Source organism: Moraxella cuniculi (assembly GCF_900637105.1).
GTDB lineage: Bacteria > Pseudomonadota > Gammaproteobacteria > Pseudomonadales > Moraxellaceae > Moraxella > Moraxella cuniculi.
The window spans coordinates 1-115,343 of record NZ_LR134343.1; the positions used below are offsets into that span (position 1 = coordinate 1).

Here is a 115,343-nt window from a genome sequence, read left to right on the forward strand (position 1 = left end):
ATGAGCGATATCATCACCATTTCGGGTCAAATCACCCCTGACGAGGTCAGACAACTTGCCCAGCAAGGCTACAAAACCCTCATCAATAACCGCCCTGACAACGAAGAACCAAATCAACCAAGCTCTGCACAAATCGCTGCTGTCGCTGCCGACTGTGGCATTGCCTATCAGCAAATCGCTTTTGCAGGTGGCATGCTTGAGATGCACCATGTGCAAGCCTTTGCTGATTTTTATAACCAAACCGAGCGTCCGCTGCATATTTTTTGTCGCAGTGGCAACCGCTCAAGCATTATTCTGCAAGCCGCCCGAGAGCATGATTTGCTTGATGACTAAAGCTGTTGCAGATGGTCTATTTTGTGGCTTAATATGGCATAAAACGCACTTTTTTAGTACAATAAGTCCAATTTGATTGATAACCAAACAGCCGATAAGCGATAATTATGACAAAACACATTCCCATCTTGGATAAAAACGACATTGCCAAAATGCAACTTGCTGGCAAACTTGCCGCTGATGTATTAACCATGCTTGATGAATATGTCAAAGTAGGTGTCAGCACAGGCACGCTTGATGATATTGCCCATCGCTATATCACCGAAGTGCAAGGAGCAATCCCAGCACCGCTGAATTATAATGGCTTTCCAAAATCCATCTGCACCTCCATCAACCATGTCGTCTGCCACGGCATTCCTGACCACGAACGCATCTTAAAAGATGGCGATATTATTAATATTGACATCACCGTCATCAAAGATGGCTACTATGGCGATACCTCAAAAATGTGGGTGGTCGGCAAACCTACCATCATGGGCGAAAGACTGTGCCGTGTCGCCCAAGAGGCTCTCTATGCTGGCATGAAAGTCGTTAAAAATGGTGCAAGACTGGGCGATATCGGTGCTGCAATTCAAGCCGTGGTCGAGCCTGAGCGTTTTAGCATCGTCAGAGAATTTTGTGGACATGGCATTGGCAAGAGTTTTCATGCAGAACCACAAGTGCTGCACTACGGCAAAGCAGGCACAGGCATTGAGCTAAAAACTGGCATGGCACTTACCATTGAGCCTATGATTAATCAAGGGGTCTGGCAAACCAAAGTCCTAAAAGACGGCTGGACAGCGATCACCAAAGACCGCAAACTATCCGCCCAGTGGGAGCATACCATCATTGTTACGGATACAGGCTGTCTTGTTACCACCGCCAGAGATGACGAGGATTTGAGTTTTTTAAATAACTAAACATCAAGGCAAGTGGTGCTTGATAATCCACTTGCCGCCATTGCCATTTGCCCAATGTCCATGACGCAATACGCCCAACTTGACCAAAGCGACAAACTGCTCGCTTATTGCCAACAACTAAAACTGAACCTGCCAACACCGCCCAATCTTACAGATTGTGCAGCCATTCGCCACTATTTGCAAGCGACAAATCACGCCATTGACAAACACCTAAGGCATCGTGGCACGGCAGCAACCGAACAAATCGGCACGCTCATCAATATCCGCACACTGGTTATTGATGAAGTGCTAAGTGCCTTATTTGCCCATCATCTGCCTGATGATTGTGCCTTATTTGCCATTGGTGGCTATGGTCGCTGTGAGCTGCTGCCCGCCTCGGACATTGATATTTTATTGATTGGCGAAAACATTCATGCCACCCAAGCAAACATTGAGCAATTTGTTGCCAGCCTGTGGGATATTGGCATTACGCCAGCATTTTCGGTACAAGACAAAACCACACTGGATACAGCTGTCAGCGACCAGACCATTGCTACTGCTTGGCTGGACGCACGACTGGTTGCTGGCAATGTATCATTCATAAATTTACCTTTCAATACTGTTAAAAAAAACTGGTCAATACAAGCATTCTACACCGCCAAAATCAACGAAGCAAAACAGCGATATCTCTCGCACAATGCCACCGAATACAACCTTGAGCCACACATCAAAAACGCCCCCGGTGGTCTGCGTGATTTGCATATTTTGCACTGGCTTTCACGATTTTATTTTGGGCAAGACAGTTCTGATGCTGTAGCGAACTTCATCAGCCAAGATGAACGCCAAGAAATCATCGCCGCCCAAGAGTTTTTGTGGTGCGTGCGTCATCATCTGCATACGCTGGCAAATCGCAACGAAGACAGGCTGCTGTTTGATTACCAAAAAAGCCTCGCCGAACGCTTTGGTTATTATCAGCCGAACGAACAAGCTACGCACCACGACATCACCGCCGCCTTGGAGGTGATGATGCGGCAGTACTATCACCATGCCATGCGTGTGGCAACGCTGTCGGAGATGCTTTGTGCTTATTTTGCCGAAAATTACCTGACAGATACATCGCTTGCTCTTTGTTCTGGTGAACGCACGGTGATTGATGATAATTTTTGTTTAATCAGCACAAAAGACACAGATGGCAAACTGGTAACAAAAATCCATGCCAACCATGCTGATACTTTTAGCAACAACCCTGCCAATTTGCTGAAAATTTTTTTAATCATGGGGCAGCAAGGCATCAACAAAATCACCGCTGCCACCTTGCGTGCCATTAATCAAGCCAGCCTGCTGATTGATGATGATTTTCGCAACCAAAGCCAGCACCGTCAATTATTCTTGGCAAATTTACAACAGAGTAATTATTTGTTTCATCGCCTAAGGCTGATGAAACGCTTTGGCGTACTGGGCAATTATCTGCCCGCCTTTGGGCAAGTGATGGGGCTTATGCAATACGATTTGTTTCATCGCTATACGGTTGATGCTCACACGCTGTTTTTGGTGCGGATTTTGCACCGTTTTGAGACGGACAGCACAGGAAAATATGGCTTGGCAAGTGAAGTTTATCAAAAAATCGCTCGCAAAGACATTCTTATCATCGCTGCGATTTTTCATGATATTGCCAAGGGTCGTGGTGGCGACCATGCCAAATTGGGAGCGGTTGATGCTTATCAATTCTGCCTAGATCACGGCATGAGCGAATCGGACAGTCAGCTGGTTCGCTGGCTGGTGCTTGAGCATCTAACCATGTCGCTTACCGCCCAAAAACAAGACATCAGCGACCCTGATGTCATTACTCGCTTTGCAGAATTTAGCGAATCAATCGCCAGACTTAATCATCTGTATGTGCTGACCGTTGCCGACATGAACGCCACCAACAGTCAGCTTTGGAACTCATGGCGTGCCACCTTGCTCAAGCAGCTATACACCAGCGTCCACCGCGTGCATAGCTTAGGGGTGCATACTGTTGATAAAGACAAAGTCATCGCCTTACGCAAAACCGCTGCCAATGATTTACTTATCCAACAACACCACACCCAAGAACAAATAACCGCCCTCTGGTCTGGCTTTGGTGAAGAATATTTTCTCAAACAAAAAGTAAGCGACATTGTCTGGCAAACCACACAAATCTTGGCAAATAAGCACAAGCTAACACTTGGCGAGCCAATCATTACACTAAGACGACACGATGAAGTCTCGCTAAGAGGTATTCAATTGCTCGTTTGCACCCCAGATCAGGACAATTTATTTGCCACCACCGTATGCGTTTTGGACAAAATGGGGCTAAGCGTCCTAGATGCGACCATCATCTCTGCAAGCATTGACGATACTGCAATGGCGCTTGATTGCTATGTGCTCATTGATAGGCATGGTGCAAACTGTGATACCGATTTATTATCCGATTCACACCGCCATCATGAATTGGTTGATAAACTTCGCACAAGCCTTCACCACCAGCATCTTTGCACGCCACCAAAAACCTTCAAAACCACCAGCCCACTTCGGCATTTTAACCTGCCAACACAAGTGCATTTTGCCAAAGCAACCACGCTGGCTCAGCAAGGTCGCCACCAAATGCAGCTGATTACCAAGGACAGACCATCATTGCTTGCCAAGATTGGAGCGGTATTTAGTGAATTGTCCGTGCAGGTGCATGGGGCAAGAATTACCACTTTGGGCGAGCGTGCCGAAGATATGTTTTATTTAAGCAATCAGCACGGCGAGCTGCTTAGTGATGATAAATTAATACAAATAAAAGAAAAACTTATCAATATCTTGGACAATTAGCCACACTGATGCACTTTGCCCAAAATCTCACTTAACAAACTTAAGCAACATTATGTAAATCAAGCCGTATTTTTCTCACAAAAATGCCACAAATTCAGCTGTCCAATGGTGGTATTTTCGGCAAATTTGTGCCAAAATATCGTCCATTAGTATCGCAATTTTGGCAAAATGCCGAGCAAAAATATCACCGAGAAGAACTCATGAAGCTCCCTTACAAGTTTATACTATCAGCAGGACTTATGCTTGGTAGTGTCGCACTGGCAAATCAGCCCAGTAGCACACTCACCGTTGATGAAGAATCGCTACCTGCCTGCACCAAAACCGCCCTGCCAGAAGGCGTGGAATTTGCCATCATCTATCCTGATTGTGGCTATGTTGATGGCTTGGCACCTGTCATCAAAGAAGGCAAATACGGCTTTGCTGACACCACAGGCAAGCTGGTCATCGCCACCGCTTATCAAGAAGCCCACCCATTTAGCAACAATTTGGCACTGTATCGCCAAAATGGCAAATATGGCTACCTAGATCGCACAGGCAAAGTTGCCATCAAGCCACAGTTTGAGGACGCATGGGGATTTTGGGAAGGTCGTGCCAAAGTTGCCCAAAATGGCAAATATGGCTTTATTGACAGCACGGGCAAAATGGTCATCAAACCACAGTTTGAGGTGGTTGGCGACTGGTTTGAAGATGGCTTGGTGCTGTTTAAACAAGGTGATAAATACGGCTTTTTGGACAAATCAGGTAAAGTTGCCATCAAGCCACAGTTTGACTCCGCCAAAAGCTTCTCCGAAGGGTTGGCAGCCGTTACCAAAAAAACAGGATTGACGGACGCACAAGGCGTGCCTTTGCATAAATTTGGCTTTATTGACACCACAGGCAAGGTGGTCATTGAACTAAAATACGACCTTGTTTATGACTTTTTCATGGGTGCCTCCTATGTGGTTGATGGCGAATCATCATACTATATTGACAAATCAGGCAACCGTACCAATATGCCAAAATATCAATAAAACCAAAAGCACTTGCAATATTTGCAAAAGCAGTCTATAATCAGAAAATCAGGGGATGTTCTGGCTTCGACGCTGGTAGCGAAACCTAATGATGCATGTCAAGAGCGTATGCCTCTTGTAAATCAACATACATTTAAAATAGTCGCAAACGACGAAACTTACGCACTAGCTGCCTAAGGGCACTTGGGACGGCACAGATTGCCTTTGGTCTGGTTGCTCTCCCCGATGCGAACGCACAAAGGATAGTGGCTGTTAGCGTTGCGATGACAGCTGCGAAATCTTAGCAAATCGTCCAATCCATCCTGACTGTCGGTTCGGTGCGGATTAAAGCCATAGACAGAATCTAAGCATGTAGACTCATAGATGTAGTGCTGGCGGACGCGGGTTCAACTTCCGCCATCTCCACCAATCATATAACCACACACAACCACATATCACAAAAAACCCTAGATAAATCAATTATCTAGGAATTTTTTATTGCCATTTATTGCCACCTATTACCGCCTATATTATAATCATTTTTGTATCTCTATTTGTATCTCTCTACGTTCACAAAAATGGAGATACAAAACAGATTGGCTGGAATGCTAGTTTACTTTTTAAACCCACGCTAGCGATTGCAACCATGCCAAAACACAAAATAACAAAGAAATACTTTTTACAAAGTTAGCCATCTTAATGCTTTAGCTGCTTTTTTTATTTTAAAAAATAAGAAAATGAAAAATAGAAAAAGCAAGGAAATAAATTTAACCGCACCCTCTGCCAAGCAGACAACAATCACCGCTCGCCGAAGATTGCCGTGCCGATACGCACCATCGTTGAGCCATGTGCCACTGCCTCGTCCATATCGCCACTCATACCCATGCTAATACTGTCCCAATGCGGCAAGACATAGCGTGTCGCCATCTCATCAAACAACGCCTTAGTTCGCATAAAAGCATCGCCACTCTCTTTGCTTGGCAACACCATCAGCCCACGCAAAGTTAGGTTTTGGCATGCCGACACCGTCTCAATCAAGGCAGGCAGCTGCTCAATACAGCAGCCAGATTTGCTCGCCTCATTATCGATATTTACCTGAATCAGCACCTGCAAAGGCGACATACCCTCACGCTGTTCATTTAGCCTTGTGGCGATAACCTCTCGCTCAAGCGTATGCACCCAATCAAAATATTTGGCGATATCCCGCGTCTTATTACGCTGAATGCTGCCAATATAATGCCAAGTAATATCAAGGGCTGATAATTCGTCTATTTTTGTGATGGCTTCTTGCAGATAATTTTCACCAAAATCAACCTGACCTTCGGCAAATAACGCCGCCACCATAGCAGCGGGCTTGGTTTTTGAGACAGCAATCAAGCGTGCAGCATTGCCACGCTTGTGGGTCTGGTTGGTAGTATTTAATAAATTTTTAATATTTTTATAATTATCAATTAATTTTTTCTTGTCAAATTGCGTTGCCATAACCACTTACCCACGGATTTTTGCTGTTTATATTTAGAAGAGATTTGGTAAATTTACCGCCTAAAATCTCATTGTAGCACAAATTTTATAACCCAAAGCAAAACTTGAGAAAATCGCCAAAATTTGTTTTAATAATTCACAAACCTCTGCACATTAAAATTTCAAGGAATGACAATGCAAACCTCCGCCACGCTTGATGCCCTACTTAATTTGGTACGCCAACAATCAGCCTCTGATTTGCACTTATCCACAGGTCGCCCTGCCGTGCTAAGAATTGATGGCAGATTGGTTGTTGCCAATGATACACCGCTTGATTCTGATACCATCACCGCCATGCTGGGTTTGCTTATGCCAAAGGTGGAATTTGACAGCTGGCAACAAAAGCACGAGTGCGATTTTGCGTGTGATACCACACAGGGTCGCTTTCGCATTAACGCCTATCACACCCATCAAGGGGCGGCGGTAGCGATTCGTGCATTGAACAGCACCCTTGTTGGCATCGATATGCTGACGAACAATGCTCATATTCATCAAAGTCTGCAAAAAATCGCCTCGCTACAATCAGGTCTGGTACTGGTTACTGGTGCAACAGGCTCTGGCAAATCCACCACGCTGGCTGCTTTGGTTGATTATATTAATGAGCATCGAGCAGCACACATTCTAACGATTGAAGATCCGATTGAATTCATACATGAATGCAAATCATCGCTCATCAGCCAGCGTCAAGTTGGCACAGATACGCAGAGTTTTGAGCAGGCGTTGCGTGCTGCTCTTCGCGAGGATCCTGATGTGATTTTGGTTGGTGAATTGCGTGATCTGCAGACGATTCGCTTGGCACTGACCGCTGCAGAGACAGGTCATTTGGTTTTGGCGACTTTGCACACCATGAGTGCCAGCAAGAGTATTGACCGTATTGTTGATGTCTTTGACGCTGCCGAAAAGCACATGGTACGCACCATGCTTGCCGACTCACTACAGGCGGTGGTCGCCCAAAGACTACTGCCTGCAACAAATGGCGGTCGTGTTGCTGCTTTTGAGATTTTGTTACGCACGCCTGCTGTGGCAAATCTTATCCGAGAAAACAAATCTGCTCAGCTGCCCTCAGTGATTCAGACAGGGCTATCTGCTGGCATGATAAGCCTTGAGTCCAGCCTAAACCATCTATTAAGACAAGGCAAAATCAGCCAAGAGACAAAAACTCTTGCCATCACTCAACAAAATCTCTGATAACGGACAATCAAGCACACGCCATTTAACTTCAGCCATCTTATCAAAAATACAAAACCCCAAATCAGCTTTGAGGTTTTGGATTGGCTTGTCAGCCATAAGCGGTTAAACCGTGAGGCTTATTTTGCCTCTGCGGTGGCTTTTTGGCATTCTGGGCTATCACACACGCCATATAGCACCAGCGAATGTCCAGACAGTTTAAAATTATACTCTTGTGCCACCTTAAACTGCTGCTCTTCGATGATGCTGTTACGAAACTCCATCACCTTACCACAAACATCACACACCAGATGGTCATGATGCTCTTCTTGAGCAATTTCAAAAACGGACAAATTGTTCTCAAAATTATGTCGCTCAACGATACCTGCCTGCTCAAACTGTGTCAAAACACGGTACACAGTTGCCAAGCCAACATCCTCACCCTGCTCTGCCAACGCACGATAAACATCTTCGGCACTCATGTGGTGATGGTCGGCATTTTCAAGCAGTTCCAAAATTTTGATGCGTGGCAAAGTAACTTTTAGCCCTGCTTTTCGCAAATCTTTATTGGTGAATGCCATAAATTCTTACCCCTTGCTTAATTCAGATTATTCTTTGTCATTGTGCTATAATGTACCACAAAAATCGCAATCTTGCACCCAAAAATCATCAGATAATCTCAAACACGCTCATCAATTTAACAAATCATGCCATCGCTGCTTTATTATGACAAGTAAAACACAAAAGATACTTGCATAATCGCAAAGTTATGTTTAATATGTGGCTAGCACAATGTAAACAAGGATAACCCATGACAAAATCTACTTTCCTATTTGCAAGTCTAAGCCTTGCCGCTACAGTTGCCCTGACAGGCTGTAATGCGTTTCGCGTCTATACCATTGATTTGCCACAAGGTACGCCATTGACTACCCAACAAGCCAGCCAAATTCAAGTTGGTATGTCAATGAACCAAGTGCTTTATTTGCTTGGCTCGCCTGCATTGAGAGATACGCTGGCACCCAACCGCTGGGATTATATTTATGACTATACCGCTGGCACTGATGGCAAACGCCAGAAAAAAGCAAATATCAAAAATGCCTCGCAATACCTAAGCATCTATTTTGATAATCAAGGACGCGTAGCACGCATTGATGGTCGTGATAGCCTGCCAGCTCAACGCTAAGCAAAATGCCTCAACAATTGAGGCATTTATTTGCCCATTTTTAAGTATTGATTTGATTATTGATTGCGATTTTTGGCAATTTTTTCACGCACAAAACCAATCACCACTGGCAAAATACTAAAGATAATAATACCAAAAATCACATAAGTAAAATTATCTTTAATCACTGGCTGATTACCAAAAAAATAGCCCAAAAGCACAAAAGAGCTAATCCACAAAAAGCCGCCGATGATGTTATAGCTTAAAAAATATTTATAATCCATACTGCCTGCCCCTGCCACAAAGGGTGCAAAAGTGCGAGCAAAAGGGATAAAGCGGGCAAAAATAATCGTCTTGCCACCATGCTTGGCAAAAAATTTCTGTGTATTCACCAAATGCTGTTTGTTAATCCAGCGAGAGTTAATCTCAAACACTTTTGGCCCGATATATTTACCAATGTGATAATTAAGCGTATCACCCAGCACCGCCGCCACAAATAGCAAGCCTATCAGCAAAACAGGATTTAAAGCACCTGTAAATGCCGCCAACGCCCCTGCTGCAAACAACAAGCTATCTCCGGGCAAAAATGGCATGACCACAAGCCCAGTTTCAACAAAAATAATCAAAAATAAAATGCCATAAATCCATAGCCCATAATTCTGAAAAAACACCGCCAAGTACTGATCAATGCTTAAGATAAAATCAATCAACTGCATGACTGCATCCATAATCCGCCCCATTATTTGTCATTATCAAACCGTCTATATTAGCAGAAAATTTGATACACAAAAGTAATTTTTTATTATGAATACTCACCAAATTCTCACAACTTGCCACCATATCAACAAGTGATTTTTTAATTATCATAAAAAACACCCATCAACCAATCGGTCAATGGGTGTTTTTGTGCTGTTACTTAATCATCAAGCTCGTCAAATTCAAGCTCATCATCATCGTGCACATTGATATGGCAGGTATCGCACATAACCACTCCTTAATTGCTGTATTGTTCACGCACTTTTTTGGTCATTGCAATCATATTTGCCAGTGCCGACACGGTTTCCTCCCAGTTGCGAGTTTTTAGACCGCAGTCAGGGTTTACCCATAGGCGTTCTTTTGGCACATATTTAATCGCCTCATCAATCACCACCTGCATATTTTCGCTGCTTGGGGTGCGTGGCGAATGAATATCGTACACGCCCGGCCCGATGGCATTGGCGTAGCCGTTACCTTTGAAGGCATCAAGCAATTGCAAGCCTGAGCGTGCCGTCTCGATAGTGATGACATCAGCGTCCATGGCACTGATATGCTCTAGGCAATCATGAAATGACGAATAGCACATATGCGTATGAATCTGGGTGCTTTCGTGGGCGATTGAGCATGAATGCTTAAACGCATTGACCGCCTGATTCCAATAATGTGCCTGATCGGCCTGTTTTAGTGGCAAACCCTCGCGGAAAGCTGGCTCATCAATCTGCACAATATGAATGCCAGCGTCTTGCAAATCACCCACTTCTTGATTGATTGCTTCGGCGATTTGTAGGCGTAAAATATCACGAGTTTTGGTATCGCTTGGAGCAAATGACCAGTTCAAGATGGTAACAGGGCCTGTAAGCATACCTTTCATCGGTTTATCTGTTAGGCTTTGGGCGTATTTAATCCACGCCACAGTCATCGCCTTAGGTCTGCTGATATTGCCCACAACAATCGGTGGACGCACACAGCGAGTGCCATAACTTTGCACCCAGCCATTTGCCGACACCCAAAAACCGTCCATATACTGTGCAAAATATTCCACCATGTCCGTGCGTTCGGCTTCGCCATGGACAAAAACATCAATACCCAGTTTTTCTTGCTCGTCAATGCTGCGTTTAATTTCCTCTTGCATAGCGGTCTGATAATCCGCATCTGACAAATCGCCCTTATTCCATGCGGCACGAGCCTTGCGAATCTCTACCGTCTGCGGAAATGAGCCGATGGTTGTGGTCGGAAATAGCGGCAAGTTTAGCTTGGCTTGCTGGGCAGCATAACGACTGGCAAATTGACCTGCACGCACTTTGGCACCGTCCAATGCCAAACTCAAATCCAGTGCCACAGCATTGGCATCAGGGGCAATCTCACCTGTGGCAAGTTTTGCACAAATCGCCACTTCGCCCAGTTTTTGCTTGGCAAAAGCAAGTTTGCCCTGCAATTGCTCAGGCACGGTTTCGTGTGCCAAATCCACAGGCAGATGTAGCAGGCTTGAGCCTGAACCCACCCACAAACGATCGGCCAATTTGCCATAGGCTTCTGCCAAAATCTCTGCTGCTGCTGCCTGATCGGTGGTCCATACAGAACGGCCATCAACCACGCCTACTGATAAAATTTTGTGCGTTGGCAGCTGATCGATTACCTGCTGCACATATTGCTTGGGCTGCTTGGCACGCGTAATATCAATATGAATGCCCGCCACTGGCAAATTGCACGCCGTATTGATATTGTTGCCCAATGTATCAAAATAGCTAGCAACGATAAGTTTTGGCGGAATGCGTTGCAAAGTGCTGTAGGCACGCTCAAATGCCTGTTGCCATTTGCCGTCCAAATCAAGGCTTAAAATCGGCTCATCTAGCTGTGCATATTCCACACCCAATTCGCCAAGCTGTCCAAGCAATTTGCTATAAGCAGGAATCAGTTTATCAAGATGAGTGGTCTTATCCTCAAGCTCACTGCTTGACAGATACAAAAAAGAAACAGGACCAACCAAGACAACCTTGATGGGTTTGTTCACGCCACGCTTTGCCAAAATCTCTTTGGTATCAACAACTTGCTTGATAATTTGCTCAAAATCAAGATTGGCAAATGACTCATCTGCCGCAAGCTCTGGCACAAGATAATGGTAGTTGGTGTCAAACCACTTGGTCATCTGCCATGCAGCAGTATCGGCAAATTTGCCCGTATTATCACGACCACGAGCAAAATAAAACTGACGGTCAAAAGTATCAAGATCAGCCGCCCCAGCAAAACGCTTCGGCACAACGCCCAACGCAGTTGCCAAGGTCAATACCAAATCATAATGAGCAAAATCACCTGTGGTAATCAAGGACAAATCTGCATCAATCTGTTCGTTGATATTGCTATTAAACACCGCCTGAATCTGCTCAAGCGTGCTGGCTTTGTCTTGCTTGCCCTTCCAGTATTTTTCTAGGGCGAATTTAGTTTGGCGTTTGTCGCCAATTCTTGGATAACCCAAAATATGCGAGATAACTGTCATCGTTTTTTCCTTTGGTTTCTTAGATGATTAAAATTCACAAAATTTACAAAAACATGAAAATTTTTGATGGTGGCATTATACAAAATTTTTAACATGAATAAAAATCAAATTTTTCATGATATGATGAAAATTATTATATTTACAACCCAAAACAACAATTTATGATAAAGATCAAAGCACTACAAAATCATGCACCTTAATCATCACAAACTGGTGAAATGCAATGACTAATAATATTTTTTGGAAGGATATAGCGATAGCAAATTGGATATGCCTGTTTTAAACAGATGCCTTCGCAAATTATTTAAAAAGAAAATACAGCATACAAAGCTCTTATGCAAGAAAGATAAACATTTTGGAATATCTTTAGTGTCCATCATTGTGCTACGCTGTTTTATAGCAGGAATAGAAGCAATATCCCCAAGAAGGCTTGATAATTTTCTCATTATCTTACTTGGAGTTTTATTTTTATTCATTATGGATTTTATTTTATCAATCATCTAAAATAAATCAAAAAATAGTTATAGCAGCAGCCTTCAATCAATTACGCTTCATTAATTTGAACTGTTTTGCCAACCAATGCAAGGGAATTTTATGATAAAGCAAAACTTTTTGCCACGCCTGCTGTCAGTCGCTACACTTATTATACGCTTAGCTTTCAGGCGGGCATGGCGATTTCGCTGGCAGCGATGCCAGTCTATTTTAAAAATGAAAATGCACTTGCCGCCTATGGCATGGCATACTCGGCGATGGCAATTACAGGGGCGTTTTCTTTTCTCTATGGTATGGCAATCAGCAAGGTTCGCTTTGCGTTGGCGGTGCTTATTGGCAGTGTGCTATATGCTTTGGCACTGGCTTTACGCATCTTTACCACGCCGATGGTGGCAGTGATGACCGCAGTTTTGGCTGGTGTGGGAGCGTCTGTTGCTCTGTTGGCTGGACGAGTATGGCTTGTGGAGCTCACCCAAAACAGCCAGCAAAATACCACACAACTAACCGCCATGCGTTCAATTTTATTGTCTGCTTGCACCCTGTTTGGCACAGCTTTTGTGGCACTGTCTGTCCATGCCTTTGGTGATGTGTATTTTTTCTTATTGCTGCTTGCAGCGATGTTGGTCGGCATTGCCAGTATTTTTGCCTATAAAGAAAATCGGGCAGACCGTGGCACTTTGGATAATCATCAGCCAATAAACAATAAATCACAAGTTTCTTTAAGACAGCTTATCACTCTGCCTGTCTTGCTGTTTGCTGGCTCAAGTTTAATCGGTGGGATTTATACAGGTCTGATTAAGCCTTATTTGATTTTGATGTTTGTTGATTATGGCATGGCTGAATCTGGCTCAATTTTTGTGTTTTTGGGTACGGTTTTTGTCGCCATGCTTGCCAATTTTATCCTGCTTCGCTACCATCATCTGATTAAGCAATCCGCCTTTGCTGGGTTTTTTGTGGCGATGATTGCCCTTGTGCTGATTTATCTTGGACTATCTTATGTGCTAAGTTTGCAGCTGGGATTTGTATCCTTGATTATCATTGTCATGCTTCGCAGTGCCTGCCTAAGCCTGACCGCTTCGTTTGAACAGGTGCTGCAATACGATATGCTAGATGCCAGTATTTTGGCGGCGGCACTTGGGCTGATGCAGACGGCATTTTTGGCAGGCGATGCGATAGGTTCACTCATCACCAGTCTGTGGATTATTCCAAAAACCGCGACAGACTACGCTGATCTTTTTCGCTACAGCACAGTGCTGATTGTCATCGAGCTTTTGATGATTTTGGGCATTAAAATCCAAAGCAGGCAAGCCTGTGCCAAAGTATCTTAATCAAGCACTCAGCTTGCTGTGTTTTTCTCCAAAATAATTCACACAAGGCGTCAGGCTTGTTATAATAGCAAATTAACCAAACCATCAACCTTTCCGTGGATTATTTTGCGTCAGGCTTTATATGTTAGAAATTCGCCATTTACAGATGATGAGTGCCCTAAAGCGGCATGGTTCTTTGGCAGATACCGCCGATGAGCTGAATTTATCCGCTTCCGCCATCAGTCATCAACTAAGGGAACTTGAGCATTATTATGACATCACCTTGGTTAATCGCCGCACGCGTCCTGTCAGCTTCACCCCAGCTGGACTGTTGATATTGTCGCTTGCTGATAGTATTTTGCCACAGGTGGCACGCACCAAAGCCGACATCAAGCGACTGGCACATGGGCAGGCAGGCAGATTAAGACTTGCCAGCGAATGCCACAGCTGCTTTGATTGGCTGATGCCGATTCTAAACACCTATCGCAAAAGCTATAGCGATGTTGAGCTGGATTTTGCTACAGGTTTTGACCCTGAGCCGCACCAGATGCTTGCCGATGGCGAAATTGACCTATTAATCACCGCCAGTGATTTGCCGATTGACGGCATCAGCTACCTGCCCTTATTTACTTACGAAAGCCGCCTTGTGCTTTCGCCAGCACACCGCTTGGCAAGCCAAGAGTCCATCAGCACAAACGACCTTATCGACCAAACACTCATCGCCTACCCTGTAGAAGCAAGTCGGCTTGATATTATCGCCAAATTTTTAGCACCCAGTGGCATAAGCCCCGCCAGCATTCGCACCACAGAACTGACAGCGATGCTGATTCAGCTGGTTGCTTCAGAACGAGGCGTGGCAGCCCTGCCCGACTGGGTTGCAGCAGAGTATGAACGCAAAGGCTGGGTGGTATCTCGCCGACTTGGGGCAGGTGTATATTGTCAGCTCTACGCCGCCGTCCGCCAAGACGATGAAAGTTTGGATTATATGAAGGGCTTTTTGGGATTACTCCAAGACATCAAAAAACCATAATTTATCACAACTTCCAAACGCTTATCTGCCCAAAGTTGCTGTTGGCATGGTTTGCTTTATTGTGTAGAAAATTTTATTTCGCACAAAACAGATTGATAATCAAGCCATCAGCAGATGATAAATTGGCAAAACTGCACATTTATTAATATTAATTAAAATTTAATGGTAGATTTTTTATAAACCAAAGGCAATATCAACCCTTAAACAAAACAAAATAGCAAAAATCCGTCAAATTATCATGGCAATAGCAAAATTAATCATCATTTTTATAAAAATTATCTCATTGATTATTATTAAATAATAAAAACAAAAATCATCAAATCTTTATAATAATTGGTTAAATTTACCACACGATTATTGGTCTTTAGACCGATAATTGGCAGCTTTTGCCCACAAAGCCACCGCATAATCGCCATCGCCATGTGATAATCTCTTAATCTTGCATCACTTACAAAAACTGCCATCACTGCACTTTGTGCCGATATACCTTACGCCGTGCTTGTTTTTGGCGTGTTATTTGGCATTGTCAGCTTTGGTGATGGCAAGGCTTGTAATATCCCATCTGGGTACACACGCCACCGCCAAACCATCTGCCTGCCCCTGTTTTAGGCGACAAAACCCTGCATAGGCAATCATCGCACCATTGTCCGTGCATAGCTCAACAGGGGCATAATATACCTTAGCACCAATATCTTGAACTCTCTGCTCCAGCGTCTTTTGCAGCGTGCGATTTGCCGATACGCCACCTGCGATAACCAGCTGTTTTAGCCCTGTTTGCTTTAGGGCTTTGTGGCATTTTTGGGTCAAAGTATCCACCACCGCATACTGAAAACTTGCCGCAATATCAGCACGCACCACAGGGTCGCTGTCTGCATTTGGCGTATCTTTAATCAGATTGTGCACCGCTGTCTTCATGCCACTGAACGAAAAATCCAAACCCTTGTGCAGCATAGGTCTTGGCAACTGATACGCCAGCGGATTGCCAGTTTTTGCCAGTTTTTCAACATTTGGGCCGCCCGGATAAGGCAGGTTGAGCATTTTTGCCACCTTATCAAAACACTCACCCACTGCATCATCAATCGACTCACCCAGCAACTGATACTCACCCACGCCATCGGCACGCACCAGCATGGTATGACCGCCAGAAACCAGCAAGCACACAAAAGGAAATTGTGGTGGATTATCCGCCGCCAATAATGGTGCAAGCAAATGCCCTTCCATGTGATGCACGCCAAGTGCAGGCACACCAAGCCCAAAAGCCAGCGTCCGCCCAAACAACGCCCCAGTCATCAACGCCCCAATAAGCCCTGGCCCTTTGGTATAAGACACCGCATCAATCTGTGATTTGTCAATGCCTGCCTGCATAAGCAACTCATCAAACAGCGGCACCAATTTGCGAATATGGTCGCGACTGGCAAGCTCTGGCACAACGCCGCCGTACATCTGATGCAGTTGCACCTGACTGTACAAAACTTGTGCCAATACACCGCCTTTGCCGTTATTGATTTGGTCATCATAAATTGCCAAACCTGTCTCATCGCACGAAGTCTCAATACCCAATACTTTCATTCATCACTCTTTTGCTGGATTTTACATCAAAATTAACAATCATCGCCTATTATAGCACAACTGTCAATCAGCCTTGCACCCTTAGCCACTTGGGTATATTTGGGTAATTTTGCCAAAAATCCTGCCATCTGTATCACAACGATGATTTGTAAGTAGGCAAAAGCAATAAAGTGTGGCATAATAAGCCGATGCGATTTCAAAAATAACAACCAAACAGGAGTTTGTATGAGCAAATCTACCATCATCTACACCCACACCGATGAAGCACCAGCACTGGCAACTTATTCTTTGTTGCCAATCATCAAAAGTTTTGGCAGTGTTGCCGATATTGACTTTGTTACCAGCGATATCTCGCTGGCGGGTCGCATTTTGGCAAGTTTTCCAGAATTTTTGAGCGAAGAACAACGCATACCTGATGCACTTGGCGAGCTTGCCGAATTGGTAAAAAAACCCGAAGCCAACATCATCAAGCTACCCAATATCAGTGCCTCTGTGCCACAGCTGGTCGCTGCCATTAAGGAATTACAAAGCAAAGGCTATCCACTGCCAGACTACCCAACCAACCCACAAACCGATGAAGAAAAAGAAATTCAAAATCGCTACGACAAAATCAAAGGCAGTGCAGTAAACCCTGTGTTGCGTGAAGGTAACTCAGATCGCCGTGCCCCAAAAGCAGTAAAAAACTTCGCCAAAAAATACCCACACAGCATGGGAGCGTGGGGCAAAGACTCAAAATCTCATGTTGCCACCATGCAAAGCGGTGATTTTTTCCACAATGAACAATCCTACACAAGCGAAACCGCTGACAGCGTAAGCATTGTTTTCACCGACAAAGCAGGTAACAGCCAACCATTACGCAGCCCAGTTGCTCTGCAGGCAGGCGAGATTATCGATGCCACCGTCATGAGCAAAAAAGCTCTGGTATCGTTTTTGCAAGAACAAATCAAAGATGCCAAAGAGCAAGGTCTGCTATTTAGCCTACACATGAAAGCCACCATGATGAAAGTCTCTGACCCCATCATCTTTGGTCATGCGGTCAAAGCGTTTTTTGCACCTGTATTTGAGCAACATGGCGACACACTTGCTGCCATCGGTGTTGATGTGAACAATGGCTTTGGCAATTTGCTTGCCAACTTGGACAAGCTGGATGCAGAAACTCGCACCGCCATCGAAGCAACCATCAGCTATGCCTATGTTACAGGTCCAGAAATTGCTATGGTTGATAGCAACAAAGGCATTACCAACCTACATGTGCCAAGCGATGTAATTGTTGATGCGTCAATGCCTGCCATGATTCGCAACTCAGGTCGTATGTGGAACAGCGAAGGTCAAGCCCAAGATACCAAAGCGGTCATACCAGACAGCAGCTACGCTGGCGTATACCAAGCTGTGATTGATTTTTGTCGTGAGCATGGTGCATTTGATCCGACCACAATGGGCAGCGTGCCAAATGTCGGTCTAATGGCTCAAAAAGCAGAGGAATACGGCTCGCACGACAAAACTTTTGAGATGACCGCCGATGGTAAAGTTGAGGTAATCAACCAAGCAGGTCAAGTGCTGATGAGCCATGAAGTAGAAACTGGCGATATCTGGCGTATGTGCCAAACCAAAGATGCTCCAATCAAAGATTGGGTCAAACTGGCAATCAGCCGTGCCCGCCTAAGCAATACGCCTGCGGTATTTTGGCTTGATGAGCGTCGCCCACACGATGCCAGCATCATTCATAAGGTCAAACGCTACCTAAGCGAGCTGGAAATGAGCGATATTGACGGCTTGGATTTGCGTATTTTATCGCCAGAAGAGGCCACCAAGTTCTCACTACAACGCCTCAAAAATGGCGAGGACACTATCTCAGTTACAGGCAATGTTCTGCGTGATTATCTGACCGATTTATTCCCAATCCTAGAGCTTGGCACTTCGGCAAAAATGCTGTCTATCGTACCACTTATGAACGGTGGCGGTATGTTTGAAACTGGTGCAGGCGGTTCAGCACCAAAACATGTACAGCAGTTTACCGAAGAAAACCACTTGCGTTGGGACAGCTTGGGTGAATTTTTGGCATTGGCGGTGTCGTTTGAACATTTGGCACAAACTACAGGCAACACCAAAGCACAAATCTTGGCAGAGACGCTTGACCGTGCCACCGAACAGTTGCTGCTAAACGACAAATCGCCCAAACGCAAAGCAGGCGAGCTGGACAATCGTGGCAGTCATTTTTATCTGGCACTGTACTGGGCAAAAGAACTGGCTGCACAAACCAAAGATGCTGATATTGCTGCCAAATTTGCTCCAGTGGCTACTGCTTTGGCAGATAACGAAACTGCCATTGTTGCCGAGCTTAGCCAAGTTCAGGGCAATGCCGTGGATATCGGTGGATATTATGCACCTGCATTTGACAAAGCAAGCGAGGCAATGCGTCCAAGTGCCACACTTAACCAAATCTTGCAGCTGCTTGGCTGATTTGACCGTCATCAAAAATGGCTTGTATGTCTACAAGCCATTTTTTATTGCTTTGTTGCCAAACTGGCAAATTTTGGGCAACAAGATGACAAATCAGCCAATCTTAGCACGCAACTTAGCCATAAAATCAATCACAAACCCTGCCAAATCTGTGATTTTATAAGATTTTATTGGTAAATTATTGATTTATAAATATTTTTTAACCAAATCCGCCATCATTTCAATGTGCAGCTCATCGGTGTTTAATGCAGGGATATATTCATACGAGCTGCCACCTGCTTGCAAGAAGTTTTGCCTGTTTTCTACCGCCAGCTCCTCAAGCGTCTCAAGACAATCCGCCGAAAAAGCAGGACTCATCACCTGCACCGATACGCCCGATGCACCCCATTGTCCCAGCAGTTCATCGGTATAGGGCTTGAGCCATTCTTGTGCCCCAAAACGAGACTGGAAACTAATCGCCCACTCGCCTGCCGACAACGCCAATCTATCCGCCAATAATACCGCCGTGGCTTGGCATTGCTTGGGATACGGGTCGCCTTTGTCCGCATACGGCTTTGGGATGCCATGAAAGCTCATCAGCAAACGATCGGCTCGCCCATGCTGTTGCCAATACCGCTCAACACTTTGTGCCAACGCCTCAATATACAAAGGGTGATTGTGATAATCTTTGATAAAATGCAGCTCGGGCAAATTACGCCTTGTCATCAGAAATTTGGCAACCTTATCAAATGCCGCTGCCGTTGAAGTCGCTGAATACTGTGGATACAGTGGCAATAGCACAACCGATTCCACCGCCTCGTCCATCAATTGCTCCAGCACAGCGGTGATTGATGGATTGCCATAAGTGGTCGCCGCATACACAGGCACCTTAATGCCCTTGGCGGATAATGCCTGTCTTAATTGCTCGGCTTGGTTTTTTAGGATTGTCAAAAGTGGTGAGCCTGCTGGCTGCCAGATGCCCTCATAAGCATGTGCCACACGGCGAGGTCTGGTTGTTAGCACAAAGCAGTTTAAAATCACCTGCCAGATGAACTTTGGTATCTCAATGACTCGTGTGTCGCTCAAAAATTCCTTCAGATAACGCCTGACCGCTTGCGGCGTGGGTGCGTCAGGCGTACCCAAATTAATCAACAAAATGGCGGTTTTTTTCTTGGCTGTCATCACAATTCATCTCTTAAAAACAAGACCTAAGTGTAGCATTTTTTTACCAAAAAATCTCATGCTTGGCGGATATTTTTGCCCATGTTGGCAATTATACTGTCATCAATCAACCCAGACCAACATAAGACTTGACAAGTGTTGGCAAATCATTGATTATTTGTACATTAATTGGCATTATTATCACAAGATTGGCATGATGGCAAATAAACTGGCAATATTGAAATTTTGCCAAAACACCCTAGATAGCAACAATAAGCCATCAAGCTGTGTTATTTTTGGCAATTTAGCGTATAATAAGCATTTTACAACAAAAATACAGGATAAGCCATGACCGTCCAAACCTTCACCCCCGAAGCCCGCCCTGCACCAAAAAAAGCCGTGCAAGGCGAAAAACTGCGTGGTTATGACAAAGTGGCACGCATTCCCATCAAGGTTATTCCAACCGTTGATGCCCCAAAAAAACCCGACTGGATTCGTGTCAAACTCTCAAGCCCAGCCGAAGTAGAACGCATCAAATCCACACTTCGCAAACAAAAACTCTATACCGTCTGCGAAGAGGCGGCTTGTCCAAACTTGCCACAGTGCTTTGGCGATGGTACGGCTACCTTTATGATTATGGGCGATATTTGCACTCGCCGTTGTCCGTTTTGTGAAGTGGCACACGGCAGACCCAATCCGCTTGACAAAGACGAACCACGCCACACTGCCGAGACCATCTTAGGACTTGGGCTAAAATACGCCGTGATTACCAGCGTGGACAGAGATGACTTAAAAGATGGCGGTGCTGGGCATTTTGTTGAGGTGATTAACGAATCCAAAGCCCTAAGCCCCAACTGCTTGATTGAAATCTTGGTGCCTGATTTTCGTGGTCGCGAGCAAATCGCCCTTGACTTATTGACCGAAACCGCCCCCGATGTGTTTAATCACAACATTGAGACGGTGCCTCGTCTTTATAAGGCTTTTCGCCCTGGTTCAGATTATCAGCATTCTTTGAATTTATTAAAAGACTACAAAGCTCGCCGCCCTGATGTGGCGACCAAATGTGGCTTTATGGTAGGTTTGGGCGAAACCGAAGAAGAGGTATACGCCCTGCTTGACGACCTAAAGGCACACGATGTTGATATTGTTACCATCGGTCAATACCTTGCCCCAAGCAAAAACCACGCCCCTGTGGATCGCTATGTGCATCCTGATGAATTTGCCCGCTATACCGAATATGGCAAAAAACTTGGCTTTTTTAATATTTGGGCAAATCCAATGGTGCGTTCAAGCTACTTTGCCGACCGCCAATACTATGGCGAGGACTGCCCACCACCTGTGCGTTCTGCCAAAGCTCTTGCCGAAGAAAAATTAACCAAGGCAGAAAAAGGCGAAAAAGGCGGGTGTTTTTAGGAAAAATGAACAAACTTAAGGTTTTAACTTGACAACCTAAACTTGCAAAAGGGTCTTGTTGTGTATTAAGAATTTATGCAAGCAATTTGGCATTATATAACAACTCAACAAAATACACGATGTTATCTTTATCACAAGACAACCAAAAGACCCTGCAAAATTTTCTTGCAAGCGATGTTGCCATACTGAGATTTTGGTCATCAATTTATTACCAATGGCAAAATTAAGCAACCCAAGCACTGAGCGAACCATAAACAACAACCATGACCCAAATTATCCTATCGTCAAACCAAATCCATCGCCTGCATCACACTTTTTTTGTTCCCAAAGGCGAAATCAAAGCAAGTCTGCTCATTGTGCATGGCATGAGCGAGCATAGTGGTCGTTATGCCGATTTTGCCCAATTTCTCGCCAATCACGGTATCTTGGTGGCAACCTATGATCAGCTGGGGCATGGGCAGACGGTCAAGGACAAATATGAGCTGGGTTTTTTTGATGACAAGCACCCTGTACAAACCCTGTGCAAGGATGTGGTTATCATGGCGGATAAATTAAAAGAAATCGCCCCCAATGTACCGCATTTTTTACTGGGGCATTCTATGGGGTCGTTTATTGTACGCACCGTGCTGACGCATCACAGTATGCGTTTTTGTGGGGCAATTTTGATGGGGACGGCGGACAGTTTTGGGGCGATTGCACGCACCAGCCTGCTTACTCTTGGGCTGCTTAACAAAATTGCCGCCAAGCAAAGTAACGAAAAAATCGGCTGGCTTGTCAATCAGTACCTCCTAAACCAGCTTCAAAGCCCCATCAGCACATCACCTTTTGCATGGCTTGCCGAAAATCCCGATGCCATCAGTCGCTTTGAACAAGATAAGTTGTGCGGTTTTTGTTTTAGTAATAATGGCTTTTGGACGCTATTTGGCTTGATGCAGCGTGCTTGTAACCCTGACTGGTATGCCAATATGCCAAGCAACTACCCCATCTTGCTGATAAGTGGCAAAGATGATGCGGTTGGCAACATGGGGCAGGATATTCACAAACTGCACGACAAGCTCATCAAGGCAGGCAAAAATGTCCGTGTGCAACTGTACCCAAATATGCGGCACGAACCACTGCACGAAAAGCAAAATCAGCGAGTTTATCAAGATATTCTACATTGGATAATAAACAAATCCGCATAATATCATTGGCCATGATTGCTTACACAACAACAAGTGAAAATTATGCTTTGTTTGGCAAATGTGCTATAATCAACCATCGTAAGCATTTTTAGGAGTTATCCATGTCAGATTTAGCAACCATCATCGAACAAGCCTTTGAAGACCGTGCCAATTTTACCGCCGAAACTGCCTCTAGCGAGATTCGCCAAGCGGTTGAGGCAGCCATCGAAGGCTTGGACAACGGTTCATTGCGTGTCGCCGAAAAAATCAACGGTGAGTGGATTGTGCATCAATGGCTAAAAAAAGCCGTGCTGCTATCGTTTAAATTAAATGATAACACACCGATTGAATCAGGCGATTTGCATTTTTATGATAAAGTTGCCACCAAGCACGCCAACTGGACTGCTGAACAATTCGCCGCTGCTGGTGTGCGTGTCGTTCCACCTGCGGTTGCTCGCCGTGGCAGTTTTCAGGCAAAAAATGTCGTGCTAATGCCCTCTTATGTCAATATCGGTGCCTATGTTGATGAAGGCACAATGGTTGATACTTGGGCAACGGTTGGTTCATGTGCTCAAATTGGTAAAAATGTTCACCTATCAGGCGGCGTAGGTATTGGTGGCGTGCTTGAGCCACTACAAGCCAACCCTACCATCATTGAGGATAACTGCTTTATCGGTGCTCGCTCTGAGATTGTTGAAGGGGTGATTGTCGAAGAAGGCTCTGTTATTTCAATGGGCGTGTATATCGGTCAATCAACACGAATCTACGATCGCGAAACAGGTGAGATTCACTATGGCCGCGTGCCAGCAGGCTCTGTTGTGGTATCGGGCAGTCTGCCAAGCAAAGATGGCTCACACAGCCTATATGCCGCCATCATCGTCAAAAAAGTCGATGCACAGACGCGTGGCAAAGTCAGCCTAAACGATTTATTGCGTGCTGAATAATCTGCACAAACCCTCATAATGGCAAGGCTAACGCTTTGCCATTTTTTATAAATTCATGATCAGCGAGTCTCTATCAACTGCAAGGCGGAGGCCGCCATCACCATGCCTGCCGTGGCTGTCATTACAACAGCAGAACCATAACCGCCACAATTTAGCCCTGCATGGCAGGCTTTGGTGATTTTTGGTTGCTCATCAGAATACACGCATTTTAGCCCAAATTTTTGTTTGCCGCCTTTGGCAATGCCCTTTTCACGCAATTTGGCACGCAATCTTGCCAGCAAGGGGTCTTGTGTCGCGTACTTCAAATCAGCAACCTGTAAGCGTGTCGGATCAGTTTTTGCCCCTGCACCACCTGCGATGATACAGTTGATTTTTTGGAAGCGACAATGCAAAGCAATGGCTACTTTTGCCGCCATGTCATCAACACAATCAAGCACCACCACAGTCTTGCCCATTGCTTGCAACTGCTCTACTTTTTCACGAGTGGGCAGAAGCTGATGAACATTGTCAGCGGTCAAGAACTCATCAACACACTCCAGCTGAATCTGCGGATTAATGCCATAAAGGCGTTTTGCCATCGCTTCAATCTTGCTCTCGCCAAGCGTCTCGCTCAACGCTGGCAACTGTCTGTTGATATTGCTCTCAACCAAAATATCCAAATCAATCAGCACCAGATGCCCAACCGCCGTGCGTGCCAATGCCTCCGCTGCCCACGAACCAACACCGCCAACCCCCACGATATACACGATGGCATTGGCAAACTTCTCTCGGTTATCTGCACCGTACAGTGCCTGCACGCCCATAAAGCGGCGTTCATAATCAAACTGTGTCATAGTCTCTCTTGTTGCTTTGTGGTACAGCACTTAACACTTATCACCACTTGGTTTGTAATGCCTGACAGCTATTTTGCCAAAGCTTCTCCGCCAATGATTGTTTATCCATACTAAATAATAAAGCCAATGTATCAAGCACATGGGGCAAATTGGCAGGCTCATTAAACGAACCCAAATGCTGACAAGGCAGCGGCATCATATCAGGACAATCGGTCTCTATCACAAACGCATCGGCACCATATTTGGCAAAAACTGCCATCACGGCACGGCGTAATTTTTTGGCATTTGGATTGGTGATTTGCCCTGTGATACCAAGCTTAAACCCACGCTTGACAAATGCCAATGCCTCTTGCTCTCCGCCGCTAAAACTGTGAGCGATACCACCTTGGTTATCGGCACGGTAATTTTGTTCGGCAAGGATTTTTAGCACATCGGCATGGCTTTTGCGTATATGCAACAAAATCGGCTTATGGTATTGCTTGGCAAGTTTAATTTGTTCAACAAAAAACCGCTGCTGCTTGGCATAAATATCAGCAGACTGTAATGATTTATGATAAGTATCCAGCCCTATCTCGGCAATCGCAATACTGTGATGATTATTTAGAAAATCTGACAAAATCAGCAAATCATGCTCATGATGCTCATGGATATATAACGGGTGCAGTCCAAATGCCAAATGGGATCTTGGTGCAGCTTTAAGTGCATTGACAAACTCATGGGTCTGCACCATTCGCCCAAAATACCGTGCCAAATAGCCAATCAACACCAGATGCGATACCCCCTGCTCACTGGCTCGCCGTGCAAACTGCACCCGAGCCTCATCGTACTCTGGCACATCAAAATGCGTATGCGTGTCTATCAGTCCAAGCGATTGTGTGATATTTTGTGCCATCGGATTAATCTTGTCTTGCTTTTTTATCACGGCTGGTTTGTCTGCTTTGTCTTGGGCTGCTTGCTCTTGGTAACAAGCTCAATGCGATGACAGCCGCCAATTTTATCCAACAAGTTTTTGTTTTATTTGGGTTACTTGCCATTATTCATTGTCTGCCGTTTGTTCTTTTTGGGCTTGATGGGGGTGAATGATTGTTTCTGCAAGTCATTTTTTACAAAAGCATTCAGCTTGGAAGCAGAATGATATGGCACCAGTGCTGACGGTACCACCGAGCGAGCTGCGTCAATATGCTTAATGGAATCATCAAAGAAAATATGCGGTGCAAAACTTCGCAATACGCCTGTCTTATCCAGCCCACCCAAGAAAAACGCCACATCAACCGTAACGCCCCATGCACGCAAGGTTTTGATTGCTCGCATATCAGCAGGAGCGTTGCGTGCCGTTACCAGTGCAATGCGAATCGGACTGTGCGATGAATTGGGCATCTGTGCCAGCAGTTTGGCTTGCAGTTGTGATAATTTGATTAAAAAATCAGCATACGGGCCTTTGTCAATTGGCAAATCAGCCATTTCATGCTCACGAGCGTGAAATGCGTACAAACCCTCTTGCTTAAACACCAGCTCCCCTGAGTCATCAAACAGCACCGCATCGCCATCAAAAGCAATACGCAACTGCTGATTGTCCAGCTCTTCGGTATTGACAGGTGTAGCGTCAAGTACCGCACAAGCACAAATCTTGGCATCAACCACCGCTTGTGCATCATCATGATTGGTGGTTAAAAACAAATCAACATTAAAATCCTTAATATAATTTGCCACCGAATCCCCCGAAATAAATGCCGAACGAGTAATGCCCAGCCCATAGGCACGGATTGAGTTTAACACCTGAATGCCAATATCAGGCGAGGATTTTGAGACAATCACCACCTCAACATACGGTGATTCCACATGATACTCAGTGGGTGGCTGATAGGTATTGATATTTAACAACGCCTCAATCAGCGGATAGCCAGAGCCTTTTTGCAATAAAATATTTTCTTGTTGCTGCTGATAATCCTGAAATTTGCGTGCGGCTGTGCTTTTGTTTTTGGCAAGCAATTCAGCCAATTTGGCCTCATTTGCCGACAAATCAAACAATGCCGTCGCCGAAATCGCCACAATCAGCGTATTAGAAAAATCCACCGCCATAAACCACCTTTATTTTACTGTGTATTTTAGCAAGCGATTTGTTCAATATCCGCTCGCTTTAAAGTAACCAGCCCGTACATATTTAGTACCAGCTGATGACTTAGTGCTGTATCCATTGTTGAGCAATAACGAATACTGCCAATATGCCCACGGGGCTTGGCGTTATCACCCATAAATTTAATATAATCTCGTGATAAAGACACGCTCATTGACAGCGTACCGTATTTTAGCGACCACATTTGCCGCATTGCCACCGTATCAGTGGCATCAAGCCGATTGTTGCCATTATTATCCACAAACACCATCAGCCCACCATCTCCCAGCCGATGACACCCTCCGCTGCCATCAAGCAAGCAGACAATCGTGTCTTTTTGGTTGCGTGCTGCTTCTATTTTGGCACGGCGGATTGCTTCATTGACCTCGGAGGCAACACGCTGCGACTCCATGCGTGCCATCAGCCTATCATAGGCAGGTATCGCTGCAAGTGCCACCACTGCAACAATCGCAAGCACCACCATCATCTCAAGTAGCGTCAATCCTTGCTCTACTCTCATCTTCGCACCCAATCTTGTTGTTTGCCAAACCAACCTTGTCAAATTTTGACAACATTCATCAGCCCAATCATTTTACCACAAATCATCAGCACTGGCACAAAAGCTACATACTTGCATTTATACACCTGTGATTATCCGTGAAACATCAAGGTATTTTTTTGGCAAAAATTTGCCATCAGCCCTATCCTTGTCAAGCAAAAAAAATACCGCCAAAAATCATCACACAGTCGCCAGAGCTTGCCAGTATTGGCTTTGCTGATATTTTCCCCAAAAACTGTGGATAACTTTTGAAAAAATTATCAAACCATCATCGAAAATCACCACCCCATCATGCTTTGTTGTCAATTGCATAAAATTTAATCAAATTGGTAAAATTTATTTTTTATTAATAAAATCAATAATTTATAAAATTAATCCCCCTGTAGAAAACTGCTGATAATCTGACAATTATTATCACGCCAATAAACCCAAATCAGCTGTTTTGCGTTCCACAAATTTCCACAGATTTTGTGGATAAAATTGTGGATAATTTTATTTTTGGCAAAGTTTAGCAAATATTTTGCAGTTAATAACAGCCCCAGCACCACCCTTGCAATAATCCAAAAACAAAATTTTTGCCGACAAATTTTCTATCACGCACTGCCATGATTGTGCCAATTTGTGCTATAATATCCCAATCCATCGCAGCACAACCGCTTGCACCAATTTGCATTCTACAAAAGGAATACTTCGTGGACGAAAATAAAGAAAAAGCCCTCAAGGCTGCTCTCGCCCAAATTGAAAAGAGTTTTGGCAAAAACACCATCATGCACTTGGGCGACGAATCTGCCAAACTTGATGTTGATGTTATCTCCACAGGCTCATTGGGTCTTGACATCGCCCTAGGTATTGGCGGTCTGCCAAAAGGTAGAATTGTCGAAATTTTTGGTCCTGAAAGCTCGGGCAAAACCACTTTAATGCTACAAACTGTCGCAGCTTGCCAGCAGCAAGGTGGCACTTGTGCATTTATTGACGCTGAACACGCCCTTGATCCAATTTATGCCAAAAAGCTCGGTGTGGATATTGATTCCTTGTTGGTTTCTCAGCCTGATAATGGCGAGCAGGCACTGGAAATTGTTGATATGCTGGTACGCTCTGGTGCGGTTGATATGATTGTTGTGGACTCGGTTGCCGCCCTAACTCCCAAAGCCGAAATTGAGGGCGAAATGGGCGATTCGCACATGGGCTTGCAAGCACGCCTGATGAGCCAAGCCCTACGCAAAATCACAGGCAATGCCAAACGCTCCAACTGTATGGTTGTATTCATCAACCAGATTCGCATGAAAATTGGCGTCATGTTTGGCTCACCCGAAACCACCACAGGTGGTAATGCACTGAAATTTTATGCCTCTGTTCGTCTGGACATTCGCCGCACTGGCAACATTAAAGTCAATGAAAACATCATCGGCTCAGACACTCGCGTCAAAGTCATCAAAAATAAAATGGCACCGCCATTTCGCCAAACCGAATTCCAAATTATGTATGGCGAAGGCATTAACCATCTGGGCGAGTTGATTGACTTGGGCGTAGATGTTGAGACAGTCGGCAAATCTGGCTCATGGTACAGCTATGGCAACACAAAAATCGGTCAAGGCAAGCCAAACGCCATCAAATATTTGCAAGAAAACCCCGAAATTGCCAAAGAAATTGAGGCAAAAATTCGTGAAATTAAACTTGCTAGTGGCAATGGCGGCGCAGCTCAGTCTATAACAGAATCAGAAGCAGAGCCTGAGCTTGTTGAAGATATGGAAAACGAGACATTTTAATCTCGCCTACAGTCTACACTTATGACCATAAAGACCCTGTCGGAAATCTTGGTAGAAATGGGCGAGACGCCTGTTTCTGCCGACCATGCCCAGTCTGCTGTGCTTGATGAGCATAATTTTGCCAAATTAACAAAAAGCCCAAGCACTGCCCACAATTTGCCCAATAACTCCAAACCCAAAAAACACCACCAACAAAACCGCCAAGCAACAAGCCACACCAAGCAAACCGCCAACAAATCAGCGGACACTACCAATAAAAAACCAGCCACCGCTCACCAGCAGACGGCAGCAACCCCACCAACTTCAGAAAAGCTGGCGACCATCTTAGAAAGCGTTGCCAAAGAACCACTGGCACAAACTGATCGTGCCAATAATTATCTGCGTTGGCTAGCGTTTTATTACCTATCTCGCCGAGAATTATCACAACATCAGCTACGCCAAAAACTGCTCGCCAAAGGTTGCGATCCAGAGGCGGTTGAGGCGTTGTTGATAGAGTTTGCCGACAAGGGCTATCAATCAGATAAGCGTTGTGCTGCAATGATTGTCAGAGAGAGCATTCGCAAAGGTCGTGGCAGAAGGCACATTACACAACTGCTAAAAACAGCACAACTACACCCCAATGAGACAACTGCCAGCGAACTTGACAGACTGATTGCCGATGCCACAATAGATGCAGTGGCTGATAATGCGATGACTGGCACGCCCAGCAAACCCAACTGGCTAAGGCTGGCTGTTGAGGCACGCAGCAAAAAATACGGCGAGAGCATACCGCTTACCGCCAAAGACAAAGCCAAGCAGCTGCGATTCTTGCAATATCGCGGATTTGAGCTTGATGTTTGTTTTGAGGCATTGAAATACCGCCCTGAAGATTTGCTTGATGAATAATACCATCAGTCATCATCATGATTGATATTAGCAAATCGCTGCCAAACACCTGTTTGCAATGGCAATGGCGTTGCCATACTGCCCAGTCGTCGCCATGGCATGGTGCTGCCATGAAAATCACTTCCGACCGAAACCAACAAATCGTGTTTTTTTATTGCCCGAGCAATCATCTCCAGTGTGCTTTTTGGTTCATCGTTTGGCAATTCGCACGCATCGCCGCCACAATCTGCAAAATCTGCAATCAACCGCTGAGTCCGTGTGGCAGACAGCTTATAGCGTGTTGGGTGTGCCAGCACCGCCAAACCACCACAATCATGAATCAGTGCCACCGCTTGTGCCATACTGATCGTCTCAATCGGCACATAGGCAGGCTTATTATCCGCCAGATACTTATCAAACGCTGCCTGCACTGTTGGCACAATGCCCTTTTCTTGCAGCACCTGTGCAATATGAGATCGCCCAACCGCTCGAGCATTGCCCTGCACCTTTTTTAAAACTGCCTGCCACAGCATATCGGCAAACCCGTCATCACCGCCTGCCAGCAACTGTGCCAATCGTGCCACCATCTGCTCACCTCGGCGGTGCCTTGCATCCTGCAGAGCTTGTAAGGTCGCGTTCATCTTTGATACATCAGCAAAATCCAATGCCGCCACATGAATGATTTTATCAATCTTTTGATATTTACCATAGCCGCCTGACAGCGTGTGGCTACAGCTGATCTCCACCCCATGAATCAGGCGAATGCCAAGAGCTTTGGCTGCTTGTTTTGCCTCATCAATGCCATCAACTGTATCATGGTCTGTCAATGCCAGCATATCTATGCCAGCCTTAGCAGCCAATACCATCAGCTCGCTGGGTGTGTTTGTGCCATCGGAACAAGTGCTGTGCGTGTGCAGATCAATTTTTTGCATAAATTATCCAAGATTTGGTGATAAAATCATAATAAACGCCATTGTACGCAACTTTAAACCAAATAAAAAGCCCCACCATTGGCAGAGCTTTTGTATCGTAGCAAATCAGCTATTTTTTAGCTGTTGTTGCTGTTGTAGATAGTTGCCAACCGTTAGCGGTTTTGGTGCGGCTGGACGCTGTTGTTTTAGATAATCAGCGGTTGCTGTTTGGCTTGGGGCAGGGCTTGTTGTAGCAGTGGCTGCCTGCACTTTGGTCGGTGCTGGTTGATCGCTCATGGTCAGACCTGTTGCCACCACAGTTACATGGATATCATCTTCCATGTTTGGATCTTCTACCAAGCCATAGAATACATTGGCATCTTCGTCCATCATGCCCTCGCCGATGGCAACAATAGACATCACCTCTTCCATGCTGACACCAGAACCGATGATATTAATAATCAAGCCCTGTGCATTGCGCAGATTTAGATCATCAAGCAGTGGTGAGCGGATTGCCTTCTCCATCGCTTCGGCAGCACGATTATTACCACTTGAGCGACCAATACCCATCATGGCATGACCTTTTGCTGTCATTGCCGTGCAGACATCATTAAAGTCAATGTTAATCAGACCTGGATTAACAATGGTTTCTGTCAAGCCATTTACAGCGTGCAACAAGACATCATCAGCCTTTTTGAAGGCATCAACCATCGTTAGATTGCGATAGGCTTGTGTCAGTTTATCATTTGGAATGGTAATGATAGAATCAACATGCTGGGTCAGTGCCTCAATGCCATTTTTGGCAGCAGCGGCACGGCGTTTGCCCTCAAAGCTAAACGGCGTGGTAACTACCGCAACGGTCAAAATACCCATCTCTTTGGCAATGCGAGCAACCACTGGTGCAGCCCCTGTGCCTGTACCGCCGCCCATGCCAGCGGTGATGAATGCCATGTTATAACCCTCAAGCATTGCACGAATTTCGTCTTCGTTGCTCTCGGCAGCATTACGCCCAACCTCAGGGTTGGCACCTGCACCCAAGCCACGAGTTTCGTCAGCACCGATTTGAATCTTATTCGGAGCAGACAGCTTGTTTAGGGCTTGTAGGTCGGTATTGGCACAAACAAAGGTGATGCCTGAGATGTTTTGGCGAACCATATGTTCAACAGCATTACCGCCACCGCCACCGACACCAAAGACGATGATGCGTGCATTGCCATTGCTTTCTGGTTGTGGCTCGTCAGCCATTCCATATTTCATATACATACTCTACTCCAAAATGTGTAAATGCTAAATCAAAGATAGCTATCAAATAATACCATTGTACGCACAATCGGTATTTTTGGCAAGGCAAACCCGTGCATAAATCGCCAAATAATTAAATTTTTTTTAATCAAAGGTTCTGCTATGGCAAAATTTGGCAAAATTATCCGCATAATTATCAATGAAGACGGTTCATACCATTCATCGCCACGCATAAACCTAAGTTACCCCACTCGGCGAAGCCAAGCTGCACACCTATTCAAGCTCTGAGAAATTGGCCGCCAAGCTCGTCTCCACCAAGTGTCTTTTTGGTCTTCTTGCTCCACAAAATGCACATTGTCGCCATAGTACAGCAAAGCACCAAGTACGGTATGCAGCGTATTGTCAGCCAAATGCTTGTTAATCAACTGGATATTTTCATCACTAAGATAATCAGGATCTGGTGATATATTGGGGTTGCTGTCAATCAAACGCGTCTTAATGCTGATATACTCGCGAGCAAACTCAAGCAAACCGTCCATTCTTGCCCCACCGCCAGCCAATACCACGCCTGCACCAAGACTCATCAATAACTGTGGATCAATATCACACATTACTTCATCAAAAATTTGACGATAACGCATTTCAATGACTTGATTAAATGCTCGTCTTAGCATGGTTTTTTCTTGCTTGGTGTTCTTTTTGTAGCTAACAATCGCCCCAGCACTGTATTTGTTGCGGTTTAGCGTGCCTTCTTGACGCTTGAAACTTTCGGCATCAGCCAAGGCGATATTATATTGCGTGGCAATATCAGCATCAACCATCGTGCCGCCGATGTTCAAGCAGCGACTATAAATCAAAACGCCTTCTTTATAGACGCATACTTTGGTTGTGCCAGCACCGATATCAATAAAACACGCACCTGCATCTCTGTCCGCCTTGCTTAGGGCATAATACGCCCCTGCAACACCATCAAAAACATTGGTCTGTATCTGCACATCATGATAGGCAAATAGCTCTGCCATCTGGCTGGCTTGTGAGTCAGGCAAGCTAATCACATGGGCTGCCGACTGGGCTGTTTTGGCATGGATATCCACTGGATTATCCACTATCTCACCATCTGCAAACACCTTCTGAAAACTGCACTGAAAAACCATGTAATCATCGGTGCTGCTTTGTGCCAGTTTCTCAAGGGCTTGATTGATATTTTCTTGCTTAATCTTGCCATCTTCAATTGTGATTTCTTGCATTTTGTTTTGCGATTGCATGGCAGCAGAGCCAAAACACAGCACCGCACTGTTTAGCTTCAGTGCCTGCATATGCTTGGACATATTGCTGGCTTCATCAATTGATTTGTGAATCGCTGACAACAAATGCGTGCGGTCATGCACACGACCGCCCAAAAAAGCATCTGTGTGTGCCAAGCCAACAGCTGCTATTTTTAGGTGCTTGCCTGAATCTTTGGTCTGAAAATGACCGATTACCGTACAAACAGCCGTAGAGCCTATGTGTATTACCGCATGAAGGGACACAAAATTTCCTTAAAGTACCTCAATCACCACCTGTTGATTATCAAGTTTTGGTGGTGTAATTTTTAATATTAACTTACAGCTTTATTTTATTGATAAAGCCAACCAAATCATCACAGCCAAGCCAATCAGCGTCGCCATGCAATCGCAAAACCATTCTTATAACGCAAATCTACCGAATCAATTTTTGGTAAGTCATCAGCCAAAGTGCTTTGCAATTGCATCGCCAGATTGTACAGTTTTTGCTCGGTATCCTCATGGTCTACCATGACACGCATACCATTATTAAAGCGAATAATCCAAGTTTGACGCGGTGTCAAAATCAAATCCTGCACATAAATACCCAAAGGCAAAAACCACGCATTTACCCGCTTGAGTTTTTGCATGATTTGGGTTGATTCATCTGCCCTGCCGTGCAAATTCACCAGCCGTGCATCCATCAGCTGGGCATCATCGGCAGGCTGATACACCACACCGCTGGCATCAAGCAATCTATCACTGCCAAAATTTGCCACCGCCTTTCGTGGTATCACCGAGACCACCACGCCACGATTCCAATCACGGTATACGCTGGCATCTTGCACCCATGACAGCTGGCTTATCGCCTGATGAATTTGTGATAAATCACTGGCAAAAAACTGCACCGAGCCGATCGGTTGCACCACCTTTTGCAATGCCTGAAGTTGTGCTACTGACAGCTGCTTTGACTCAATAACTATCGGTTTGCTTTCGCTATTTTTGATGGCATAATTCAACAAAAATCCAAGCAAGACCACAACCAGCAGTGTCATCAAGACAGACTGCCAAGGCCGCAAAATAAGCCGTTGTTGAAACAATGTAGTCATGGGATTTGCCGCGAATTGTCAAAAATTTTTATCAATCCTAAGTTAAAAATGCGTAACGATGCACTAAATTTTTGTCAAAATAACCCAAAAATACCAAGTGTAAATCGTAGCCATTCTAACTTTGGGAAAAATTAGCATATGTTAACGCATTTTGCTAATAATTTAAAGCAACAAGCAGAGAATTTTTTAAAAAAATCCAGTGTTTGTTACATATTATTACACTTTTTTGCCCAAATACTCGCCCATCAAATAATCATGGCAGTTTTTGGCGTTATTTGCTAAGACGCACACAAAAACCGATGCGTTTTTCGTTGTCGTATAAATTGCTAAAATTAATCTTAAGTTTGTGCATTTGGCAAATTCGCTGCACAATTGACAAACCCAAACCACTGCCTGTTTGTTTTTGACCCGCTGGGCGAAAAAAACGCTCGCCAAGGTGCTGCAAATACGCCTCATCAACCCCATTGCCATTGTCATATACCGACAGATAATCATCGCCAATATCCAACCAGATGGTGCTGCCCTCAGGGCAATATCTGATGGCATTATCAATCAAATTGGTGCATAACACTTCCATCAAAAGCTCATCGCCATATAGCGGCAGCGGTGATGGGCTTAGGTTTCGCTTGAGTCTGCACCGCTTTTGGCGTGCAAACAAATTACTTTGGGACAGTACAGTATCGCTGACTTTTTGCCAGTTAATCAAGGTATCAAATTGCCTGTGTTGCCCCTCGCCAACAGACAACTTCGCCAAAGTAAGAAGCTGATTGACCAGATGATTGCTTCTTTCGATGCCCTTTTTGATGCCAAGATTATGCTCGTACAACAACCGCTCATTTTCCTCGTCAAGATTGGCTGATAATATCGCTTGCTGCATCATATCTGCCTGTAGTTTGAGTGCTGTCAATGGGCTTTTTAGCTCATGCGATGCATCGGCGGTAAACCGCTCCTCGCGTGCAATGGCATCAGCAACTTTCACAAACCAGCGATTCAAAGAATCCACCAGCGGTCTGACCTCTTTTGGGACATTGGTGCTTGCAGGGCGACCATCGGCTGGATTGCGACTTTGTAGCGACTCGCCCAACACTTGCAAAGGCAAAAAAGCCCGCCGCACCGAAAACCACACAAGCAACAAAAACAGCAACAGCCCCACCAAAGCAGGCAATAGCTTGGCCAATAAAGCAGTCAAAATCACCTCTTGGCGAGATTCCATGTTCTGCCCAACGGCAATGATTCTGTCATTATTAACATCGGGCATGTATAAAATTCTCCAGCGATTTTGCAATGGATTTTTGCCCTGCGAATCATTGATAAAGCCTTGAAAATTTTCACGAAATACAAAAGATTCGCCGCTATCATCTGCCAATAACAACCGACCGCGTTTATCCCAAATGGCAAAGCCCATATAATCATCTTCGCCACCAAGCAAATCATCATCAATATTTTCTAATAAATCCTTATTAAATACAACGGTATTTTTTGGTTCATTTGGCGTGGCATAAGAAGTTATCATCAAGTATTTTGCTACTTGTGAAATTTGGGTATCGCCCATCTCGCTCATCTCTGACCACAGCTTTGAGCCAACCACACCAACAATCGCAAGCCAAAGTGCTGGCAAGCCGATCAACAACATGCTAAGCAGTCTTTTTTGGATACTGTATTCATAGCCACTGCTTGGTAAATCGTCTGTACCAGCAGGCAGTTTGGTCTTTTTGGATAATTTTTTTAAAGAAAAACGGTATTTCATGCGTATGGTAATTATTTATTTTTTATTAAAATTTATTTTTCGATTTGCCAATTTGGATTCAGATAATATCCAATCCCTCGCTTGGTTAGGATAAACTCCGAACCAAATTTTTTCCGCAGATGATGGATATGTACCTCGATGGTGTTGCTATCAACCTCGGCACTCCAGCCGTATAATTTATCCTCCAATGTCGCTCGGCTGTGGATTTGCTTTGGTGCTGCCAAAAACTCTTCCAACAAAGCCAGCTCCTTGCCTGTCAATTCCACAGGCTTGTCCTGATAGCTTACCTGCCGTGATTGGCTATCAAACACAAGCTCACCATAGCGAATCAGCGACTGGCTGCGACCCTGACTGCGGCGAATCAATGCCTGTAACCGTGCAATCACCTCATCAAGTGCAAATGGCTTGACCAAATAATCATCAGCCCCTGCATTCAGTCCAGCGACACGATTGGCAATGGCATCTCTTGCAGTAATAATCAGCACTGGCGTATCCATGCCCATCTGTCGCCAATTTGCCAGCACCTGCATACCATCGCCTTTTGGCAGGCTCAAATCAAGCAGCACCGCATCAAACGCCGCTGCTGATAATGCCGCCTCGCCTGATTTGGCATCAGCAAACCATTCAACCATCATGCCTTGCATGCCCAGCCCTGCAATCAGCCCTTGTGCAATATCCACATCATCTTCAATCAATAATACCTTCGCCATAATTCACCCCATTGTCATCGTTTGACGCATTATACACCAGCAAACTTAATCTTGCCTTAAGCATTTGGCTGTATTATCATAATCACAGCATGGTTTGCACTTTGACAATTAATTCGGCAATCTTTGACTGGCAAATCACTCACCAAACTTTTAGACTGGATACGATATGGACTGGTTAAGCCAATGGATATTATCCATCATTGACAATTTGGGCTCGGCTGGCATCGCCCTGATGATGTTTTTGGAAAATGTTTTTCCGCCGATTCCTTCAGAATTAATCATGCCCGCAGCGGGGTTTGCTGCTTCATTGGGCAAAATCAACCTATTAATGGTTATTATTGCAGGCACTGTCGGCTCCGTACTGGGTGCATTGCCCCTGTATTATTTGGGCAGCAAATTTGACGAAGTGCGGTTATTGCGACTGGTCAATCGCTATGGCAAATATCTACTGATTAGCCCACAAGACATTCAAAACAGCCAAAGATGGTTCGATAAATATGGCAAATCTGTGGTGTTTTTTGGACGCATGATTCCAGCGATTCGCTCGCTTATTTCCATTCCTGCTGGCATGGCACGCATGCCACTTTTGCCTTTTTTAATCCTGACTGCCATCGGTTCATTTTTATGGAGTACATTGCTTGCTTATGCAGGTTTTGTATTAGGTGCCAATTACCAAAAAGTCGCCCCTGTGGTTGAATCTTTTGGACGCTATGCCGCCATTATCATTGGTATTTTGGTGCTTTATTGGCTCATAAAACGCATTAAGCAGGTTTATCAAGCATGACGGCACAACACAGACGCTTGCCAAAAATTATCTTTTTTGATATTGATGATACTTTGTATATCAAAGACCAACATTGCATACCTGCAAGCGTCAAGCCTGCTTTGATGAGTCTAAAGCAGCGTGGAGTTCTCTTGGCAATTGCCACAGGTCGCAGCCTTGGCATTTTCCCCGATGCCATCAAAGAGCTTGTTGATGAAGTTAAAATTGACTATCTGATTACTTTAAATGGACAATATACCCAATATCAGGGCAAAAAATTATTTGACTATCCGCTAGAAGATGAGCAAATTCATCAAATACTGGCGTATTTTCGGACAAAAAACATTGCCACCGCCTGCATGAGCAAAGATCAGGTATACGCTTTGTCAGTCAATGACAATCTACGCACAGCCTTAGGGTCGCTTGGTATTAAGTATCGTCTTGTTAATCAAGATGATATTTGCTTTGCTCAGCCGATTTATCAAATTCTCGCTTTTTATCGCGACTACGAACTGGATGCCACACCCTCCCTGCCTGCAACCATCAAGACAACTCGCTGGCATGACTGTGCTGTTGATGTCTTGGACAAGACCAGCTCCAAAGCTCGTGCCATCAAACAACTGCTGGCATCGCTTGCGATAGACGCCCAAGATGCCGCTGCCTTTGGCGACCATCTAAACGACCTAGAAATGTTTGAATTCGTTGGTACTGCCATCGCCATGGACAATGGGCATCCTGCCGCCAAACAGGCTGCTGACATCATCTGCCCACGCCATGACGAAAATGGCATTGCCAAAATTCTGCATTCTCTTGGCTGGCTTAGACCAGAGTCTACCTTTGTTACCAAATAGCCAAGCGTACAATGCACCATTATCAGTAAAATCATTGCCAGATTGACAATCAAGGCACAAGTAGCCAAATCACCCACAACACCAACACTTATCTTGTATGGCCAAATTTACCCCACCAGCGAAAATTATTAACTCCAAACCAATAAGCTTATAATGATAAATTAGCATTATAAGTTTATTATTAAAAATTAATTATTAATATTATTAAAAAAATACCTTTGGCATCGTTCGATGATTTATATGTAGCAGCCATTCCGTCAATAATATTGGGAAAGTTTGCAGCTTATCAAAAACAGCTTCCAAGCCCAATGGAGACAACTGCCAACTTTCACATTCGCCTAAATATACATAATGCTGAAAAATAGCGATAAATTATCACATTCTGGAAATTAACAAGGCGAAATTTTTAACTATACTGGTCAAGCCTTAAATTACCCACTTAATAGGACAAAGCTCAATCAGCCAACAAAACACAGGCAAATGCACCACACCAAAATATAAAAACACTGCCAATGCTGACAGTGTTTTTTTTGGTGCATAATGCATAGCTTAGCTTAGCTGAGCGACACTGATTTTATCAGCCTTGCTGGTGTAATCAGTCATTTGGTCAAAGTTTAGATAATTATAAACTTCCGCCTGCATATTATCCAGCTTGCCAGCATACTGTTGATATTCTTCAACAGTTGGCAGACGACCCAATACCGCTGCCACAGAAGCCAATTCGGCAGATGCCAGATACACATTAGCACCTTGACCCAAGCGATTCGGGAAATTACGCGTTGAGGTTGATACCGCTGTTGAGTTTGGTGCAATACGAGCTTGGTTGCCCATGCACAATGAACAGCCCGGCATCTCGGTACGAGCACCTGCTTGAGCATAGGTATTATAATAACCTTCATCCATCAATTGACGCTCGTCCATTTTGGTTGGCGGTGCAATCCACATACGCGTTGCCAAACTGCCTGCTGGCACTTCTGACAGCAACTTACCTGCTGCACGGAAATGACCAATATTCGTCATGCACGATCCGATAAACACTTCGTCAATCTTATCGCCAGCAACTTCTGACAACAGCTTAGCATCATCTGGATCATTTGGGCAGCACAAAATTGGCTCTTTAATCTCTGACAAGTCAATCTCATAGACTTTGGCATATTCTGCATCTGCATCGGCTTTCATTAGGCTTGGGTTGTCCAGCCATTTTTGCATATTTTCAGCACGGCGAGACAAGGTACGAGCATCGCCATAGCCTTCGGCAATCATCCACTTAAGCATAACGATGTTTGAACGCAGATACTCGGCAACTTTTTCTTCGGATACCGTAATGGCACAACCTGCTGCCGAACGCTCTGCTGATGCATCAGACAACTCAAACGCCTGCTCAACGGTTAGGTCGTTTTCCATTTCGGTCAAATCAATTTCCAAAATGCGACCGCTGAAAATATTTTTCTTGCCTTTTTTCTCAACAGTCAAATCACCCTCTTTGATGGCATAATATGGGATTGCATGCACCAAATCACGCAAGGTGATACCGGGCTGCATTTTTCCTTTAAACTTCACCAAGACCGACTCTGGCATATCCAGAGGCATCACGCCTGTTGCTGCAGCAAACGCCACCAAACCTGAACCTGCTGGGAACGAAATACCAATCGGGAAGCGGGTGTGCGAGTCGCCACCAGTACCCACAGTATCAGGCAGTAGCATACGGTTTAGCCATGAATGGATTACTCCATCACCAGGGCGAAGCGATACGCCGCCACGATTCATAATAAAATCAGGCAAAGTGTGGTGCGTTACCACATCGATGGGCTTTGGATATGCTGCTGTGTGGCAGAATGACTGCATGACCAAGTCAGCAGAGAAGCCCAAGCACGCCAAATCCTTCAACTCATCGCGAGTCATTGGACCTGTGGTGTCCTGTGAACCAACGGTTGTCATTTTTGGCTCACAATAAGTGCCGGGACGCACGCCCTGACCTTCTGGCAAGCCACAGGCACGACCAACCATTTTTTGTGCCAAAGTAAATCCCTTGCCATTATCAGCAGGTTGCTCTGGAGTGCGAAATAGTGTTGAAGGTGGCAAACCTAACGATTCGCGTGCCTTGGTGGTCAGGCTGCGACCAATAATTAGGTTGATACGACCGCCAGCACGCACTTCATCAAGCAGCACAGGAGTTTTTAGGGCTGATTGAGCAATTTGCTCGCCGTCCTTATAAGCGGTAACGGTAGCGGTTTCGTGGTTGATTTTCAGGGTAACTTCATCACCCATATTCATCTGGGTAACATCAATCTCGACAGGCAAGGCTCCAGCATCTTCCATGGTGTTAAAGAAAATCGGTGCAATCTTGCCACCCAAGCACACGCCACCATCTTTTTTGTTTGGAATGTGTGGAATTTCATCACCAAAGAACCACAGTACTGAGTTGGTTGCAGATTTACGGCTTGAGCCTGTACCGACCACATCACCCACATAGGCCACTGGATTGCCCTTAGCAATCAATTCTTTGATTTGGCTTAAAGGTCCAACTTCGCCATTTTTTTCAGGATTGATGCCATCTCGCTCATTTTTTAGCATCGCATTGGCGTGCAATGGAATATCAGGACGGCTCCATGCGTCTTGAGCAGGAGATAGGTCATCGGTATTAGTTTCGCCCGTTACCTTAAATACAGTAATGGTAATCTCTTCTGGCACTTCTGGTCGATTGGTGAACCATTCGGCATTCGCCCAAGATTCTAAGACAGCTTGGGCATGAGCATTGCCCGCTTTGGCTTTTTCTTCGACATCATGAAACGCATCAAAGACAAGCAAGGTTTTTTTCAGAGCATCAGCAGCCAAACCGCCCAACTGTGCATCATCAAGCAACTCAACCAGTGGTGCAACATTATAGCCGCCAAGCATTGTGCCTAATAAATACACCGCACGCTCTTTGCTAACCAATGGTGAGCTCGCTACGCCTTTTGCCACATCATTTAAAAATGCCGCCTTGACATAGGCTGCCTGATCCACCCCTGCTGGCACACGGTTTTCTAACAAATCCACCAAATATGCTTCCTCACCTGCTGGTGGGTTTTTAAGCAGTTCGATCAATTCGGCAGTTTGAGCATCGGTCAATGGCTGGGGTGGTACGCCAAGTGCAGCACGCTCCTCGACATGGGCTCTATATTGTTCTAACATGGCAAATCCTCTTTTTGTTTTCAAATCGGTGCTTGCTGGATAACCAACAAGTGCCTATGGTTTTGGTTGTAGCAGTATGATTTTGGCACGCTTTATGCCGAAATTCAAGTAAGTTTTTTAGCCATGATAGCCGAAATTGGCAATAATTACAAAAAATCTGCAACAATAGCCAACATTTTTTTAAAAAATACCCAATAAAAATTAAAAATAATCATCTAAATCATGCAATGAATTATTTATACCAATCAAGCACTTGCTCAAACTCTATCTTTGTGGCACAATAAACCAAACCACCCAAAAAAGGATTTTTTATGAAAGCACAGCAAGGTTTTACACTCATCGAGCTGATGATTGTGGTATTAATTATCGGCATTTTGGCAATGTTTGCCATTCCGCAATATCAAAAACGCACCATCACAGCACAGGTCAATCGGGTAATGATGGAGACCAGTCAGCTACGCCCACTGGTTGAGATGTGCCTATTGCAAGGCGTTACAGATGGCACAAAGTGCGACGCTGGTGCAAGTGATAGCAGCCTTATCAAAGACAAAAAACCATCAATCACAATCAACAAAACCAGCAATAACACCGTTACAGCGACAATCACAGCAGGGTTTTCTAACGATGCTGCAACGGAGCTGCATGATAAAAATATCGTTTGGCAATACAGCTCGGATGCTGGTTGGTCGTGCAAAAGCACAGTTAATGCAACATATCTTGGCAACAACTGCAACAGCAACGAAGCTGTCTCTTCGCAATAACAAGTCAAGCCAAATAAGCTGATAAGCAGCACACTCCCCAGCATAAAAATCCCCACGCAATTGCATGGGGATTGTGTACTTGGGTAATTTATTCTGCGTCTTTACGCACACCCAATTTTTCTTTGATGCGTGCAGATTTACCTGAACGATCGCGTAGATAGTACAATTTGGCACGGCGTACATCACCACGACGCTTCACTTCAATGCTGGCAATCAGTGGTGAGTGCAATTGGAATGCACGCTCAACACCAACACCGCTTGAGATTTTACGCACGGTGAATGATGAGTTCAAGCCACGATTACGCTTGGCAATAACCACGCCTTCAAAAGCTTGCAAACGCTCACGATCACCTTCGCGAACTTTTACTTGTACAACAACGGTATCACCAGCGGCAAATGCTGGGTGGTCTTTTAATTGTGCATTTTCAACAACTTGCACCAAAGGATGTTTGTTACTCACAAGATTTCTCCTGATAATCATGGCATAGGCTAATACTTTTTGCTAAATAGCATGGTTAAAAAGTCGCATACCATCGTTAATAAAGCGGCAAAACGCACGCTGCATCTGAACCATACAGATAAAAGTGAAATTTTACCCAGTTTGGGCGATTTAGTCAAGACTCTCCAAATCTTTTAGCCATTTGGCTTGCTGCTTGGTAGGCACAAAAGCCCTCCACAAATCAGGGCGACGCAACTGGGTACGCTTCACCTGTTGCAAAAACCGCCATTTGGCAATATTGGCATGATGACCTGATAACAACACCTCTGGCACCATATCACCATGAAAATCCAAAGGCTTGGTATAATGTGGACAATCCAACAACCCATCAACAAAAGAATCCTGCTGGGCTGATGCCTCATCACTCATCACAGCAGGCAATCGGCGAATGACCGAATCCATCAGTACCATTGCAGGCAGCTCACCGCCTGTCAGCACATAGTCGCCAATCGAAATCTCAAGATCTACATAACGCTGCAACAGGCGTTCATCAATGCCCTCATAACGACCGCATAACAAAATCATGCCGTCAAGTTTTGGCATATCTGCCACCATACTCTCGGTCAAAGTGCGACCTTGTGGCGACAAATACACCACAGGGCAACCGCCACCTGCCACATCACAACCTGCCGCCATCGCCAGCTCTTTGGCGTACAAAATCGCTTTTTCAAGTGGCTGTGCCATCATCACCATGCCCGGCCCACCGCCAAAAGGACGCTCATCAATGCGGCGGTAGTTGTCATTGGTAAAACCCCTAGGATTGATTAACTGCAAGGTTGCTTGTTGATTTTTTAAGGCACGCCCAACCACGCCATAATCACTGATGGCACAAAACATCTCAGGCAAAATACTAATGACTGCAAAAAACACAGGAAGCTATTCCAACTTTAGCAAATGCGAAATTGGCACGGATTAATAATCAGCACCCCAAGCAACCAACATGGTTTTGGTTGATAAATCCACTGACAGTACCACATCACGATGCCAAGGAATCAGACGAGGCTCACCATCGATGCTGTCAGCAGTCGGCACAACCGAAATAATCTCATGTGCCCCTGTTTCAAACATTTCTTTGATTTTGCCAAGATTTTCGCCCTGCTCATTGCACACGGTCAAGCCAACCAAATCCGACCAATAATACTCATCTTCGCCAAGTTCAGGAAAGCTGTCTTTGCTTGCCCAAATGGTCGCCCCATTCATGGTTTCGGCAAGGTTGCGATCGGCAATCTCATCAAAACACGCAACCAAACCCTGCCCTTGAGTTCGCCACTGCTTGACAGTCAAGGGCTTCAAACCCGTTGCGGTCTTTAACCACCAAGGGCTAATCTGAAAAATATCAGCTCGCTTATCAGTTTGGCTAAAAACCCACAACCAGCCCTGAATGCCATAGGGTTTTTTGAGCGTGGCGATATGAATCAATGTTGATTCGTCAGGTGCTTGTGCGGTGCTTGGCATTGATTTTTTCATAAGATTGATAATAATCTGTTATAAAATACAAAACGGTTTACGCCCCTAAGAACGCAAACCGTCAGTTTGGCAACAATTAAGCTGCTTTGTTCAATGCTTTTACAAGTGAAGCAACACGCTCTGTTGGCTGTGCACCTTTGGCAATCCAAGCATTGTATGCTTCTAGGTCAATGCGAGTTTCAACTTCTTGACCACGAGCCAATGGGTTAAAAAAGCCAATTTTTTCGATAAAACGACCATCGCGTGCAGCACGCTTGTCAGCAACAACAACTTGATAAAATGGACGCTTTTTTGAACCGCCACGAGCAAGACGAATAACTACCATGATAACTCTCTTTATTGAATGAATATTTAAAAATAACTTTGCAAGAATTAGAGCATGATACAGATTCGATAATTGAGGATGAGCCGTTCGAACCTGAACCACTAAAACTGTCATTATAGCAAGAATTTTATCATCTTAAAAGCAAAAATTGTCATTGATGACACTTTTTTTGTTAAAATGACCAAGCAACGACCAGCAAAAACTGTGCTACAATAAATCAATCGCCACTTTTGAGCCAAATAATGAAAAAACCACTCAAAAATCTCTTGTCGCAAATACACTACAAGCTCTACTCAAATACATTACAAACGCTGATTATGGTTTGTTTTGTTGTGTTTGTCAGTGTTACCTTGTCCATTTGGCTGTTTTGGCGAAGTTTGTATCTGCCAGAATTAAAAAACCACGCCAGTTATTTATCCAGCGAAATTAAACTACTCACCTCCGCCAAAGATGAGTGGCTGGGCAATCCTGAATTTATCGGTTGGTTGCAGGAAAATACCTACATCACCATCATCACCGACCCCAATGAATTTCCCGATGTCAATGATAAGCCTGTAGTAACTTATATTACCCAAATTATGGCTGACGAAATCTCTCGTTCATTGGGTCGTAAAGTGCGTGTTTATTTTAAATTCAAACCCACACCAAAACTGTGGATTCAAGACAGCACTCGCCCTGATATTTGGATTCGTGAGCCGATGATGCACTATTCGCAATACAGCACTGGAGTGATTGCAGGGTTTTTATTTGGTATTCCACTACTGACTTTGTTCACCATCTGGGTGCTGGTTCGGGGACTCAATCGTCCACTCAAACAACTAGAAAAAGCAGCCAACGACTACATTACCCAAGGTCATGCCACCACGCTACCGACCCACAAGGGGCCAAACGAGATTCGCAAGGCAAATACAGCATTCAACCGCTTATTTAGCACACTTAGCCAAGCCCAAAAAGAACGCACCATTATGCTTGCTGGCATCAGTCATGATTTGCGTACGCCTTTGACTCGTATGCGTTTGACCGCCGAAATGCTGCCTGATGAATTTTTCCGAGAAGGATTGGTATACGACATTGAGGACATGGATGCGATTTTGGAGCAGTTTATTTCTTTTATGAAAGATGGTTCGGATGAGCCTGTCAAACCGACCAACCTAGATGCCATCTTTCGAGAAATTATGGTGCAATTTAGCGATACACATTTTGTTTATGAATCCAACATCAGCGAACAAGTGCCTGTACGCCCTTTGTCCATCAAACGCCTGATTGTCAATTTGGTCAATAATGCCGTTCGTTATGGCAAACAGCCAATTCATCTTAGTGCCAACATTAGCCCTGCTGGTGAGCAAGATGAGCATTTTGCCACCCTAACCTTGATTGTAAAAGACGAAGGCGAAGGCGTTGCCGATGACCAGCTTGAGCGAATCATGCAGCCTTTTGAGCGAGGTGAATCAGCACGCACGACTCAAGGCAGCGGTTTGGGTCTTGCCATTGTTGCCCGCATTGCCAAATTGCATCAAGGCACTGTCAAAGCAGCCAATCACCCTGATGGCGGTCTGCAAGTGGTGGTCAGCATTCCCTTGCTGATTCAAATTCAAGACAACACAGCCGAAATCCCACTACAAGATTAGCCAATAATGCCACAAATCACCATTCATCAAGCGGTCTAATTGCCTGTTTGATGAATGACTTTTTCTACACTGCCTTGCGTTATATCATCTGCTGCGACCACCACGCCAACTTGCTTGACCGGCCATTGCATGATAAATCTGGCACCGTGATAGTTTGGACTTTCATCAACAGTTAAATTTGCATTAAACCAAAATGCAATACGGCTAACAATTGACAATCCCAGACCATAACCTCCAGAAGCCCTTGTGCGACTGTCATCAAGGCGAGCAAAAGGGATAAATACTTTTTCACGGTCCTTTTCGGCAATACCCTGTCCATCATCTTCAACACTGATAAAAGCCATGCCTTTTTGCACCCCTGCGGTCAATTTGATGGTAGAATTGGCGTATCGTAACGCATTACCCACCAAGTTTTGCACCACACGATGCAGATAGCGTCTATCCGCCATCGCCGTTGTTTTTGCAGAAGGCAATTGACATATCAGCACAATCGGCTTGCCCAAGGCGTTAGTTTCTCTCTCGATTTGCTCAAGCAGCTCTCGCAAATTAACCATTTCCCAGTCAAGTTTTGGCGAGCCTTCTTCAAGTTTGGCATAGGTTAAAATTTCATCAATCAACTCATTGAGCGATTCAATATCTTCGTCAATATACTCTTTTTGCAGTTGCCGTGAATCAGCCTCATCGGTATCAGCCAGCATATCAACAGCAAAACGAATGCGTGCCACTGGGGTTCTTAATTCATGCGATACTGCACGAGTCAGCTCTCGCTGCGACTCTATCAGGCGTTTGATATGAGCCGTCATGGCGTTAAAAGTCATAGACAATCTGGCGATATCATCACGCCCCACCACTTGCACTTTGGTATCCAAATTGCCCTGTGCCACCCGATCAACGCCAATCTGCAACAGCTGCAAACGCCGCTCCAATGGCAAAATTAGTGCATAAATACCCAAAGCAATCAGCAAAACGCAAATCAGTACAACACTGCCCAAGAGCTTTAGTGGAAACCAATTAAACAAAGCCACAGGGCCAACAACAATCACCAAGTCCTCAACATCGGAAGCAACAACAAATGAGATTGTCGAACCCTGCCCACGAATGCCGTCCTGAAAAAACATCACCAACTCATCTCGCTTGAGACGAGCGATTTGTTCTGGGTCAAGTTTTAGATTCTGGATTGATTGCAGATAGATTGGATAAGAAAACTTTTCGCTCAAAAAATTCAGCCTTGCCTGCTTTTTTTGAAAGCCTTGATAACGAGACAAATCGTCAAGCAAAAAAATCGTCATGGCTCTGACTTGTCGCTCACCAACTTGGGCAAGTTTGACCGTCAAGAGATCATCACTGCCCTCAAGTCGATGATAAAAAGTTGATTGGTTGCTAGAGGGGTCATAGCGGACAACCGTTTTACCCTCTTCGATGCGTCGCATTTCCCGTGCTTTAAACTCAATATCATACATTGAGATGATTTCAAAATTACTGCCAAACAAAGAACTGATGTCATTAAGCCAGTAATTTTTTTGTGCGTCATTTTGTTGATAGGCCGCCCCTTGAGCAATGAGATAAAATGCCCCTGTTGCTACCGTTTCACGGTAAGACTGAGCTCTTTCTTGATTGATGGTATCAACCAGCAAATACGCAAAAAAAGCCACAGAAATACACACCAATAATAAACCAGCGTATATCCGAAAAAAAATGCTTTTTTCTGCAAATGTCATGACCGCCATACAATCCCCATCACACTTCCCAAATTCACCAAATCACATCAGCTGTTGCCTTATATAAATCTGCAATCCAAAGATAAATAAAATAGCAAAAAGCCAGCAAAAGCTGGCTTAGCACAAGCTAACACATAAGTGCTATTTTATGCAATTAATTGCCTTCTTTGACAAATAGATAGCCCTTGCTTCTGACAGTCTTGATGCGTTTTGGGTTTTCTGGATCGTCGCCAATTTTTGGACGAATACGAGAAATGCGGACATCAATTGAACGATCTTGACCATCATATTCAATGCCACGCAAACGCTCAAAAATATCCTCACGAGACAAAATACGACCTGCATTTGATGCAAGCAACCATAAAAGGTCGTACTCAGCACTGGTAAAATCAACCAATTCGTCATTTAAAGTAACAGAACGACCGCCATTGTCAATCACCAAATCACCGAATTCCAGTCGCTGTGGCGAAGATTCACTTGGTGCTGTGTCAGAACGGCGTAGTAATGCACGAATGCGTGCCAAAAGTACACGAGGCTGTACAGGCTTGGCAACATAATCGTCCGCACCCATCTCAAGCCCCAAGACCTGATCCATATCATCAGTACGTGCTGTCAGCATCAAAATCGGCTGATGATATTGAGCTCTCACTTCACGACACACAGTCAAACCATCACTACCAGGCAACATCACATCAAGCACCACCAAATCTGGCTGCTCGCTGATGATACGGCGAATCGCACGCGTGCCATCAGTTTCTATGGCAACATCAAGACCATTTTTTCGCAAATAATCTTGGGTCAGCATTGCCAATCTCTCATCATCTTCCACGATGAGGATTCTTGGCATATCTTCTTTTTCAAGGATGGCAGTCATAATTATCCTAATGAACTGTATGCGATATCAACAACTTATCGCTATTTACGATTGCACAATTAAGCACGGTTCTTGTATTTTTGGATTGTCTGCAGCTGTGCCACAGATTCCGCCAATGCTGTCAAAGCAGCACTCGTCTGCAAGGTATCGCTTTGGTTTGCCAATAATTGTTCAGCTGCACGGCGTGCTTCTGCAATTTTTGCTTCATCTAAGTCGCCAGCCCGTTCCGCTGAATCTGCCAATACGGTAACAACCTGTGGCTGCACTTCAAGCACACCACCAGAGACATAAATCACCTCTTCACTGCTACCATCTGCTGATTTTAGACGCATAGCACCTGGTTTTAATAAAGTAATCAGAGGGGTATGTCCCGCCAAAATACCAATCTCACCAGAATGCCCATTGGCAATCAGCATACTGACATCGCCAGCATACAGCTCTTCTCGTGCACTTACAACTCGGCACTTAAAAGTTGCCATATTGTTCTCCCAATAAGTCAGGAAATTATCAATGATGTTTACTTGGTTGAGCATTTGCCCAACCAAGATCACTTAAGTTACGCTGCCAATTTTTCAGCTTTGGCAACCACTTCATCAATACCACCAACCATATAGAATGCTTGCTCAGGCAGATGGTCGTATTCACCTTCAATAATCGCTTTAAAGCCTGCGATGGTATCACGCAAAGCAACATATTTACCCGGTGCACCAGTAAAGACTTCTGCAACATGGAATGGCTGCGACAAGAAGCGTTGGATTTTACGAGCACGATAAACAACCAACTTGTCTTCTTCTGACAATTCATCCATACCCAAAATTGCAATAATATCTTTTAGCTCTTTATAACGCTGCAATACTTCTTGTACACCACGAGCAACTTGGTAATGTTCCTCACCAATAACTTGTGGATCAAGCTGACGAGAGGTTGAGTCAAGTGGATCGACCGCAGGATAGATACCTTGCGAAGCGATATCACGGCTCAATACAACCGTTGCATCCAAGTGAGCAAAGGTAGTTGCTGGCGATGGGTCAGTCAAGTCGTCCGCTGGTACATAAACCGCCTGCACCGAAGTAATCGAACCCGATTGCGTTGAGGTAATACGCTCTTGCAACGCACCCATTTCTTCAGCCAGAGTCGGTTGATAACCTACTGCTGATGGCATACGACCTAGAAGTGCTGACACTTCTGTACCAGCCAGTGTGTAACGATAGATGTTATCAACGAACAATAGAACATCACGCCCTTTGCCTGTTGCTTCATCTTTTTCGTCACGGAAATATTCCGCCATCGTCAAGCCTGTCAATGCAACACGCAAACGGTTTCCTGGTGGCTCATTCATCTGACCATAAACCATCGCTACTTTTGACTTGGTGAAGTCTTCGGTATTAACAACGCCTGCTTCTTGCATTTCGTGATAAAAATCGTTACCCTCACGAGTACGCTCACCCACACCTGCAAAAACAGAAAGACCTGAATGCTTCAGAGCGATATTATTAATCAGCTCCATCATATTCACGGTTTTACCCACACCTGCACCACCGAACAAGCCAACTTTACCACCTTTAGCAAATGGGCAAAGCAAATCAATTACTTTGATGCCTGTTTCTAGCAGCTCAGTTGAGTTTGATTGCTCATCATAGCTTGGTGCTTCACGGTGAATTGACCATTTTTCTTGAGCATTTACAGGACCTGCCTCGTCGATTGGACGACCCAACACATCCATAATACGACCCAAAGTCGCTTGACCCACTGGCACAGAAATCGGTGCACCAGAGTTAGATACAGTCAAACCACGCTTCAAGCCTTCGGTTGAACCCATCGCAATGGTACGCACCACGCCATCACCCAACTGCTGTTGAACTTCCAAGGTTGTTTCGGTGCCATCAACACTCAGTGCGTCATAAATTTGTGGTACTTGGCCACGGTCAAACTCGACATCAATAACCGCACCAATAATCTGTACAATACGACCGCTCATTGCGTTCTCCTAATTTGGTTATTATTTAATCACTCTGCCAAACCTGCTTTAGATTGATTGGCGGTTTCTCGAAAAGTATAATTGCTCACAACCCCTTCGCTGTCAAACAAAATAACCAATTCTTTGGTTTGAATGTTTTCGCCAAAGGAAAAAAAGTTGTAAGGAATGAAATTTCTCGCCATTGGTTTTGAACGCGAATGGCGATATGTCCAAATTTCTTTACCACTGTCTGTAAACGAAATGCTATCAGCCGAACCAAAGTGTGCAGCAATATCCTGCTTGGTCGTTTGACCCTTAGTGATAACTTGCTCGATTGTTTGCTGGTTTTGCTCCTTCATAACAATATTGCCAGTAGAGGCACAACCTGTTAGTACCAAGGCAGTCAATACCGCAGCAACAATATATTGTGTACGATTTTTTAACATAAGTGTTCTCTAACTTAATAATATTTTAACTAAGAAACAGCTGCAGCACCGCCAACAATTTCTGAGATTTCTCGGGTAATCGCTGCTTGACGCAACTTATTATAAACCAGCTGCAATTCTTTAATCAGGTTGCCTGCATTGTCTGTTGCCGCTTTCATTGCAACCATACGAGCCGACTGCTCAGAAGCAATATTTTCACGAACTGCTTGATAAACCACAGATTCAATATAACGCACAAGCAGGCTATCAATCAAGGTTTTTGTATCTGGTTCATAGATATAATCCCAACTATGGGCTGCCAATGCATCATCTGCAAACTCACCTTCTGCCAATGGTACAATCTGATCCACAACAGGTTTTTGAGCCATTGCGTTGATAAATCGATTGTATACCAAATAGATACGATCAAGTTTGCCATTGATATAATCGTCAAGCATGGCTTGTACTGGAGTGTTAATCTGCTCCAGTGAAGGATTATCGCCATAATCAGTAACAGCAGAAGTTACCTTACCACCAAAGTTTTTGAAAAAACCAACACCTTTGGCACCAATGACTGCAAATTCAATCTCAACTGATTGTTCTTGGTAACTTTTGACTGTCTTTAGCAAATTCTTAAACAAGTTAATGTTCAAACCACCTGCCAAACCACGATCAGAAGTTACCACCACAAAGCCAACACGATTTACAGGACGGCTTACCATATAAGGGTGCTTATAATCTGATTGGGCTTGCACCAAGTGCGAAATAACACGACGCATTCCCTCTGAATAGGGGCGACCTGACTCCATTCGCTCTTGAGCACGACGCATTTTACTCGCCGCCACCATTTGCATTGCACGCGTGATTTTCTGCGTACTTTTAATGCTGGTTACTTTAGCACGAATTTCTTTTAAGCTTGCCATAATTATTCCAATACTGGACTTATTAAAGAGTTTATGGTGCGTTAAATCAAACGCCTAACACACCATATTTAATGCCACTTAGTAGCTGGCAGATGCTTTAAATGCTTCAACTGCTGCTTTTAGACGACCTTCAATGTCATCATTATAGTTTGCAGTATCATCAATCTCGGTCATCAATGCAGCGTGTTCAGTGCGTAGGTAACGCAAGAAAGACTCTTCGAATGAACCAATTTTTTCTACTGGTACATCTGCCAAATAGCCTTCGTTTGAAGCATAAATTACCGCCGCCTGATCAGCGATTGACATTGGTGCATATTGTTTTTGCTTCATAAGTTCGGTAACACGCACGCCATGCTCAAGCTGTTGCTTGGTTGCATCGTCCAAGTCAGAAGCAAACTGGGCAAACGCTGCCAATTCACGATACTGTGCTAATGCTGTACGGATACCGCCCGATAGCTTTTTGATGATTTTGGTCTGTGCTGCACCACCAACACGAGATACAGAAATACCTGCGTTTACAGCTGGTCGGATACCAGAGTTGAAAAGGTTTGACTCAAGGAAAATCTGACCATCAGTGATTGAGATTACATTCGTTGGTACAAATGCAGAAACATCGCCCGCTTGGGTTTCGATGATTGGCAAAGCAGTCAATGAACCTGTCTTGCCTTTAACAACACCACCTGTAAATGCCTCAACATAGTCAGCATTGACACGAGAAGCACGCTCAAGCAAGCGTGAGTGTAGATAGAATACATCGCCTGGATACGCTTCACGCCCCGGTGGACGACGCAGCAGCAATGAGATTTGGCGATAAGCGACAGCTTGTTTTGACAAATCATCATATACAATCAAAGCATCTTCGCCACGGTCGCGGAAGTATTCGCCCATTGTACAGCCTGAATATGGTGCGATGTACTGTAGTGCTGCAGGCTCTGATGCTGACGCAACAACAACAGTGGTATATGCCAACGCACCTGTTTCTTCAAGTTTACGCACCACATTAGCAATGGTAGAACGCTTTTGACCAATAGCAACATACACGCACTTAATGCCAGAGTTTTTCTGAGCGATGATTGCATCAATTGCCAATGCAGTTTTACCAGTTTGACGGTCGCCAATGATAAGCTCACGCTGACCACGACCGATAGGAATCATGGTATCTACAGCTTTATAACCAGTCATTACTGGCTCATCAACTGATTGGCGAGCAATAACGCCAGGTGCAATTTTTTCAACTTTGTCGGTCAATTTTGCATTGATTGGGCCTTTGCCATCAATAGGATTGCCCAGTGCATCAACGACACGACCCAACAGTTCAGGACCAACTGGTACTTCTAAGATACGGCCTGTGCAATACGCTTTTTGGCCTTCTTGTAGACTGAGATACTCACCCAATACTACCGCACCGACTGAGTCTTGCTCAAGGTTTAGTGCCATACCATAGACACCACCTTCAAACTCAATCATCTCACCATACATGGCTTCTTCTAGGCCATGGATTTGCACAATACCATCAGAGACACTGACGATAACGCCTTCAGTTTTTGCAGTTGCGCTTACGTCAAGGTCTTGAATACGCTGCTTAATCAGGTTGCTGATTTCGGCTGGATTCAATTGTTGCATTGCCTTGTTTCCTTTGATTTTAGACAGCTCAACTCTGCTATTATGCAGTAAGCTGAGCTTTTAATTGTTTTAACTTGCCACGCACTGAGCCATCAGTAAACTTATCGCCCACTTTGATTGTCGCTCCGCCCAATAGGCTTGGATCTACAGATTCGTGCAAAATCACGATTGAGCCTGTCGAGATAGCCAAACGCTCCTGCAATTGTTTGCTTTGCGTTTCGGTAAGCGGATAGGCTGAAGTAACATAAGCATCAATCTGCTTAAGTTCTTTTGATTTAAGTTTACCATAATGAGCATAAATCTCTGGCAAAAGTGCCAAACGGTCATGCTCTGCCAATTGCTTTGTAAAGTTGGCTTGGGCTGGGCTTTGCTCTGCTGTTAATTTGCCATAGGCATCAATCAGAATATCTGCTTTTTGTGCAGCACCAATGGCTGGATTGTGCAGCAGTGAAGCAAAATCTTCATTGCCTACGATATCACTTGCAACCGACAAAAAGGTCTCCCAACTGGCGATTGCATTTTGCTCTTTAGCATAATCAAATGCAGCTTTTGCGTATGGTCTTGCTAAGGTAGATAGTTCAGCCATGATATCCTCTAATTACAGCTTAGCCGCCAACTGTTCAAGCATACTGGCGTGTTCTTGTTCGTTGACCTTGTCTTGCAAAATCTTCTCAGCACCCAGCACGGCAAGGCTGGCAACTTGTGCACGCAATTGCTCACGAGTTTGTGCAGCTTCTTGCTCAATCGCTGCATGTGCAGCTGCGATAATGCGTTCACCCTCTAAACGGGCTTGGTCTTTGGCATCTTCAATCATTTGTGTTGCGGTCTTGTTCGCACGCTCAATGATCGAAGCAGCTTCAGTTTTTGCAGCAGCAACTTCTGCTTCAACTTGTTTTTCGGCAGAAGCCAAATCTGCTTTTGCTTTTTCTGCGGCATTTAAGCCGTCTTCAATTTTGCGTTGACGCTCATTAATCGCGCCGATCAGCGGCGGCCATACAAATTTCATGCAAAACAGCACAAAAATTGCAAATGCAATCAGCTGACCGAAAATGGTTAAATTGATATTCATCCAATCACCTCGTGGTTAGTGAAAGTCAGGTGATATCCACCTTTGAACCCTCTCAAAGGTGGTCATGAACTGACGGTTTCAGCTTATGCGAATGGGTTGGCGAACAATAGAAGCATTGCGATACCAACACCGATCATTGGTACAGCATCAAGCAAACCTGCCACGATGAACATTTTAGTTTGTAGTTGTGAACCTAGCTCAGGCTGACGAGCAGTGCTTTCTAGGAATTTACCACCCAAGATAGCAAAACCAATACCTGTTGCTAATGCACCTGCACCGATTAGTAGAGCGACTGCAAGTAGTGTGTACTGTGCGATTACTGGTTCCATGATGTCTCCTTAGACTCAAAATTAAAGGTTCAAAATTTAAATTAATGTTCGGATTCTGCTGAAATTAAAGACAAGTAAACAATTGTCAGCATCATAAATACGAACGCCTGAAGAGTAATAACTAGAATGTGGAAGATTGCCCAAGGCACACTCAATGCCCACTGAATCCAAAATGGCATCAGTGCAATCAAAATGAAAATCAACTCACCTGCATACATGTTACCAAACAGACGCAAACCCAGTGATACTGGCTTGGCCAATAAAGTAACAACCTCCAATACCAAATTGACTGGGATTAAGATGGCTTGCAGCACTGGATTTTTTGCACTAAAGGGGTGTAGCGTAAATTCTGCAATAAAACCGCCCACGCCTTTGTATTTGATACCAAAGCCGATGATTAGCAATAATACACCGATTGCCATGCCCAAAGTAATATTTGGGTCTGTGGTTGGTACGATTTTAAAATACACATAATTTGGATCATAACCCATTAATGCCCCCACTTGTTGTGCGGTTGCTGGAATCCAGTCAATCGGCACAAGATCCATGAGGTTCATCAAAAAAATCCAGACAAAAATTGTCAATGACAATGGTGCAATCAGCTTAGATGGGCCATTGTAGGACTCACGGACACTGTTGTCCACGAAATCTACAATTATCTCAATAAAAGCCTGCAACTTGGTTGGGACACCTGAGGTTGCTTTGCGAGCAACTGCCCAAAAAAGCAATAGAAAAACAAAACCCAAACCAAGCGACCACAGCATGGAATCGACATGAATAGCCATAAAACCCATTTGCTGTGCTTCAGCAGCATCACGAGCTACTTTCCAGCCAAGTTCGGGGTGGTAGCCATAAGTCCAGTGGGTTAAATGGTGAGCAATATATTCTTTAGGTGTGGCTGCCATAATAAACTTCTTGTTTTAACTAAAAAAAGAAAAATTGGATAAACACCAAATCAAAAAAGTTACCCTATTTGTCAAATACACAAAACAACACCAAATGGCTTGCCTGTCTTATAACAAATCAGCACATACAGCGGACAACTCCTGTCCTAGAGCTGTGCTTTTAAAGATTGAAAAAATCAATCAATATGCTTCTTTTCTTATGCAAATCCTAACAATAAATTGCATTCGTAACTCAAAGAGTATCTTACTTAAATGTTGGCAATATGTAAAGAGCAAAAGTGCATTTTATTACCAAAAATTATAAAAAATTATGATGAAATTGCATAATTTCGCCAAAATCCCAGCAAAAATGCCCCTTATGCTACGATATTTTATAAATAATTAAATAGTAATTTATAAAATATCAATATTATAATCACAACTGTAAATTTATATTAAGATTTATTTGAGCAAGGACAAACTCCAAAACTGCACAACCTGCATGATGATATAGCCAAACAGTGTGGCAAAAGCATTGATAGGTGCAAGTTTTGTAAAAATAAGCACAAAACCAGCTATTACAATTAGCCACTTTGTTGCCATGGCAAGATAGGTGTTGAGCATGATTTGTCTTGCATGGCGACTGCCTGTGGTGCGATAAGCCAGATGCGTAAAAGCATATTGTGCGATATAGGCAAGCATACTGCCCGCTGCCATGCCTTTTGCAACCAAAAAACCAGCATCTTGTTGCCACCAACTGATGACAAAGCCCATAATAATGCTGGCAAGCACCGCCCAAATTTGGCGATATTGTAGGCGATAAACATGGTCTTGCTTGCTACGCTTGGCAGGAGAGGTCATAAACGGTCGCTTTTGTCTTGATGGTTCAAAGAATCACATTTGGCAATATTATAAAAGTTTTTATGATAAACAATCAATATAAACTTGCCATATATCAGATGGCATAAAATCAACTAAGAAGCCTTCTGCCTATCGTAGACCTGCACAGTGCTGCATACTCATCACCATATTCTGCCACGCCTGCACAAAATCCGCCGCCGTATCACTCATGTCCTCTTGAACAACCACAATGCGTGGCTTGCCCAGTTTGCTCTGCATACCTTGCGAAACTGGCTGCTGTGCAATCAGGCATTTGGTTGTCGGCGAGATGGTTTCGCTTAATTTTTTGAGCTGGTGGACAGTTGGGCTAAGATGATGGTCAGCGGTCAAGGCTGCAACAAACTTCAGCCCCGCAGCTTGTTCAATATACTGATAAGCATCATGATACGCCCAATAATTCGCGGTTCGTGTAGTAGCAAGCGACTGCACCGCCTGATCCATTTTTTGTTCAAAAGCTCTGGCATTTTCTTGATAATAGTGGCGATATTCTGGGTTGGCATAGCCATGCACCACTGCCAACGCTCGCACAATCGCTTTGGCATTGTCGGGATTTAGCCAAAGATGCACATCTTTGCCTTCTTGTGGTAGTCCGTCAATGTCTCGTAAAGGCAATCGATAAAAAGCATCAAACGCCAGTAGCGAAATGGCATTGGGTGCCGTTTGTAGATTTTTGCTCAAGTTTTGCTCAAGAGATTGCCCAAACCACACCACATAATCACTGTCCTCAATCAGCCTAATCTTGCTTGGCGACAGCGTACCATGATGGCCTGCATCACCACCTTCTAATAATAGCTGTGCATCATGCTTGCCCTTGGTAACTTCATGGCTAAGCAGTGCCAGTGGATAATTGCTAACACTGACCACGCCTGCCAATGCAGGCACTGTGCCAAACCAAATCACCAATGGTAATATTAACAATAATAAGCGTGCATGCTTCATAAATTTCACTCGATATAAATTGATACATTATACCATAAAATATCAAAATGTTATAATGTATCAATTTGTCATGCCACTTTGCATGACTTATCAATAACTATAATAATTTGCCATGCTCTCATCAAAAGATAAGCCCATGAAAAATTTGCAGCTATTTCTTATCAATACTTGCAGTTGTATGCTCATGGCGGTAAAATGCCAACTATCAATCATTAGCAAGAATACATTATGCAAATTCCACATACCACCCACAAGCAAGATCACCAACACCACCAGCACAATGTTGCTGGGGGCGATTTGGCAGAACGACTCGCCAGCGCAAAATCACATTGCCTCGAACGCAGTGTCCGCTTTACCCCATTGCGACAAGAAATATACCAAGTGATTATCCAAGCAGACAGGCCAATGGGTGCTTATGATTTGCTTGATGCACTGCGGCACGAACGCCAAAAAAACGCCAGCAAAAAACAAAAAAATATCGCAGCACCAACCATCTATCGCTCGCTGGATTTTTTGCGTGAAGAAGGGCTGATTCATCATCTTAATTCCATCAATGCCTATGTGCCATGTTGCCACCCACGAGACAGTCATATTGCAGCATTTTTAATCTGTCAATCATGCAAAAAAGTAGAAGAGTGCAGCAATGCCCCAATGGAGAGCTTGGTTGATTTTGCTGCTGCTGATGCCAAATTTGCCGTAACAGCAAGCGTGATTGAACTGATGGGTTTTTGTCATGATTGCCAAAAATGACGACCAAAACGACAGCATGCTAACGCTTGATAAGGTCAGCTATCGTGTTGGCGACAAACAGCTGCTACGCGATATCAGCATGAATATTTATCCCAATGAAACAGTCAGTCTGATAGGCCCAAATGGTGCGGGCAAATCTACGCTGGTTAAGCTGATTTTGGGCTTAATCAAGCCAACCAGTGGCAAAATCCAAAGCCATGCCAAAAATGTCGGCTATGTGCCACAAAAATTCTCCGTACCAAGCATTCTGCCATTAAGGGTGATGGATTTGCTCGCTCAATCCAAAGCAAAACAGCTTTGCACCGAAGAAAAAAGCACGCTGTATGATACCCTGTCCATCACCCCCTTGCTTGACAAACAATTGCATCATTTATCTGGTGGTGAAATGCAGCGAGTGCTGATGGCTCGTGCCTTTCTTGACAAGCCACAGCTGCTGATTCTTGATGAACCAATGCAAGGGCTTGATCCTGATAGCGAAAATTGGCTGTATCATTTTTTGGACAATCTGCCTGTATTTTTGCAGTGCAGTCTTTTGGTTGTTTCGCACGATCTGCATTGGGTGATGAAAGGCTCAAAACGGGTCATTTGTCTCAATAAACATATCTGCTGCCAAGGCAAGCCCAGTCAAGTTGCCATCACGCCAGAGTTTGTGCAACTTTTTGGGCATCATGCACCCTATTTTCATCAGCACAATCAATGTAATCATCAAGCAACCTGCCAACACAGCACACATAAGGAACACCCATGAGCCAGTGGCTGCCCATCATTGCCCCTGCGTGGATTGCAGGCATATTTATCGCCCTGCTATCTGCTCCTTTGGGCTGTCTGGTGCTGTGGCGACGCTTGGCGTTTTTTGCTGATACTTTGGCTCACGGAGCATTATTTGGCATTGCCTTGGCGGCTTGGCTTGGTCTGCCTGCCGACCTAGGCATGGGGCTGATTAGCCTTGTTGTTATCTTCGCCATGACTGCTGTTAATGACAATCGCCTGCCTACAGATGCCGTGCTTGCAGTACTGTCTGCGACACTTTTGTGTTTTGGGCTGCTGACCTTTACACAACTCACCCAGCAGCAGGCAAATGTTTTGGGATTTTTATTTGGCAATTTGCTTGATGTGGACTGGAGCGATTTGCCAAAACTTGCCTGCCTAAGCGTGATTGGCTTGGGTGTGCTGTGCTATATTTGGCAAGCACAAATCAAACTTGCCACATCAGAACCACTGGCACAAATCGCAGGCATTAGCCGAGTGCGACAGCAATTATTTTTTATGGGATTGTTGGCGGGATTTTGTACAGTGGCACTACAGGCGGTGGGCAGTTTGCTCATCAGCGGTTTGTTAATTTTGCCTGCACTGATTGCCAGATTATTTGCCAAATCGCCCACGCAAATGGCACTATTTGCCATTATTTTTGCCCAAATTGGTGTCAGTGCTGGCATCTGGGGCAGTGTTTGGCTTGATATCCAAACAGGGCTTGCCATCGTGCTGGTGCTGGCACTGGGATTTTTTGCCGCTTTTATCATCAGTAAACTTAACCAAAAAAACGCATGAAACCACACCAATCCGCCAAGCAGCCCACCCATCAGCAGATGACACTTGTACAACTGTCGGATCTGCATTTGACAGGCAGTATTGGTAAATCGCCCAGCTACCAAAGCACCCTGCAAGCACTTGAGGTGATTGTCAAATTACAGCCGCAGCTTATTTTATTGACAGGTGATTTGGTAAATGATGGCAATAGCGATGCCTATAATTGGTTGTTTTTGCAATTAAAAAATACAGGCATTGCCCATTTTGCCATCGCAGGCAATCACGATGTTACTCACGAAATCGGCACAGGTCTGCCCTATCATCAGCGACTGCACCTGCCCCTTACTGCCGATACGCGACTGCTTGACTGTCATCGACTTGCCTTTGATGGCATAAACTGGCAAATTTTATTGCTTAATTCCAGTCTGGCTGGCTGTACGCACGGTGCGTTATCGCAAGATACGCTGGCTTGGCTACAGAGCAGTTTGGCACAACACCCCATGCCTGCCATCATCGCCCTGCATCACCACCCACAGGCTGTTGGTTCGGCATGGATTGATGCGTATATGCTGAGCAATCATCGAGCATTTTGGCAAATTATTGAGCAGCACCCCCATGTACATACCATTGTCTGTGGTCATGTGCATCAGGTTCATCAATTGCACCCTTTGAAAAATCACCGCGTACAACTGCTTAGCTGCCCTTCAACCGATCGCCAATTTTTGCCTTTTGCTCATGATTTTGCCATTGACAAGACAGCATCGGCAGGGTTTCGTGTGATACACATTGACAACACAAGCCGACTGGTAAGTTACATAAAAAGTCTTGATAATTAGTCGCCAATTCTGCCAAATGTTGGTTATTTGCCAATTTTCTTGCTAATTTTTTAATAAATTACAAATTAACATTGGCTATTTTGGGTATTTTTTGATACAGTAAGTGCATTTTTTGCCAACTGGCATTTGCAATCAGCGAAAATGCAATGCCATTGTGATAAGGATAACAAGGAATGACAGATTCAACCACTTTTACCCCCTATCAACCCGCCACCGATGAAGACTATATGTCGGATAAGCAATTGGCACATTTTCGCACGATTTTAAAAAACTGGCGTGATGAATTGGTTACCGAGGCAGAGCGTACCAAAACCTACATTCATGAAGAAACCAATGCCATGCCAGACATTAACGATCGTGCCACCCAAGAAGAAGAATTTGCACTGGCATTGCGTACCCGCGACCGTGAACGCAAATTAATCCGCAAAATTGAAAAATCTTTGGCAGATATCGAAACGGGCGATTATGGCTTTTGCGAAACTTGTGGCACAGAAATCGGTTTGCGTCGCCTAGAAGCTCGCCCAACCGCTACGCAGTGCATTGACTGCAAAACCCTCTCAGAAATCAAAGAAAAACAAACACACGGTCAATAATCCACCATGACGGCCTCGCCGATTGGGCGATTTGCACCATCGCCCACACACCATCTGCACTTAGGGTCGCTAACCACTGCCGTTGCCAGTTATTGCCACATAAAATCACTGGGCGGCAAATGGCTTGTGCGTATCGAAGATATTGATTTTGAACGCTGCAAAGACAGCTATGCCAGCAGTATCTTATACGACTTGGAGGCTCTGGGTCTGCACTGGGACGCAGAGGTGGTCTACCAGTCGGCACGCAGGGCGATATATGAAGATTTTTTGCACAATGAATTGGCAAATGTCAGCTATGCCTGCCACTGCTCACGCAAACAGCTTGATGCCTATCGCACCGCTCATGCCGTGCAACACGCCCTAAATTCTCCTGTTGTCTATCCTCGTTTGTGCCTGCATCGCCAACTGGACAAGGCTCACAAAGACAGCAAAATTCGCCTACAGCTGCCTAATGTCGCTACCGCTTTTGTTGATGGGCTACAAGGGGTTGTGTGGGACAATCCTGCCATCAGTCTGGGCGATGTTGTGCTAAAGCGACAAAACCAGATGATTAATTATATCCTTGCCTGCACCATTGATGACGGCTTACAAAACATCAGCCACATCATGCGTGGGCTGGATATCATGCCAATGACTGTTGCTCAGCTGCAACTGCTTGATATGTGCCAACTGCCAAAGCCGAGCTATTTTTATCATTTGCCCCTGCTTTATAATCCAGATGGTCAGAAACTTTCCAAACAAAACCTTGCCACGCCCATCGACACCAGCTGCCCCAACGAGTTATTATTACAAGCTCTGGCATTGCTCGGTCAAAAAATCAACCCCCAACTATACGATGCCAGCTGTCATGAGATTTTATCCTTTGCCATTAAACATTGGGATAATAAACCCTTGCAGCACAAAAACTCTCTGGGCATAGTACATACCTGATAAAAGAAAAACCCCTTGATATCATCAAAGGGTTTTTGGCAAAACAACCTGTGCCAATTATCCACAGTGTAGATTAAAAGGCAAGGTGAGCACCCACGCCAAGCATACTGGCATCGTCTGACAAGTAGTTATAGCTGGCTTCTACGCCAATGTTGCTATTCACCTTAAAGCCTGCACCAACACCGCCTGCCAAGCCTGTAGATTGGACATTGCTGGTGTAGCTTGAGCCATTGCGACCTTCGACATCAACCTCTGTTCTGGCGATGCCCAATTTGCCTTTGGCATAAAACGGTGTATTGACAAAATTATAGCGATAAGTGCCATAGATGCCCATGGTTTTTACTTCGCCTTGTCGTGATGAATTATTGACCTGAAAGTCTTTTGAGCTTGAGCGAACCAGTTCCGCCTCTGCCCCAAAGTTTTGGTCAAAATTATAACCTGCATACAAGCCATAAGCTGCCATCTTGCCCGAAATTTGATCGGCGTCAATCATGCCTGCTTTTACGCCAACATAGGGCTGTGCATCTGGTGATGAGCCATAGCTGATGGCGGCATTTGCACCAACGCTAAGCAATGAAGCGGCGGTAAGTGCCAATAGTGTTTTTACGGTTTTCATCGTTGTTCTCCTGTGTTGATTGGGTTTTTACCCCAAGTGATGGTCATTATAGTAACAAAATATTTCATACTCATGGTAGCAGTTTGATAGCGGTTATGTAAAGTTTTGCAAAATTTTGGGGGAATTTATCCAAATTATCAAGCAATTCTTAACCAAGTTGCCAAAATGTACCGCACCAAGCCCAATTCTTACAGCCAATACAGCAACCATTGCAATTGTGCTACAATAGTGCCAATACGCCTTGGAGCTTTTGAGATGACCACTTCCGCCAAACGCTTGATTATCTTTGACCTTGATGGCACGCTTATTGACAGTGCCATAGATTTGGCAACAGCAACAAACCGCATGCGACAACGCCTCAATCTGCCGCCGATTGCACCTGCCATCATCACAAGCTGGGTGGGCAATGGTTCTTATAAACTCACCGAGCGGGCATTGGCCGATACCAACTTTAATAACCAGCAAATCCATCATGCCCATGAGTTATTTTTGGCAGAATATGCACTGTGTCTAACCGAACAAACCACCTGCTATCAAGGCGTGCAAGAAGGTCTACAAACACTTGCCAATCTTGGCATCACGCTTGCTCTATGCACCAACAAACCAGCTCGCTACCTGCCGACAATTTTGGCAAAATTCGGCTGGCAACATACCTTTGCTGAGGTGCTTGGTGGTGATGATTTGCCCACCAAAAAACCAGACCCTGCCCCACTGCTGCACCTATGCCAGATGCTACAAATCCCTGTGGCACAAAGCATCATGGTTGGTGATTCAAAAAACGACATCATCGCAGGGCGTGCTGCTGGCATGATGACGCTGGCGTTTGATTATGGCTATAATCATGGCGAGCCAATACAGCTTAGCAAGCCCGATGCCATCTTTGGCAATTTTGCTGAACTTGTCGCCTATGTGGAAGATTTATTGACAAAGACAGTTTGATAGCCCTTGCCCTCTGGCGAACAGCAAGCCAAAGCTAAACTGGTTTATTTTTTAAGGCGATAACAAAGGTTCTTGTTACCCTTGCTACGACTTTTTGGTGATTGTCAGTGATATCAATGCAAAATACTCGCTGAATTTCCCTTTCTGTAGCAACCTGTTCAATAATCTCAAGCAACTGCTCAGTATCCAGCCTAACTCGTGCCGTGATATCGCCATAAATATCACCAAAAAATTCCACCTGCATGGACTTGTCCTGCACGGTATAATTTTTGCCCAAGCGGTGCGTCAATAGCACCCTTAGCAGCGGCTCGGTCAGCATCATGACACTGCCTGAGAACTGAATGCCGCCTGTGTATCGATTCAGCCGAGTCAGCGGCAAAGTAACAACGCACAAACCATTATCCAAATCCACCGTCTTAATGCGAATCCCTGCACCAACCAAGGGTGAGTAGGTATTTAGGCGATTTTTGATGACCAGTGGCAGCAGTTGTGAATGCGTTGTTTTTTTACCTTCTTTGATAAGTTTGTCAAATTTGGTTTTGGCATGACGAAACACAGCACTCTCCTACTTGAAAAATACCATTTTGCCACAGATATACGCTAAAATAAAGCCAAATTATCAGCAATCAGCCAACACGATGGCGAAATTGCCCAATAAACAACAATCCGCCATCAATTGACAAATATGCCACAAGATATGAAATCACCGCACCATGCCCACGACAAAAAAACCGAGCTAAAGCAACTTGTGCAAACCCTGCCCAACCTGCCCGGTGTCTATAAAATGCTTGATAAATCAGGTGGGATTTTGTATGTTGGCAAAGCAAAATCGCTAAAAAGCCGCGTTGGCAGTTATTTTGCCAAAACCATTGAGCACGCCAAAACACAGGCTTTGGTACAACGCATTGATAATATTGAAATTATCATCACTCGCAGCGAAACCGAAGCCCTGCTGTTAGAGCAAAATCTTATTAAAAATCACAAGCCGCCTTATAATATTATCTTAAGAGATGATAAATCCTATCTGTACATATACATTAGCACCGACAAATACCCTCGCCTAAGTTATGGTCGTGGCAAGGGCAATCATGTGCAGGGGCGTTTTTTTGGCCCATACCCATCAGCACACAGTGCCAAAGAAGCTCTGCTATTGATGCAGCGGTTGTTTATGCTAAGAAGTTGCAGCAACAGCTTTTTTGCTCAAGCGGTGCGTCCTTGTCTTGAATACCAAATCAAACGCTGCAAAGCCCCCTGTGTCAATCTTGTCAGCCAAGAGCAGTATCAGGACGATGTCGCTGCTGCCTTGTCATTTTTGCAAGGCAATGCCGCCGATATGCAGCAGTTATTGGTCGAAAAAATGGAAGCTGCCGCCAATGAGCTGAATTTTGAGCAGGCGGCATTTTATCGAGACCGCCTAAGCATGATTAGCAATCTGCAATCCAAACAAGCGGTATTTCGCCTGCAAGGTGAGGCGGATGTTTTTGCCATCGCAGCCCAAGCTGGCATGGCAGTGGTGCATATTTTGACTGTGCGTGGCGGACAGGTACTCGGTGGCAAAAATTATTTTGTTGATGATGTTAATCTTGATAATAAGACCATCAGCGAACGCTTGGCGGAATTTTTGTTGTCGTTTTATTTTCAGGTCAGTGATGATTTGCCAAGTGAAATCATCAGCTCGGTAGAGCTTGAGCATACCAAAACGCTGTCCGACTTGCTATATGAGCAGTTCGCCAAGCGTACCACCTTTAAGCACCGTGTCAGCACCCATCGTGATGACTGGCTAAATATTGCCAAACTAAACGCCGACAACGCCCTTGCTGCCAAATTAAAAGACAGCGAAGAGCTACAAGCTCGCTTTTTTGCCCTAGAGCAAATATTGACCCCTGTCAGCAATCGGGTGCTGCACCGCATTGAATGCTTTGACATCAGTCATACGATGGGCGAGGCTGCCATCGGCTCTTGTGTGGTGTTTGACCGTGGCGGGGTTCGCAAGCGAGATTATCGCCAGTATGCCATTCATGACATTACCGCAGGTGATGACTATGCTGCCATGCGACAAGTGCTGACACGCCGCTACAGCAAACAGCCATTGCCTGATTTGTTGCTGATTGATGGTGGCAAGGGACAATTGGGCATTGCCAAAGAGGTCTTGGCAGAGCTTGGCAAACTTGACGACACGCTGCTGGTCGGCGTTGCCAAAGGCGAAGGTCGCAAGGCAGGGCTTGAGGTCTTGCACTTTATTCATCATGAGCCGCTTGATTTGCCTGCTGATAACAAGGCACTGCATCTTATTATGCAGATTCGTGATGAGGCACATCGCTTCGCCATCACCGCCCATCGCAAAAAACGCGACAAAAAGCGTGCAGGCTCAGTGCTTGAGGTCATTCCCAATCTTGGGCCAAAACGCCGCAGGGATTTGCTGAATCATTTTGGCGGCATTACGCAGCTCATCGGTGCCTCGCAAGAAGAAATCGCCCATGTCAAAGGCATTGGCAAAACCTTGGCAGCCACCATCTACAAAGCCTTGCACACCTAGTCATGCCATCATGCCAATCATAGACAATTATCCACAAGATAAGTTGGCAAAAATTCCTAAGGTGCCGTTTGGCTTGGCAAGCAGTTATTAATTACTAAGTTTGCCACCACCAAAACAAAACCCCTTACAATTGGGGGGGGGTTTTGGTTAGCAGATTAATAATCAATCGGTGGCGTATATGACCCATTTTTAATATCATCTTTAATCCGATCCGCTTCTGCCAACACTTGAGCAAGCAAGGCTTGGACATTTTCAAGCGTGGCAATTGGGCTTAAAGTCGTCATTTTTAAAGATTGTACATTTTGGCGACTGTCAATCACACGCGTAACGCCAATATTTGCCTCACCACGAGCAAATAACTCATCGGCGACATTTTGGTTTAGGCTGTCTATCAAGTCAGAAGGATAGCCTTGCGGCACGACACGAAACAGCACAGAGGCAAATTGTGGTTCAACAAGCAATTCCAAGCCGTCCGTTGCCTTGATATAATCCGCCACTTGACGAGTGAGCCTTACGCCATGATCAATCATTGAACCGTATAATTCTTCGCCTAGGGCTTCTATCGTCATCCACAGCTTCAACGCATCAAAACGGCGGGTGGTTTGTAGCGATTTGGATACAAGATTTGGCACGCCATGCTCTTCATCATAAGCAGAGTTTAAATATTCTGCCTCATAATGCATAAAGCGATAATTTTGCTCGTCTTTTAGCAAAAACGCACCGCATGAAATGCTTTGGAAAAAGTGCTTATGAAAATCCAGCGTTACCGAATCAGACAGCTCAATGCCATCAAGCATATCACGATAATCATTGGATAATAATAATGCTCCGCCCCACGCCGCATCAATGTGCATCCATGCACCAAATTTTTGGGTCAATTCACGCACTTTTTTTAGGTCATCAATCGCCCCTGCATCCGTTGTCCCTGCGGTTGCCACGACACAAGCGACAATCTTGCCTTCATCTTTTAATGCCTGCATTGTGTTGGCAAGGGCGATAGTATCTATTTGGGCATTGTCATTGACAGGTACAGTAACCACTGATTGAAACCCCATGCCCATCATCGCCATGTTTTTTTGTACCGAAAAATGAGCATTTTCTGAGCAGATGACTTTTACCTTTTGCATGGCATCAGGCGGAATGCCGTCTTTTTGCACCGACCATTCTACACCATCTGCATTTTGCCAGTTTTTGGCAATGCACCAATCACGAGCCAGCAGCACGCCCATCAAATTTGACTGCGTGCCGCCAGAAGTAAACACGCCTGCCGTACCAGCACCATAGCCGACCTTTTGGCGTAACCAATCAATCAGCTGCACCTCCATCAAAGAGCCAGCTGGCGACTGATCCCATGAATCCATGGATTGATTGGTTGCGTTAATCAGTACTTCGGCAATTTGTGAGGTTACCATCGTTGGGCAATGCAAATGAGCAAGCGAATGCGGATGATGGACTTTTAGGCTTTTGTTCAAAAACAGTTCCACAAGGCGATCAAGCGACTTTTGTACGCCCAAACCGTCTTTTTGTGGACAAAAGCTGATTTGTGAGCGAAGCTGCTTAATGCTGCCACCTGTGTACATTTTGTCATCTTGCAGCCATGCCGATACTGCTTGCACGGCTTGGTTCATCGCTTGTTCATAGTCGGCAATGGACTTCTTGTCATTGCAAAGTAGGGCTTGACGGTGCTGGGCAAGTGTCGTCATTGATTTTTCCTAAAAATAAAAATTGCCCCATTGTAGCATATTTTGCCAGATGGCTCATTATTTTTGGATTAATTCATCGACCTTTTGCACCACTTTATGATCGATACCATCAACAAATTCAAAATACTTTTTGGCACAGGTGATTTTAAATTGCTCTTTTTGCCGTAATTCGTCCAAAACCACACTATCTTGAACATTATTGCCTGTATTTTTGGTTTCAGCAATAAAATAAACCTGCTCACTATTTTTATTGATAACAACCGCCCAATCTGGATTATAATTACCAATCGGGGTTGGGATTTTAAATTTTTTGGGCAATTTAAAATAAAACGCCACTTGCTCATCGTAATTTTCACAATCGGTGGCAAATTGATGTTCGGTTTTTGAATCCAAATCCAATACACCATTATAAATGGTTTTTTGTGTTTTATTCACATCAAAAGTATATTCATTGGTATAAATTTGATAAGTTTCAAATAAACCTTGTTCATACATATCATTAAGCCGCTCGTATTGAATACCATTTATCATCAATGATTGCAACTGGCGATTAATGATGCCTGCTACAATTTCAAGAAAGCGTTGCGGATTATTCTTAATATCATTAATTCTTCCAGATTGTTTTAAAATCTTTACCAAAGTTTGGCGAGTTAATCCCGTTTTATTTTGTAGAAATTTTAAAATATCAGGTATGGCAATTTCTTTATCTAGATATTGATAATCTGAATAAATTTCTTCTGCCTGTATGCCTATTTCACTATCTTGAATCAATCGTGCTTTTTTAATTTCAATTTTTGGCTTAATAATCTCTGGCATTTGATTTAATGCTTGACTTGCCGATTTAATCAATTCATCGCTATCAAATTTCACACGATAGCTGGTTTTTTGGCGTATTTTTTGCCAAATTTCCACAAATAAAGGATCGGTAAATGCGTCATAACGATAAGTTACCGTACGCTCATTTTTGGCATTTTTAAGGTGTGATTTTTCAAATTTAATGCCGCAATCATCAATATATTCTTTTTGCAAACAATTTGCAAATTGCTCATAACTTTGATTGGGAATAATGGTCAAAATATTAACTTTTTCATCATAAATCCGTTCGCCATTTTGATTAACAGGCAAACGAAGCCCACGCCCAATTTCTTGGCGTTTTTTAATCGTAGATGTGGTTTCATTTAAGGTACAAATTTGAAAAACATTGGGATTATCCCAGCCTTCTTTTAATGCCGAATGACTAAAAATAAAACGAACTTCATTATCAAAAGATAATAACCGCTCTTTATCTTTCATAATCAATTCATAAGCATCATTATCAGCAACTCTTCCACCATCAGTATTTTTATTATTCCCTTTACCATCTTGGCTAAAATAGCCCTTATGTACGCCACTTGCTGATTGTTTGGTTTCTAATTCATACAATTCTTCAAACCACTCATAAAATTTCCCCAATTCACCCTGTGCATTGGTGCGATAATTTTCCACTTTATCAATAAAAAAGAGCGACAATACTTTAATACCCAATGGATTTAATTGTTTTTCACGCTGTAGATGAGTTTTAATCGTAGCGTGAATTTGCTGTTTTGCAATGTCATCTTTTAGATAATCCAAATTCACGCCGGCGGTAATTTCTATGCCATTAGAAAATCTAACCGTTTGATTTTCTAAATCAATACCTGCAACCATAAATCCTTGATAATTGGGATTTTGTTTTGATTTATCATATAAATCATCGCCCATTTTTACTGTAACAGGCTTTCTTTTTAATTCCTTTGCTTCATTAATATCAAGTATTATTTTAGCTTTTAATCCGCTTTTATTCACCACTTCTCTTAGCTCAATAAAGGCATGATTGTTATCTTGTGATATTACCGAATTAACGACAATTTGTTTTACCAAATTCTTTTCAAAGGCTTGTACAGGATTTAGGCTATATACTTTATTGATAATTTCTCTATGCGTTGCCGAATACCCAACCGTGAATAATGGATTTAAATTATCAATAGCATTTTTGCGTTTATCACTGCTGATATTTTGCGGTTCATCGATAATGATGATTGGATTGGTGGCTTGGATTAAATCCATTAACACACCATTTTCTCGCTCTTGATTGATAATATTGCTTTCTTTTTCAAACGATTGAATATTTATCACCAAAATTTCAATATGAGTACTTGTCGCAAAATGTTTTAATACATTGGTTTTTTTCCCACTGTATTCATAATAATGATAAATAGGTGAATTAAATTTCTCTTTAAAATAGTCTTTTGTGCTGTTTAAGGTTTGCAATACGCCCTCACGAATGGCAACACTTGGCACAACGATGATAAATTTTCTCCAGCCATGGCGTTGATAAAGCTCAAAAATGGTATTTAAATATACAAAAGTTTTACCCGTGCCTGTTTCCATTTCTACACTAAAATATAAATTATCCAATTTATCGGACAAAGAAAGCTGATTTTGTGTTTGGATATTTTTTAAATTATCATAAATATCATCTTTGGATGATGATAATTCATTGGCAATCACACGCACATTGTCTTTATCTGATAAGCTAAACTCATCTTGATGGTGCGTGATTTCACCTTGAAATAAATCCACGATACTAAAAATCGCCTGTTGTTGATAGTCCAAATGCTCATATTGGATTTGCATCATTTACCCCCTATCATTAAATACTTTCAAAATTCAGATTGGCATCTTTAAATTGTAAAATCACATTGGATTTTTCGCTGTCGTTTAAAAATGCTTTGTCCAATACAACGGTTTTGGCGGGTTTTTTGGCGATAATGGTATTAAAACCATCTTGAGATAGTGAATTTAGTACAATGGCATACGATTTATTTTCACAAGTTAGCCAATAAACGCCATCTTTAAATTCAATAGTTGCTGTTAATTTCAATCCCATTTTTAATAGCAATTCATAGACAATGTCTATTTCTTTGGCATTGTCTTTTAGGGGATTGATGTACATTTCCAACTGCTCGGCAATAGCATTATCATCGTCAATTTGCCACGCTTTAAAATTACTGCCCGTTAATTTAAATACCTTAAATCCTGTATCAAGGGTTTTATTAGGATTTTCGGCTTTGATTTTTGCCCCTGCACGGCGAATGCGTTCTTTACTAATATCGCTAATCGCTTTAAAACCTGCTTTATAGGCTTCACTTTTTTCATCAGTAAGTTCTGGTAATTGCACCATGATAAATTGACGGTTGCCATTATCTTCCGCATTTAATTGCATTACAGCGTGGGCGGTGGTTGCTGAACCTGCGAAGAAGTCTAGGATTAGGTCGTTTTTATCCCCCATCATTTCAATCAATCTCTTAATTAAAAAAATAGGTTTTTTGCCATTTTCAAATGAAATTTCTCCTTCTTTTGATAAATTATTCATTTGAGAAGTTAAGTCCCAAAAAGTTCCCTGCATTTCTTTTTTATACAATTTACCATCAATATCTTCCGATACATCGGATAACCAAGAAAAAAGCCTAAACTTTTCCCCCTTATAAAACTGCTCATAAACAACGCCTTTATTTCTACCACTTTTTGGTATATATTCAATGGAAAACAAATCTGTATCAAAAACCATACCATTTAATGCTTCCATAACTCGTGGTCTAATGGAGCTTTGTGGCATTGCTGTTTGAAATATATTTCTTGCATATTTTTTATATACTTCTACTTCACTAATGTTTTCTAGTTTTGCCAATTCAGTTACTGACAATATTTTATATCCACTTCTTAAAAATATTTTTATTTCATCACCAGCACCGTCTGTCGTTGATTTAATATATTTCTTTTCACCATAATTAACAATAACGCTAGTGTATTTCCAACTTTTATTTTCTAGTTTATACATTTGAACCAAATTACCAATCTCAATCAGTTCAAAAACTGGATTAAAAGGTGTAAGTTCCTGATAATTCTTTGTATATATCAACAAATGTTCAATATTCTTTTTTAGCTTCTTATCTTCACCACCACCAGATGCTCCAGCAACATTTTTCATTTTCAAAGAAATATTACTAATAAAATTTTCTTCTCCAAAAATCTCATCACACAACAACTTTAATTGAGCCTGTTCATTATCATCAATACTGATAAATATCACACCGTCATCAGAAAGCAGCGTATGAGCCAAATGTAAACGGGGCAACATCATATTAAGCCAATTGCTGTGATAATGTCCGTTGTCTTTACTGTTCTTTTTAAAGGATTTTAATAATTGTCCGTTAATGTCTCTATCGCCAATGGCAATTTCATAATCTTTTTGGGTTTGGCTAAAATCATCGTGATAAATAAAATCATTGCCCGTATTATAAGGTGGGTCAATGTAGATCATTTTGATTTTGCCTGCATAGGATTTTTGCAATATTTTTAGGGCTTCTAAATTATCGCTTTCAATAAAAATGTTTTGCGTGGTGTCAAAATCCACACTCTCATCAGGACAAGGGGTTAATGTGTTGTGAGTGGGGCGTTGTAGGGCTTGATAGGCGACCGATTTACCCGCCCAATTTAAGCCGTAGCGTTCGTTGCTTGCGATGTGTTCACCCAGTAAGGTTTTTAGCTTGTCTAGGTCTAGGGCGTGTTCAGAGAATATTTCGGGCAGGATTTGACGAAGTTTGGCTAATTTTTCACCAAAAAAGTCGCTATTATGAGCGGTTTTTAAGCTGTTGGTTGGTTGGTTGGTTGGTTGGTTGGTTGGTTGGTTGGTTGGTTGGTTGGTTGGTTGGTTGGTTGGTTGGTTCATTTTGCGATTTCCGTAAGAATATGTCAAGTAAAATTTCTTATTTTAACAAATTTTTTATCATAGTAAATATATTAAAAAACAAAGACGCACCAATTGGTACGCCTTTATTTGAAATAACCAAAAATTTACTACGCACGCACTGCTTGCAATGCCTCGCTGACAGCCTTAGTAAAGCGTGCGATGACCTCTTGGCACTCGTCCGTAGTAATGGTAATTGGGCAAAGCAGACGCACCACCGTGCCGCCACGACCACCACGCTCAAGCAGCAGTTTGTTATCAAAGCACGCTTTTTGGATAGCTGCCGCCAAAACACCATCGGCAGGATATGACCCCATATGATCGGCAGGCTGACGCTCATCAACAATCTCAATGCCTGTCATCAAGCCACGACCACGCACATGACCGATACAGCCGTATGTTTCGGACAGGCGGTTTAGTTCACTGCGTAAAAACTCGCCTTGAATGCGCGAGTTCTCCGCCAGATTATTCTTGGTGATTTCTTCTAGGACATTGTAACCTGCCGCCATCGCCAGCTGATTGCCACGGAATGTGCCAGTATGCCCTGCTGGCGACCATGCGTCAAACTTTTTATTAATGGCAAGCACGCACAATGGCAAACCACCGCCCACCGCCTTGGACATAACGACAACATCAGGGATAATTTCGGCATGTTCAAAGGCAAACATCTTGCCAGAGCGAGCAAAGCCTGCCTGCACTTCGTCTAGGATAAGCACAATGTCGTGCTTGGCGGTAACTTCACGCACTTTTTGGAGCCATTTTTTTGGAGCAGGGACAACACCGCCTTCGCCTTGAATGGCTTCTAAGATAACCGCAGCAGGTCTAACCACGCCACTTTCAACATCTTCGATAAAGTTTTCAAAATAATAAGTCAGGGCATCAACGCCAGCTTCACCGCCCAGACCCAAGGGGCAGCGATACTCGTGCGGATAAGGCATGAACTGCACGCCTGCCATCAGATTGCCGACTTTTTCTTTGGCGGACAGATTGCCCGTCATGGCAAGCGAACCATGCGTCATACCATGATAGCCACCACTAAAGGCGATGACATTATCACGCCCTGTATAAGTTTTGGCAAGTTTTATCGCAGCTTCGGTACCATCGGCACCTGTCGGGCCACAAAATTGCAAAACAAAATTTTCTGGAAAAAATGACAACAGTTTTTCGGTAAACGCATCTTTAATAGGCGTGGTAATATCCAAAGTATGCAATGGCAAACCGCTGTCTAGCACAGCCTTGATTGCACTGGTGGTGGCTGGGTGATTATGACCAAGTGCCAAAGTACCTGCACCTGCCAAGCAGTCAAGATACTCATTGCCCTCGACATCAGTTACCCAGCAGCCTTGTGCTTGGGCGATTGCTAAGGGTAGTTTGCGAGGATAGCTGCGGACATTTGACTCCATCTTGTCTTGGCGGGTCAAATAGTAGTCATTGGTTGCATTTGCAGCAGCAGTTACAGGGGTGTGAACGCTCATATCGGATTACCATCTCAGATAAGGGTTGAAAAAAAGCACAACTGCCAAAATCGGCACGGTCATTGTGCTGGACAAAAAAACCTATACTTAAGTATAGGTTTTAAGATTTATTAGATAATATAAATTATCCAAATAAAAATGGCAGACAAACTCAGTGGCACACCACGGCAAGGAGTTTGATATTGGGTTATCTGCTTTTTATAAAGCAGCAAACTTACTATCTTTGTCTATTTTTGGCTATCTTAAAACCTTTTTTGAAATCCATCTGACACTTGTCAATATAGCACAACGCCATTGCAAAATCATGACGGATTAAATTTACTTAAATTTGTTCAGTTTTTGCTGACTTGGCAAGAGCAAATCGCAAGGGCTATGATACACGCTTTTTGAAAAAAGTAAAGGCGTTTTTGCCAATCTAAAGCAACGCATTCAATGACAACACTACAAAACACAAGTCAAACTTAACCAAGCCCAATGCTTATCTGCATAGATTCAGACAACTCCCATGTTCTTAATTTTCTGCAAATGTCAAATTTTTAGCACTGTCAATCATCGCCGCCTTGTCTGCAATGCGTAAAAAGACTTGATTGATAAAATTAACAACCAGCCCAACAGGCTTAACAATCAAGATAATTCGCCATCTGTGCCGATGTTTGGTACAATAATATATTTTACATAGCCAAGCAAAGACAAACATCGTGAATACCAAACAAACCGCCCTACGCAACACCAAAATCCCCACCACTGACCCACAGGCAGGGCTGAAGCTGACCGAGATTTTTTATTCTCTGCAAGGTGAGGCGTTAAGCTCAGGATTGCCGACTATTTTTATTCGACTGACAGGCTGTCCGTTACGCTGTGTTTATTGTGATACGACTTATTCATTTACAGGCGGTGAGCGTTGGACGCTTGAAGGGATTGCTGATTATATCGCCAAATATCCCTGCCAGCGTGTCTGCATTACTGGTGGTGAGCCACTGGCTCAGCCCAATGCCATCGCTCTGATGCAGCTACTGCTTGACAAAGGGTATGAGATTTCTCTTGAGACCGCAGGGGCATTATCGGTTGCCGAAGTGCCTGCCGCCGTCTCCAAAGTCATGGATCTAAAAACCCCATCATCGGGCGAAATGGACAAAAATCTTTGGGAAAACCTACACCATCTGGGTCGCCATGACCAAATTAAAATCGTCATTGCCGATCGCAAGGATTATCAATGGGCAAAGCAAATCATCGCCACACACCGCCTGCATGAGTTGGTTGGCACAGTTTGGCTATCGCCCATGTTTAATATTCATGAAAATCATGGCAATGCACCAACGCTTGCTACCGATTTGGCAGAGTGGATTTTGGCTGATGGGTTGCCTGTGCGATTTGGCTTGCAGCTGCACAAAATCATCTGGGCAGATGCCAAGGGAAAATAATCCACCAGCTGGCACGGAGAGAATATGCCGATAACTTTTGACACCAATCTGTTGATTTATCTGCTGGATATGATCGGCATCATTGCCTGTGCCATCGCTGGTACGACACTTGCCATGTACAAGCGGTTTGATTTGTTTGGCTGTATTTTGGTATCAATGGTCGGAGCCATCGGCGGTGGCACGATTCGTGATGTCATGCTTGATCGCCATCCGCTGTTTTGGATGATTGATTTGAATTATGTTTTTGTCATCACCACAACTTCCATCTTGTGCCAAATGTTCTTTCATCGCCATCGTGATATTGTCGGTATCTTAAAGTTGTTTGATGCCATTGGCTTGGCGGCGTTTAGCGTCATTGGGTTGACAGTTGCGTTATCTGTGGGAGCAAGTCCGTTGGTGGCGGTGATGATGGCAGTGCTGACAAGCATCGCAGGTGGCATTATGCGTGATATGATTTGTAACGAAATCCCCCTAGTGCTACAAAAAGAAATTTACATCAGTGCCAGCATCATTGGCTCTTGTCTATATCTAGGGCTTGGTAGCTTTGGTGTTGATGATTGGATAAAACAAAGCGTGGCATTGACCAGCATTTTTGTCATTCGTATGCTGGCGGTGCGATTTGATTGGCATTTGCCCTCCATTGAGCTTAGAAAATCAACCAACAAATAGCCACACGCCGCGGTCAAATTTTGTAATTTCAGCAGCCCAACTTCGACAGTTTAAGCCATATCCCAATGAACAATCAACAAGCATTTTGGCAGATTAAGCAGTTATCAATCCAAGTTTGTGGCAAATTGGTGCAGCCACTTTTGGCAAACAGCCCATCAGCCAAAACCCATCTGCCGCCCTGTCTTGGATTGTATGGGTAGTTTGCAAAAACCAAATGCTTGATTTGCCGATACAGACCGCCAAAATAGGGCAAATGACGCTAATTTTGACCGCTTGCAACAAATCCAAAGCTAATAGACACCCTGCTGCAAGGCTGCAATCTGCACCACTGCCAAATCTTTAATCACCAGCTGTAGACTTTGACCGCCTTGCCACTGATTAATATCCAGCGTGTATAAGATATGTACAGAGCTTGCCCGATAGTCCCAATTTTTTGGCTGATAATTAAACCAAATCGCATCAATCGGGTACTGCACGCCTGCCAATTTTAGGGTGAGTTTTAGGTGCTTATCCTTGAGTATCCGATGGTTCATCACCACAAATTTACCATCAAACACAGGGGGCAAAAAACCATTGCCCCAGACGCTGATGTTTTTTAGCGTATCGGCAAATTGTAGGCTAAATTCATTAGGCTCAAGCTCACCATCGGTAAATTTTTGCTCACAAAATATCGCCTCATCAAAAGTCGCCATCTGCTCCAAAAAGGCTTTGGCAAAAGGTTCAAAATTTACCTTTTTAATCGTCAAACCTGCCGCCATCGCATGACCGCCAAAATGCTCGATGAGCGTTGGATTGGCAATCGCCACCGCTTCAATCACATCTCGGATATGCACACCAGCGATTGAACGAGCAGAACCCTTAATCAAATCGTCATCAGCGGTCGCCTGTGTATCAGCAGGTGCAAAGACAATGCTGGGGCGATAGAGTTTTTCTTTTAGCCTGCCTGCAACGATGCCTATCACCCCTTGATGCCAATTGTCCTGATACAGTACCGTTGCCCGTGTTTGCTTGCTGTCCAATTGCAGCGTGTCAATGATTGCAACCGCTTCATCTTTCATGCTTATCTCAACGGTGCGGCGGGCTTGGTTTAATCTGTTTAGCTCCATTGCCAAGCGATGAGCCTCGCCCCAGTCATCTGCCAATAAGCACTCAACACCGATACGCATATTGTCCATACGCCCAGCGGCATTAATGCGTGGTGCAATGGCAAAACCAAAATCCTCACTGCCCATCGTCTGGTGCGAACGCCCTGCCTGCTCAAGTATCGCCAAAATCCCAAGCACACATTTGCCCTCACGAATGCGTGCCAAGCCATGCGTTACCAAAATGCGGTTGTTGCGATCAAACACGCCCAAATCCGCCACCGTTCCCAATGCCACCAAGTCCAAATATCGTGCCACATTATCAGTCAACTTACCTTGATTGCGGCGATGCTTGGCAAGCCTACCCATCACATAAAACGCCACGCCCACGCCCACAAGCGACTTGCTGGCAAATGAACAGCCCAGCTGATTGGGATTAACCACGGCATCGGCAGGCGGTGAGGGCTTGGTGGTCAAATGATGGTCAGTAATCACCACCTGTACACCGAGCTGATGAGCCCGTGCAACGCCCTCGTGGCTTGAGATGCCATTATCCACCGTGATGATAAGTTTTGGTTGATACAGTTGTACGCCATAATCAACAATTTCTGGCGTCAAGCCATAGCCGAATTTAAAACGGTCAGGCACCAAAAAATCAACCACAGCACCCATCTGCCTAAGCACACGCATCATCAATGCCGTGCTGGTCGCCCCATCACAATCAAAATCACCGATGATTAAAATATTATCGCCACGATCAATCGCTGCATCAATCAGCGACACCGCATCATCAATACCCAATAAATCCGCCGCAGGCAACAAGGCAGATACACCAACGGTCAAATCAGCCACATCAGCCACCTTGCGTGCCTGTAGCACACGAGCCAGCGAACGATAACCCACCGCCTGGGCCAGTGATTCTGCCAGCGTCTCGGTCAGTCTAGGGCTTAGTGTCAAACGCGTCATCAGCTTGCCCTTGTTAGCGATTTTGGTAGGCTGAAGGTAACATTTTCATCAATGCCTGACAGCTCAACAGGAGCCTCCGCCCCCCATGACTGCAAAGTTTCTAAGACTTGCTCAATTAAAATCTCAGGTGCCGAAGCACCCGCCGTTACCCCAACAAATGCCACATCATCAAACCACGCCCTATCCATCTGCTCGGCATTGTCAATCAAATAAGCACGCCGCCCCATGCGTTCGGCAAGCTCACGCAAACGGTTTGAGTTGCTAGAATTCGGACTACCGACCACCAGCACCACCTCGCACTGCTTGGCAAGTAGCTTGACAGCATCTTGGCGATTTTGGGTGGCATAACAAATATCATCTTTGCGTGGTGCATTGATTTGGGGGAATTTGTCCTTTAGTGCATCAATGATATTTGCCGTATCGTCCATTGATAGCGTCGTCTGGGTAACAAAGGCAAGCTGTTTATCTTTGGCAAAATCAAGCCGAGCCACATCGTCTACATCTTCAACCAAATGAATCCTCCCGCCAAAAGATTCATCAAATCGCCCCATCGTTCCTTCAACCTCAGGGTGTCCTGCATGACCGATTAAAATTGCATCCATGCCTTCTTTGGCAAATTTACCCACCTCAATATGCACCTTGGTAACCAGCGGACAGGTGGCATCAAATACTGTCAAATCTCGCCGTGCCGCCTCATCTTCGACCGCACGAGATACCCCATGTGCCGAAAAAATCACAATCGCCCCATCAGGCACTTCGTCCAATTCTTCAACAAAAACCGCACCACGGCGTGCCAAATCCTCCACCACAAACTTATTATGCACCACTTCATGACGCACATAAATCGGTGGGCTAAAACGACGCAACGCCTCATTAACAATGGCGATGGCACGATCCACCCCAGCACAAAAACCTCGTGGATTGGCAAGCAAAATTTGCATAATTATCATCTCTTAACAATATCCTGCCAATTTTACCAAAAATTTCACAAAAAATCCGCCCCACTTACCAAAATCCACCCTAAGTTTGATACCCAATCAAGCCATCACGCCTGCAATTTGCCATATTCATCAAGGCTTTGGCGATGGCAGGTGATACAAACTTATGCTAAAATAACCAAACCTATCAATAAGCAAATGAATCATTTGCCACCAAACCACATCAAAAAAGGCATATTATGGCAACATTAGGCAAACTTTTTATCATCACCGCCGCATCAGGCACAGGCAAAACCAGCCTAGTCAAAGAGCTACTCGCCAGCACTGACAATCTAACGGTCAGCATCTCTCACACCACACGAAATCCCAGAGCAGGCGAGATTGATGGCGTGCATTATCATTTTGTCAGCACCGATGAATTTTGCAATCTGATAGAGCAGGCGGCATTTTTGGAATATGCACAAGTTTTTGACAATTATTATGGCACCTCAAAACAAGCGGTGCAGACACTGCTTGAGCAAGGTCGCGATGTTATCTTGGAGATTGATTGGCAAGGAGCGTTACAAATCAAAGATAAGTTTGCCGAAGCGGTGATGATTTTTATCCTGCCCCCAAGCCGCGAGGCATTGCGTACACGGCTATCAGGTCGTGGACAAGACAGCCCAGAAGTCATCGAAAAGCGACTGGCAGGCTCACTGACCGAGATGAAGCAATATGACAAGTTTGACTATCTGGTCATCAATGATGAATTTGAGCTGGCACTGTCAGACCTACAAACCATCATCAAAGCCACTCGATTACGCACAGCCACCCAGCAAGGCAGGCAGGCACAGCTGTTGGCAAATTTGCTTGGCGATGCCAATCCACAATAAATTGTCCAAAGTCGCAAAAATCGCTTAAAAATCGCCAAAAATCTTGTTATAATAAGCAATTTAAGTTTGATTTATAAAATTAAGAGAGCAATCATGGCACGAGTAACCATCGAAGACTGTTTATCAAATGTTGATAATCGTTTTGAGTTGATTTTGGTGGCAAGCAAGCGAGCTCGCCAATTGGCAAATGGCAAAGCTGAGCCTACCGTTTCTGTGGATAACGACAAGCCAACAGTGCTGGCACTGCGTGAAATCGCGGCTGGCAATGTTGGTCGTGCGATTTTGGACGAGCCTGATGATGATATTTTCCTAAAATCCATGCAGTCGTTTGAAATCACCCCTGAACAGCTGGGCAATACACTGTAATAACGATTCTACCTAACAAAACAAGTCATATTGCATGGCTTGTTTTTTTATATTAATCCGACACTGTTAATCATAACTACACAATCAGACCACACTGCTGGCACTTGCAATCACCACCTTATCACCCCACACGACCCAATGCTCTTTGGTCTTGGTCGGCGAGCGTTTCGTCATTTGATGGCGGCATTTTGACAAAATTATGAAAAATGTATAAAAATCACACGCCGATGTATTGACAAGCACCCTGCAAAGTGATTTATTATATCTACTATGTCAAAGTCAAAATAATATAAAACTTTGTTTATTTGGCATAAAAAGCGGGTGCAGACTATTTTGGCTGCATAAATCAACTCACAACCCAAAGAGCCATCTATGTTAGACAGCTATCAACCACACGACATTCCCAACCATCTTAGCCACCCGCTTGTTGATGAGGCTCGTGATAGTCTGTTGCGTGCTGTCGCCTATCTACAAGATAACGAACGCCAAGATGTGTTGCGTGCTTGCCATTTTGGTGATGTGGCTCATATCAAGGACAAACGCAAGTCGGGCGAGCCTTATATCACCCACCCCATCGCCGTGGCGGAGATTTTGGCAGGATTTCGCTTGGATAGAGACACCATCATCGCTGCCATCTTGCACGACACGGTCGAAGACACCGAAGTAACCGCCGAGCTGCTTAGTCAAGAATTTGGCGAAACAGTGGCAAAACTGGTTGATGGCGTTACCAAGCTAAAATCCTCTGGCATGAGCAAGCAGCAGAGCCAAGCGGCGACTTTTCATAAGATTCTGACCGCCACATTGACCGATCCACGCGTGCTGATTGTCAAGCTGTCCGACCGCCTGCACAATATGTCCACCCTTGATGCTGTCAGCGAAGACAAACAAAAACGCACCGCCAAAGAGACGCTGGATTTTTATGTACCATTTGCTCGCCTGATGGGGCTAAATCACATTGCTGATTATATTGAACTGCTGTGCTATCGCAACCTAAACCCACAAATGTACAACAAGTTTACCGACAAGTTGTTGCAGCATGGCTTGGGCAGAAATTTCCAAAAAATTGAAATCAGCACCTATCTACAAAATCTCTTAAGCCATCTTAACCTTGATGGTCATGTGCAAGTGCTGGATAATCGTGCCTCCATGTATCGGCAATTTTTTAGAAATCGTGGCGAGATAAACCAGCTCATTCGCCAATATGATTTTGAAGTTGTGCTAAAAGACATCGAGGCTTGCGACAAGCTGGCAAGCCATCTTATCCAAAAATACCAAATCATCGACCGTCATATCCAAGACAATATTCGCAAGCCGCTGGCAGGTGGCAATCAGTCCCTGACTTTGTTTTATGATCGTGATTATAATCACATCAAAATCACCCTGATGACACAGCGTATGCAAGAGGCAGCAAGACTTGGGATTATTAGCGGTGAGCATACAGGCGTAAGCCAGTCGGTAATTCAGGCAAGTTTACGCAATATGCAGGCATTGGCGGACGCAGGTCAAAGCAGCATTGACCATGATGCACAAGTCGCCATCATTGAGGAACTTATCAGCTATCTGCACGAACGCAAAATCGTCTGCTACAGCCCCAAAGGCCGTGCGTATGAACTTCCCCGTGGCTCAACCGCCCTAGATTTTGCTTATGCAGTTGGCCCTGCCATTGGTAATATTGCCACAGGTGCCGACATTAACAATCAGCACGGCAAACTTGGCTTGGTGCTGGCTGATGGTGATACTGTCAGCATCGATACCGACAAAAACGCCACGCCGCGTGCCGAATGGCTGGGCTTTGTGGCAACCAACAAAGCACGCAACGAAATCTTAAAATTCCTAAAATGCCTGCCCGATGATCAAAAAATCCTCTACGGCAAGCAAGCACTTGATCGTGCCTTACAAACCTATGGCAAAAGCATTAATGACTTGCAAGATGCCGATTGGGCAGACATTCTAAAATGGCGTGGTATCAGCACAACCGATGAACTATTCATGCAGCTATCCACAGGCATTTTGCTGCCACAACTGGTCGTCTCTCGTCTATTTAGCGAAGAAGTCGATTATGCTGATGGCCATGAAATCACCCAAAGCAAGCACCTACTCGCTGGCATTAAAGGCGTTGAAGTTGATTTTGCTCGCTGTTGCAACCCAATCTATGGCGACAGTATCGTTGGGCATCTATCGCGGCAAGGGCTGGTGGTGCATCGCCACAAATGCTACTCGCTACAAGCGGTGCGTGCTGACACACCTTATCAAATCATTCAGCTAAACTGGAAAAATGATGCCGTTTCGGAAATTGAACCAAACACCTTGCGTTTTCCTGCCATGTTGCGTATCTATGCCATGCTCAACGAAGAACAAATCAGTCAGCTCATCTATGAAATGCGTGCCTTGAACATTGGTGTCGAGCATACACAGGTCAAGGCCGACAAATCAGATGGCGGTGATGGCAAGGTCGGCACAACGACACTGCATATCGTGGTGCGGTCTCGTTCGCATTTGGCAGAAGGTATCGAAAAATTGCGTGCCATGTTTGGCTATCCAAACATCATGCGACTATACCAATAAACAGCCAATATACCAAAAACACTTGAATCACCAATGATAATTTTTTATCATAATAAAAATCCAAATCGGGGCAGATAATTATGTGCTGTAAAATTGAGCTAAACAACCGACAAGATGCCGCACATTTTCTCGGCAAAACCACTCCCAAGCCCTTGGCACAAACTGCCGAAAATCTCGCCCCTGCCGATATTGTCTATACGGGCGAGGCGGTAAGTTTGTTTGACAAACTACTGATGCGACTTCATCGCACACCAAAAAACACCCCTTAGCTTACCGCCTTGGTGCATTGGTGGCTTTGATTACATCCGCCAAATCATGACAAAGCCAAGCAGTACAAGCGGCTGTTTTGGATAATATTTCAACCAAAAAAAGGAAATCATCATGAGCAAACAAATCATTCATACCGACAACGCCCCTGCTGCTGTTGGCACTTATTCACAAGCCGTCAAAGTTGGCAACACTGTCTATATTTCAGGGCAATTGGGTCTTGATCCTGTCAGCATGGAGCTAAAAGACGGCTTTAAGGCTCAAGCCATACAGGCGATGGACAACCTACAAGCAATCGCCGCTGCCGCTGGTGGCAGCCTTGATGATGTGGTGAAATTCAATGTCTCTTTGACTGATTTGGCGGATTTTGCCACCTTAAATGAAATTTTCAATGAGCAACTGACCGCTCCTTACCCTGCTCGTGCTGCTGTACAGGTTGCCGCTCTGCCAAAAGGTGGCGTGGTCGAGATTGAAGCAATTTTGCATTTGGCATAACCAGTCAGCCATCAAAAAAACAACCAGCCTTTGGGCAGCAAATCGCCAAACCAAAGGCTTTTTTGCTATTTGTTTGTGCCACTTTTTGTTATAATACCCAGCAAAAACTTGCCACAGATGCATTTTTCTTGACTTGATAAATCACCAAGTACATAGCACAAACGCATCTTAGCCATCAACGATAAGGAACTATTTATGAAAGCCACACCGCAGTCTGCCATCATACCCGATCATTGCCGTGCAGGGATTTTTATGGAGGCGGATTTTATCACCACAGACACTCACGCCATCGCTCACGCCTGCCAGCAAGCATTGGTGGCACTTGGTCAGTTGCAGGATAAATTCGCCGACAGTTCACTTGGGCTGACCATTGGCTTTGGTGCGACTGCATGGCAATCATTCGGTCATGGCGATGAAGGCAGTCAAATCAAACCATTTCGCCCATTGGGCAACGGTCTTGCACCTGCCACTCAGCATGATTTGTTGTTTCATATCCAATCATTACGCCATGATATTAACTTCAGCCTTGCCAAATCTTTGGCAGAAATTTTTGCCAATATAGCAGACATTAAAACCGAGACGCATGGTTTTCGCTGGGTAGAAAATCGCGGGCTAGAAGGGTTTGTTGATGGCACCGAAAACCCCCAAGGTGATGACATACCAAGTGTTGCTGCCATCGGTGATGGTGCGGACGCTGGCGGCAGCTATGTACTACTACAAAAATATCGCCATGATTTGCACAAATGGGACAAGCTGCCCGTTTGCGACCAAGAGGATTGTGTTGGACGCTCCAAGGCTGACAATGTTGAATTTGACAAAGCCAAACGCCTTGCCGATTCGCACTTGGGACGCACCAACCTAAAAGAAAACGGCAAAACGCTTGAAATCGTCCGCCGCAGCCTGCCCTATGGCACGGTAACAGGTGAACATGGCTTGATGTTTATTGCTTATGCAGCTCGCCTATGGAACATTGAGGCACAGCTTTTGAGCATGTTTGGCGAAACCGATGGCAAGATTGACTTGTTATTAAAGCATGTCAGCACTGCCGTTTCTGGTGCTTATTATTATGCACCATCGGTTGAAAGATTGCAAAATCTGGCAAACACTCCCTCAGCATAAGCAGTCGCCATTTGGGTACACAGATTAGCAATGAGCAAATCCACGAGCAGCACACCAATGCACGATAGCCTGATTCAGGTTGCACTGAATGTGCCTGTGGGAGGTTTGTTTGACTATCTGTGTCCTGCCGAGCTGCCCTTGCCACCACTTGGCGTGCGGGTGCAAGTGCCATTTGGCACACGGCAGTTGATTGGCATTGTCGCCAACCACAATCCTCAAGCGATGAGCCAAGTGCCAAAAAACAAGCTCAAAGCCATCACAAAAATCCTCGATGACACGCCGATTATTGATGCGTCTTTGCAAAGGTTGGCAACATGGCTGGCTGACTACTATCATCACCGCTTGGGCGATGTTTATGCTGTTATGCTGCCCAGCCTTATCAATCAAGGCAAGCCCATCACCACGCATCTGCCCTATTATCATGCCACAACCAATGATTTGACGCAATTATCAAAAACCGCCAAAAAACAACGGCAAATTTTTACGCACATCATCAATCACCCTGATGGCGTGAGTGAGCCTGAACTGTACGCCATCGGTGCTACACGCAAAATTTTGCTTAGCCTAATAGAAAAAGGACTTATCAGCCAAAGCAAGCAATCGCCAAGCAACAAGCCCATCATTACCGCTCGGCTAAAATCTTTAGAGCTTAGCACCAATGCCGAACAAGCCGCCGCCTTGCGTGCCATTCATACAGCGATTGACAAAGGTGCATATCAAGGCTTTTTGCTGGACGGTGTTACAGGCTCAGGCAAGACAGAAGTTTATCTACAAGCCATGCACCGTGTGCTAACAGCAGGCAAACAAGCCCTGATACTCGTGCCCGAAATTGGACTGACATCCCAGACCCAAGCTCGGTTCGGCTCACGCTTTGATGCCAACATTTGCGTGCTACACTCTGGCATGAATGACACTCAGCGACTGCAAGGCTGGCAAGCGTGTCGCACAGGCACCGCCCAGATTATCATCGGTACACGCTCAAGCATACTCTATCCCTTTGCCAATCTGGGGCTGATTATTATTGATGAAGCCCATGACAATTCTTACAAACAGCAAGATCATTTGCGTTATCACGCCTGCGATGTGGCAATGGTGCGTGCTTTATTTGCCCAGATTCCCATAATTCTTGGCACTGCCACACCAAGCCTTGAGCAGCTAAAGCTGGTGCATGACCATAAATTACACCATCTGACACTCACCAAGCGGGCAGGCAATGCCACCACTGCTGCCATGCATCTGGTAGATATGCGACAGGGAGAGTTTTTTGCCCCAAGTGCCGATGGTCAGCCCCGCCCCACAAGTCTTGCCCCTGCTACGGTACAAAAAATGCACGCTTGCTTGTCCAGAGGTGAGCAAGTGCTGGTATTTTTGAATCGGCGTGGCTATGCACCGATTTTGCTTTGTCAATCTTGCGGCTATCAGGCAGATTGTCCGCATTGCGATGCCCATCTGACCGTTCATAAGAATTCATCACAAGCCCATGCATCGCTGCACTGTCATCATTGCGGTTATCGCATTCTTGCACCAGAGCATTGCCCCGAGTGCAACAGTCGCAATTTGACCAATATTGGTACTGGCACAACACGACTTGCCGAAGAGTTGCACGCCCTGTTTGCCAACCCCCAAACAACTCGCACCCCCTATCCGATTATCCAAATTGACCGTGATACCATGCGTAAAAAAGACGCATGGGAAAATGCCATGCAGCAAATCCACACACAAGGTGCATCAATTTTGGTCGGAACGCAGATGATTGCCAAAGGGCATCATTTTGAAAATGTAACTTTGGTGTTGATTGTCAATGCTGATTTGGGATTTTTGTCGCCAGATTTTCGCTCGCCTGAACACACCGCCCAACGCATCATACAGGTGGCTGGGCGAGCTGGGCGAGCCAGCAAGGCAGGCGAGGTGCTGATTCAGACCCTAAGACCTGACAACCCTTTACTTACCACACTTATCAAGCAAGGCTATCATGCGTTGGCGTATCAGCTGCTTGACGATCGCCGTAGGCTAAACCTACCTCCTTATAGCCACGCCGCACTGGTTCGTGCCGACAGCCATCGCTATCAACACGCCAAAACCGCCATCATTGCCGCCAAAAACGCACTGCCCACACAGCATTCTTTTATTGTCAATGCACCGATTGATGCTCCAATGACCAAAAAAAACAACCGTTATGTGGTGCAATTATTAATCTTGGCAAAAAACCGCCGCCTGCTGCACGAGCTGCTAAACCACTGGTGGCCAGCCGTACTACAACTGCCCAGCAGCAAGGCGGTGCGACTGACCATCGACATTGACCCTGTGGGCTGGTAGCCAAATCATCAAACCTACAATACCGCCCCAAAACTTACCAGCCATCATCTGCCTTATTGCTAGAGTGAAACAAAAATCCAAAATCCGCAGTGCTGTTTTGTTATTTTTGATGATAAAAATAACAAAGCCATCAAACCATATTTTATCGCTATTATTTTAATAAAAATTATCAAATTTTAATATATTATTAAAATTTATGATATACAGTGATATTTATCTTAAATTAAATTTTAATAATTTATTATTTAAGACTCCGTACATTATCAACCAGCAAACCGTAAGCCTTGCAAGCTAACCAATGCAGCGTTTTGGTGTTTGTTTTTTGTTTAATGAAGATTGGCATCGCCATGAGATTTGCTGTGTTTCGTTTGATTTTTGAGCATCATCTTGTGCTTGTGGGCGTAGGCTATACAGCGTCAGCGTGCGACCCTTTAGATAAGAAAGTAAAAATGGCGTATCAACCACTGTCGCCTGCACGGCACAATCTGTCTTGATGCCATCAACGCGATCAACCACCGCAATATCCGCCCGATGGTACGCATTGGACACAGGCAGAGTGGTTGGACATTTACCTGTCTTGGCTAGCAGCACCTCGACACGCTTTGCCACAGCGTGCGTCTGGGCATAAACATCAAACAACAGCTGCTCTTGTTTTTGTTGCACATACAAAGGCACAAACTGCCTCACAATCACCGCAAGCAACAGTCCAAAGATTGCAAATGCCACCGACATACCAAACAAGCTTACGCCACCTTCTCGAGCCAAATGCTGCATTTGGCTTGTTTCGTCATCATACCACTCAAGTACATCGGCAATCTCACGCCGTGCCATGCGATAATAGTAGGCATCTGCCCAGCGTGCCACCATCGCCGCCCAAAACAACCACACCATCAAGGCAATAGCAATCCTAACGCCCCACTGATAAGACTCTGGCAAAAATCCGACCAGTGTATATTCTGCCATCGCCAAAATCAGCACAATATTGACCTTAATAAACGACCAGCCAGCCACGCAATACACCACACAATCCAGATAACGCTTGCGGTACAATAACCAGCCAAAAGTCATAAAAAATGCCGCCCAATTCCACCGCGGGTGCAACCTACCTGCTGCATCAAACTGGGCAAATCGCTTCAGATAATACGCCTGTGAACGATGACCGATAAAAGCCCTATCAAGGCGTGTGCGAGTCTTGCTGTTGATCTGACTTTGGTAAAATGGTGGCGGTGTGGTTTCTTCCAAAAAAGGTAAACGGAGCATAATTTTGTCAAGATTTTTGGTTGTGATGGCACAAAATATTCTTTATAATGGCTACTTTATTTGCTTATTTTACGCTCTTTTATGACAAATTCAACACCTGATACCAAATCCACCATTGATACGGCTGCCATCAGCACTCAGCTTGACAAGCTTGCCCAAACCCCTGAGCAGTTTCGCAAGATTAACACCTTCATGAAACGCCGCACTCACATGAGTCAATATTGCGAGCAAGCTCTGCTTGATGCCCGTTATCATGGTATCTATGTCAATGCCACAGGCAAACTTGGCGTACTGGGTGATGTCAACCAAATCAATGATTTGCGTGCATTATTTGCCGACAGTACCAATGGCTGTGCCGCCCCTTTGACGCTGGAGATTGGTTTTGGTATGGGGGATAGCCTGCTTGAGATGGCAAAAAATGCCCCAGAGCAAAATTTTGTCGGCATTGAGGTGCATGAGCCGGGGATTGGTCGCATTACTTTTTTGGCAGATGAGTTGGGATTGGACAACCTAAAAATCATCAATGGCGATGCCATCGCCCTGCTGGACAACCTGCCTGATGACCATTTGGATACTGTACAGCTGTACTTTCCTGACCCATGGCAAAAAAAGCGTCATTATAAACGCCGCTTCGTAACCCATGACCGCATGGCAAAAGTTGTCCGCACCCTAAAAAATGGCGGCAAATTCCACGCAGCGACCGACTGGGAGCATTATGCTTTTTGGATGCTGGAAGTGCTTGATTCTATGAGTGAATTTCATAACCCAAACGGCAAAGGTAATTTTGCCGACCGCCCTGATTATCGCCCCTTGACCAAATTTGAACAACGCGGCATCACCCATGGGCATGGTGTGTGGGATTTGATTTATATAAAAAACTGATGCTAAAGTAAATGGAGATTGGCAGGCGTATCTTAGGCGACTTGCCAATTTTTATTTAAGCTCAATCAAATAGTAAATATTCATTTGCAGCTACGCCACAGCATCTGCTGTCGATGTTAAGGTGATGCCGCTCAGCATTGATGATTGACCCAAACTGATAATCAGCTCTATCACAGCCAGTACTTCTTGGACTTTGACAAAACTCTGCCCCATCGTACCAAGTTTTAGATTGGTGATTTTTAAGCCAAGGTGATAATTGGCTTGCAATCTTTTTACCAAAATCTCTTGTAATTTTTTACTGATGGCATAAGCAGGGTGTGAAGATTGATCAACATGATTTGCGGCAATTGAACCGATACTGACAATATTGGCGTTTGGTTTTATAAATTGAAGATTATTAAGCATCTCAATCACTTGATAAAAGCCCAAAGGACCTGTATGAATAAACTCCTGCAATTGTGCAGCTGTCATGGATTCATGCTCTTGCCATAAACAGCAGCAGTAAATAATCAAGTCAAATTCTACGCCAGCATCTTTAAGTGCTTTGTTGATGGAATAATCCACCGTAACATCACAGTTATGATGAATAACACTTGGGCTTTTTGGCTTAGTTCTTGAAAAACCATGCACCAAAAAACCCTTATCCGCCAAACCTTCAGCCAAATATAAGCCTAAACCCTTACTTGCACCAAATACCGCTACATTCATACACTGCCCACCCCATTCCTTAGCTGACGCACTCAATGATAGACCAAATAAAGAGCTGATTATTATCAGCCAAATTCCATGCTTGTGGTTTACACTGTCATTTTAGCATATCAAGTCAATCATTATCATCATAAATTTTAGCCCAATCTTTGCCATCAGGAAAATTTATCATCAGTCATGAACAAAGGCAGTTATAAAATTTAGGCAAGTCCAAGAAAATCGCAACAACCTGCGTTTTTATTTTATCTATTTTTTGGCTTATTTTAATTTTTTTGGTTAATTTATTTATGCGGCATAAAAATCCCACCAAAATGTAAATATCACACTTATGCTACCCAATCGCCGCTCGCCACGCAAGCAACCGCTCTACATCATCGGCAATGCCAGCCTTTAATTCATCCAGTCCGTGATAATGTCGCTCGCCATGCAAATAGTGCAAAAACACCACCTGCAATTGCAATCCATACAAATCCCCAACAAACTCTGGCAAATGCACCTCAAGCCGCCAATCGCTGCCGCCAACAGCAGGACGCAGACCGATATTTGCCGCCGCAAACAAACTGCCAGCCGTCAGCCCTGCCACACCGCTCACGCCCAGCGTCTGCCAAGCCAACCGCTTGCCATCGCGATAAGCAATAACATCAGCCGCCAATACGCCATGCAGTGCAGGCCTAATCCGAGACAATGCAACATTGGCAGTTGGAAAATCAAGCGTCCGCCCTATCTTGTCGCCATGCACCACCTCACCTGTGATGGCATAATCCCTGCCAAGCAGCTGTTTGGCAGTCGTCAAATCCCCCACCGCCAAAGCCGCTCGCAGTAGCGATGAACTGACCCGCCTGCCATCAATATTGATACTGTCAAGGCTAAGCACCCCAAAACCTGCCTGCTGCAACAAGCTGGCATCGCCAACCCTGCCCTGCCCAAAGCGAAAATCATCGCCCAGCACCAATTTGCGTACATTCAAGCGATTTAGCAAATCCATAAAGGCTTCTGCCGACAATGCACGAAATGCCTCATCAAAACTTGCCACCAATAGATAATCCACGCCCAATTTGCCAAGTTGCTCGGTTTTTTCGGCAAGGCTGCTAAGCCTAGCGGGCGGATCATCAGGAGAAAAAAACTCTCTTGGCTGTGGCTCAAACACCATCACCGCCGATGCCAAGCCCTCTTTGGTGGCTGTCGTTGTCAGCAAATCAATCAATGCCTGATGACCCAAATGCACGCCATCATAATTACCGATGGTCAGAGCAAGATCTGGCAGGCTTGGAATGTGCTGTGGAAGTAAGTGGATAGTTTTCATGCAATTAATCAGTCATAATCAATACATCAAGACAGCTTGCCAACGAGGTTGGCTTGGCATAATCATTGCTTGTTTGCCATCGCATCGATGATATGAGGATTTTTATCAGCTGCCAACTCTTGAGCAGTTGTGGCATGAGCAGGCAGACCCTTTAACAGTGCCAAACTTTTGACATCTTGTCGCTTACGCACCGCCAATGCAGGTGGCACCATGCGAGCAAATTCAAACAAATGCAGCCACATTTCCTCGCCCCCTTCCAGCCCTTCTTCCTCATCAGGACGCAGTGCTGCAATCTGCATTAAAGTGGCAATAAGCTCCTTTTCATCTGGCTGTAGAGCTATCTGTGCCACGCCAATGCCTGTAATATAGCCACCTGCCCAGTCCTTGAGTGCCAATACCCGCTCAAACAAATCATGCTCATCATCAGGCACAAGCGGCTCATAACCATAGGCATCATCTTTGTCCTTTAGGGCAAAACTGACATCTTCGGCATAATCAGTCAGCAGCTCAAGTGCCGCCTCATCAGGCAGCTCAAAGCTCAACGCCTGCAAAACACTCGCCCAACCCTCACTATCAGTGGCATTGCACAAGGTCATGATGCCTGTCATAATGCCATGCAACTCACTGATTGAGACATCCGTCCAGTGTGCAAAGGCTGCCGTCCAGTCATGCCAACCTGATAAATAATCTGTACTCATCGCTGTTTTACCCTTAAGAGTTTGCAATCTTTTTGGCAATTGTCGCCAAGCCCGATGATTTCTTGACAAGCCACCACCTAACACCAACAATCACCGCCAAGCAGGCAAGACCGCCAAACCAAACATTATAACACAAAATCACCCACAGCACAGCGTAACGGTCAATCAACGCAAACAAGCTGGCAACAAAGCAGCAAATTGCCAAAAATTTATCAATTATTGCAAAAAATTTAACAACAAACGGCGTGTCTATGTTAAGATTAACAAAATTCATTCCACTTTGACAAACTTCATCAGGATTATTTATGCTAGCTCAACTTCAAGCCCTAGAGCAAACCATCATCGCGATGAAAAAACAGTACACCGTTACTGCCACCGAACTTGCCAATCTAAAGCAACGCATCGCCAATGATGACACGCCCCAAAAAATCGAAGCACTACAAAACAAGCTCAACCAAGCCTTACTGGATATTGACACTTATCATGAGCAAATTGATCAATTGCAACAAAATCGTCAAACGCTTGAGCAGCAAGTCAATGAATTGCACCAAGCAAATCAAGAACTCATCAGCCAAAATCAAGATTTAAAAGACAAAAATGCTTTGGCAATTTCTCGTGCCGAGGTGATTCGTGATTGGCTCTCAAAAATTGACCATTCTAACTGATTTGTATTAAGCAATTTATTATTAAGGAAATATCATGAGCCAAAATCAAACCAACAAACCATCAGCCATCATCGCCAAAGAAGAGTTTCGCCCAATTGACATCAGTATCGCAGGTACGCCACATCGCATCGTCTGCCCTGTTGATGAAGTGAAAAATCTAGAAAAAAATGCCGAATTTATCAACCAAAAAATCCGTGATTTGCGTCGTGATATCAAGCACAAAACACCAACCAATGAAGAATTTTTGGTGCTGGTATGCCTAGAGCTGTATGACGAAGTGCAGACGCTACAAAAACAGCTTGCTGATGCCGATAGCGAAAAACAGCAAGTGGCTGCAATGATTGATAAAATCAACGCCCAAGCCCGCTCCATGCTGTAACCAGCGACATAATAAATGGCACGATTTGTGCCATTTTTTTTGCCATCAAGACAATCAATTCACATCAGTGGGCAAATTCTCATCAGGGTGAGCCTTGGCATACGCCGCCAAATGCTCCTGATTACAAAAAAATCGCTCCTGCGTGGTATGCTGATTCAGCAAAATCCCTCGATAACTTGCCAGACGATGCTGGCACTGATGGCACTGTCTAATGCTTGTATCATCGCCCTCTTTGGGAAAAAATTCTTTGGGCGGCTTTGGGTACATGAATTTAAAAAACCACCACATCAGCACCGCAATAATCACAAGATTTAACACAAAGGCAACCATAGCCACTTCTCTTTAAAATAAATCAAAAACAAAGATTGAAAGTGTATTACTATACCACAAAGACTGGCTGTTTATGTTATACTATTGATGGTTTTGATAAATTTTTGGCAAACTGCCCAAACGACATCACTTTCGCCCATAAAGAAGCCTTTGGACAATATTTATCATACCAAAAAGACATAAAGCAAAAAAGCACGATGCACATTGCAATTTTATTAGGAAACAACAATGCCAAGAACAAAAACACAAACGCCTCAAACTGATACACAGTTTCATACCAGCGACTCGCCTGTTGGCAAAATTTGCTTCGCCCTGATTCAGACCAATTTTTGGGTCGGTGATATTGCAGGCAATGTCAAAAAAATGCACGCCCTGACACTCGATGCCAAAAATCGCGGTGCAGACATTGTCATCTTTCCTGCGTTGGCATTAATCGGTTGCCCACCTGAGGATTTGCTCCTTCGCCCAACTTTGGGTGAGCGTGTGCGTGAAGCGATGGCAAAACTTGCCGAAATCGAAGGCATTGTGGTGATTTTGGGCTATCCACACATTGATCATCATGGCACTTTTAACTCTGCGGCAATTTTACAAGGTGGTAGCCAAAAAGGCTTTTATCACAAGCAATACCTGTCCAACTACGGTGTCTTTGACGAACGCCGCTATTTCCAAAAAGGCCGCAATCATGTGCTGTTTGATTACAAGGGAGCAAGCATTGGACTGCTCATTTGTGAAGACATTTGGCATGACGCTCCCATCACCGCCCTAAAAAACGAAGGGGCGGATATGGTGGTGGTGATTAATGCCTCACCATTTGAGATTGGCAAACAAACAGCTCGCAAGCAACTGCTCACCAAGCAATCACAAACCCATCAGCTGCCCATTGTCTATGTGAACACTGTCGGTTCACAAGATGATATTGTCTTTGATGGCGGTTCATTGATTGTCCAAGCTGATGGCAGCATTGCCCACGAGGGGTCAAGATTTTTAAACCAACTCATCATGGCAAACTATGATGTCGCCACCCAAACCTTTGATACACAAAGCAAAGCACCGCTGGTACTCTCCGAAGAATCAGAAATGTATCAAGCATTGGTTGTCGGCCTAAGAGACTATGTCAATCGCTCAGGCTTTAAAGGAGTGATTGTCGGTCTGTCGGGCGGCATTGACAGTGCCTTGACCCTGTGCATTGCCGTTGATGCACTCGGCTCCGATCGTGTGTATGCAGTGATGATGCCGTATGAATACACCGCCCAAATCAGCCTTGAAGATGCCGAAGCCCAAGCCGCAAGACTCAATGTCTCCTACACTGTCTGCCCAATTCATGACGCGGTGGCTGGTTTGCGTGCATCATTGGCACCACTGTTGGCGAACAGCGAACCTGATGTTACCGAAGAGAACCTGCAAGCTCGTGCTCGCGGCACAATTCTCATGGCACTGTCCAATAAGTTTGGGCATATGGTTATCTCTACAGGCAACAAGTCAGAAAATGCCGTTGGTTATGCCACCTTGTATGGTGATATGGTTGGCGGTTTTGATGTCTTAAAAGATATTTACAAAACTGATGTTTATCGTTTGGCAAATTATCGCAACCGCCTTGAGGACAATCCCGTTATTCCTCAGCGAGTGATTGATCGCCCGCCAAGTGCCGAATTACGCCCAGAGCAAACCGACCAAGACAGCCTGCCTGATTACGAGGTGCTAGATGGCATCTTGCGTATGTACATTGATGAGGACTTGGGCTATAAGGCGATTGTGGCAGCAGGCTTTGACCCACAGACCGTTGAACGAGTGCTGTCACTGGTTGATCGTGCCGAATATAAACGCCGCCAAGCAGCCATCGGCACCAAAATCACCAAAAAATCCTTTGGTCGAGATCGCCGCTATCCATTGGTCAATGGTTGGTCAATCAAGGGTGATTTTGCCTAATTTTCCAGCCCCTCACACTCCAAAAACACGCCCAACCTGCAAATTGGTAGCATAATACAGGTTGGGCATCGCGATTATCTTAATATAACTGCACAGTCGAAATTATCACAGTTGTACAAATACTTTTACCTTCAGTGGTTATTTGCCTTGTTACAATTTGGATAAAATCACAAATCCCACCTTTGGCATTAAGAGAAACCAACCAAGATTTATATTTTAATAAATTTTATTAATAATTTTAAAAATATTAATAAATAGTCGGCAAATGTGTGATTTGCAGTTGGCTGTTGCACTTTTACCCACTTATAAACTACCCCATCAAGCCATCAATGCGTGGCGAAACCAGTATCTTGGCATAAGCACATAAAAATAGCACAAAACAGCCCATCCAACACAGCTGAGATAGCCCAAGCACCAGCAGGTAATCAGTCGCTACCATTGGGGCAAATACCCTCAGAATAAAACTTGCCATCATCAGCACAAACATCAGCACTACAGTTTTTGGCGGCTTGTGAATATTACGCCCTGTATGCCCAAGCGATACCCGTGCCATCATTGCCACAGTTGTCATGCCAATCGCAGTCAGTGCCAAGGCGTGCAGTCCCAGACTTGCCCCAAAGCTAAACCATGGCAATATCGCAATCATCAACAATGCCAGCACCATGCCCCAAAACGCCAAATACAGCGACCACAATAATGGCTTTTGCCAAATACCCACATGGTGCCACCAACACAGCCGCACGGCATTAATAATGGCAGCACTCACCGCCAAAGCACTGACAAGATAGCTATTAGAATCGTACAAATACGCCAACATCAACCCAAAAAACACAAGCAATGACAGTCTATCAACCAGCAGTGAATTGTGCAATTTCGCCTGTATGCCAGACGGCGTACCATCTGGCAAAACCGCCACGCCTTTTTCGATAAAAAACGGCAGCACACGCCGACCGATGGTAAAAACCACGCCAACAATCACAAACAACGCCGTGTATAATGCCAGTCGCTGCATCTCTTGTTGATTGCTCAAGGTACCCACTGCAAAAGTCAGCTGGCACAATAACAACAATACCAGCTTGGCAACAATACCCAACTGCCGCTTTTGACGCACAACCAGTACCGCTTGCAAAACCGCCAGCATCACCAGCAGCCAAAACAGCACATCGGCTGCCATTGCAAGCAGTATTAGCAAAGGGTTGTTAATAGCAATGACAACAATCCACAAAATTCTAGCAATCAACCACGGCAAAAATATCGCAAACAATCGCCAACCAACAGGCATTGGCACACCTGTCCATGCCTTGACCGCCGTCAAAAGAAAACCTGCAATCACCGCCAGAGCATAACCAAACAACATCTGATATCCGTGCCAATACACTGGATTTAGCGAAGCGGTAAAATCCAACCAGCCTACCAAGATGGCATACCACATCAGCATGGTGATAATGGCAAAACCTGCAGCAGACAAAAAGAAAATACGAAATCCCAAATTCAGCACAGGGTGTGGCGACCGCTCAATCGGTGCGATATTCATCAGCATGACAAAACCCATCATTGATTGATATTTTGCCCAGCCAGCAAGTAGCCAATCACTTAATCAACATGACAATACCGCTGGGCGATTGCCATTATTATAAACATATATTTCAAATGAATCAATTTTGGTGCTTGTCATTCGTTAAATTATCAATAAAACATGATAATTTATTAAATTTAAATAATATGGCAAAAAATAAGGTAAATTGCACACTGCTATGCTATATTGCAAGTTGCATTGTAGCGATGCGTGTGATTTTATCAATGATGACACTTAGCCAAGCCAAGCAACATTAAAAACACCCAAAGAGATTTTCTTTGGGTGTTGTCGTTCGTCTTTGGTGGTTATAAGTGTTGGCAATAATAACTATTTTATACAATAAAATCAACCACCAGCCCAAATCAAACATCCATCTTCCAATCAAATGGCATTTGGTGATGACCTCGCAGTGCCATCATCAGCGTTTGTTGCATACGATCAAGCACTTCGGAAGTATAAGGTATCGCAGGTCGCCCCCATACAGGATTTGGCCATGCGACATCATTTTGATAGCGTACAATATGATGAAAATGCAACTGTGGCACCTGATTGCCAAGTGCTGCTACATTCATTTTATCCGCCCCAAAAATCTTTGCCATCTGGCTCGATACCCAGCTGGATTCACGCAAAAACTGCACCTGATCAGCTGCGGATAATTCATAAATCTCTTTGATACCAGACACTCTAGGCACCAAAATCAGCCAAGGGAATTGGCAATCATTCATCAAACGCACGGTTGATAATGGGAAATCCCCGACCAAAAAAGTATCCTTGGCAAGCGTTGGGTGTAATTGAAACATAATCAGCTCTGTATCTTATTTATAATTGATGGGCTATTGTAGCACAAATTTTCACAACTGATAAGATGGTGCAATACAGCTCATCGAGAGGTTGGCTTGTGATAACCGACACTTTGTCCGACATCACCAACAAAATCCAGCTGTCGCCACAGCTCATACAGGCAAATGCCCACACTGTTCGCCAAATTCAAACTGCGAGAATCTGGCAACATCGGCAGTCGCAGCCAGTTACACTCACCAATATCTGCACGCACTTGTTCAGGCAGCCCTTCTGTTTCTGAACCAAACACCAAAGCCACAGGGTGTATGCCTTGCGACAACCCAAAATCATATTGATAAAACGGACGGCTGAATTTGGTCGTCATCGCCACCATGCACGCCACGCCTGCCTTTTGCAGAGCGATCTTGGCATCCGCCCAATTTTTATGCACCTGCATGCTGGCATATTCGTGATAATCAAGCCCTGCCCGCTTTAATTTGGTATCATCAAGCTCAAAACCCAGCGGCTCAACCAAGTGCAACACCGCCCCAGTATTGGCACACAGGCGAATAATACTGCCCGTGTTATTGGGGATTTTTGGGGAATATAATACAATGTGAATTAATTTATCCTGCATAATTTTGAACCATTTGGGTGAATCATTGGGCAATGTCATGCCATAACGGTTGGTCTTTTTGGCAAAAATTATATTGCCAAAATCTATCAAATTGTAAAAATAAGTATCAAAAGCAATTTTCAACTGGTAATGATTGTCAAATACTGCTAAGATAAACTTGCAAGCTAAAAACTTGCCCTTAATAACCTAGAAGGATTTTATCATGAAAAAACTACTCATCGCTTCAGTTGCTGCTGTTTTTGTATTGACTGGTTGCAATACCGTAAAAGGCTTTGGTAAAGATGTTTCAAAAGCTGGCGAAGCTGTAAGCAACGGTGCTCAAAAAGTTGAGAAAAAACTATAATTTAATAAACTATTTATTAAATTATCCAGACCCATCAACCAATGGGTCTTTTTATTTATTACAAAAACTTACCAACCAGATGGTTTACATAACGAAATCCCAGCGGTGTCGGTGCAATTTTTAAGGGGTCGTTTACCATCAGACCCTGATGTTGTAGTGGTAACATCTCATTATCAATGCTACTCACCAGCAAGCCTGTACGCTGTTCAAACACTGTTGTACTCACCCCCTGACGCAGTCGCAAAGCATTCATCATAAACTCAAAAGGCAGGTTCTCATCAGCAACTCGCTCAAGGTTAATCAGCTTTGGTGCTTCGGTATAGTTTAGATAATCTTTAGGAAGGCGAGATTTTTGATAACGATAAATGCCATCTGGATATTGATGATGGTTATGCAAAGTTATCTTGGCATGACCACCAGCCCCAATCGCCAAATAATCACCAAACTGCCAATAATTCAGATTGTGCTGACATGGTCTATCTGCCAAGCCCACCCACGCACTGACCTCATAATTCTCAAAACCCTGCCCATGTAATAAATCTCGACCATCTGCCTCAATTTGTGCCAAAACTTCCTCACAGGGCAATGTTGGCGGTGTGCGATAAAAGGCGGTGTTCGGCTCAATGGTTAATTGATACCATGACAGATGCGTCGCCCCTGCCTGTAGTGCGGTTGTAATATCCTGCACCGCCTTTTGTGGCGTCTGCTCTGGCAATCCATACATCAAATCAACATTCACACGCCCGAAACCAGCATTTTTGGCGGAATAAATGGCATTTGCCGCCTGCTGTGGGTTATGAATTCGCCCCAAATCATGCAAAGCCTGTGCATCAAAACTCTGCACGCCAATGGACAATCTATTGATACCAATGTTTAGATATTCTTCAAAAGGTGCATGCTCAAGCGTACCTGGATTGACCTCAAGTGTTATCTCACAAGTTGCCGAAAAATCATACATCAAGCGTAAATTGGCAAACAGCCGCTGAAATTGTTGCACTGGCAACAAAGACGGCGTACCACCACCAATAAACACTGTATCAATCTTGCGTCCTTGCACAAAAGACAATTGTGATTTGGCATCGGCAAGCAGTGCATCAACATACGCATCAAATGGTGCTTGGTCGGGCAAACTGTGCGAATTAAAATCACAGTATGGGCATTTTTTTATGCACCATGGTATGTGAATATAAAGCGACAATGGGATATTTTTTGGTTCAAGTTGCAAATTTGCAAACATCATCTCGCCCACTTATGTCGCTGTCTCATCTGACTGCACAAATTCAAATTGGCTTAATTTAAACTTCTGATCAACATGAGCCTCCAAAGCAGGCAGACTGAAGGCATCATTTTCGCTTACAAAGCTGATAGAAATGCCTGTTTGACCTGCACGCCCCGTCCGCCCAATGCGGTGTACATAATCATCAGGTATTTCAGGTAAGGTATAATTAATCACATGGCTAACATCATCAACATGAATGCCCCGCCCTGCGACATCGGTTGCCACCAAAACATTGACCTCACCAGTCTTAAACCGCTGCAAATAGCGTTCTCGTTTTTCTTGTGCGACATCACCTGATAGCATACTGACGCTATAATGGCGACGCAAATTGTCATACAATCGCTTCACCTGATCTTTGCGATTGGCAAAAACAATCGCTTTGGTCAGCTCTTTGTCTGACAAAATCTGCTTGAGTGCTGCCATTTTTTGTTGTTCGCTCAACAAATAAAACTGCTGGCAGATGGCTTGGTTTGTCTTATTTTCAGGAGCGATTTCCACAAAAATCGGCTGATACAACCAGCGATACGCCAAGTTCATCACATCGGTATTAAATGTTGCCGAAAATAACAAACTTTGTCGCTCGGTATTCTTTGGCAGATGACGCACAATACGCTTAATATCAGGGATAAAGCCCATATCCAGCATACGATCTGCCTCATCTAGCACAAAAACCTCAACCCGATCCAAGAACAGAACGCCTTTATTAACCCAATCAATGATCCGCCCCGGTGTGCCAATCAAAATATCCAGTGGACGCTTGTGGATTTGCTCGGCTTGCTTATCAAAATCAGCACCGCCTGTAATGCACAAATTGTACAAATCACTAAATCGTGTCAGCTCACGACAATCGGACAAAATCTGCTGTGCCAATTCGCGTGTCGGTGCCAATATCAAGGCTCGAGGCTCGCCCAGATAACGCTTTTCATCTTTGGCAAATGGGCGTTTTAGCAAAGCCTCAATGATGGTTATCAAAAAAGTTGCCGTCTTGCCCGTGCCTGTCTGTGCCTGCCCAATGGCATCTTGATTTGCCAAAGTATAAGGCAAAATCTGTGCCTGAATTGGCGTAAGTGCATCAAACTTTAATGCACGCACCGCCCTATGCACAGCAGGTGATAATGGCAAATCTGCAAAATGACTAAAGGTAGTATCGCTCATGTATGCTCTAATTTATGATTTATTTGACAATTGCCGCTCAACACAGTCATAAAAAGCCATTTCAGCAATATTCATCACAAAGGCTTTTTTCTCATCGTCAGTTGCAGCAATTGGCTGCTCATAGATAAAATCTGTAGCACTGGTTAGATAATTTTTTAGCTGATTTACCAAATCTTTATCGGCATCTTTATTGTCCTGATTAAACTTATCAATGGCAGTATTAAGTTCAGACAATGCTTCAGATTTTGGCACATTGCGTTGTCTAAGGTCGGCAATTGCCAGTACGCCATCGGCAGGCAAGCTACAAAACTGCCCTATCAATTGAGCCTCTTCGTCAGAGACTTTGGGGGTGCTGGCAGCGGCGTCCGTTGTCTGTGCTTGTGCCAGCATTGGCAGAGCTGACAAAGCTGCCACCACAACAAAATTATGCCAAAACTTTTTCATTATTTTCACCATAAATAATATCAATTATCAATAAAATGCCCATTATGGCACATTTGGGCGTGATTGAAAAGCCACAAGCCAAAAATAGCTTGCTTTTGATACAAAATCAGCACAGTTGCCATGCCATTTTGGCACATAAAAAGTCAATTTTGGCACTGGCAATTTTCTCATCAATCATCTAAAGTTGGCATCAATCCTCGCCAGCACCAAGCAGACTACGGGTTTATTATTTGGCACAAATCATTTATAATTGACTACTTTTATCTATTTGGAAATCATCATGCCAAACCAACACTCTGCCAAAAATCGCCCACGCCGTGTGATGCCATTTTTTGGACTCAGCATGGGCGTGAGCGTGTTTGCATTATCACTACTGGTTATTTTGCCATTTGCAATGATGATTATCACCACCTTGCAGATGGATTTTGCCAGCATTGTTCGCACCGTGCTTGAGCCACAGGTGTTTGCTGCCATTAAGCTGTCATTGAGCATGGCACTGCTGGCAACGCTGACCAATTTGATTTTTGGTACGCTGATTGCATGGGTGTTGGTGCGATATGATTTTTGGGGCAAATCATTGGTGAATGCCTTGGTAGATTTGCCCTTTGCCCTGCCAACGGCGGTAACAGGGATTGCACTTGCTACCTTGTACGCACCCAACGGGCTGTTTGGGCAATGGTTTAGCAAGCTGGGCATGATGCTGTATGGCGAACCCATCAAAATCGCCTTTACCCCCATTGGAATTTGGCTGGCATTGGTGGTGGTGAGCTTTCCGTTTATTGTGCGTGCTGTGCAGCCTGTGCTGGCAGAATTGTCAGTAGAATTTGAGGAAGCTGCTGCTGTGATGGGTGCAGGCAGGCTGACCACTTTTTATCGCGTGATTCTGCCAGAGATAGCCCCTGCCATGCTCATCGGTGCAGGCATGATGTTCGCCAGAGCAACAGGAGAGTATGGCTCGGTAATTTTTATTGCAGGCAATATCCCCATGCAATCTGAAATCCTGCCATTAATCATCGTCTCAAAGCTAGAGCAATTTGATGTTGCTGGAGCGACTTGCGTGGCGTTATTTATGCTGATTATTTCCTTGGTGATTTTATTCGCCATTAACTTTGCCCAATGGCGGCTGTCCGCAAGACTGGGTGCAAAAACCAATTAGTCCGATGATTTATTAAAAATATATTTACTTTTAACAAAATTTAACTTGAGCAAACACATGGCAAGCCTACCTTCTTCCACCTATCAACAAAACCCCGCCACTCGCGATACGCGTTGGGTGCGATGGTTGCTGATTGCTACGGCATTATCTTTTATTAGTATTATGCTGGTTGTGCCTTTGTTGTCAGTTTTTTATGAAGCTCTAAAAGATGGCTGGCAAGCCTATACGGCGGCACTTAGTGAGCCTGATGCCCTGTCTGCGATTTGGCTGACGCTATTGACCACCGCCATTATTTTGCCCATTAATACGCTTATCGGCGTGGCATTGGCTTATCTGATTACACGGCATAAATTTCGTGGCAAATTTATCATCACCACCTTGCTGGATTTGCCCTTTGCGGTATCGCCTGTTGTTGCAGGATTGATGTTCGTGCTGGTCTTTGGGGCAAATACCCTGCTGGGTGGCTGGCTTGAGAGCATGGGGATTCAGATAATTTTTGCCACCACAGGCATTGTGCTGGCGACTTTGTTTGTTACTTTTCCGTTTATTGCCCGTGAATTAATACCGCTCATGCAAGCACAGGGCGACAGCGAAGAAGAAGCCGCTTTGACACTTGGTGCCAATGGCTGGCAGATGTTTTGGAAAGTAACGCTGCCCAACATAAAATGGGCGTTATTGTACGGCATCATTCTCACCAATGCTCGTGCAATGGGGGAGTTTGGGGCGGTCTCTGTGGTATCTGGACATATTCGCGGTCAGACCAACACCATGCCACTGATGATTGAGATTGCTTATAATGAATATGCTTTCACCTTGGCGTTTGCCCTGTCTAGCCTGTTGGCACTGCTGGCATTGATTACTTTGGCAGTCCAAGCACTGATGAGCAAAAAACAATCGCATTAATGACACTTAATAATAAAGGCAACACATGAGCATTCGCATTACAAATATTCACAAAAAATTCCATGACTTTGTCGCTTTGGATAATATCAGCATCGATGTAGCAACGGGCGAGCTGACCACGCTGCTTGGCCCATCAGGCTGCGGCAAAACAACGCTCCTGCGTATCATTGCAGGGCTTGAGATTGCCGATCGTGGGCGGATTTTTTTTGACGAAACCGATGTAACCGACACCCCTGTCCAAAAACGCGGCATCGGCTTTGTATTTCAGCAGTATGCTTTGTTTCGTCATCAGACAGTGGGCGAAAATATCGCCTTTGGTTTGACGCTCTTGCCAAAAGCAACACGCCCCACAACCAGCCAAATCAACCAACGCGTTGATGAGCTTTTGGAACTTGTGCAGCTTAGCCACACCAAAAACCGCTATCCGCACGAGCTATCAGGCGGTCAGCGTCAGCGTATCGCTCTGGCACGGGCATTGGCGACCAATCCAAAATTACTGCTGCTTGATGAGCCATTTGGTGCGTTAGATGCCAAAGTTCGCAAAGAGCTGCGTGGTTCGCTTAAACAAATTCAGCGTGAAATCGGCATCACCAGCATCATGGTAACGCACGACCAAGAAGAAGCTCAAGCCATCAGCGACACCATTGTTGTCATGAATCATGGCAAAATTGAGCAAGTCGGCACGCCAAATGAACTATTTGCCAAGCCAAACAGTGATTTTGTGGTGGATTTTTTGGGTTTATAAGCAAGAAAAACCCCAGCAGCAACTGGGGTTATAATATGGTGGCGAGAGGCAGGATCGAACTGCCGACACACGGATTTTCAATCCGTTGCTCTACCAACTGAGCTATCACGCCAAAGCCAAACTGGCAAGTGGTGAGCATTATACCCACTGGTATCTGACAAGTCAAGCGTTTTTTCAAATAAATACCAACATAGCCTTGGCAGAGACTTGTGTACTTTTGGCATACAAAAAGCAAAATTTTGGCAAAAATCCCACCCCAATTTGACATTTTAATGTATGATATGGCTCGGTTTATGATTTACAAAAAGGATTGTGTGTGATTACAGTAGAAAAATTGACAGCACTGGATATTGTTGGCTTGCAGCAGTCGGTACAGCAGCAGATTTTGAACGATTTTGGCAAACTTTTTGATAGCATCCGCCTGCCCACTCCGCTTGATTTGGCAACTCGTTATGCCATTTTGGGCAGTGGTAAGCGAGTTCGCCCCCTGCTGGTTTTGGCGACTTATCTTAGCCTTAATCATCCTACCGACCTAGCCATGGTACGCCGTGCGATGATTGCCATCGAAAGCATACATGGCTACTCGCTGGTACATGATGACCTGCCATGTATGGACGATGATGATCTGCGGCGAGGCAAGCCCACCTGCCACATTGTGCATGGTGAGGCGACGGCTTTGCTTGCTGGTGATGTGCTGCAATCGATTGCCTTTGAGGCACTGCTAAACCCTGATTGGCTTGCAGGGTTTGACGCTGGGCAAGCTGGCACACTGGCTGGTATTGTGGCAAGCGGTGCAAGGCGTATGGTTGCAGGTCAGCAATTGGACCTGATGGGCGAAAATCAGTCGCTAAGCCAAGAACAGCTGCAAGCCATTCATCAAGACAAAACAGGGGCGTTAATTGAGGCGGCAGTGCTGATGGGGGCGGTCTGTGCCAATGCTGACAAACAAACACGCCTACAACTTGGCAAATATGCTCATGCCATTGGGCTTGCGTTTCAGGTGCAAGATGATGTGCTGGATGTCATCGCTGACACCCAGACGCTGGGCAAACCATCAGGCAGTGATGAAAAATTACAAAAATCAACCTATGTCAAGCTGCTGGGCATTGATGGAGCAAGTCGCTATGCCGATGAGCTATTTTGTCAAGCTCGCCAAGCGGTTGCAGGGCTGGGTGCTGATAATTTACTCATACAGCTAAGCAACTGGTTGCAGCAGCGGCATTTTTAGCAAGTGCTTATCACCGCCGCCAGCCCCTATGCAGCACAATGCGGTTGATAAGCGGTGTTTGGCAACACTTAGCGACATTTTGCCACCTTAGCTGGCTTGGTGCAGCAATTTGACCATTGCGGCAGGCTTTGCCAACTTATCACCAACCAGCCATTGATACTGCAATCCCATCGCATCAAGCATCTGATTTATTTGGCGAAATTTTTCTGCATCAATATGAACATCCAACCGATACAAATGCCAATGAAAATGCGTCAAGGTATGGCGGATTATCCGACTTGGCGGACAATCTGGCATATCCACAATCTCACCAAGCATACCGCCATCAAGACCGCTTTGCTCATGCCACGCCTGCATGGCATAATTGGCAAAATTATCCGACAATGGCTCATCTGCCTGATAAGGCAAATGCAAAAGTGGCAAGCACCATAATCCGTCCCAAATTCCGCCACCATTTTGGCGATGCAGCCACAGCACCTGCGATTGAAAGCTCAGCCGTAGCACGATACTGTGCCGATGCGGTTTGGGCTTGGGTTTTGTTTTGACAGGATAATCCAGCTGGCTGTCAGTGGCATAAGCAAGACAGTCTGCACTGATGGGACAAAGTTGGCATTTTGGCTTGGTGCGTGTACAAATTGTCGCCCCCAAATCCATCATTGCTTGGGCATATTTGCCACTGTCCTGCTTTGGTGTCAATGCCTCTGCCAACTGCCAAAGTTTTTTGTCGGTGGTGGATTTGTTAATATCGCCTGCAATCTTGCGATGCCGTGTCAAAACACGCTTGACATTGCCATCACAAATCACCCCAAACCCACGCACGCCCATCGCCACAATCGCTCCAGCGGTGGAACGGCCAACGCCCTTAACCTCTTGCCACTGTTCAACCGACTGCGGAAAATCGCCATGTTCTTTAATAAATTGAACAACCTGCTTAGCCCCTGCGTGCAAATTACGCACTCTGGCATAATAACCAAGCCCTGCCCACAAAGGGGCAATCTGCTGCCACTGTGCCGCCGCCAATGCCTGCACCGTAGGAAACTGCTCCAAAAACCGCTCAAAATAGCCAAGCACTGTCGCCACCTGTGTTTGTTGTAGCATAATCTCAGACAGCCACACCGCATAAATATCGGCCGTCTGCCTGTGGTGAAATTGCCACGGCAAATCATGGCGACCATATTGCTCAAACCAAGTCAAAAGTCGCGTGGCAAAATGCTCAGGTATCGCATCATTTGCATGATAAATAGTTGTTGTCATCTCAAAAAACTGCTAAAATCAAAATCTGCCCATTATAAAAATGCACGCCGTTAATTACAATGCCAAATTGCCAACATGAGAATTTTTAAGCGACTTGTTTGGGTTTGTTTGACTGCCTGTATCAGTCAGCCAAGCCTTGCCAATACTGCCAGCAACCTAACCACCACCATCACACAGACCATCACCCAAACAATCAACCAAAACCGTGATGTACTATATCAAGCCCAAGAATCCACCCAACCTGCTGTCAGCATTTCATTCGATGGGCAATTTGACACCTGCCGCGATGAATTTTATCAACAAACCGCACCCACACTGGTTGGCACAGCGGGCAAAAAATTAAGCACACTGGCACAGCCTTTGTGTTTTTCAGGCTTTGCCACGCTGCATTCAGGCGTTGCTCGCACACCTCTGTGGTCGGCATCACGCCTAAGCAAACAACGCATACAGCAAGCACGCCAACTATCACGCGTGGATAATTTTCACCCAGAATTACGCTTGCCCGCCACCGAGCGAGCCGAGCTGGTGGATTATCGCCGCTCAGGGCTGGATCGTGGGCATGTCGCTCCCAATGGCGATATGGCAGACAACGAATCGCAATACGCAAGTTTTAGCCTTGCCAATATCGCCCCACAAAATGGCGAACACAACCGCAATGTCTGGCGGCATATTGAGATCGCCACTCGCACACTGGCAATACAATACGGTGAGATTTATGTGGTTACAGGCGTGGCATTTTTGGGCAAAACCAGTGAGCGAATCGGTGGTCGTGTGCTGGTACCGAGTCATTTTTTTAAGGCGGTTTATATCCCAAGCCTATCCGCCGCTGGTGTGTATTTTTCACCCAATGATGCCACTGGCAAATACCAAATCATCAGCCTATCAGAACTTGCCAGCATGACAGGCATCAATGCCATGCCCACGCTGCCCATGCACATACAAAATACCGCCTATGGACTGCCAGCCCCAATGACCGAAAAACAAGCCGAGCAAGTGCTTGAAGCCAATGCCAACAGCTGGTTGCAACTTGCTCATGCTGCTTGGCGTTATCTGGTGGAATTGTTAAATCGTGCTTAACAACTTGCCAAATAATTTATCAATAACCGACAAATCAGCCAAATACACACCAACAACCCCAGCTAATAGATTATGGAGATGAGATGATTAGCCCCTTTGCCAATGACCATGAAGTGCTTAGTCTTGACGGTCTAAGTATCGAGAACGGATTTGACCGCATTTATCTGCATGGTGAGCTGTTTATTCACCGCAGTGCAGATGGATTACAGCAGGCTCATGCCCTAAAAGCATTTGCCGAGCGATTGGTTGATGCCTTGACCACATCGCCAGCCGAGTCAGCAGTCAAGGAACACCACACCCCAAAGAGCGAAACAATTGATAACCCTTTTGCCTAGTTTTGGTGGCAATGCCCAGTCAAACCAGATGACTTTATCTGCATCAATGACCTGTATCAAGCCCCAAACCGCACAATAACCTTTTGTTACAAATAGTCGCACATAGCCACATTTTTATGTAAAAAGCGAACAAAAAATATAAAACAAGTGTTTACAAATTATCAAAAACTTGGTTATAATGCTATCAAATCGTTAAATTTTAACTTAACTTCAGCCAATCCTAACCCAGCCCAGCTTGGGTAGACAAAAAGGAGTTTATTATGAAACTTAGCAGCAAATTATTCGCATTGGGTGCTGGCGTACTACTATCAGTATCTGCCTTTGCTAATGATGCCATCGTTGGCAAATGGAAAATGAGCGAAAAAGGCGAAGAAAAAGCCATCATCACCATCACCAAAGTTGGCGATAGCTATCAAGGCGTGATGACCAAAGGCATCACCGAAAAAGCCAAAAAGTCTGAAGGCAAGACCGTTCTATCTGCCATCAAACACGAAGGTGGCGGTAAGTACAAAGGCAAAGGTGCTCACCCTACTCTACCGATTAAGGGTACTGTAAATATCACAGTTAATGGCAACAGCATTACCATCAAGAGCATCGCAGGCACGCAAACAGGCGTAAAACAATAAGCCAGCTCTCTCACCCAAAATACACTGCCAATGTGCAGTGTATTTTTTTGGCAAATCAGTCAAGCCAAAAAATCAGCAATTATAACGCACTCTCATCAAGCTCGCCTGTGCGAATGCGAATCACCTGCTCAAGTGGAGTAACAAAAATCTTACCATCGCCAATTTTGCCTGTATTAGCAGCCTTAATAATCGCCTCAATCACCGCATCGCTCATCTGGTCGCTACAGGCCACCTCAACTTTGATTTTTGGCAAAAAATCCACCACATATTCAGCCCCTCGGTACATCTCGGTATGTCCGTTTTGGCGACCAAACCCCTTCACTTCGGTGATTGTAATGCCTGTTGCACCGACTTCGGCAAGTGCTTCACGCACATCATCGAGCTTAAATGGTTTGATAATTGCACAGATAAGTTTCATAAAAATCCTTGGCGATTAGCTGGGCATATTATATAAAAAATAATTAAAAATTTCAGCCAAAATTACACAATAACCATCAATCCTGACAATCGTGCATCACTTGTTGGCTGATTGTATTTTAGCACAAAATCAATGACAACAGCACAGCTGTATGCCGCAAACAACAAACAATGCCAGCAAACGCTACCATCTGCCCACAATACCTGCTAAAATACTACATCAAATGATTGCCGAGTGGAAATGTTATGCCTAGCAAAAAATATGTTGTCGTTGGTTTGGGTGGCTCTGGTTTGTCTGCAGTGCATTTTTTGAGCAAAAATGGTCATCGTGTCGCCGTTACCGACACCAACCCATCGCCAGCATTGGCAAATCAGCTACCGCCTGATGTCAGCTGCCACTTTGGAGCGATTGATAAGGAATTGCTCTTATCTGCTGACTACATCGTCATTAGCCCCGGCATAGATCCACGCATCGAAGCTGTTGCTGCCGCTAAGGCTTTTGGCATCAGCGTCATCAGTGATGTGCAGCTGTTTATTGATGCCCTAAAAAACCACCGCCAGCACGGACACGATATCCCCATCATCGCCATCACAGGCTCAAATGCCAAAAGCACCGTAACAACTTTGGTTGGCGAAATGGCAAAAACCGCAGGCATTAGCGTTGGTGTTGGTGGCAATATCGGCACGCCTGCACTCAAGCTGCTGGATATTGACAATTTGGCACTGGTGGTGCTTGAGTTGTCCAGTTTTCAGCTGGAGCATATTAGCCAACTGTCAGCACGAGCAGCCACCATTTTGAACCTTTCTGCCGACCATTTAGATCGCCATGATGGCATGGATGATTATTTGGCACAAAAATTACGCATCTTTGAAGACTGCCAAACCGCCGTCATTTGCCACGATGATGCCAATCTTGCACAGCAATGCCAACAAGCCATCGCTACGCTTAGCACCAATGCCACCATCATCAGCACCGATAGCTCATTTGTGGCAAATACTGCCGACTTTTATTTATATGATGATGGTCAGGGCTTGGCATTACACCATCACAACACACGGCTCATCGCCACCGATGAGCTAAAAATCAAAGGCAAGCATAACTTGCTAAACGCCCTATCAGCCTTGGCATTAGGCACGGCGGCAGGTCTGCCAATGCCTGCCATGCTACAAGCCTTGCGTGATTTTAAGGGGCTGCCACATCGCTGTGAATATGTGGACAATGTCGCTGGCAAGGCGTATTTTAACGATTCCAAAGGCACAAACATCGGCTCAACACTGGCTGCCATTGATGGGCTGGGGGCGGTTTATGGCGAGCAATCTCTGGCACTGATTTTGGGCGGGTTGGGCAAAGGACAAAACTTCGGCGAGTTGGCAGAATTTATTAACCGCTGGGTCTGTCAGGTTTACCTGATTGGCAAAGATGCCCTGCTTATCAAGCAGGATTTGTTGGCAGTCGATGATGGCTTGGCAAACAGATTGCACCATGTGGATACATTGGATAAGGCAGTGGCACAAGCCAGCAGCAGCAATGCTCAAGCCGTACTGCTATCGCCTGCGTGTGCCAGTATGGACCAATTTAATAATTACAGCCATAGGGGCGAAGTATTTATTCAATTGGTCGCCACTTTAAAGAGCAAAACAACAGATGGCGTGGTTTGAGGCTCGCCAAACGCCCAAAAACCATACATAATGCACAAAACAACCAAAAATCGCTCAAAAACCGCCACTTTATTGGCAAAAATCGTTATAATAGGCAGTTTAACCGCCACCTGACAATTTGACAACACGCAGCTATGGACCACCCTTCACAAAATTTTTTTGGCAAATCAACCAATAAGCTATTGGACAAAGTGGTTGATAAAATCTTTGGGCTAACGGATAGATTTAACCCAAGAACCACACTCATTGCAAGTTTAATTTTATTGATTTGCACCAGCTTGCTGATGATTGCTTCCGCATCTATACCTTTTGCCAGTGCAAAGGGCTATGCTGAGCCGTTGCGTTTTTTTTGGCTACAGCTGGGGTATGTTGCGATTGGGGTCATGGCTGCAATCACCATCTATAAAATACCGATAAAATATTATTATAAGCAACATTTTCACTTTATCCTCACCATGTGGGCTACGGTTCTCATACTGCTGATTTTGACAAAACTTATCGGTGAAGAGATTAATGGCTCAACACGCTGGTTATCACTTGGTCCATTCAATCTCCAGACTGCTGAGCTTGCCAAGGCAGTGATGGTATTTGTTACCGCTGATTATGTGGTTCGTCGCTCTGCTGAGATACGCAGCAATATTTATACAGGTGCACGACTGCTGATATGGTATCTGCCAGTTATGTATCTCCTAATGAATCAACCAGACTTTGGCTCGGTAGTGGTGATGGCAGCAACCTTGCTTGTGATGGTCTATGTCGGCGGTGCCCAAGGCAAACAGTACCTATCCCCAGCAATAGTAATTTTATCAGCAATGGGGATTTTTGCCATCGCTGAACCCTACCGCCGTGAACGAATTTTATCGCTTGTTGGCAATCCTTTTGATGATGTTCAAGGGCGAAACTATCAGCTGGTACGCAGTTTAATCGCCTATGGGCGTGGACGCTTGACAGGGACAGGTTACGGCGACAGCATTCAAAAACTCGCACAGCTGCCTGAGGCACATACTGATTTTTTGCTTGCTGTTACTGGAGAGGAGCTGGGCTTTATTGGGGTGGTTTTTGTTTTACTGCTTGAGGCAGTCATCGTTCTTAGCATCATGGCAATCAGCCTGCAAGCACTCAAACGCCGTCAGCTGCGTCTTAGCTATACGGTATTTGGCTTTGCAATCATTATCTTTGGGCAGGTTGTTATCAATGCTGGCATGACGATGGGGCTTCTACCAACCAAAGGCTTGACCATGCCGTTTTTTAGCTACGGAGGGTCATCACTGGTGGTGCTGCTTATGATGATAGGATTTGTATTAAAAGTTGAAAACCAAAGCCCCATCATTGACGCCAAGCGACAAAATGACAAATATTAAACGCCATGCTATTAGACATTAATCGCTATCGGTTTGCCACCTACAAAAAAGAACTAAAAGCATTGATTTATCTAGCCATGCCAATGCTTTTGGCTCAAGTGGCTCAGGTTGGTACAAGTTTTATTGACACTGTGATGGCAGGTGGTGCTGGCAAAGCGGATTTGGCAGCAGTTGCGTTGGGTAGCAGCGTTTTTGTTACCATTTATATCACGCTAATGGGTGTCATGACCTCGCTCAACCCCATGATTGCTCAGCTTTATGGGGCAAAAGGCACGCACGAAGTTGGCGAAATGGGTCGCCAAGGACTCTGGCTGGGTCTTATCATCGGAGTGATAGGCATGATGCTGATGTGGCTTGCGATTGAGCCATTTCGTGCATGGCTAAATATCAGCCCCGCTACCTTTTCCATTACCGAAAATTACCTATGGTTTGTCGGTCTGGGTATGCCAGCTGCTGCCATTCACCGCTCGCTGAACGCCTATGCTGCAAGCCTCAATCGCCCCAAGATTATCATGTGGGTCAGCTGGCTGTGCTTTTTTCTTAATATTCCACTTAACTGGATATTTGTCTACGGCAAATTTGGGCTGCCCGCCTTGGGTGGAGCTGGTTGTGGATTGGCGACCGCCATTGTTTTTTGGATAAATGCCTTGGTGCTATGGTTATTAATCATCAAAGATCGCCATTTTGCCAGTTTTGGGTTGATGGACAAATTCAGCCCGCCTGATATCAAGCAACTATACGCAATGATACGCTTAGGACTGCCGATTGGCTTATCGTTTTTTATTGAGGTCAGTTTATTTACTTGTATCATGTTTTTGGTTGCCAAACTTGATGGCAATTCTGAGGACTATGTCGCCGCCCAGCAGGTTGTTATCAGTCTGACCAGCTTGATTTTTATGCTGCCACAAAGTTTTGGCAGTGCTGCAACGGTTCGTGTTGGCTTTGTGCTGGGTCGTGAGCAATTTGCACGGGCTCGCTATATCTCTGGCGTTGCCATCAGCTCTTCTGTCGTTACCGCAGTGGGTACGGCACTGCTGCTCATTAGCTGTCGCTATGCACTGGTTGGTATCTACACTGACGATATTGCCGTCATCGCACTGGCAGCCAGCCTTGTGCTGTATGCAGCGGCATTTCAGCTTGTTGATGCCATACAATGCGTTGCAAGCTATGCTCTGCGTGGCTACAAAGTTACCACCGTGCCGATGATTATCCATATCATCGCCTTTTGGGGTTGTGGATTGCTGCCGGGGTATTTGTTAGCATTTCGTGCAAACATGGGGATTTATGGCTTTTGGACGGCACTGGTTGGCTCGCTTTCCATCGCTGCCATTTGTCTATTGTGGTATCTGTCAATCCACAGCCAAAAAGTCATTACGCAAGCACGCACACGCACCATCTAGCAGCACCACTTCATCAGCACAATCGCTGGCAAATTTATTTTTGTTGCAAGATTGCATAGAACTTATAAGAAATTTTAAATTGTTATTTTTATTGCAAGCGGTATATGGCAGATAAATTTCAATGAATAAATCAGCATTTATTAACAATAACCACAGTGTAAAGAACGGTGCGGTGCAATCCAGATCCACGCCATTTGCCAAGCACTTTGATTAAATGACGCACCCAGCCAAAACAAACTGGATTTTGCCAAAATTTAAATTGCATAAAATACCATGCCCTTGATGCGATTGTGATTTTTGGACAAGGCTTGAAAATAGTTGCGATTACTGATAAAAAGCATAGCAATTTTGACAAAAATCCGTGCAAACAGCTGCTAAATCTGCCACTTATCTCAATTGTCTTTATCAGGCAAAGATTCTGCCAATATAGTTATATAAATTGAATAATTATTTTAATTAATATAAAAAATAAACTTTATCCATCATCTCAGGCCAAGCTGCATAAAAAATTTGGCAGTATCAATCTTTTAATACTGCCAAACTTAGCAAAACCATCAAATGCACGCTACTCATCATTGGCACTGATGCGTTTGATGTCTTTAACCGTTTTTGCCTCGCCATCAACTGTCGTCCCAAAGCCACCTTTGGCGAATGGATTGCCATCCATGCCCTTGCCAAATGGGCTATTCATACCACCCATCGCCCCAAATGGACTCTGTCCGCCCATTTGTTTTGCCATCATTTGCATCATTTTGTCCTGATTTTTTAGGGCGTAATTTTTGGCAGCATTGGTTAATTTGCGTTGCACAACTGGCAATAACAGCACCACAGCAATCACATCACTTAACAACCCCGGCAACAGCAACAGCACGCCTGCCAAGCCTGTGGCGACCGATTTTGCCACAGTGGATTCGGCAGGTTGGTTGGCAGGATTGGGGATTACGCCATTTTGCATGGCTTTCATTTGCTGTGCCATGGGGTTTAGCGTGCCTGCGGCTTTTTTAATCATCATCACGCCCAACACGGCAGCGGCAATGAACCAAAAAAACACATACCAACCGCTAAAAAACTGTGCAGCAAGATACCAAAGCAACATCTCAATCACAAACCAAACCAAGGCAATGCCGACCACTGCACCCATGCCCTTTCTCCTTATTTAATAAATAGATAAAATACGCTATACTAAC

The 115,343-nt window shown here is 44.6% G+C and carries 111 protein-coding genes, 1 tRNA gene and 1 other RNA gene; 53 read left to right on the forward strand and 60 right to left on the reverse strand.

The window, feature by feature from the left end; all coding sequences use genetic code 11:
• From EL162_RS00005 to ssrA, 5 genes are all read left to right on the forward strand, one after another.
• Window positions 1–333 (forward strand): protein tyrosine phosphatase family protein, encoded by a 333-nt coding sequence (locus tag EL162_RS00005; protein WP_126329267.1) that lies wholly within the window; start codon window positions 1–3, stop codon window positions 331–333.
• Between the two features lie 107 nt (window positions 334–440).
• Window positions 441–1,232, forward strand: coding sequence for a type I methionyl aminopeptidase (gene map, locus EL162_RS00010; protein ID WP_076555978.1), 792 nt, complete (start codon window positions 441–443; stop codon window positions 1,230–1,232).
• A gap of 15 nt (window positions 1,233–1,247) precedes the next feature.
• A complete protein-coding gene (gene glnD, locus EL162_RS00015) occupies window positions 1,248–4,049 on the forward strand; it encodes a [protein-PII] uridylyltransferase (RefSeq protein ID WP_227543406.1) in 2,802 nt (933 codons plus the stop codon).
• Between the two features lie 128 nt (window positions 4,050–4,177).
• The gene (locus tag EL162_RS00020) at window positions 4,178–5,059 is read left to right on the forward strand and encodes a WG repeat-containing protein (RefSeq protein WP_078310311.1); all 882 of its coding nucleotides are present in this window, start codon (window positions 4,178–4,180) and stop codon (window positions 5,057–5,059) included.
• 51 nt (window positions 5,060–5,110) lie between these two features.
• Window positions 5,111–5,467, forward strand: a transfer-messenger RNA (tmRNA) gene (ssrA, locus tag EL162_RS00025).
• Window positions 5,468–5,836: 369 nt separating this feature from the next.
• Here the strand turns inward: ssrA and EL162_RS00030 are convergent.
• Window positions 5,837–6,520 (reverse strand): YggS family pyridoxal phosphate-dependent enzyme, encoded by a 684-nt coding sequence (locus EL162_RS00030; protein WP_126329268.1) that lies wholly within the window; start codon window positions 6,518–6,520, stop codon window positions 5,837–5,839.
• Between the two features lie 174 nt (window positions 6,521–6,694).
• Here EL162_RS00030 and EL162_RS00035 point away from each other — a divergent pair, with 174 nt between their 5' ends.
• Window positions 6,695–7,747 (forward strand): type IV pilus twitching motility protein PilT, encoded by a 1,053-nt coding sequence (locus EL162_RS00035; protein WP_227543407.1) that lies wholly within the window; start codon window positions 6,695–6,697, stop codon window positions 7,745–7,747.
• A 119-nt stretch (window positions 7,748–7,866) separates the two neighbouring features.
• Here the strand turns inward: EL162_RS00035 and fur are convergent, their stop codons facing one another.
• The gene (gene fur, locus EL162_RS00040) at window positions 7,867–8,307 is read right to left on the reverse strand and encodes a ferric iron uptake transcriptional regulator (protein ID WP_076556092.1); all 441 of its coding nucleotides are present in this window, start codon (window positions 8,305–8,307) and stop codon (window positions 7,867–7,869) included.
• 230 nt (window positions 8,308–8,537) lie between these two features.
• Between fur and EL162_RS00045 the strand changes: the two genes are divergently transcribed.
• Window positions 8,538–8,909 (forward strand): outer membrane protein assembly factor BamE, encoded by a 372-nt coding sequence (locus tag EL162_RS00045; protein ID WP_126329270.1) that lies wholly within the window; start codon window positions 8,538–8,540, stop codon window positions 8,907–8,909.
• Between the two features lie 56 nt (window positions 8,910–8,965).
• Here EL162_RS00045 and EL162_RS00050 read toward each other — a convergent pair whose 3' ends face one another.
• Entirely contained in the window at window positions 8,966–9,604 is a 639-nt protein-coding gene (locus tag EL162_RS00050) for a DedA family protein (protein ID WP_126331613.1), read from the reverse strand.
• A 278-nt stretch (window positions 9,605–9,882) separates the two neighbouring features.
• Window positions 9,883–12,138, reverse strand: coding sequence for a 5-methyltetrahydropteroyltriglutamate--homocysteine S-methyltransferase (metE, locus tag EL162_RS00055; protein WP_126329271.1), 2,256 nt, complete (start codon window positions 12,136–12,138; stop codon window positions 9,883–9,885).
• 569 nt (window positions 12,139–12,707) lie between these two features.
• Between metE and EL162_RS00060 the strand changes: the two genes are divergently transcribed.
• Both EL162_RS00060 and EL162_RS00065 read left to right on the forward strand, forming a co-directional pair.
• Window positions 12,708–13,958, forward strand: a complete 1,251-nt coding sequence (locus EL162_RS00060; protein ID WP_126329272.1) for an MFS transporter — start codon at window positions 12,708–12,710, stop codon at window positions 13,956–13,958.
• 121 nt (window positions 13,959–14,079) lie between these two features.
• Window positions 14,080–14,967: a LysR family transcriptional regulator gene (locus tag EL162_RS00065; protein WP_126329273.1), complete on the forward strand. Its 888-nt coding sequence runs from the start codon at window positions 14,080–14,082 to the stop codon at window positions 14,965–14,967.
• Window positions 14,968–15,260: 293 nt separating this feature from the next.
• On the opposite strand, the gene EL162_RS09890 is transcribed toward EL162_RS00065, so the two are convergent.
• From EL162_RS09890 to EL162_RS09895, 3 genes are read right to left on the reverse strand one after another with little or no spacing between them, the layout of a single operon-like run.
• Window positions 15,261–15,431 (reverse strand): hypothetical protein, encoded by a 171-nt coding sequence (locus tag EL162_RS09890; RefSeq protein WP_170161384.1) that lies wholly within the window; start codon window positions 15,429–15,431, stop codon window positions 15,261–15,263.
• A gap of 49 nt (window positions 15,432–15,480) precedes the next feature.
• Window positions 15,481–16,536 (reverse strand): tRNA (adenosine(37)-N6)-threonylcarbamoyltransferase complex transferase subunit TsaD, encoded by a 1,056-nt coding sequence (gene tsaD, locus EL162_RS00070; protein ID WP_126329274.1) that lies wholly within the window; start codon window positions 16,534–16,536, stop codon window positions 15,481–15,483.
• Window positions 16,537–16,568: 32 nt separating this feature from the next.
• Window positions 16,569–16,715, reverse strand: a complete 147-nt coding sequence (locus tag EL162_RS09895; protein ID WP_170161385.1) for a hypothetical protein — start codon at window positions 16,713–16,715, stop codon at window positions 16,569–16,571.
• 46 nt (window positions 16,716–16,761) lie between these two features.
• On the opposite strand from EL162_RS09895, the gene EL162_RS00075 reads away from it, so the two are divergent.
• The gene (locus EL162_RS00075) at window positions 16,762–18,996 is read left to right on the forward strand and encodes an NADP-dependent isocitrate dehydrogenase (protein WP_126329275.1); all 2,235 of its coding nucleotides are present in this window, start codon (window positions 16,762–16,764) and stop codon (window positions 18,994–18,996) included.
• A 186-nt stretch (window positions 18,997–19,182) separates the two neighbouring features.
• Here EL162_RS00075 and hemH read toward each other — a convergent pair whose 3' ends face one another.
• Window positions 19,183–20,157, reverse strand: coding sequence for a ferrochelatase (hemH, locus tag EL162_RS00080; protein WP_126329276.1), 975 nt, complete (start codon window positions 20,155–20,157; stop codon window positions 19,183–19,185).
• A 327-nt stretch (window positions 20,158–20,484) separates the two neighbouring features.
• Between hemH and lipA the strand changes: the two genes are divergently transcribed.
• The 3 genes from lipA (at window position 20,485) to dapD (ending at window position 23,656) form a co-directional block, all read left to right on the forward strand.
• Entirely contained in the window at window positions 20,485–21,549 is a 1,065-nt protein-coding gene (gene lipA, locus EL162_RS00085; RefSeq protein WP_076556082.1) for a lipoyl synthase, read from the forward strand.
• A gap of 263 nt (window positions 21,550–21,812) precedes the next feature.
• The gene (locus EL162_RS00090) at window positions 21,813–22,733 is read left to right on the forward strand and encodes an alpha/beta fold hydrolase (protein WP_126329277.1); all 921 of its coding nucleotides are present in this window, start codon (window positions 21,813–21,815) and stop codon (window positions 22,731–22,733) included.
• A gap of 101 nt (window positions 22,734–22,834) precedes the next feature.
• The gene (dapD, locus tag EL162_RS00095; RefSeq protein ID WP_126329278.1) at window positions 22,835–23,656 is read left to right on the forward strand and encodes a 2,3,4,5-tetrahydropyridine-2,6-dicarboxylate N-succinyltransferase; all 822 of its coding nucleotides are present in this window, start codon (window positions 22,835–22,837) and stop codon (window positions 23,654–23,656) included.
• A 59-nt stretch (window positions 23,657–23,715) separates the two neighbouring features.
• Here dapD and EL162_RS00100 read toward each other — a convergent pair whose 3' ends face one another.
• From EL162_RS00100 to EL162_RS00115, 4 genes are all read right to left on the reverse strand, one after another.
• Window positions 23,716–24,489, reverse strand: coding sequence for a tRNA threonylcarbamoyladenosine dehydratase (locus EL162_RS00100; protein ID WP_076556078.1), 774 nt, complete (start codon window positions 24,487–24,489; stop codon window positions 23,716–23,718).
• A 40-nt stretch (window positions 24,490–24,529) separates the two neighbouring features.
• A complete protein-coding gene (locus EL162_RS00105; protein ID WP_126331614.1) occupies window positions 24,530–25,381 on the reverse strand; it encodes a TatD family hydrolase in 852 nt (283 codons plus the stop codon).
• 131 nt (window positions 25,382–25,512) lie between these two features.
• Window positions 25,513–26,568: a 5'-nucleotidase gene (locus EL162_RS00110; protein ID WP_126329279.1), complete on the reverse strand. Its 1,056-nt coding sequence runs from the start codon at window positions 26,566–26,568 to the stop codon at window positions 25,513–25,515.
• Window positions 26,569–26,594: 26 nt separating this feature from the next.
• On the reverse strand, window positions 26,595–27,122 hold the full coding sequence (locus EL162_RS00115; RefSeq protein ID WP_126329280.1) for a GspH/FimT family protein: 528 nt from the start codon (window positions 27,120–27,122) through the stop codon (window positions 26,595–26,597).
• A gap of 158 nt (window positions 27,123–27,280) precedes the next feature.
• On the opposite strand from EL162_RS00115, the gene EL162_RS10220 reads away from it, so the two are divergent.
• The 3 genes from EL162_RS10220 to EL162_RS00125 all read left to right on the forward strand — a co-directional run bounded on the left by EL162_RS10220 (window position 27,281) and on the right by EL162_RS00125 (window position 29,812).
• Window positions 27,281–27,406 (forward strand): hypothetical protein, encoded by a 126-nt coding sequence (locus EL162_RS10220; RefSeq protein WP_259772327.1) that lies wholly within the window; start codon window positions 27,281–27,283, stop codon window positions 27,404–27,406.
• Window positions 27,407–27,853: 447 nt separating this feature from the next.
• A complete protein-coding gene (gene recA, locus EL162_RS00120) occupies window positions 27,854–28,927 on the forward strand; it encodes a recombinase RecA (protein WP_126329281.1) in 1,074 nt (357 codons plus the stop codon).
• Window positions 28,928–28,948: 21 nt separating this feature from the next.
• Window positions 28,949–29,812 carry a regulatory protein RecX gene (locus tag EL162_RS00125; protein WP_227543408.1) on the forward strand — a complete coding sequence of 288 codons (864 nt, stop codon included), beginning with the start codon at window positions 28,949–28,951 and terminating at the stop codon, window positions 29,810–29,812.
• Between the two features lie 5 nt (window positions 29,813–29,817).
• Here EL162_RS00125 and EL162_RS00130 read toward each other — a convergent pair whose 3' ends face one another.
• The 6 genes from EL162_RS00130 to EL162_RS00155 form a co-directional block, all read right to left on the reverse strand.
• On the reverse strand, window positions 29,818–30,723 hold the full coding sequence (locus EL162_RS00130; RefSeq protein ID WP_126329283.1) for a PHP domain-containing protein: 906 nt from the start codon (window positions 30,721–30,723) through the stop codon (window positions 29,818–29,820).
• A 105-nt stretch (window positions 30,724–30,828) separates the two neighbouring features.
• Window positions 30,829–31,947, reverse strand: a complete 1,119-nt coding sequence (gene ftsZ, locus EL162_RS00135; RefSeq protein ID WP_126331616.1) for a cell division protein FtsZ — start codon at window positions 31,945–31,947, stop codon at window positions 30,829–30,831.
• Window positions 31,948–32,186: 239 nt separating this feature from the next.
• Window positions 32,187–33,473 (reverse strand): cell division protein FtsA, encoded by a 1,287-nt coding sequence (gene ftsA, locus EL162_RS00140; protein WP_126329285.1) that lies wholly within the window; start codon window positions 33,471–33,473, stop codon window positions 32,187–32,189.
• A 125-nt stretch (window positions 33,474–33,598) separates the two neighbouring features.
• Complete coding sequence (locus tag EL162_RS00145; protein WP_197718978.1) at window positions 33,599–34,315, reverse strand: cell division protein FtsQ/DivIB; 717 nt, start codon at window positions 34,313–34,315, stop codon at window positions 33,599–33,601.
• Between the two features lie 271 nt (window positions 34,316–34,586).
• Window positions 34,587–36,062, reverse strand: a complete 1,476-nt coding sequence (locus EL162_RS00150) for an ATP-binding protein (protein ID WP_078310266.1) — start codon at window positions 36,060–36,062, stop codon at window positions 34,587–34,589.
• 32 nt (window positions 36,063–36,094) lie between these two features.
• The gene (locus EL162_RS00155; protein WP_076556069.1) at window positions 36,095–36,772 is read right to left on the reverse strand and encodes a response regulator; all 678 of its coding nucleotides are present in this window, start codon (window positions 36,770–36,772) and stop codon (window positions 36,095–36,097) included.
• Window positions 36,773–36,938: 166 nt separating this feature from the next.
• Between EL162_RS00155 and EL162_RS00160 the strand changes: the two genes are divergently transcribed.
• Window positions 36,939–37,556: a DedA family protein gene (locus EL162_RS00160; RefSeq protein WP_126329287.1), complete on the forward strand. Its 618-nt coding sequence runs from the start codon at window positions 36,939–36,941 to the stop codon at window positions 37,554–37,556.
• Window positions 37,553–38,386, forward strand: coding sequence for a Cof-type HAD-IIB family hydrolase (locus EL162_RS00165; protein WP_126329289.1), 834 nt, complete (start codon window positions 37,553–37,555; stop codon window positions 38,384–38,386). The genes EL162_RS00160 and EL162_RS00165 overlap by 4 nt, the downstream gene beginning before the upstream one ends.
• A gap of 549 nt (window positions 38,387–38,935) precedes the next feature.
• On the opposite strand, the gene EL162_RS00170 is transcribed toward EL162_RS00165, so the two are convergent.
• A complete protein-coding gene (locus tag EL162_RS00170; RefSeq protein ID WP_076555450.1) occupies window positions 38,936–41,560 on the reverse strand; it encodes a bifunctional aconitate hydratase 2/2-methylisocitrate dehydratase in 2,625 nt (874 codons plus the stop codon).
• Between the two features lie 311 nt (window positions 41,561–41,871).
• On the opposite strand from EL162_RS00170, the gene EL162_RS00175 reads away from it, so the two are divergent.
• Window positions 41,872–42,321 carry a pilin gene (locus EL162_RS00175; protein ID WP_126329291.1) on the forward strand — a complete coding sequence of 150 codons (450 nt, stop codon included), beginning with the start codon at window positions 41,872–41,874 and terminating at the stop codon, window positions 42,319–42,321.
• 88 nt (window positions 42,322–42,409) lie between these two features.
• Here the strand turns inward: EL162_RS00175 and rplS are convergent, their stop codons facing one another.
• The 4 genes from rplS to rpsP all read right to left on the reverse strand — a co-directional run bounded on the left by rplS (window position 42,410) and on the right by rpsP (window position 44,612).
• Window positions 42,410–42,781, reverse strand: a complete 372-nt coding sequence (gene rplS, locus EL162_RS00180) for a 50S ribosomal protein L19 (protein ID WP_076555452.1) — start codon at window positions 42,779–42,781, stop codon at window positions 42,410–42,412.
• A 150-nt stretch (window positions 42,782–42,931) separates the two neighbouring features.
• Window positions 42,932–43,690 (reverse strand): tRNA (guanosine(37)-N1)-methyltransferase TrmD, encoded by a 759-nt coding sequence (trmD, locus tag EL162_RS00185; protein ID WP_126329293.1) that lies wholly within the window; start codon window positions 43,688–43,690, stop codon window positions 42,932–42,934.
• A gap of 42 nt (window positions 43,691–43,732) precedes the next feature.
• Complete coding sequence (gene rimM / locus EL162_RS00190; protein ID WP_126329295.1) at window positions 43,733–44,287, reverse strand: ribosome maturation factor RimM; 555 nt, start codon at window positions 44,285–44,287, stop codon at window positions 43,733–43,735.
• Window positions 44,288–44,363: 76 nt separating this feature from the next.
• A complete protein-coding gene (gene rpsP, locus EL162_RS00195; protein ID WP_076555455.1) occupies window positions 44,364–44,612 on the reverse strand; it encodes a 30S ribosomal protein S16 in 249 nt (82 codons plus the stop codon).
• Between the two features lie 242 nt (window positions 44,613–44,854).
• On the opposite strand from rpsP, the gene EL162_RS00200 reads away from it, so the two are divergent.
• Window positions 44,855–46,240: an ATP-binding protein gene (locus EL162_RS00200; RefSeq protein WP_126329297.1), complete on the forward strand. Its 1,386-nt coding sequence runs from the start codon at window positions 44,855–44,857 to the stop codon at window positions 46,238–46,240.
• 35 nt (window positions 46,241–46,275) lie between these two features.
• On the opposite strand, the gene EL162_RS00205 is transcribed toward EL162_RS00200, so the two are convergent.
• The 13 genes from EL162_RS00205 to EL162_RS00265 form a co-directional block, all read right to left on the reverse strand.
• The gene (locus EL162_RS00205; protein ID WP_126329299.1) at window positions 46,276–47,967 is read right to left on the reverse strand and encodes an ATP-binding protein; all 1,692 of its coding nucleotides are present in this window, start codon (window positions 47,965–47,967) and stop codon (window positions 46,276–46,278) included.
• A 145-nt stretch (window positions 47,968–48,112) separates the two neighbouring features.
• Window positions 48,113–48,805 carry a response regulator gene (locus EL162_RS00210; protein WP_375537535.1) on the reverse strand — a complete coding sequence of 231 codons (693 nt, stop codon included), beginning with the start codon at window positions 48,803–48,805 and terminating at the stop codon, window positions 48,113–48,115.
• A gap of 86 nt (window positions 48,806–48,891) precedes the next feature.
• Entirely contained in the window at window positions 48,892–49,311 is a 420-nt protein-coding gene (locus tag EL162_RS00215) for a F0F1 ATP synthase subunit epsilon (RefSeq protein ID WP_076555458.1), read from the reverse strand.
• Window positions 49,312–49,388: 77 nt separating this feature from the next.
• Window positions 49,389–50,810, reverse strand: coding sequence for a F0F1 ATP synthase subunit beta (gene atpD / locus EL162_RS00220; protein WP_076555459.1), 1,422 nt, complete (start codon window positions 50,808–50,810; stop codon window positions 49,389–49,391).
• Between the two features lie 29 nt (window positions 50,811–50,839).
• Window positions 50,840–51,235, reverse strand: coding sequence for an SEN1984 family lipoprotein (locus EL162_RS00225; protein ID WP_227516565.1), 396 nt, complete (start codon window positions 51,233–51,235; stop codon window positions 50,840–50,842).
• Window positions 51,236–51,264: 29 nt separating this feature from the next.
• Window positions 51,265–52,137, reverse strand: a complete 873-nt coding sequence (gene atpG, locus EL162_RS00230) for a F0F1 ATP synthase subunit gamma (RefSeq protein ID WP_126329301.1) — start codon at window positions 52,135–52,137, stop codon at window positions 51,265–51,267.
• Window positions 52,138–52,215: 78 nt separating this feature from the next.
• Window positions 52,216–53,760, reverse strand: a complete 1,545-nt coding sequence (atpA, locus tag EL162_RS00235) for a F0F1 ATP synthase subunit alpha (protein ID WP_126329303.1) — start codon at window positions 53,758–53,760, stop codon at window positions 52,216–52,218.
• A 40-nt stretch (window positions 53,761–53,800) separates the two neighbouring features.
• Window positions 53,801–54,346 (reverse strand): F0F1 ATP synthase subunit delta, encoded by a 546-nt coding sequence (locus EL162_RS00240; RefSeq protein WP_076555462.1) that lies wholly within the window; start codon window positions 54,344–54,346, stop codon window positions 53,801–53,803.
• A gap of 12 nt (window positions 54,347–54,358) precedes the next feature.
• A complete protein-coding gene (locus tag EL162_RS00245; protein WP_076555463.1) occupies window positions 54,359–54,829 on the reverse strand; it encodes a F0F1 ATP synthase subunit B in 471 nt (156 codons plus the stop codon).
• Between the two features lie 83 nt (window positions 54,830–54,912).
• The gene (gene atpE / locus EL162_RS00250) at window positions 54,913–55,158 is read right to left on the reverse strand and encodes a F0F1 ATP synthase subunit C (protein ID WP_062499200.1); all 246 of its coding nucleotides are present in this window, start codon (window positions 55,156–55,158) and stop codon (window positions 54,913–54,915) included.
• A gap of 41 nt (window positions 55,159–55,199) precedes the next feature.
• Window positions 55,200–56,063 (reverse strand): F0F1 ATP synthase subunit A, encoded by an 864-nt coding sequence (gene atpB, locus EL162_RS00255; protein WP_076555464.1) that lies wholly within the window; start codon window positions 56,061–56,063, stop codon window positions 55,200–55,202.
• Between the two features lie 441 nt (window positions 56,064–56,504).
• Window positions 56,505–56,903 (reverse strand): ATP synthase subunit I, encoded by a 399-nt coding sequence (locus tag EL162_RS00260; protein WP_076555465.1) that lies wholly within the window; start codon window positions 56,901–56,903, stop codon window positions 56,505–56,507.
• 129 nt (window positions 56,904–57,032) lie between these two features.
• Window positions 57,033–57,881 (reverse strand): metal ABC transporter substrate-binding protein, encoded by an 849-nt coding sequence (locus EL162_RS00265; protein ID WP_126329305.1) that lies wholly within the window; start codon window positions 57,879–57,881, stop codon window positions 57,033–57,035.
• Between the two features lie 228 nt (window positions 57,882–58,109).
• Here EL162_RS00265 and EL162_RS00270 point away from each other — a divergent pair, with 228 nt between their 5' ends.
• The 6 genes from EL162_RS00270 to gluQRS all read left to right on the forward strand — a co-directional run bounded on the left by EL162_RS00270 (window position 58,110) and on the right by gluQRS (window position 62,517).
• Window positions 58,110–58,631, forward strand: coding sequence for a Fur family transcriptional regulator (locus tag EL162_RS00270; RefSeq protein WP_126329306.1), 522 nt, complete (start codon window positions 58,110–58,112; stop codon window positions 58,629–58,631).
• The gene (locus tag EL162_RS00275; protein ID WP_076555467.1) at window positions 58,615–59,379 is read left to right on the forward strand and encodes a metal ABC transporter ATP-binding protein; all 765 of its coding nucleotides are present in this window, start codon (window positions 58,615–58,617) and stop codon (window positions 59,377–59,379) included. Before EL162_RS00270 ends, EL162_RS00275 begins: the two co-directional genes overlap by 17 nt.
• Window positions 59,376–60,179 (forward strand): metal ABC transporter permease, encoded by an 804-nt coding sequence (locus EL162_RS00280; RefSeq protein WP_126329308.1) that lies wholly within the window; start codon window positions 59,376–59,378, stop codon window positions 60,177–60,179. The genes EL162_RS00275 and EL162_RS00280 overlap by 4 nt, the downstream gene beginning before the upstream one ends.
• Window positions 60,176–60,994, forward strand: a complete 819-nt coding sequence (locus tag EL162_RS00285; RefSeq protein ID WP_227543409.1) for a metallophosphoesterase — start codon at window positions 60,176–60,178, stop codon at window positions 60,992–60,994. Before EL162_RS00280 ends, EL162_RS00285 begins: the two co-directional genes overlap by 4 nt.
• Before the next feature lie 173 nt (window positions 60,995–61,167).
• Complete coding sequence (gene dksA / locus EL162_RS00290) at window positions 61,168–61,587, forward strand: RNA polymerase-binding protein DksA (RefSeq protein WP_076555469.1); 420 nt, start codon at window positions 61,168–61,170, stop codon at window positions 61,585–61,587.
• A gap of 6 nt (window positions 61,588–61,593) precedes the next feature.
• Window positions 61,594–62,517: a tRNA glutamyl-Q(34) synthetase GluQRS gene (gene gluQRS / locus EL162_RS00295; RefSeq protein WP_126329310.1), complete on the forward strand. Its 924-nt coding sequence runs from the start codon at window positions 61,594–61,596 to the stop codon at window positions 62,515–62,517.
• Between the two features lie 73 nt (window positions 62,518–62,590).
• On the opposite strand, the gene EL162_RS00300 is transcribed toward gluQRS, so the two are convergent.
• Window positions 62,591–63,133, reverse strand: coding sequence for an outer membrane protein (locus EL162_RS00300; RefSeq protein ID WP_076555471.1), 543 nt, complete (start codon window positions 63,131–63,133; stop codon window positions 62,591–62,593).
• Between the two features lie 255 nt (window positions 63,134–63,388).
• On the opposite strand from EL162_RS00300, the gene EL162_RS00305 reads away from it, so the two are divergent.
• Entirely contained in the window at window positions 63,389–64,072 is a 684-nt protein-coding gene (locus EL162_RS00305; RefSeq protein ID WP_126329312.1) for a phosphoglycolate phosphatase, read from the forward strand.
• Window positions 64,073–64,106: 34 nt separating this feature from the next.
• On the opposite strand, the gene EL162_RS00310 is transcribed toward EL162_RS00305, so the two are convergent.
• Window positions 64,107–64,628: a DUF4442 domain-containing protein gene (locus EL162_RS00310; protein WP_126329314.1), complete on the reverse strand. Its 522-nt coding sequence runs from the start codon at window positions 64,626–64,628 to the stop codon at window positions 64,107–64,109.
• 141 nt (window positions 64,629–64,769) lie between these two features.
• Here EL162_RS00310 and uvrC point away from each other — a divergent pair, with 141 nt between their 5' ends.
• The gene (uvrC, locus tag EL162_RS00315; protein ID WP_126329316.1) at window positions 64,770–66,608 is read left to right on the forward strand and encodes an excinuclease ABC subunit UvrC; all 1,839 of its coding nucleotides are present in this window, start codon (window positions 64,770–64,772) and stop codon (window positions 66,606–66,608) included.
• 155 nt (window positions 66,609–66,763) lie between these two features.
• Here uvrC and EL162_RS00320 read toward each other — a convergent pair whose 3' ends face one another.
• The 4 genes from EL162_RS00320 to EL162_RS00335 form a co-directional block, all read right to left on the reverse strand.
• Entirely contained in the window at window positions 66,764–68,311 is a 1,548-nt protein-coding gene (locus EL162_RS00320) for a pyridoxal phosphate-dependent decarboxylase family protein (protein WP_126329318.1), read from the reverse strand.
• Window positions 68,312–68,368: 57 nt separating this feature from the next.
• Entirely contained in the window at window positions 68,369–70,969 is a 2,601-nt protein-coding gene (locus tag EL162_RS00325) for a restriction endonuclease (RefSeq protein ID WP_259772328.1), read from the reverse strand.
• A gap of 13 nt (window positions 70,970–70,982) precedes the next feature.
• A complete protein-coding gene (locus EL162_RS00330) occupies window positions 70,983–72,746 on the reverse strand; it encodes a site-specific DNA-methyltransferase (RefSeq protein ID WP_311195370.1) in 1,764 nt (587 codons plus the stop codon).
• Window positions 72,747–73,189: 443 nt separating this feature from the next.
• Window positions 73,190–74,554: a diaminobutyrate--2-oxoglutarate transaminase gene (locus EL162_RS00335; RefSeq protein ID WP_126329322.1), complete on the reverse strand. Its 1,365-nt coding sequence runs from the start codon at window positions 74,552–74,554 to the stop codon at window positions 73,190–73,192.
• A gap of 698 nt (window positions 74,555–75,252) precedes the next feature.
• On the opposite strand from EL162_RS00335, the gene queE reads away from it, so the two are divergent.
• The 3 genes from queE to EL162_RS10230 all read left to right on the forward strand — a co-directional run bounded on the left by queE (window position 75,253) and on the right by EL162_RS10230 (window position 76,844).
• Entirely contained in the window at window positions 75,253–75,975 is a 723-nt protein-coding gene (gene queE, locus EL162_RS00340) for a 7-carboxy-7-deazaguanine synthase QueE (protein WP_076555481.1), read from the forward strand.
• A 24-nt stretch (window positions 75,976–75,999) separates the two neighbouring features.
• Window positions 76,000–76,644, forward strand: a complete 645-nt coding sequence (locus tag EL162_RS00345) for a trimeric intracellular cation channel family protein (RefSeq protein WP_126329324.1) — start codon at window positions 76,000–76,002, stop codon at window positions 76,642–76,644.
• Between the two features lie 65 nt (window positions 76,645–76,709).
• Entirely contained in the window at window positions 76,710–76,844 is a 135-nt protein-coding gene (locus EL162_RS10230; RefSeq protein WP_259772329.1) for a hypothetical protein, read from the forward strand.
• A 90-nt stretch (window positions 76,845–76,934) separates the two neighbouring features.
• Here the strand turns inward: EL162_RS10230 and recJ are convergent, their stop codons facing one another.
• Both recJ and ispH read right to left on the reverse strand, forming a co-directional pair.
• Window positions 76,935–78,692, reverse strand: coding sequence for a single-stranded-DNA-specific exonuclease RecJ (gene recJ, locus EL162_RS00350; RefSeq protein WP_126329326.1), 1,758 nt, complete (start codon window positions 78,690–78,692; stop codon window positions 76,935–76,937).
• Window positions 78,692–79,633 carry a 4-hydroxy-3-methylbut-2-enyl diphosphate reductase gene (gene ispH / locus EL162_RS00355; protein ID WP_126331620.1) on the reverse strand — a complete coding sequence of 314 codons (942 nt, stop codon included), beginning with the start codon at window positions 79,631–79,633 and terminating at the stop codon, window positions 78,692–78,694. Before ispH ends, recJ begins: the two co-directional genes overlap by 1 nt.
• Before the next feature lie 236 nt (window positions 79,634–79,869).
• Between ispH and gmk the strand changes: the two genes are divergently transcribed.
• From gmk to EL162_RS00390, 7 genes are all read left to right on the forward strand, one after another.
• Window positions 79,870–80,502: a guanylate kinase gene (gmk, locus tag EL162_RS00360; protein ID WP_126329328.1), complete on the forward strand. Its 633-nt coding sequence runs from the start codon at window positions 79,870–79,872 to the stop codon at window positions 80,500–80,502.
• 93 nt (window positions 80,503–80,595) lie between these two features.
• Window positions 80,596–80,868: a DNA-directed RNA polymerase subunit omega gene (gene rpoZ, locus EL162_RS00365; RefSeq protein ID WP_076555488.1), complete on the forward strand. Its 273-nt coding sequence runs from the start codon at window positions 80,596–80,598 to the stop codon at window positions 80,866–80,868.
• Between the two features lie 372 nt (window positions 80,869–81,240).
• Window positions 81,241–83,433 carry a RelA/SpoT family protein gene (locus EL162_RS00370; protein ID WP_126329330.1) on the forward strand — a complete coding sequence of 731 codons (2,193 nt, stop codon included), beginning with the start codon at window positions 81,241–81,243 and terminating at the stop codon, window positions 83,431–83,433.
• A gap of 80 nt (window positions 83,434–83,513) precedes the next feature.
• Window positions 83,514–83,702, forward strand: coding sequence for a hypothetical protein (locus EL162_RS00375; RefSeq protein ID WP_076555490.1), 189 nt, complete (start codon window positions 83,514–83,516; stop codon window positions 83,700–83,702).
• Window positions 83,703–83,814: 112 nt separating this feature from the next.
• Complete coding sequence (locus EL162_RS00380; protein WP_126329333.1) at window positions 83,815–84,195, forward strand: RidA family protein; 381 nt, start codon at window positions 83,815–83,817, stop codon at window positions 84,193–84,195.
• Window positions 84,196–84,390: 195 nt separating this feature from the next.
• A complete protein-coding gene (locus EL162_RS00385) occupies window positions 84,391–85,314 on the forward strand; it encodes a Dyp-type peroxidase (protein WP_076555492.1) in 924 nt (307 codons plus the stop codon).
• A 30-nt stretch (window positions 85,315–85,344) separates the two neighbouring features.
• On the forward strand, window positions 85,345–87,630 hold the full coding sequence (locus EL162_RS00390; protein ID WP_227543410.1) for a primosomal protein N': 2,286 nt from the start codon (window positions 85,345–85,347) through the stop codon (window positions 87,628–87,630).
• Window positions 87,631–87,921: 291 nt separating this feature from the next.
• Here EL162_RS00390 and EL162_RS00395 read toward each other — a convergent pair whose 3' ends face one another.
• Entirely contained in the window at window positions 87,922–88,890 is a 969-nt protein-coding gene (locus tag EL162_RS00395; protein ID WP_126329335.1) for a DUF2628 domain-containing protein, read from the reverse strand.
• Window positions 88,891–88,971: 81 nt separating this feature from the next.
• Between EL162_RS00395 and trmB the strand changes: the two genes are divergently transcribed.
• Complete coding sequence (trmB, locus tag EL162_RS00400) at window positions 88,972–89,772, forward strand: tRNA (guanosine(46)-N7)-methyltransferase TrmB (protein ID WP_126329337.1); 801 nt, start codon at window positions 88,972–88,974, stop codon at window positions 89,770–89,772.
• A gap of 90 nt (window positions 89,773–89,862) precedes the next feature.
• Here the strand turns inward: trmB and EL162_RS00405 are convergent, their stop codons facing one another.
• The 4 genes from EL162_RS00405 to EL162_RS00420 all read right to left on the reverse strand — a co-directional run bounded on the left by EL162_RS00405 (window position 89,863) and on the right by EL162_RS00420 (window position 92,755).
• Window positions 89,863–90,480, reverse strand: a complete 618-nt coding sequence (locus tag EL162_RS00405) for an SDR family NAD(P)-dependent oxidoreductase (protein WP_126329339.1) — start codon at window positions 90,478–90,480, stop codon at window positions 89,863–89,865.
• 331 nt (window positions 90,481–90,811) lie between these two features.
• Window positions 90,812–91,783, reverse strand: a complete 972-nt coding sequence (gene ribF / locus EL162_RS00410; protein ID WP_126329341.1) for a riboflavin biosynthesis protein RibF — start codon at window positions 91,781–91,783, stop codon at window positions 90,812–90,814.
• 62 nt (window positions 91,784–91,845) lie between these two features.
• Window positions 91,846–92,481 carry a UPF0149 family protein gene (locus tag EL162_RS00415; protein WP_126329343.1) on the reverse strand — a complete coding sequence of 212 codons (636 nt, stop codon included), beginning with the start codon at window positions 92,479–92,481 and terminating at the stop codon, window positions 91,846–91,848.
• 13 nt (window positions 92,482–92,494) lie between these two features.
• Window positions 92,495–92,755 carry a hypothetical protein gene (locus tag EL162_RS00420; protein WP_126329345.1) on the reverse strand — a complete coding sequence of 87 codons (261 nt, stop codon included), beginning with the start codon at window positions 92,753–92,755 and terminating at the stop codon, window positions 92,495–92,497.
• A gap of 31 nt (window positions 92,756–92,786) precedes the next feature.
• On the opposite strand from EL162_RS00420, the gene EL162_RS00425 reads away from it, so the two are divergent.
• Together EL162_RS00425 and EL162_RS00430 are read left to right on the forward strand one after the other, a co-directional pair.
• Window positions 92,787–93,146: a hypothetical protein gene (locus EL162_RS00425; RefSeq protein WP_126329347.1), complete on the forward strand. Its 360-nt coding sequence runs from the start codon at window positions 92,787–92,789 to the stop codon at window positions 93,144–93,146.
• 34 nt (window positions 93,147–93,180) lie between these two features.
• Complete coding sequence (locus tag EL162_RS00430; protein ID WP_126329349.1) at window positions 93,181–93,525, forward strand: cell division protein ZapA; 345 nt, start codon at window positions 93,181–93,183, stop codon at window positions 93,523–93,525.
• A 54-nt stretch (window positions 93,526–93,579) separates the two neighbouring features.
• Here the strand turns inward: EL162_RS00430 and EL162_RS00435 are convergent, their stop codons facing one another.
• A complete protein-coding gene (locus EL162_RS00435; protein WP_076555502.1) occupies window positions 93,580–93,855 on the reverse strand; it encodes a hypothetical protein in 276 nt (91 codons plus the stop codon).
• Between the two features lie 228 nt (window positions 93,856–94,083).
• Between EL162_RS00435 and EL162_RS00440 the strand changes: the two genes are divergently transcribed.
• The gene (locus tag EL162_RS00440; protein WP_126329351.1) at window positions 94,084–95,781 is read left to right on the forward strand and encodes an NAD+ synthase; all 1,698 of its coding nucleotides are present in this window, start codon (window positions 94,084–94,086) and stop codon (window positions 95,779–95,781) included.
• Window positions 95,782–96,091: 310 nt separating this feature from the next.
• Here EL162_RS00440 and EL162_RS00445 read toward each other — a convergent pair whose 3' ends face one another.
• The 3 genes from EL162_RS00445 to EL162_RS00455 all read right to left on the reverse strand — a co-directional run bounded on the left by EL162_RS00445 (window position 96,092) and on the right by EL162_RS00455 (window position 98,774).
• Window positions 96,092–97,336 carry an NnrS family protein gene (locus tag EL162_RS00445; RefSeq protein WP_227543411.1) on the reverse strand — a complete coding sequence of 415 codons (1,245 nt, stop codon included), beginning with the start codon at window positions 97,334–97,336 and terminating at the stop codon, window positions 96,092–96,094.
• Window positions 97,337–97,719: 383 nt separating this feature from the next.
• The gene (locus EL162_RS00450; protein ID WP_076555504.1) at window positions 97,720–98,157 is read right to left on the reverse strand and encodes an HIT domain-containing protein; all 438 of its coding nucleotides are present in this window, start codon (window positions 98,155–98,157) and stop codon (window positions 97,720–97,722) included.
• An 80-nt stretch (window positions 98,158–98,237) separates the two neighbouring features.
• Window positions 98,238–98,774 (reverse strand): tRNA (cytidine(34)-2'-O)-methyltransferase, encoded by a 537-nt coding sequence (locus EL162_RS00455; RefSeq protein ID WP_126329353.1) that lies wholly within the window; start codon window positions 98,772–98,774, stop codon window positions 98,238–98,240.
• A gap of 202 nt (window positions 98,775–98,976) precedes the next feature.
• Between EL162_RS00455 and EL162_RS00460 the strand changes: the two genes are divergently transcribed.
• Complete coding sequence (locus tag EL162_RS00460; protein WP_076555505.1) at window positions 98,977–99,117, forward strand: entericidin A/B family lipoprotein; 141 nt, start codon at window positions 98,977–98,979, stop codon at window positions 99,115–99,117.
• Between the two features lie 58 nt (window positions 99,118–99,175).
• On the opposite strand, the gene hemW is transcribed toward EL162_RS00460, so the two are convergent.
• The 3 genes from hemW to EL162_RS00475 are packed head-to-tail and all read right to left on the reverse strand — an operon-like array spanning window position 99,176 to window position 101,995.
• The gene (gene hemW / locus EL162_RS00465; protein ID WP_375537700.1) at window positions 99,176–100,357 is read right to left on the reverse strand and encodes a radical SAM family heme chaperone HemW; all 1,182 of its coding nucleotides are present in this window, start codon (window positions 100,355–100,357) and stop codon (window positions 99,176–99,178) included.
• A 9-nt stretch (window positions 100,358–100,366) separates the two neighbouring features.
• Entirely contained in the window at window positions 100,367–101,551 is a 1,185-nt protein-coding gene (locus tag EL162_RS00470) for a DEAD/DEAH box helicase (RefSeq protein WP_126329355.1), read from the reverse strand.
• A 12-nt stretch (window positions 101,552–101,563) separates the two neighbouring features.
• Window positions 101,564–101,995 (reverse strand): hypothetical protein, encoded by a 432-nt coding sequence (locus EL162_RS00475; protein ID WP_126329357.1) that lies wholly within the window; start codon window positions 101,993–101,995, stop codon window positions 101,564–101,566.
• Between the two features lie 280 nt (window positions 101,996–102,275).
• Between EL162_RS00475 and cysT the strand changes: the two genes are divergently transcribed.
• From cysT to EL162_RS00490, 3 genes are read left to right on the forward strand one after another with little or no spacing between them, the layout of a single operon-like run.
• Window positions 102,276–103,151 carry a sulfate ABC transporter permease subunit CysT gene (cysT, locus tag EL162_RS00480; RefSeq protein ID WP_076555509.1) on the forward strand — a complete coding sequence of 292 codons (876 nt, stop codon included), beginning with the start codon at window positions 102,276–102,278 and terminating at the stop codon, window positions 103,149–103,151.
• 57 nt (window positions 103,152–103,208) lie between these two features.
• On the forward strand, window positions 103,209–104,054 hold the full coding sequence (gene cysW / locus EL162_RS00485; RefSeq protein ID WP_126329359.1) for a sulfate ABC transporter permease subunit CysW: 846 nt from the start codon (window positions 103,209–103,211) through the stop codon (window positions 104,052–104,054).
• Window positions 104,055–104,079: 25 nt separating this feature from the next.
• Window positions 104,080–104,799 (forward strand): sulfate/molybdate ABC transporter ATP-binding protein, encoded by a 720-nt coding sequence (locus EL162_RS00490; protein WP_076555511.1) that lies wholly within the window; start codon window positions 104,080–104,082, stop codon window positions 104,797–104,799.
• Between the two features lie 36 nt (window positions 104,800–104,835).
• Here EL162_RS00490 and EL162_RS00495 read toward each other — a convergent pair.
• Window positions 104,836–104,911: transfer RNA gene (locus tag EL162_RS00495), tRNA-Phe, on the reverse strand.
• A 204-nt stretch (window positions 104,912–105,115) separates the two neighbouring features.
• Between EL162_RS00495 and EL162_RS00500 the strand changes: the two genes are divergently transcribed.
• Window positions 105,116–106,027 (forward strand): polyprenyl synthetase family protein, encoded by a 912-nt coding sequence (locus EL162_RS00500; RefSeq protein ID WP_259772330.1) that lies wholly within the window; start codon window positions 105,116–105,118, stop codon window positions 106,025–106,027.
• A gap of 87 nt (window positions 106,028–106,114) precedes the next feature.
• On the opposite strand, the gene mutY is transcribed toward EL162_RS00500, so the two are convergent.
• Complete coding sequence (gene mutY / locus EL162_RS00505) at window positions 106,115–107,281, reverse strand: A/G-specific adenine glycosylase (RefSeq protein WP_126329363.1); 1,167 nt, start codon at window positions 107,279–107,281, stop codon at window positions 106,115–106,117.
• Window positions 107,282–107,389: 108 nt separating this feature from the next.
• Between mutY and EL162_RS00510 the strand changes: the two genes are divergently transcribed.
• The 3 genes from EL162_RS00510 to EL162_RS00520 all read left to right on the forward strand — a co-directional run bounded on the left by EL162_RS00510 (window position 107,390) and on the right by EL162_RS00520 (window position 109,319).
• Window positions 107,390–108,358: a DNA/RNA non-specific endonuclease gene (locus EL162_RS00510; protein WP_227516568.1), complete on the forward strand. Its 969-nt coding sequence runs from the start codon at window positions 107,390–107,392 to the stop codon at window positions 108,356–108,358.
• Between the two features lie 83 nt (window positions 108,359–108,441).
• The gene (locus EL162_RS00515; protein WP_126329365.1) at window positions 108,442–108,693 is read left to right on the forward strand and encodes a hypothetical protein; all 252 of its coding nucleotides are present in this window, start codon (window positions 108,442–108,444) and stop codon (window positions 108,691–108,693) included.
• 260 nt (window positions 108,694–108,953) lie between these two features.
• Complete coding sequence (locus EL162_RS00520; protein WP_076555517.1) at window positions 108,954–109,319, forward strand: DUF2147 domain-containing protein; 366 nt, start codon at window positions 108,954–108,956, stop codon at window positions 109,317–109,319.
• A 79-nt stretch (window positions 109,320–109,398) separates the two neighbouring features.
• Here EL162_RS00520 and EL162_RS00525 read toward each other — a convergent pair whose 3' ends face one another.
• Window positions 109,399–109,737, reverse strand: coding sequence for a P-II family nitrogen regulator (locus EL162_RS00525; protein ID WP_126329367.1), 339 nt, complete (start codon window positions 109,735–109,737; stop codon window positions 109,399–109,401).
• Between the two features lie 245 nt (window positions 109,738–109,982).
• On the opposite strand from EL162_RS00525, the gene murD reads away from it, so the two are divergent.
• From murD to EL162_RS00540, 3 genes are all read left to right on the forward strand, one after another.
• A complete protein-coding gene (gene murD, locus EL162_RS00530) occupies window positions 109,983–111,395 on the forward strand; it encodes a UDP-N-acetylmuramoyl-L-alanine--D-glutamate ligase (RefSeq protein WP_126329369.1) in 1,413 nt (470 codons plus the stop codon).
• A 134-nt stretch (window positions 111,396–111,529) separates the two neighbouring features.
• Complete coding sequence (locus tag EL162_RS00535; protein ID WP_126329371.1) at window positions 111,530–112,756, forward strand: FtsW/RodA/SpoVE family cell cycle protein; 1,227 nt, start codon at window positions 111,530–111,532, stop codon at window positions 112,754–112,756.
• Between the two features lie 5 nt (window positions 112,757–112,761).
• A complete protein-coding gene (locus EL162_RS00540; RefSeq protein WP_126329373.1) occupies window positions 112,762–114,156 on the forward strand; it encodes an MATE family efflux transporter in 1,395 nt (464 codons plus the stop codon).
• A gap of 565 nt (window positions 114,157–114,721) precedes the next feature.
• Here the strand turns inward: EL162_RS00540 and EL162_RS00545 are convergent.
• Window positions 114,722–115,297, reverse strand: coding sequence for an FxsA family protein (locus EL162_RS00545; protein WP_126329375.1), 576 nt, complete (start codon window positions 115,295–115,297; stop codon window positions 114,722–114,724).
• Window positions 115,298–115,343 lie beyond the last annotated feature (46 nt).

Coding starts and splice junctions, on each gene's coding strand:
- EL162_RS00005 (WP_126329267.1), top strand. CDS start 1: ATGAGCGATATCATCACCATTTCGGGTCAAATCACCCCTGACGAGGTC.
- map (WP_076555978.1), top strand. CDS start 441: ATGACAAAACACATTCCCATCTTGGATAAAAACGACATTGCCAAAATG.
- EL162_RS00030 (WP_126329268.1), bottom strand. CDS start 6,520: ATGGCAACGCAATTTGACAAGAAAAAATTAATTGATAATTATAAAAAT.
- EL162_RS00035 (WP_227543407.1), top strand. CDS start 6,695: ATGCAAACCTCCGCCACGCTTGATGCCCTACTTAATTTGGTACGCCAA.
- fur (WP_076556092.1), bottom strand. CDS start 8,307: ATGGCATTCACCAATAAAGATTTGCGAAAAGCAGGGCTAAAAGTTACT.
- EL162_RS00045 (WP_126329270.1), top strand. CDS start 8,538: ATGACAAAATCTACTTTCCTATTTGCAAGTCTAAGCCTTGCCGCTACA.
- EL162_RS00050 (WP_126331613.1), bottom strand. CDS start 9,604: ATGCAGTTGATTGATTTTATCTTAAGCATTGATCAGTACTTGGCGGTG.
- metE (WP_126329271.1), bottom strand. CDS start 12,138: ATGACAGTTATCTCGCATATTTTGGGTTATCCAAGAATTGGCGACAAA.
- EL162_RS00065 (WP_126329273.1), top strand. CDS start 14,080: ATGTTAGAAATTCGCCATTTACAGATGATGAGTGCCCTAAAGCGGCAT.
- EL162_RS09890 (WP_170161384.1), bottom strand. CDS start 15,431: ATGGCAGTTTTTGTAAGTGATGCAAGATTAAGAGATTATCACATGGCG.
- tsaD (WP_126329274.1), bottom strand. CDS start 16,536: ATGAAAGTATTGGGTATTGAGACTTCGTGCGATGAGACAGGTTTGGCA.
- EL162_RS09895 (WP_170161385.1), bottom strand. CDS start 16,715: ATGCCACACTTTATTGCTTTTGCCTACTTACAAATCATCGTTGTGATA.
- EL162_RS00075 (WP_126329275.1), top strand. CDS start 16,762: ATGAGCAAATCTACCATCATCTACACCCACACCGATGAAGCACCAGCA.
- hemH (WP_126329276.1), bottom strand. CDS start 20,157: ATGACAGCCAAGAAAAAAACCGCCATTTTGTTGATTAATTTGGGTACG.
- lipA (WP_076556082.1), top strand. CDS start 20,485: ATGACCGTCCAAACCTTCACCCCCGAAGCCCGCCCTGCACCAAAAAAA.
- EL162_RS00090 (WP_126329277.1), top strand. CDS start 21,813: ATGACCCAAATTATCCTATCGTCAAACCAAATCCATCGCCTGCATCAC.
- dapD (WP_126329278.1), top strand. CDS start 22,835: ATGTCAGATTTAGCAACCATCATCGAACAAGCCTTTGAAGACCGTGCC.
- EL162_RS00100 (WP_076556078.1), bottom strand. CDS start 24,489: ATGACACAGTTTGATTATGAACGCCGCTTTATGGGCGTGCAGGCACTG.
- EL162_RS00105 (WP_126331614.1), bottom strand. CDS start 25,381: ATGGCACAAAATATCACACAATCGCTTGGACTGATAGACACGCATACG.
- EL162_RS00110 (WP_126329279.1), bottom strand. CDS start 26,568: ATGGCGGTGGATTTTTCTAATACGCTGATTGTGGCGATTTCGGCGACG.
- EL162_RS00115 (WP_126329280.1), bottom strand. CDS start 27,122: ATGAGAGTAGAGCAAGGATTGACGCTACTTGAGATGATGGTGGTGCTT.
- EL162_RS00125 (WP_227543408.1), top strand. CDS start 28,949: ATGACCATAAAGACCCTGTCGGAAATCTTGGTAGAAATGGGCGAGACG.
- EL162_RS00130 (WP_126329283.1), bottom strand. CDS start 30,723: ATGCAAAAAATTGATCTGCACACGCACAGCACTTGTTCCGATGGCACA.
- ftsZ (WP_126331616.1), bottom strand. CDS start 31,947: ATGGCTGACGAGCCACAACCAGAAAGCAATGGCAATGCACGCATCATC.
- EL162_RS00145 (WP_197718978.1), bottom strand. CDS start 34,315: ATGACTACATTGTTTCAACAACGGCTTATTTTGCGGCCTTGGCAGTCT.
- EL162_RS00150 (WP_078310266.1), bottom strand. CDS start 36,062: ATGAAATACCGTTTTTCTTTAAAAAAATTATCCAAAAAGACCAAACTG.
- EL162_RS00155 (WP_076556069.1), bottom strand. CDS start 36,772: ATGGCGAAGGTATTATTGATTGAAGATGATGTGGATATTGCACAAGGG.
- EL162_RS00160 (WP_126329287.1), top strand. CDS start 36,939: ATGGACTGGTTAAGCCAATGGATATTATCCATCATTGACAATTTGGGC.
- EL162_RS00165 (WP_126329289.1), top strand. CDS start 37,553: ATGACGGCACAACACAGACGCTTGCCAAAAATTATCTTTTTTGATATT.
- EL162_RS00170 (WP_076555450.1), bottom strand. CDS start 41,560: ATGTTAGAACAATATAGAGCCCATGTCGAGGAGCGTGCTGCACTTGGC.
- EL162_RS00175 (WP_126329291.1), top strand. CDS start 41,872: ATGAAAGCACAGCAAGGTTTTACACTCATCGAGCTGATGATTGTGGTA.
- rimM (WP_126329295.1), bottom strand. CDS start 44,287: ATGAAAAAATCAATGCCAAGCACCGCACAAGCACCTGACGAATCAACA.
- rpsP (WP_076555455.1), bottom strand. CDS start 44,612: ATGGTAGTTATTCGTCTTGCTCGTGGCGGTTCAAAAAAGCGTCCATTT.
- EL162_RS00200 (WP_126329297.1), top strand. CDS start 44,855: ATGAAAAAACCACTCAAAAATCTCTTGTCGCAAATACACTACAAGCTC.
- EL162_RS00205 (WP_126329299.1), bottom strand. CDS start 47,967: ATGGCGGTCATGACATTTGCAGAAAAAAGCATTTTTTTTCGGATATAC.
- EL162_RS00210 (WP_375537535.1), bottom strand. CDS start 48,805: ATGCCAAGAATCCTCATCGTGGAAGATGATGAGAGATTGGCAATGCTG.
- EL162_RS00215 (WP_076555458.1), bottom strand. CDS start 49,311: ATGGCAACTTTTAAGTGCCGAGTTGTAAGTGCACGAGAAGAGCTGTAT.
- atpD (WP_076555459.1), bottom strand. CDS start 50,810: ATGAGCGGTCGTATTGTACAGATTATTGGTGCGGTTATTGATGTCGAG.
- EL162_RS00225 (WP_227516565.1), bottom strand. CDS start 51,235: ATGTTAAAAAATCGTACACAATATATTGTTGCTGCGGTATTGACTGCC.
- atpG (WP_126329301.1), bottom strand. CDS start 52,137: ATGGCAAGCTTAAAAGAAATTCGTGCTAAAGTAACCAGCATTAAAAGT.
- atpA (WP_126329303.1), bottom strand. CDS start 53,760: ATGCAACAATTGAATCCAGCCGAAATCAGCAACCTGATTAAGCAGCGT.
- EL162_RS00240 (WP_076555462.1), bottom strand. CDS start 54,346: ATGGCTGAACTATCTACCTTAGCAAGACCATACGCAAAAGCTGCATTT.
- EL162_RS00245 (WP_076555463.1), bottom strand. CDS start 54,829: ATGAATATCAATTTAACCATTTTCGGTCAGCTGATTGCATTTGCAATT.
- atpE (WP_062499200.1), bottom strand. CDS start 55,158: ATGGAACCAGTAATCGCACAGTACACACTACTTGCAGTCGCTCTACTA.
- atpB (WP_076555464.1), bottom strand. CDS start 56,063: ATGGCAGCCACACCTAAAGAATATATTGCTCACCATTTAACCCACTGG.
- EL162_RS00260 (WP_076555465.1), bottom strand. CDS start 56,903: ATGACCTCTCCTGCCAAGCGTAGCAAGCAAGACCATGTTTATCGCCTA.
- EL162_RS00265 (WP_126329305.1), bottom strand. CDS start 57,881: ATGAAGCATGCACGCTTATTATTGTTAATATTACCATTGGTGATTTGG.
- EL162_RS00270 (WP_126329306.1), top strand. CDS start 58,110: ATGCAAATTCCACATACCACCCACAAGCAAGATCACCAACACCACCAG.
- EL162_RS00275 (WP_076555467.1), top strand. CDS start 58,615: ATGATTGCCAAAAATGACGACCAAAACGACAGCATGCTAACGCTTGAT.
- EL162_RS00280 (WP_126329308.1), top strand. CDS start 59,376: ATGAGCCAGTGGCTGCCCATCATTGCCCCTGCGTGGATTGCAGGCATA.
- EL162_RS00285 (WP_227543409.1), top strand. CDS start 60,176: ATGAAACCACACCAATCCGCCAAGCAGCCCACCCATCAGCAGATGACA.
- dksA (WP_076555469.1), top strand. CDS start 61,168: ATGACAGATTCAACCACTTTTACCCCCTATCAACCCGCCACCGATGAA.
- gluQRS (WP_126329310.1), top strand. CDS start 61,594: ATGACGGCCTCGCCGATTGGGCGATTTGCACCATCGCCCACACACCAT.
- EL162_RS00300 (WP_076555471.1), bottom strand. CDS start 63,133: ATGAAAACCGTAAAAACACTATTGGCACTTACCGCCGCTTCATTGCTT.
- EL162_RS00305 (WP_126329312.1), top strand. CDS start 63,389: ATGACCACTTCCGCCAAACGCTTGATTATCTTTGACCTTGATGGCACG.
- uvrC (WP_126329316.1), top strand. CDS start 64,770: ATGAAATCACCGCACCATGCCCACGACAAAAAAACCGAGCTAAAGCAA.
- EL162_RS00320 (WP_126329318.1), bottom strand. CDS start 68,311: ATGACGACACTTGCCCAGCACCGTCAAGCCCTACTTTGCAATGACAAG.
- EL162_RS00325 (WP_259772328.1), bottom strand. CDS start 70,969: ATGATGCAAATCCAATATGAGCATTTGGACTATCAACAACAGGCGATT.
- EL162_RS00335 (WP_126329322.1), bottom strand. CDS start 74,554: ATGAGCGTTCACACCCCTGTAACTGCTGCTGCAAATGCAACCAATGAC.
- EL162_RS00345 (WP_126329324.1), top strand. CDS start 76,000: ATGCCGATAACTTTTGACACCAATCTGTTGATTTATCTGCTGGATATG.
- EL162_RS10230 (WP_259772329.1), top strand. CDS start 76,710: ATGAACAATCAACAAGCATTTTGGCAGATTAAGCAGTTATCAATCCAA.
- recJ (WP_126329326.1), bottom strand. CDS start 78,692: ATGACGCGTTTGACACTAAGCCCTAGACTGACCGAGACGCTGGCAGAA.
- ispH (WP_126331620.1), bottom strand. CDS start 79,633: ATGCAAATTTTGCTTGCCAATCCACGAGGTTTTTGTGCTGGGGTGGAT.
- gmk (WP_126329328.1), top strand. CDS start 79,870: ATGGCAACATTAGGCAAACTTTTTATCATCACCGCCGCATCAGGCACA.
- rpoZ (WP_076555488.1), top strand. CDS start 80,596: ATGGCACGAGTAACCATCGAAGACTGTTTATCAAATGTTGATAATCGT.
- EL162_RS00370 (WP_126329330.1), top strand. CDS start 81,241: ATGTTAGACAGCTATCAACCACACGACATTCCCAACCATCTTAGCCAC.
- EL162_RS00375 (WP_076555490.1), top strand. CDS start 83,514: ATGTGCTGTAAAATTGAGCTAAACAACCGACAAGATGCCGCACATTTT.
- EL162_RS00380 (WP_126329333.1), top strand. CDS start 83,815: ATGAGCAAACAAATCATTCATACCGACAACGCCCCTGCTGCTGTTGGC.
- EL162_RS00385 (WP_076555492.1), top strand. CDS start 84,391: ATGAAAGCCACACCGCAGTCTGCCATCATACCCGATCATTGCCGTGCA.
- EL162_RS00390 (WP_227543410.1), top strand. CDS start 85,345: ATGAGCAAATCCACGAGCAGCACACCAATGCACGATAGCCTGATTCAG.
- EL162_RS00395 (WP_126329335.1), bottom strand. CDS start 88,890: ATGCTCCGTTTACCTTTTTTGGAAGAAACCACACCGCCACCATTTTAC.
- trmB (WP_126329337.1), top strand. CDS start 88,972: ATGACAAATTCAACACCTGATACCAAATCCACCATTGATACGGCTGCC.
- EL162_RS00405 (WP_126329339.1), bottom strand. CDS start 90,480: ATGAATGTAGCGGTATTTGGTGCAAGTAAGGGTTTAGGCTTATATTTG.
- ribF (WP_126329341.1), bottom strand. CDS start 91,783: ATGAAAACTATCCACTTACTTCCACAGCACATTCCAAGCCTGCCAGAT.
- EL162_RS00415 (WP_126329343.1), bottom strand. CDS start 92,481: ATGAGTACAGATTATTTATCAGGTTGGCATGACTGGACGGCAGCCTTT.
- EL162_RS00420 (WP_126329345.1), bottom strand. CDS start 92,755: ATGAATTTTGTTAATCTTAACATAGACACGCCGTTTGTTGTTAAATTT.
- EL162_RS00425 (WP_126329347.1), top strand. CDS start 92,787: ATGCTAGCTCAACTTCAAGCCCTAGAGCAAACCATCATCGCGATGAAA.
- EL162_RS00430 (WP_126329349.1), top strand. CDS start 93,181: ATGAGCCAAAATCAAACCAACAAACCATCAGCCATCATCGCCAAAGAA.
- EL162_RS00435 (WP_076555502.1), bottom strand. CDS start 93,855: ATGGTTGCCTTTGTGTTAAATCTTGTGATTATTGCGGTGCTGATGTGG.
- EL162_RS00440 (WP_126329351.1), top strand. CDS start 94,084: ATGCCAAGAACAAAAACACAAACGCCTCAAACTGATACACAGTTTCAT.
- EL162_RS00445 (WP_227543411.1), bottom strand. CDS start 97,336: ATGATGGGTTTTGTCATGCTGATGAATATCGCACCGATTGAGCGGTCG.
- EL162_RS00450 (WP_076555504.1), bottom strand. CDS start 98,157: ATGTTTCAATTACACCCAACGCTTGCCAAGGATACTTTTTTGGTCGGG.
- EL162_RS00455 (WP_126329353.1), bottom strand. CDS start 98,774: ATGCAGGATAAATTAATTCACATTGTATTATATTCCCCAAAAATCCCC.
- EL162_RS00460 (WP_076555505.1), top strand. CDS start 98,977: ATGAAAAAACTACTCATCGCTTCAGTTGCTGCTGTTTTTGTATTGACT.
- hemW (WP_375537700.1), bottom strand. CDS start 100,357: ATGATGTTTGCAAATTTGCAACTTGAACCAAAAAATATCCCATTGTCG.
- EL162_RS00470 (WP_126329355.1), bottom strand. CDS start 101,551: ATGAGCGATACTACCTTTAGTCATTTTGCAGATTTGCCATTATCACCT.
- EL162_RS00475 (WP_126329357.1), bottom strand. CDS start 101,995: ATGAAAAAGTTTTGGCATAATTTTGTTGTGGTGGCAGCTTTGTCAGCT.
- cysT (WP_076555509.1), top strand. CDS start 102,276: ATGCCAAACCAACACTCTGCCAAAAATCGCCCACGCCGTGTGATGCCA.
- cysW (WP_126329359.1), top strand. CDS start 103,209: ATGGCAAGCCTACCTTCTTCCACCTATCAACAAAACCCCGCCACTCGC.
- EL162_RS00490 (WP_076555511.1), top strand. CDS start 104,080: ATGAGCATTCGCATTACAAATATTCACAAAAAATTCCATGACTTTGTC.
- mutY (WP_126329363.1), bottom strand. CDS start 107,281: ATGACAACAACTATTTATCATGCAAATGATGCGATACCTGAGCATTTT.
- EL162_RS00515 (WP_126329365.1), top strand. CDS start 108,442: ATGATTAGCCCCTTTGCCAATGACCATGAAGTGCTTAGTCTTGACGGT.
- EL162_RS00520 (WP_076555517.1), top strand. CDS start 108,954: ATGAAACTTAGCAGCAAATTATTCGCATTGGGTGCTGGCGTACTACTA.
- EL162_RS00525 (WP_126329367.1), bottom strand. CDS start 109,737: ATGAAACTTATCTGTGCAATTATCAAACCATTTAAGCTCGATGATGTG.
- murD (WP_126329369.1), top strand. CDS start 109,983: ATGCCTAGCAAAAAATATGTTGTCGTTGGTTTGGGTGGCTCTGGTTTG.
- EL162_RS00535 (WP_126329371.1), top strand. CDS start 111,530: ATGGACCACCCTTCACAAAATTTTTTTGGCAAATCAACCAATAAGCTA.
- EL162_RS00540 (WP_126329373.1), top strand. CDS start 112,762: ATGCTATTAGACATTAATCGCTATCGGTTTGCCACCTACAAAAAAGAA.
- EL162_RS00545 (WP_126329375.1), bottom strand. CDS start 115,297: ATGGGTGCAGTGGTCGGCATTGCCTTGGTTTGGTTTGTGATTGAGATG.